This window comes from Burkholderia sp. AU4i (genome assembly GCF_000466765.1).
GTDB classification, from domain to species: domain Bacteria; phylum Pseudomonadota; class Gammaproteobacteria; order Burkholderiales; family Burkholderiaceae; genus Burkholderia; species Burkholderia cepacia.
In genome coordinates, this window is the sequence record NZ_ASSI01000060.1 from 53,682 (window position 1) to 161,959 (window position 108,278).

A 108,278-nucleotide genomic window follows, 5' to 3' on the forward strand; every position below is an offset into this window, starting at 1 on the left:
CCGTTCGCCGGCCCGCGTCGGGAAATGCCCCATCTGCTTCATGAAGAACGGAACGCCAGCCTCGCTCGCCTGCTCCGCCAGAGACTCGGCCCATTCCAGCTTGTATTCGCGGGGCTTACGGCCTTGGCGACTCTCCCCTTCGGTGATGATCCAGTCGAGCATGTCGATTGCCCGCTTGCCCGCGTGCTGCCCGCTTCCAATCTGGAAGGACAGGTCGAGAGCTCCGAGGCCCGGTCCGTGACTGATCCCCTTGACAACCGTTTCCAGATCGGCAAGTTTCGGGACGTCACGCTCGGCCTCCTCTTGGTTCACAACCGTCGAGATGATCCAGACGTTCGGATAGCCCGTGCCCCAATCCGGCGGCAGCATGCGCTTTGCATTCCCGATCCGCTTCGTTACCAGCAACCACGTCAGATTCGGCGTGCGTGCGAACAGGCTCCACGCATCGGCTCGCCACTCGTCCGGCACTTCGTTGTCGAACATGTCCGCCTGCGTGTTCCAGAACACCGGCCAGAAGCTACCCGCGGCGGCCGCCTGCCGGTTCCATGAGTCCGCCTTCTTCCAGTTCGACAACGCCGTGCGGTGCCGTGGTGCGCCTGGCCCCCAGTGTTTCCCGCCATGAAACCGGAGATCGCCGGCCATTGCGTAGCACGCATCGCAGCCCGGACTGATCTGCGTGCAGCCGATCCAGCCATTCAAGCTGGATTTCACATAGGAAATGCCCGTTTCGATTGCCATGCCCGCCTCGCCTATCTTTTCGCGCCCGCGCGCCTAATCGACGCGCTCCTTCGCTGACCCGAAGTTGAACAGAACCCCGGCGGGCCAGAAAGCTGAATAGAATCCGCATTCAGGGGGTGTTTCCGCCGGCACGTCTACTGTTGAGAACCGCTACATCAGGCACTCCTCCGGGGATTCAATGATCCGGGCATCCGCCAGCATCATCTTGAGGTTCCCAGCCAGCGGCGAGATGTCGAGCCATAGCCGGGCCCGTGTCATCGCTACGTACAGCAAGCGCGTCTCTTCTTCTGTCAGCTCGATCCGGTTGGTTTCCTTGTCAACGTAGAATTTGAAATCCCCTTCAACGCGGACGGAATCGAACTCCAGCCCCTTCGCCTTGTGCGCCGTGCTGATCGTGATGTCCGCATGCCGATCCGGCACGGACGCTCGAACCATCTCCTCGAGCAGATCCGGGCCGTGGTCGTCGATCAGTTTCACGTAGGGAGCGATCTCCCGGCCCGCGAAGCTCTCGGCGTAGTCCTGGACCTCCATCCAGTCGCGGAACAACGCCAGCGACTTCGGCGAATCCGGCGACACGCCGCACATGAGCTGACGCGCCGCCTCACAGAAACTCCGGATCTCGGAGATGTTGGCCCGTAGCGCGACCCGCCGCCCCGCGCGCAGTTCGTCGGCCATCTGTGCGACGGCTGTTGCATTCGTGCGGCATAGGACGGCTTTCACGGGGATATCGAGGTCGGGCGTCTCGTCGATCACGACCGAGTGGATCGAATCCTGCCCTCGGATCGGCGTCGTCTCGCCCAGCTTTCTAAGCACCAAGGACGACACGTCGGCAATGCTCTTTCCGAACCGGAAAGATTCGGTGAGCCACGTCTCCGGCGCTTCGACACGCTGCATCGCGTCGACGCTGCCTCGAAACTCCATGATCTGCTGGTGCGGATCTCCGGCATAGATGACCTGCGCGTGGTACTGGCCTCCGAGAATCGACAACATCACGTCATCGCTGTCCTGAGCCTCGTCGAGCAGGATGTATCGTGCTTCGATCTCCGGTTCGGACAATTGCCAGATCTTGAGATATACGTCGTGATTGATCCGATAGGGGCTCGTCGGGCTCTGGAACTCGGCCCACAGCGCCTGCACGTACGGCATCAATTCGTGCTGCACCTGCTCCATCGCCTCCGGCACGATCACCGGATTCCAGTCCAGATGTCGCTGGGATGGGGCGAGATCAGCAGACTTGCAAAATCGGGCTACCGCATCGTTCACCATCTGCGCGAGGTGATATCCGGTCAACTCGACCAAGCGCCCCATGATGTTCGGCACGACAATCGGCTTGAAACCCATCCGGACGCCGAGCAGCTCGATCGTTTCGGTCGTGTTGTTGATCTTGCCCGTGATGCTCGGCGGCAGGCTCCGGTATGCGAGTGCATGGAATGTGCTGCACGTTACGGACTTGGGCAGCTTTTGCCGGGCCTCCGCGGCGTTCTCCCGACCGAATACCAGGTAGACGCCACGGGCCTTGCCCTTGGTCGTCGCGATCATGTTCAGCAAGGACGTCTTGCCCGACCCCGCCCGGGCAATGACCTTGAATGATGCGCCAGTCATGGAGAGGTCAATGGCCGCACCCTGTTCCAAAGTAGGCTTGAGTTTCATCATGCCGGTTCGGGCACGTGATTGCGGAGAAACGACTTGAACGCTTTGGCATCCATCGGCTTGCCGAGCAGGTATCCCTGAACCTGGTCGCACCGGAGCTCGCGAAGCTTTTCCAACTGGCTTCGCGTCTCGACACCCTCGGCCACAACCTGCATTTTTAGCGTGTGGGCCAGCCCGATGATGGCAGAGACAATCGCGTATCCCTCGTCGCCGTGATCGTCCAACCCGCGTGTGAAAAAGCGGTCTATTTTCAGCTGCCGCGCACGGAATCGCTGCAAGTACGCGAGGCTCGAATAGCCGGTACCGAAATCGTCGATGGCAATATCGAACCCAGCCGCCTGAAACTCCCGAATGCTTGCCGAAGTTTCCTCTGCGACCTCCATCGCCACCGTTTCTGTGATCTCGAACATGAGCCTGTTCGCGTCAAGCCCATGGTTCTCCACGATGCTCTTGACCGCCTGGACCAGCCCCTGCTGCTTTAGTTGCTGGGGCGACAGGTTCACCGCAAGGCGAACCGGCGGTAAGCCTTCCCGGTCCCATTCCCGGATTTGAATGCAGGCCTGCTCGACGACCCAGTTCCCGATCTGGTTGATGAGGCCCACGCTCTCCGCAACCGGAATGAATTCAAGCGGAGGAACAACACCGAGGTCTTGATGCGTCCACCGGATCAGCGCTTCAGCGCCCTCGATGGACCGACCGTCGCCTCCGAACTTCGGCTGGAAATGCAGCCGGAATCCGTCACTCTCAAGAGCGTCCTGAAGCGCATGTTGGATCTGCAAGCGGCGAAGGGGGCTCGCCTGCATGTCCTGGCTATAGATCCGATAAGCGTTGCCGCCCGCCGATTTCGCAGCGGACATCGCCCGACCTGCATTCTTGAGCAGGACATCGGCCGTATCGCCGTCCATCGGCCCAACCGCGACCCCGATCGATAACGTGACCCGGAGGACGTCGCCCGTATCGAGGTGAATTCCCTGTCGAGCATGCGCCACGAGCTTCCGCGCGAATTCGAAAACGTGTTCCGAAGTTGAGTCCGGCACTGCAATCGCGAACTCGTCGCCCCCGATTCTGCCGACCGCACAGCCTGGGGGCGCTACGGTGATCAGCCTGGCGCCAAGTTCACGAAGTAGGCTGTCGCCCAGCGCGAACCCGTACGATTCGTTGAACACCTTGAACGAGTCGATGTTGATGTAGAGCACATGCAGATTGGAATCCTTGACACGCGCTTTGTCGATCTCGCTCTGCACCCTGCGGTATATGTTTCCCCGGTTCGGCAGAGACGTCAGATCGTCGAATAACGCGAGAATTCTCAGCCGCCGGCGGGCTTCGTCCAGTGAGGACGTCAGGTTCATGCGTTCGCGCTCATGCCGGAACTCGAGGATCGAAAGCGCCAACGTGAGGAAGACAACAAAGATGGAGATAATGATGACGGCATATCCGCTGCGATCCGGTTGGAAAGCGTGAATCGCACGAGAGGCAGCGTTCGGCGAGACCTTGACGGCGCATAGCGCGATGTAGTGACTGCCACCGATTGCGGTGCCGATCAGAATGCTGGCAATGGCGCGGCGGACTATCGACAGGTGGGGCCCCGCTCCTACCAGCCGAATACGGGCCGATAGTGCTGCTGTCGTGGCAGCGATGGCCACAATGACCGCACAGACAAACACCACCTTGGAAAATTCGACGTGCGGCTCGATCCTTAGCGACTGAACTCCAAGAAAGCTGACCACGGAAATCCCGAGGCCTGTCGCAAGCCCGGTCATAGTGATCAGGCGCCGGGTCTGATACGGCCGGGTTGATACCTCGAGCGTCAAACCTGCGATCCCCAACGCTACGAGGAACGACTGGGCGGTTATCCACTCGCTATAACCGACTGGAAACGGAAGCGAGTACGCTAGCATGCCGATGAACTGCGACGCCCAAAGTCCTGTCGCGAACGCAAATGTGCCGACAGCCAGCCATCGAATCCTGGTGGCGCGGTCTCGCGCCGCCCGGATTCGGCCGCTAATGTCCAGTGCCGTGTAGGACGAGAAGGCGGCAACGACCATCGACATCGCGACGAGGAGGGCATTTTGCGTACCGATCACCATCAGTCCTTATGCGGCATATCGAACCTCTTCCAAAGCGGGACTCATCTGGAAGCCTTCGAACTGCTCGAAGTGCGTTGCGGAACCACGGATGTACTGCAACATCTTTTCGGCCATTGCCCAACGCCGGCCCAAGCGTTCGGCCGCCAGCGCTGTCTTCCCAGTTCCGCCGAACGTATCGACCACGAGATCGCCGGGTTCCGTCAGGAAGCGGATAAAGAAGTCGGGCACGCGGGTCGGCATCATCGCCCCATGCAACGGGAGTCCGAGCTCGTTCGCTCGCCGGCGATATGCGCGCGTGTCCGCGCAGCCGGTACCGATCTCAATGACGTTGGTCGGCAGGCGCCCTTCGGTTAGCGTGCCGTACTGCCCGGGCCGATGAACCTGCGAGCCGTCTCCATACGACGCCGAGTGCTGGATGCCGCCGCTCGTCATCAGCTTGATGTGCCGGTCTGTGTGCGGCAGCAACACGCGCCGATTGTTCGATCGGACCTTCTCCGGGTCGTTGCAAAACCAGTAGCAGAACTCGTAACCGGTTCGAAGCTGGATCGGATGTTTGCACGCCCACTGTGTGGGACCCGGTGCCTTCCCAGACTTCCAGATCACGCGATCCATGAGAACAAGACCGAGACGATCTTCGAGCGCGCAAACGAGGCGTTCGAGATACGTCGAGCGTGCAGGCTTGCCTTGCACGAACGAGTCGTTCGACAGATTGATGACCAGTGAAGCACCCGCCGCCATATGCAGCATGAGGGGGCCGAGCGCGGAGCAGATGAAGTCGATGTATTCCTGCAGTGTCGCCGGATTCCCGTATGCTCGTGGCTTGGCCAGAAGAAACGGCGGCGACGTGAAAATCAGGTGGATCGGCTCGTCGAGCCCGGCAAACGCATCCCGGCAATCACCGAAGATCGCGACGCCCAGTTTGGTCGAAAACGCGATGAGACGAACCGCACGTCCAGCCTCGTCCATCTTGCGACCGGCCGACGCGGTCAGTTGCCAGATGCCGCGCTTGCCTGCGACCCGCTCGATGACTCCCATGCGCTTGAGGTCCTGCTGTCGCCAGCGCAGCACATGCGCGAGCGTCAGATACTCCTTGCCGTCCCGGCCGATTACCCCCTTCTTCTGGAGCTCGCCAGGGTCGATGTTCGCGCGCTCGGCCACCGCCTGGTAGAACTCGGCGTTCGTCAGCCGTCCGTTGGGGGCGTCGGCGTAAGCACTCGCGGCGTGAGAGAAGAGGTCCAGTTGCATCGCTTGAAATCACTCGAGGGAAAGACGCACGTCTTGGCGTCGACAACCTCAGCATGCCCGGGTCATGGCGTATTTCTAGGTCTTCTGATAACGGGGCGCTTTACCCCGCAACACGCCGATTGGGCCAGAAATTCCTATCTGGAACCACTTCGAAATAGTGCGTATTCGCCGGTCCTTTCCCTCGTAAAGAGAAGATCCAGCGAAACGGAAATTGGGGTTTGATTGTTTCCCGGCGCGAAGCAATGAGGGTGTCTGCCCCGCGTCAGTTTCGCGTGACGACGCCGGCGGCAGGGTTCTGATTGAGTGCGACGTTCGCCGCAATGAGGATGCGCCGCGCCATGTCAGGATTTACGCGACCCGCACCCAGTTCGGCAATCAACGCCTGCATCATGGCCACCATCTGTGCCTCGCTCGGGCGAATCGCATCCGCCGCGCGCAGCACATCACCGTTGACGTCCACGACAGGAAGCAGCGCGAGCCGTTGGTACTTGAGTACTTCCGCACTTCGGTCGCCCGTCGGATCGAGCTTGACGGTTACCTCTCCGTCTTCGGCAACGGTTAGCACGGTACCGAGTCGACCACGCGAAGCGTTCAACGCAGATCGCGGCCTGAAAGTCATGTCCATCCTGACGCGCACACGGCAGCCGGCATCGAGCGTAATGGCCTCCGACAACAAATCGGGAACCAGCACTCGCTCGATGGCCGCGACCGAGGCAGCGTGCTCCGGGGCGCCGCCGCGCCGCATCCGCTTCCGGTTGCTCGAGCTGACCTCTTCGTAGAGATTGAGCAACGCCGCAGTCAGCGCATCATATGGGCTGACGTGCGAGGGCTGTGCTGCTGCCTCCGAGCGGGACACGCGGGCCGGGGGCTTTTCGCGACCGGCCAGGACCGGCCCGCACGAGGCGCTGCCCGCCGCGGCGTCCTTGTCGCTCAGTTCAAACAGCACCGTCACCATCCTCCGAAGTCTCCTCGCCGCCCGCATCCGTGTGCTGCACGTCATCGACCTCACCTGGCCGGAGAATCGCAGGCTTGCCATGACGGTTTTTTGCGATCGCGCTTTTGAACAGCAAGGCCGCCTCGGCCAGCATCACCGCTGACTGGCTTTCATTGTGCTGTACGACGGCATCGATGATACGCGATGCGTCGCACAATCCGTCGATTCGCGCTCGCATTCGAAGATGAGCCTCCTCCTCCAGCAGGTCGAGGAAGGTACGGAACATCTCGACGTCCTGCTCCTGCACTTCGAGACCTTCGTCTGGCGCAACCTTGTCAAGCGTCTTGCGAATCACACGCGCCAGGAGAACGTCACTGTACGAAGCCGCGTCGGTTCCATGCGTCGCAAACTCGCGCGGTGTCCACTCGTAATCGCACACGCGGCAACGGTGCGTCTTGTGCGGGCCCGGCTCACAACCCGGCGAATCGACGTGCCACGCCATGCACGCTGGGCATCGCAGCGACATGACGACCGTGGTCTGCGAGCTTTCGCTCTCATCGACGGCACGCAGCACGTCGTGCTTCAGCTTGGGCGGTACGTTGACGCGGCGATCACCGACTTCGACCGAGATCCGGTATTCATCGACCCGCCGAATCACTCCACGCGTGCCGGCTTCGACGCCACTGAAATATGCCCTGAACTCGACGCGCATGCCCTTCCGGAACGCATCGTCGCCTTGGCCCGGCTCGCTCTCGGGACGGCGCCGCCCTTTCAGATGATTTCTATCGCTCACTGGCTTCTCCCGATTCTTTACGATTGTTGGCGGTGATCCTAGCCAGCAACCGTTTGTCGTATTCCTTTTGGTCGATGGGCCGCAATCCCATCAGCAAACCAGGGTCTATCGCATCCTTGCAGATGCATAGCATGCACACTTCGTCTCCAACCCCCTCGTAAGCTGCAGCACCATACGTGACCGTCCCGCACTTGCAGCACGGCACCAGCCGCACTGACGAGCAAATAGCATCGAAATCGTCAACTGTCGCATCACCAAGCCTCACGGACGAGCGGAACACCTTCATCTCGCCAAGGTCGAGTGTGACCGCAACATGAAGCGGCCAACCCAGGGCCGCCCATGTCGGCGTATGCACGCGAGCCGTCAATGTTCGATCCTCAATCTTGAAGACCTTTTTATGCGCCGAGGAGATCGGCTGACGCCGTGTAGCACCCTGCTCTCGGCTACTGTCTGCGGCTGGCCTGACAGGGTGCTGGCGTTCGGGGGCAAACTGAATGTCCATGCGTCGATTCTGAAGCGGCCGTGCGTGAAAACAAGGGCTTCCAGACAGTTTTGGATGCCGCCATCCTCAAAAAAAAGGCCCGCCGTCCCATACGAAGGGATGGCGGGCGTGACTCGCAAACTGACTTGACTGAACTCGTGAGCCACCACGCGAAAGCGTGGCGCTTCGTCGGCGGTTAGCCGAACAACCAGATTTCGGACTGGCGCCGGCCGATTTCCTTCAACTGCTGGATGAACTCGGACTCCATTTCCGTTTGTGTCTGGATGATGCCCTGCAACCGCGTGAGCAGCTCGGACACGACGCCACCTACGTGCGTACTGACAGGGAGATCAGCGACTTCGGGATCCAGATCCTTCCAGGTCGCCATATCTACACGATCGCGCACCAGCGGCTCGGATGACGCACCGCAAGGCCGTGACTGATCACCACTCGAATACAGTCCGCCGGTATCGGCAAACTCATTCGCAGGACGATCGGATTCCGCATTGGATTCGCCCGATCCTTCAACCTGGAAACCCTTGGCTTGGAGAGCTTGCTTGTGCCCAGCAACCTCGTCACCGGTCGGATAGTTCCATCGAAGCTGATGGCGAACACAACTCGCCAGTAGCGATCGCACCGAATCGGGAACCTCTGTCAACTCGGGATTGGATTGCTTGAGCACCGCCGCGGCGGCCTGCAGACTTGTTTCGACAACCGAATCGACGCGAGCAGCCTCGACACAAGAGGGAGCCTTGTCGATGCACTCGTTTTGAGGATAGTCACCAACGTTGCCGGTCAGCCAGAGATACATGGCGCCCTCGTCCTCCCCGGACAAAAGCGAATCGCCTGTGGTGACTTCGGGAAAGCCGAGCATGACTTGCTGCCAAAACGCACCAGCAGCCTGTTCTGCAACCGCGCGGAATGCGGCAGTAACGTCCGTTCCGAAGCCGTTCTTCACGTGGGTCATTTTCTTGCTCCTAAGGTGTCGTGGAGCAAGAGCCCATGCCGGGCTGCGAGCCCCACATGGGTTGAATTGAAAGTTACCGGCAAGCGGTAAAGTAGACAGTGCCCTCCGCAGAGGCCACATAGGCTGGATTCGGTCCAGCTACCGTTGGATCAGCAGTCACTATAGCACGAGTTAAATTCCTGACAGGAAGTATACTGACAGACTCGCTTTTGATCCTTGGGGCGGCGCTGAAGGGTCCGGTTGACAAGGCTTCAGCGCCTTTCTCATGCGTCCGGCCACCCGACTCGGGCCGTCCGCTCGACCTGCTGTCGGAGCACCACGCTCGTGCAGTTCAGCGCCACGGGTGCGCGTTTTCCCACATGTATTCAAAGTCGGATTCGTAATACGCAGCGACCTCTCGGTTGTGCCAGTCTGCGCGTGCGTTCTCGTGGCTGTACTTCTCGGCGCGGACCGTATAATTCAGCGAGCCCGTTTCCGCGGTGTCGCGGTCGGCGATCGTGTACTTGTCGTGCATGAGCGGCGCGTCGTCGACATAGCGCACTTTCGCGCCGGCCTGCGCCAACGGACCGGCTATCGACTTCGGATTGTTGAGGTTTTCCTTCGCGTCGACCACGATGCGCACGTTCACACCGCGCCGAATCGCCGCAAGCACCGCGTTCTCGTAGCGCTTGTTCGTGAACTCGTAGGCCGCGACATCCAGAGTGCTGGTGGAACTGTTGATCACGTCGATCACGACGTCCATTGCACCGCGGTTCGGCGAGAAGCCGAGCTCTACCGTACCGGCCGCCTGGTACATCACGGCGCGATGATGGGGCGCATTGCGCGCCGCCTGGTCCTCGTTCCCGTTATCGTCGCCACTACGGCCGTAGCCGGTCTTGCGGACGCCGCCGTGCTCATGCGAATACGGCCTCCTGTATTCGTGGCCATCGTTCGGGCCGAACTTACTGGCCGCCTGCGAAGACGTGTCGGAGTGGTGCCAGACGCCAATGTCCTCGAGCGCCGAGTCGAGCAGGCCAGCGTGGGCAAACATCGGCGCGGTAGCCACGGCGAGATAGACGAGCACTTTTTTCATGGATGGTCCTTTGGGTTTCCCCCGGTTGATGCGTGAATCGTACTGCCCGACCAATCTGATTCTAGGGGGCGTGTCGCGCCTTCTATGTACTTCCTATCCGGAAACGATTTTCGCACGGCAGCCACTACTCGTTGGCTCCTTCATCAATCCTCCCGGGAAAATTCGATGTTTGTGCACAACGTCCCGTTCGAAATAAGTGACTGTAGAGGTGGATTGCGATTTCTCCGGCGCTAGAATCAATTCGCGCGGGCATTTCGCCCGACCGCATCTCAACGACAGGAGAACCCTCCAGAATGGCAACCGCAAAAAAAGTCGCGAAGAAGACATCCGTGGCAACCAACGGGGCGAAGCCCGCCGCGAAACCGGCCGGCCCGGTGAAGGAAAAGTTCACGAAGGCATCGCTCGCAGCGTACGTCGCACAACAGGCCGGAGTCGAGCCGAAGGTCGCGAAAGTGACACTCGCGGCGCTTGAGGCGACCATCCTCGGCACCGTGCACAAGAAGGGCGCCGGCGAATTCACCTTGTCCGGTCTGTTGAAGATTACGGTCCAGCAGGTTCCGGCGAAAAAGAAACGTTTCGGCAAGGATCCGTTCACGGGTGAAGAACGCTGGTTCCCGGCCAAGCCAGCGACCGTGCGGATCAAGGCTCGCGCGCTCAAGAAGCTGAAGGACGCGGCCGCCTGACCGCTTCTCCGTCGCAAAAAAAAGCCCGCCGCATCCGAATCGGATGGGCGGGCTTCGATCGATCAGGCAGCTTCGCCGAACAGGTTCATCTGGAGATCCCAGATATCGTTCTTCTCGTCGTTCAGCAGCGCATCGTGCTCCTTGTCGCTGATCGCGTTCCGGATGAGGTGATCATCCAGTTCGCGAGGCGTCAGGTTCAGCCGCTCTGCCAAGCGGGCGAAGTACTGCCCACGCTTGGCCATCTCCTGATAGCGTTGAGCCATTCCAGCCGGCAGCTTGAGAATCCCTTCATTCAGCCAGAAGCGGGCTGAATACATTGCAGGGTACACCTGGCTCTCCAGCATGAAACGGGTATCAAACGTACAGGTCACAAACGCACAAGCCTCTTCCGCGTCGACCTCCATCTGATCGCATTCCTCGAAATACGCGACGCGCTCACCATTGGTGGTCACGGCGTACGAGGAAACACGGTCGGGATGGAGATAGCGATTCCACTGCTCGGCCAGGTAGTCCCGAAGACCGTCTACCGGCGCCTCAGCATCGTACTTCCCCACCCGGTACCATCCGTGAAGCGGGATTGGTACCTTGTGCTTCGTTTCGACGACCGGGACATAATAGCGACGCCCGAGCGTGTACACGTCGTGCCAGACAGAGAGGGCCGGAAATGCATGCGGCGCGTAGTGATGCATCGACAGGAAGAAGTCGACCGCCACGATCTGCTGCGGCGTCACGAACTGGAACTGCACCTCGCACAGCTCACGATTGCTTTCAGTATCTTCGATTACGCCTTCGGCAAGATTGGCCTGATGCTGCTCGGCACGTTCCTGTTCCAGCACATCGAGCGTCAATAGATACTTCAGCAAATCTACTCGGTGCTGGTACGAATACACGTCGGGTTGCACCCTCGTATAGCCGGCCGCACTGATCTTGCGACCAACCAGTTCGCGCTTCGACATGTCCCATTGCGTTGCAAGCAGATAGTTCCGGAACCGATTGAGCCCAGCCAGATGCGCGTGCTCGGTTTCCTGGATCATCGACTCCATCGACTTGTCCCGCTCGCCTGTCACGCAACAGAACGCACAGCCGAATCGACTGCCGCACGCCGACTTGTTTCCCCCATCGCCGATCGTCACGCCACAGGTACCTTCGTTACCGGCCCGGTAGAGATCGATCATGCGCTGAATCGTGCGAATCGACAGTGGCGAGGCAAACGGAATGAAACGCACATCCGAAAACATCGACACCATGTCCCACACGTCTGAGAGATCCCAGTCGGCGATGCACGAGAGAGTCAGGTAACCATCCTTATGCCGCGTTGCTTCCAGATGGGATTCCTGACGCTGAGACATCAGCGCCGATCGAACAGGGCTCTCGGAAAAGCGCGTACCCAACAGCACAATGGTTTCGCGGTATCCGAATCCAGCGGCTTCGCGCTCAAGCAATGCACGAAGACGACCGAGTGGGACCAATTTCCAATCGGAGGCGCACGCGCGTGCAGTCTTGCTTTCTCCGCTCGCCTTGTCCTTCTTTATGCCATTCTCCGGTGTGCGGATCAGCGTTCCCCGACCGATGTGAGAAACGACGAACTGCGCGCTGAGCGAAGGTTTTGCGACATGAACCTCTACGTCCAGCTCGTGGTCCTCGCAGAACGCACTCATTTCTTCGAGTGCGATGTGAAGGTGGTTGGACAGCGACGGGTTCTCGATCTGCGTATCCGACGTCGCGATGTAGTGCCGGGCTTGCGGAACGCCGGCCATCTTCGAACGGCGCACAGCCTCAATCATAAGCAGTGCGACGCAAGTCGAGTCCTTCCCACCGCTATAACCGCACTGCAATACGTGACCTGCTGCGATCTTCTGCATTAGGATCGCGATGACGATTTCCATCTTCGCGAGTATTTCGTCAAACATGGTGTTCTCCGGTAGATGCGAGAGAACACTCCCCTGCGGAAGTGTTTCCCGCAGGGATAGATGAATGATCGAGGCCGTGAAACCGGTGACCTTCGATGTCTGGTTGCAGCGATCAGAAACCTTCTGCCGCCCCCAGATTCCAGTAGCTACTTGCGAACGACATCGCCGTATCCTCCACCGCCGAACGCTCGCGACCGAGCGGCTCGCCGGCGGACCGGAAATAGAAGTCCAGCAACTCGCGCAAACGTGCCTTCGTGCGTGCGCCCGACAGCGCGAACGCCTCGAGAGCGCAACGGATGTACAGCGGGAACGTCGTTTGAGAAACAGTCATGCTAATGCTCCTGAGAGATGCGAGGAGCAATCCCCTCGCGGAGACTGCAACCCGCGTGGGTAAAAACGGTTACTTGTCGATGCCGAACGCTGATGCGTCCTTCTCCCGCATGGGATGCACGTAGAAGTAACCAACTGGGGAAAATCTGGCTGCCAGCGGCAACCGGTCAGAACGACCAACGATGACGGCCATGATCCGGGCGGATCGGCCATTGGCTAGGTGACGGTCTAGCTACCGGATCAAGGATCAGGTCATAGTGTACCGCAGATTTCCAGCTAGGAAGCAACCGGTATTGTCAAGCTCACGCGCGTCCCGGTTGGGCTTTGGACAGGATTTCGTTCATCCGTGCCCCCATCACCTCGGCTAGCACCTCGGCATCGCTGGCAGCATCCAGCGGGTCGCGTTCGAGCAGCGCCCGGAGCGCGCTCTTCAGCCAGTACGACGTGCTGGGTGAGTCGAGAAGCTGCTGGATTTTCTCGGCAGTATTCATGATGGGCGATGGATTGGATTGAGGGGTGATACCTGGGCGCTATACAGCGGCGCCCAGGCATCTGACCGACTCAAGCCGGTCGAAATTACTCTACGTTACTTCGTTGCGCGTATCGCGCGATCATGTGTCGGGCCCGGCCCGGCGTGAAGTCACCCGACCACTCCAGGCCGGATTCCCGGACTTTGTCTCTAACGCGTTTCTTGAACGACTCACCGCGCTCCTGGACATGCATCGCGCAATGCTCGTCTTCAACCGCAAGGGCGAAAGCAAGATCGCGGACAGCGCGGTCCAGCAGAAACTTCAGCTTGCGCTGATTGTCGAACCGCTTGCCGATCACAGCCGCGGCCACCGCAGCGATCACAGCCGATGTCAGGGTGAAAAACCCCCCGATGATCGCAGCCTGAACCGCCGCATCTTGCAACTGAACATGCATTTTGCTACTCCTCGTCGAAATGAGGAGAAGCGCACTCCCGAAGGGAATACGCCCCTCCGGGTAAAAGAACTGACGTCTCGTGCCAACGGCGTCACACTACGGATCGCGGAATCAGGTGCCCTACTGACGGTTGGTGTTGTAGTGTGCTTCACGCATCGCGCGCTGCTCACGCTCCTTCTTTGCCATGTGGCGACCGACCGCGCAACCTGCCATCGCACCGAGAATCGCGTGGTGACCGGCGACGTGGCCAACCACCGCGCCAGCGACCGCGCCCTTCATGCAGCCTTCGGCATGTACGACCGTCATGGGCACGCTCAGAGCGAACGCGATTGCCAGAGCCTTCCCGAACTTTGCTTGCTTCATCACTTTCCTCTCAAAGAAAAAGTTGCTCACATGGCTTGCGAACGCGTTCGACTCTACTCATGTCGAGCGCTCCCGCAAGCCCCTGCGTTTCGTGGTTACCAGTCGTACGCCGTCAGTCCATCCACATCTGAGCCCTCGGCGTCGAGCTGAATCCAGCTGAAACTGCGTTCCCGCGCCCATGCCCACAAGGCCCGAAGATCCGGGGGCACCGGGTAGCCCTGGCTCGCGAACTCCTCAGCTGCCCCATCGGATGGGACGGACAGGAAGAAACCGAACTGGTATTCCCCGCAGTAGCACCAAGGGTTGTTGTCACCCTGGGACTGCAGGAGATCGTTCGTTTCGCGCATGATGTGGTTCGTCGCGATTCTCGGGCAGACGTTGAGATCCGAGAATGCAATCTCCGACTGATCGTACAGGATTTCCGCTGCAGCGATCGCGCTCTTCCTTGCCGGAAGACCGAGATCTCCGGAAGCGCCGACGTGACCCTGCACCTGATCCTTCGACATGGTGATCAGTGACCGCAGCAGTTCGCGGGAAATCAAAACGGGGTTGGACATGTTCTGCTCCTGGGTAAGGCGGAGCAGACGGCCCGCAGGGCAGAATGCCCCGCGAGGGATAACGCCGGACCGGCGTGAAGAAAGCCATTCCTGGCCTGTTAGGCTGAGTGCGGCCAGCTACCGGATCAAGGATCGGCTTTGAGTATAGCCGAATTTCCTGACAGGAACTATCAGGCCGAGGCCCCCGTCGTCTCACGTACGCAATCTGCAAGCATCAGGATCAGATCTGCATCGCTCGGCGTCCCCCCCGGCCCTTCGCGCAATGTGGGAACCTCCCGCGCATAGACATTGCGCAATGCGTCAATGCTGACTGCCCAGCTCCGCTTCTGATCGCCTAGGCGAGCGCCCTCTAGCGCCCGCCTGCAGTTCCCTTCGATGCACTCGGCAATTTCGAATGCCGTGAGCACGAGGTGCTTACGCTCCCCTTGTGCATCGGATTGAACAGCGCAAGCGAGATGATCCAGCTTTTCGATTGTCAGCGCCTGCGCCCAGACCAACCTGAACAGCACCTCCATGTCCGGATTGGCTCCTGGCGACGGAAAGGTCGAAACCGAATCGATATCCGCCATCAGCTTTCGCACGAAATCACCGTCCGGCAATGACCACCGGCCATTGGCTCGTAGAGTCCCCCCAATCCATTCGAGATTCTCGCTTGTCATCTCGATGGACTGGCGGAGGCTGCGTCGCACCTCTGCGGCATGGTCTAACGCAAGCATGCCCCCGGCATCGTGCTCCAGCCAGTCAGCCACCTTGACCCCCGTACTGAGCATGGCCATCAGCCGCTCATGCCCATATATCGCGCTCGCATTGATAGCCTTGAGAATCTGCGCCTGGCTCTGGAACAGACGAAGCGCGATCGTGGTGACATCCATGAATGGTCCTTACCGGGCGTTACCCGAAACAGAATTTCGATTGATTCGCCGTGCTACCTGCATCAATTCCCGCTGCGACACGGCGATCGCGCCGTTTGAAATGGCTGTGGCCCGCTGCGGCTCGGTGATGTCGTAGTGCGGATGTCTTGCGCCCGCGTGATACCAGCACCGATTTATCCCGACAGCCTGCGCGAACCCATGCAGTTCATCGACCGAATCCGCAGACAGATGAAAGCGCGGCTTCCCCTTCCACACGATTGCCGCATCGTCGACGTACACGGCCATCAGATCTCTCCCTGTCAGGTCCCGCGCCGCCATCGACGACTGCGGCCGAAGCCTCAGAGTGTAGAGGGATCAACTCCCCTGAGCCTTCCCGAAACAGGCGCCAAGCGATAGTGCTTTCGCCCAGTACGGATCCTGGCGCACCAATAAAAACGCCCGCCTGACTCCCAAAAGGGAGCCGCGGCGGGCGTGGTACACACAAGCGTAGTTGTCAACTACCTCGTTAGACCGATGCGATCGATTCTTCGCGGACCGCACGGACACCGATCAGGTTGCCAGACGCGACCTCCAGGGCATACGCCTCGGTGATAGTTCCGTTCGCGTTGAAGCGAACATGGAACGTCACCTTGTGCAGGTCGGTGTCTTGGCCATCCTCCGGATACTCGAGATACGCGATCTTGGTGAAATCGGCGTCGTCGCCGGTTTCCCATAGATCGTGCCCATGCACAGAGACACCATCGCCGAAATCGTACTTCTCGAATTCGACTTGGGCGAGCTCGCGCTTTGCCTCACGATAACCCGCGAGGTACTCGACAACGCAGACCGGGTCTCCGGCCGGCGCGCTGGCTGGCAGTCCTGCCTTCGCATCGCGATAGCCATCGGTCGCGAACGTGCTGCGCTGGCTGACGCCGACAGGCACAGTCAGAATCGGCGCGGGCGTGGCTTCCACGGCCCGACCTGATTCTTCCGGCTGGTCAAACAACTGACCTTCCGGATCGCATTCGCGCCAGATACCGCCGAATGCATCCGGCAGACATTCATTGCCACGGATCGGGACGTACCAGACATCGTCCAGCGGCGCCGCCTCCGTCACTACCTCGCCACCACAGTAGTCGCAAACCACCTTGGCGATATCGGTCATGAAGCCGCTGAACGATTCGTGGCTATCCACCTCGCCCGAATCTCCGGTCAGCAGTTTCGTGACAATTTCCGCGAGTTGCTGCGGAGTAACTTGCTTGGACATATTCATGTGCTCCATAGATTTGTCGAAGCACGCCCCCGACGGGAGCGTGCCCCGTCAGGGTTAAGAAGATCAGTTTGCGCGAGCCGTGGCGCGCGATGCACGTTCGTCACACTCGGTTCGAATGCGATTGCGGGCCCACGCTTCCATTGCTCGCATGGCTTCGTCTCGCTTGCGGAAGGTTTCGCCAGTTTCGGCAAGCCATTTGCCTTTGCTGCGACGAAGAGCAATGAACTCGCGTCCGGTGCGATTGAAGAGGATCAATTTATCCTGCTCAGGGACGGGACGCCATACGAAATCAAGCGGATCGGGAAACACGTTGGGGTACGCGGCACTCACGCACACCTGCCCGGATGCAAGGCGAACCTCGACAAGGCCATTGCCCTGCATGTCCTTGACTGCACCACGGTGGCCGTTGCAGATAACACCCTGACCCGGCACGAAATGGAAAGGCCGGCCAATTGCGTATTCCGCTGCCGCCCACAGATCGAGATCCATGTCGGTGCCGGTATTCTCGCTTCTTCGCGGGAAAAGTTCTCCCAGCGAAAGCTCGAAGTGGTCGTAGTCGACACCCAGCTCGGCAAATTTCACGCCGCGCAAGTTGCCGTACGCGCCGCGAACCTGCACCTGGTACTCCCGCATGGTTTGCGACTGCGGTACCGCATGGCTGCTGAGAAACCACTTGCCGTTCACTTGATGCGCAAACGGCGATTTGACGATCGACATGACAAATGCTCCTGAAAAGTCGGAGCACGCCCCTCACGGGAACGTGCCCCGTGAGGGAAAGAAGCTGCTTACGCGGCCTCGAAGAACGACAGGCGGAACTGATCACCCGCCTGCGGACGCATGCGAGCTTCGGCCGCCTGCATCCAGTTGGTCATTTCTGACGACCGATGCTCCATCGAGTTAGAAATGCCATTCGCAAAAGCACGCCGACGGGCACCGTAGTCGTACGCCATGCTGTCGCAGGACGCCACGAAGGGATACATCTTCACGCGATCGAGCGCCGCGCCCTTCACGCCGAACAAGTGCAAAAATGTTCCCTTTGGCAGACGAGATTCCAGTCCGTCTAGAATTGCGAAGAGCCCGTGCTTCGGATGATGAAGATCACGCCGGCAGACCGAACCGAGCCCCATGAGAGCCGGAGGTGCGAGCCAGCCGTGGCGGTCCCACACTTCCATCGTCAGATCGAGGCTTCTTGCGTATTCCTCCGAAGACCAGCCCTGTATGACCGGGACCGGAGCGCGAAGATCATTCTCGACAGTACTCGCCGAACAGTCCCTCGCGTATTCCTGCTGCCATGCCTCGATGATCTGCAGTAGCGCCTCGAGCATGGTAGCCGTCGCCCGGATGCGCCAATCGGTATCGATGCCACCATTCGTTGCCTGGGGTTCGCAACAAAGGTCCATGGCACTGAACCAGCGCGGACGCAACAGATAGGCCAGCGTCAAGTACTGTGAGTACGACCAGGGATAGATACCCCCGACGCCGTTCTGCCGGCCCTTCGCTTTGAAGTTCATCATCGCGACGTAGCCCGCACTGTCTAGCGCGACATCCAGATCCTGCAACGGCGAGTACTGCGGGATGTCGAACTGCCCAGTCTGATGGTTGAAGAACGCGTTGGCGGAAACCATGACCGGATAACCGCTATTGAATGCGTGGATGGCGAGTTTGCCCCCGCGGTGCGGAATCCCTACTCGCATCTGCAGATCCTCTGGCGGCCATGCGTTGATCTGGTTGTCCGGAACAACACCCGTGGGACCGAGCAACCGGACTAGATCGAAGTCACTTTTCATGTGGTGCTCCTGATGAAGGGAGCACATCCCATAGGGATACGCGTCCCTGTGGGGTGAATGAAAAAAGACATGACGAATCCGCGCACCGACTGGTGCTGAACTCGCAAAACGTGCTGAATAGCCCCGCCGGCGTACCGGAGAGGAGCCCTGTGCAGGCGTGAAGATGGCACTGGGACGTGCCTGGCTGGGTAACGGACCAGCTACCGGCTGGAAAGCTGGTGAGAATTATAGCGGAAATTTGACCACGCAATTCCTGCTGGGAAGCAAACTCGATGAGGGCACTCAAGTCCGCATAACCTGGTCAGCCAGCGTCGTCGGTGTTTCCGCGGACAACGTGCGCGACCCCGAAAATTCCTTATCGGAAACCGCCGGTCAGTTGAAGAGTTCTTCCTGCTCTGTGGGCATCGACGACGGGGGCTGATTGTCCTCGGTGGCGACCGTAGCGGCTACCTTCGCCCTGCCCCCCACCTTCGCGAGGTAGCGCTCGACCAGGCGCATCACGTTGCTCATGTCGTCGTCGACGCGTTCGACGCCAAGATGCGGATCGACAATCTGGCGAGCCTCGCTCGCCTTTATCCCGAGCACGTCCATGATCGGAGGATCGCTGCCTTCTTCGGATACCAGGAAGAAAGCGGTAACCGGATCCTCCTGTCCTTCCCGATCAAGCCGCCAGATAACCTGCTGGTGGATACCCGGTGACCAGTCGAGTTCGCCGAAGACCACGACGGAGCAGCGATGCTGCAGATCGTCGACGCCGGCGCCGGAGCGCAGGGACATGATCATCACGTCGGTGTCGCCCGACATGAATCGATCCTTCTCGGCATTCTTCTTCCCGGCTGTCTCGCTGCCGGTGTACTATTGGCGAACATCAAAGTGTGCGGGAAATAACGGCTGCGATGTAACGTCCACCGCCACAATCAGCGCCGCGGAAAAAACAAAGTCCGCTGGAATTTCTCGCGAGCCACGCTAAGCGTCAGATTTCCCGTACACAAAGTCTGCGGCCTCCGGCGCAGGCGGGCATTCCAGCAGCACAGAATAAAAGCGTCGAATCATGAACTCGGCGCAGCGCACAATCTCGCCGTCGCGTTCTAGCATTACAACCGGCAGCACACTCATAGCGCGCTGAAGTACCGCTCGCAACGGGAGTTCAGGCGCAGGACCGATTCATCAACTCAAGTGTGAGGCGGTGTTCGGAGACGTAGGGCAAATTCGAATAGCGATACGACCCAGCGAGAAAACTGCCTCGCACAGGAAAGTCATGCCAGGCCCGATTGGGGGCGACGCGTTAATTAATTGCAGTTAATCAAACATTATCTGCATATTCTGCATCCAGACAACGCAGACATTCTTTCCCAGATGAGCAACAAGAAAGTCCAGCGGCTCCTGCGGGAAAGCCGGCGTGGCCACCCTATTGACTCCGATATGCTCGGGGACATGGGGGGTAAGCGCCGCGCTGGCGCATATGGTCAAGTCTGGCTGGCTGCAGCGGCTCTCGCAGGGGGTCTACCTTTTGACCGGCGACACGCCATCCAGAGACGGCACGATCACGGTGATCATCCGCGGCATCTGTAAGGTCCACCGCCTAGCGATCCTGGTGCCCAGTGTCTTTCGAACCGACATGCGGGCTTCCCTTATCGGGAGTCATCTGAAAGCCAGTTTGCGATGCGAGCCTTCTGTGCCGCAGTCAGTCTCTTGCGAGAAAACCCGCCCAGCTCGGAAAACTGCGCCACTGAGACAACTCGCTCTTCGGCCAATCGTTCAAGCCAGTAGTCAATCAGGCGGTCAATGAATACAATCCTCCCCTCAGCCAATGTCGACAGGTGTCGCTTTATCGCAACATCATGGCATCCTGGCAATCGACCGTTCAGTTCGGCACGCGCAACAGCAACTAGCGCTTTTCGCGTGACATGCTCTGGTGGAAGTCTGCCCGCAATAAGTTTGCGAGCGTCATCAAGTCTCGCGAAGATTTCCAAGAGGTGCCCATCGCCACGCCGCCTCGAATCCCTATGTCGAGAATTGAAAAGCAAGAACCATTGCCTGTCGTAAGTTTGCAACTTTAGCCACAGGTTGGGTTCAAGCTTGCGAGCAACGGTCAATCTGCGCTCTGTCGGCGCTGATTCGACACAAGCACGCCATTTCGCCCGAAGGGAGGCTCGGCAGGACTTGGAAAGCTGGGATGCTCCCGGTAAAACTTCCTGCTTCCAGAACCACGCAATGTCTTTCTTGATTCCGATTTCTCGTCCGGCCGCTGGCGCATTCATCCCTCCGCTAACGAGCTCTCTAAAAGCCGCTTTATACCGACGCCCATATCCAACCGTCTGCCGATCGATAACGTTCCCGTCGCCGTCAACTCTCAAGCTTACCGACACACCGCACGTGCAATCTGTAACGTATCGCCCGCTCGCCTTTACAAACCGCAACTCGCTGAATTTGTCTGCGTCACGGTGCAGCTTTCCCGAGCAAATCAGATGTTCATTCAATGTAGCCGAGTGCGCTTCGACCCGCGGACGGAAAGTTCCTTCACCAGACGCTAGATACGCCAGCATGGACTGGAAAGCTATGGATTTGAACGGGTGACGAATCGATGCGCATTGAAACGACGGAAGTAATATCCGGACCATGTCATCGTCGTCAAAACCAGTTATCCAACAAAACTAAGTGCCAAAGTAACTGGCACGTGCCTCGCTTAAAGCATTGTGCCGAACATCACCTCCTTTCGAAAGAAAACCAGCCTCTTTCAGCATCTCTCGATATGGGAATCTCCCGAGGTTTAAATCAGCCGCGACAAGCACGTGCGCACTGCGCCTAGCGACGTCGGCCATCGCTTGCAATTCAAGCGGCTTCAGTCCTTCAAGCGTTGTCCCATCATTCCGGGACGCCAATGTTGCCAGGCTACCTGAATGAGAAAAATCCATCGTTTCCGTACCGACTACCACACGCAGCAGCCGGGTATGCTTCGGGCAAACATATACACCCGGCAATTGTTGATCAACGCGATAGTACAGTTCGACTGCGGTCTCACGACACTCGGCCACACATTCATCGCAATATCGCAGCCCCTTTATTTCCTTTCTCGTCATCTCGGGCCCGCGAATCCCCGTCGGCGTGCCAACGTACCGCGACAGCATCTTTTTCATAGTCGCCTCACGCGCATCTTCGTTTGCCAACGCCATGAGATAGTTATAAGGAGTATGTTGGCGAGCAATCTTCTCCCCATCCAGACCTATGTATTCTGACGTCTCCTCTGAAAAATATTGAAGCCCTACGGGAAGAATTTTAATCGCTCTGCAAGGCGAACCGAACAGAATGGGCAAGATAGTATTTAACGCTCGCAATCCCACTTCGTCTGCGTACCGACTAATATTGCTAAAAATTGTCTCGCCCTCAAGAAAAGGCTTCAAAGCCACCGCCATGACATCCTCCTTCTCGGACACGAGCGACAATCTTCAAATTTTCAACATAGCTTGCCAGGTTTCCCTCGCCCCCGATCCGTGTAGTGTTTAGGTGCGAGTATTTGCACGATCTCCATAATGATGCCCGGTGCTCCATTGACCTAGACGACGCAAATAGTCTCCGCGACACTCCGTATGAGCCTTGAGGAAGCTGCTGCAGGTCGGCAGCTTGAAAAGCTGATTTCTCGTGCCTTGAGGAACACCGGATAGCATCAAGATACTGATTTTGCTTACCCATCTCGGAGGCTCTGTTGCTCTGAGCGTCTCCCATGCTTTCCTCATTGAAATCACATACGCAGCATCACGAGCTGACCAGTTGATACGTCTCGATCTGGTCGTGCACTGATTCAGGCAACTCTGCTGCACCCACTTTCGGTCATGTTGCAGAAGTCGTCGGTAAAGTGGTCGATGCCGCTTCCTGCACACCGCGGCAACAGAGCCTGGCGTGCCGGCGAGGGCAATCATCCATTCAGTCCGCCACGCTCGAATATCGTCATATGAAGCGCAGTCTTCCCCGGCCGGAGTGTGCGACGTCAAACGCCTTGCGGTCATGATGCTGACACCTAGTCGCTCTGCGACTGTCCGATGAGATTCGCCCAGTTCGAGTAGCGCTCTGGCTTCGCTGCGATATGACTCCCCATAGCTAGAAATGCGACGCACGGCCGCGTGCCGATCTCGTACGTCAAACGTAAATTTCGTTCCGCAGACACACACAGCCCGTCCCGTTCTGAGGTCTGCGTCGAATTGAACGCGCCCTTCGAAGCTAGAATCCGCATGCTTGCCGAACCTAGCCGGGCATCGCACGACTACACTGTTCAATGCACTGCGTTCTGTCCGCTCCGCGGACTGAAGGAATACCTCCAGGAGCACATGAGCAACTGTAGGCGGAACGGCTTGCCCCGCACACACCAGTGGAACTACCCAATCGCGCGTTTTTTGCCCCTCGCGAAACAGCCCGACCCACCCGAGGTAGCTGGCTCCATAAAACTCGACCAAATCTTGAGAGAGCCGGTTGATATGTACAGATGCACCTCTCCACGAATAGCCCAGCGCCCTGAGCCGCTCCCTGTACATATCCTGTCTTTGAAAAAAACCAGCCTCACCGACGCGTCCGCGCAATATCTCCTCCGAAAACTCGGCGACTCGAACGAGGCGCCTCATCGTCTCGACGTCAGGCACATCAATATCGATCGACCGCCCTCCCTCGAAATAGTCATTGAAATGTTTCGCTTCGTCGAAGGGCGAACTCGCCGCGACTCGAGATATCAACAGGGGGACCTGATGACGGGCGCAATATGCGACACCGGGCAGTTGTTGTGACCTTCGAAAAAATGGACGATAGCCCGCCGCCACATCATCCGATGCACACTTACGGCAGTACCGGAAAGCGTCCAGCCGGTTGAACCTCCCGAAGCCCAGACCTCTTCTGTTCCTCACCCCTGCGACCCGGCTTTTCATCGCTGAGCGCACCTCTTCCGCCACCTTCGCCGAGCAACTTGCCGTGTGATAGGGATAGTTTGTGTGGCAGCGCGTAATCTCGTCGGAGCTCAGTCGCCAATAGTCGGCGGTCTCCTCCGCAAGCCTGTCCAGTCCGCCAGCCATATCGAACAGGGAAGTGGCACAATAGCCCAGCACACGACGCAAAAAGGCGTCCCGGTGCGCAACGCGTTCGTCGCTGACATACTCCGCAAAGACACTGACGAGAAGCTCATCTTCTCGTGGCCTTCTCAATGCGATAGCCATAGCCGCCTCTCCGATCGACAAGGGGTACTGAGATCAGGTAGATAAACACTGCTCCCGACGTCCGTCCCCCCACCACCCTCAGCCAATAACCGATGATTCCTCATCCGACGTGCTGGACGACTTGCGTGACAACGTTGAAGACTTCGTGCCGTAGTACTTGACGCAAACTTCGTGGATTAATTGTTCGCGAGATGCATTCGGGTGGTGTTTTTGCACAAGCGCAGTCATCGACGATGCCGTCTCCCTGGGAATGCCGATAAGCATCAGGGACGAAACTGCATCGAGGCTAGTCTCCAACCTGTCATGTCGAATTGACTCATCGTAGAACAGGTTATGCTGCATTTCTGTCTTCATCTCGGCAACGACATCTTTCAACGTATCGCCCAACACATCGTCATATTTCATCATTGCCACTTTCTTGCCCGAGCGAATGGCGCGTATGATCGGTTTCAGGGAAGACATTTTCTCGTCAAACACCCGCACAAACATGCGTGCCGAGAGGCGTTCCTCGCCGGACGCAATGGCTGCATATTGCGCAAGCTGGAACAGCGGAACTGCCAATCCCGCGAGCCCCTGAGTCAGTCCCCACAGGCATTTTCGCTCGGCTGCGGATAGCGGCGCCGCTTTAGATAGCCATTGATATTTCGACAGCTCCTTACAGAACCGATCCCAATCCCGCTCATTGGTAATCCCCTTCCAATTGATTACCCCCCCGCTGCTTGCTCGCCGCGCCAATCGTAGTGTCCGACGGAAAAGACGCTCCGCGCGGGGTGTCCCTGCGACAAGGACCGGAACCTGAACAACGTTTGTGAAGTTGACGAAGAAATCGAAGAGCGGGTCGTGCGATGCCACTGCATAGAGTGCGTTCTGGATTTCGTCGAGTACGATCAGTCCCGTAAAATGTCTTCGCGCAACGCGATGGACCTTGTTGGCGAAATCGGCAACCGTTGCGCGACTGCCAACTTCTTTCTCATAGTGCGTTCCGAGAAGGTCATCGTAGGTTGCGAGCAGAAGCCGGAGCGTGTCCTTCAGGCTGGCGCTTCTTGGACAGTCAATCTTGATACGGACGACCTGCGTGATGCCGTATCTCGAGTGGTGAATAACCTTCGGCAGAAGCCTGAGCGCAGAATGCAGAACGGTAGTTTTTCCTGAGCCGGATATACCAAAGAGCCCTGCGCAGTACGCATGGCTTCTCTCGTGGGGATAGACTGCCGTCAGTTGGCCGTCCGCCGAGACTCCATAACGTTCCTTGATCCCGTCAATTCCATTATTATGAATAGACTGCTGAGAGTAGTGCTGCCTGATGAGTAAATGCACCGTTGAAACCACTTCAACCTGAGACGGCAACCCCACGATCAAATTTCCCAACCGCGCAACCGCATTTGTCCGGTACTCTTTTGACCTGCACCTCTCCTCCTCAGAGAATGGTATTGGAACGCTCAACTCGCGGACGATATCTTCGATGCGCCAGTATGGCCCTAGCGCAGAGATCAAGGGGTTGCTCGCATGCTCAGGAAGTAGATCACCCTCATAGTATTGAGCCTCGACTGCTTCGATACATTGCTTTACCGGCTGAGGCTTCACCTGAACCTCGTTCACGTTTGCTTCGGTACGCTTTACCATGGCAACCTCCGTTAAAGGCATGTTGATGCGACATCGCCATAAACCGTCCAATCAAAAATATTCAGAGACTACCGGCCGCCCCTCCTTTAATAAAATCGGACATCTTCTCAACGACATAGCGAATGCATACAGCGCGATTATTTCGAATCAAGCCAGGACGCGCCGCGCTCGCTCATGCATCGCTCCAAACAGCAACGTCCATTTCGGCTGCAACTTCAAGCACTTCGTCTACGAGTCAAACCTTATCGAACAGGTCGCGCATGCCAGCCTCAATCTGCTCTGAAATAGCCCCGAAATCCGAGCTATCTCTACCTTCCGACGAGTCAGTGGTGTCGGCGCCTGCACTCTGAGGATCAATGCCACGATGATCCTCCGCCTGAGGGCGCGCCGAACGGGTAAGGCCCCCAGTCACACGCCGGAATGGCTTGCTACGCTTTTCGACTATTGAGCTATTACGATCCTTGCCACTCATGACGGCATCTGCTTGTCGAATGCCCACCGCGCCTAATGCAGGGTCCTGTGCTCCGCTACGTTCGCCCATCTCACGTTCAGTTCGCTCATCCGCGCGTTCACGTAACGTTTCGTTATCCAGATTATTTATATCTGGATGCCTGAGGCCGGCGGCTTCCAATGCCGCTTTCGTCTGCTTCACCGACTGTTTGGCTGTAGCTGCGATGTTGTATTCGGTTATCGCGAGACTCTTCTGCACTTCGGCTTCGTGGCACCCAATGTTCGCTGCATTGACAGATCGATAGACTTCAAGTTCGTGGTAAGTTAATCCTGCCACCCAGTCTGGCTCAGATTCTTGCAGAGAGCATGCGATCGGCTCCCCAAGACCGAGCAGGTGGATATTGCTGACGTCGGAGGAATCGGGAGTGACGTCAACGACCGTTTCCTTCCCCTCCGCGCGAAACATGGCCTGCCTCTCTATCAAGGACAGGGGGCACGCGTACATGACGCGCTTGAACTTAATGCCGTTGGCTACGATGACCGCCTTCTCGGGGGCTATGACCTTCGAGCGGAACTCCGCGACATCGACCTTACGCCCACGCCCGTTGACTTTAATACCGTATTTCCAGAGGTTCAGTGGGGTCGCCGCTTCGCCCGCTTCGACCATCTCGGGCGGAGTCGGATAGCCTGTCACCGCTCGGCTGTTGTAACTAAGTATCGCCATCACCACAATCAGAAGCAGTTGCCTGATGTCCAGCGCCGCGTCGAGAGCCGGGTGTACCCGGCCTCTTTCAAACGAGTCTTTTTCGACTGCGCCCGGAACCAAAGACATCCACGTCGCCGGCAGAACGTGAAATCGCACTTCCATGACACCACGCAGGTCGGGTCGATACGCAGCCGGATTCAATATCTCCACCCGATAGTCTCGATGGAGTGGCTGCGCCTTGTGCACGCTACTGATCTCACCCTGGTCACCATACAGTTCCTCGCAGAGGATCTCCGAAGGCCACTGGCCTTCTGTGATGTCGAGTCCGAGCCTTTTACAGAACTCGACCTTGGAACTAATAGCGTTGACGAGAGCCATCATTGCCCCGTTCCAGCACGGAGGGTCAAACGTCAGATGCACGCCCACAATCATGCGGGAATAGTCGTCGACAACCAGATACAACGTCGGCCTGCGAAGCGCGATGCTGCGCATGATGCGAGAAACGGGATATACGTCGATGATCGTCGCATCAATATGGAATCGTTGACCGGGTCCCCGCGTGTCCGAGAGTCGACCAGTCAGCGGCCGCTCATGCAGCAGATAGCGTCGGATTCCCACCTTGCGCACCCGACGGTCCTTGTACGAATAATTTTGCGCAATGTAGTACTGCAGTTGCCTTGGCGTTATGCAGGCCCCTTCGACAAACTCCATGTCCACCAGCCTGCCGTCTGCATCAAAGACTTTTCGACGCGCAAACAAGGTCATGACCCAACGGACTGACGCCGCCATCGTCTTAGACGCTCGAGGCCCCCTCCTGTACTCAGCAGTAAAATGGTAGTCGGCTGCTATTGCCAGTATCTTTCGAGTCTCCACATTACGTGGGGGACCGCTCAAGCTTTTGTCGCGTGACTTCCGGCCGGGTTTCGATTCGAAGTTCTTTACTTGTCCCTTCCCTCCACATCGGTCATAGTCGTCCCCGGCGGCGGCAGGCGTCATACCGCGCTGCCAGAAGCGCCGCAACACGCGTCGTACCGTAGCCTCAGAATATTGATACATCGCGATAAAACGGTGAATCCGCTTCGCGCGAGTCGACCGCTCAAGCAACGCCTCATACTCATCACCATGGAGCGACGGCTCTGGTGGCAGCTCGCCGTCGGTATGTCTGTCGAACGTAAGCAACCGTCGGATGAGTACCCACCCCCGATACCTCTCAGGTTCCTCGACGCATTCGAGGCTTTCCTTCGACCGCCGGTTCGGGACGTATGTCGCGGCTCGACGCCGCTCCGCAACGCTCACTGGCAACTTCGAAATGATGTCAAGTGCATCGTCGTCTTCGACGTTGAACGACAGTCGTCTGAGCACCTCGTCGGTTTTCAGTTTGAATGGGCTAGCACGATGCCTACTTTCCGGCTTCCCATGCTCGATATCAATCAGGTGCGTCCATCTCTGTCCATCGCCCGTTTTCAAGACGATATAAATCGTGTCTCCATTGCGCTCCTTCAGTACATCTCCCATTGCAATGGACGACGGACAGGTCGCCTTTTTCAGCATAGCAACCTCCTTTTCAATCTATCTATTCCGCATTACTTTGGATTACTGCACATTTACAATCGAACGTTCACACGCAAATCTTTAACAATGACGAGCACGGGATTTTTCGATTCAAGGTCAAAACTGACAATTCTCTTTGCCGCCAGTTGACGAAACGCTTGCGCACAGGCACCGCTCTGCAGTGAAAACTGGCGTTCTACCGCCTCGCAGGCGTCGACAACACGAGCGTCTATACACTTTCGCAGACGTCGCAATAGCTCCCGTTGCGCGGTCTCTTCGGTTTCCGACAGTTCCCGCCCCAGCATGTCATTCTCGGCTTTCAGTAACCAGCCGAGATTCTTGTGTCGTGCTGCATGCATCCCATGGGCTTTGAAGATCTCAAACCGCGCCCCCTCACCTAGCCAATATTGCTCTTCTATTTTTTGCTTGGGCGTCTTGTCAGTCGTACCGAACCTCTCTGAGGATTTGACCGAAATAGCACGCTTGTAGAGCCGACCGTTCCGTTCACCTATCGCTACAAGGTCCGTGCTGAGTACAACTGGATCGCCCGTATCCGGATACCGCGGATGATCCACGCCGGCACGCGCAGCTGCCCGCAATGTCTTTTCTGGCTCAAGCATTACCTGATCGTATACGGTCAATATGCGTCGATCCCACCAGAGCTCAAGGAAACAAGCCTTCTCTCCATCCGATAGCAGATGAATTGCTCGCAGGCCGGTTTTCGAAGAAGTCAATCGCGTTTTCATACCGACGCCCGGCATATCCCGCGTCCCAATCCAGCGCTCGTGCCTCCCCTCCCTCTTCGCAGTCTCCTGCTCCTTCAATTTGCGCTCCATCGTGGTCCGACGCATGCGAACGGTTCTGCTAGTCATGACCAGCCTCCTTCATATCATTCGGCGACGGCCAGACTTCCATTAGCCGCGGCCCGACAGCAGCGGGCCGTGCCGTCGACCTTCACGCAATCGACTTGTTTCGTCCTCGCGCCGAATGAGCTCAACGTTGAAACCGTGGATCGTGGGACTGCAATTTGTCACGGCTGCGCAAGCAGCCCGTCACATTCCGTGCCGTAACGGGCAGACCCAACTACCACTTCCTCTCTGCAAGAAGGCGGCTGATCGCAAAGGGATTGCGGTAGGCCGCAGCGAAACGCGCCGCACATTCATCGAGCCGGCATCGCTTCGATTTCGGCCTCTTGTCAGGCACTGTGCCGTCGGCGACGTCGATCTGCGTAAATGATTCGATGTGCTTTCGATACGCGTATGTGGTCAGCGCCGGCGTGTGGACAGTGGGAAACCGCCGCGGAGTTGCACCAATTTCCTTTACGGAAGAGGAGCACTGCCCTTCCCGAACCACTGTGATACCAAGGATGCGGAGATGAAACGTCAGCAATTGAGCATCGCTATATATGTACATCGCCGGCCGGAGATCCTTCAGCTCCTCCAACCAGATGTCGTAGACGGCTCGATGCCAGCCCATCAACAGCACCGGCTCGCCGGCCGCTACCATGAGGCGCACAAACTGCGCGACGGATTTCGCCTTGGAAACGCCAGTAGCCTGCCTGACCATCATGTCCAGTTCGCGCGCAGCCTGACCGCGCTCGACGAATGCGCCTGTCGTTGCACGGATCGCGAGGCGCCGTGCCATTTCTTCGATCGACTCCACCGCTTTCGCGTCGTAGTCGACGTACTCGACGATCCTGGATACCTTGGGCAGTTCCAGACCGACGTCCGACTTGAGGCGGCGCAGCATGACATGCTGTTCACGCAGATACGTGCCAAGCGCCTTCGGATCGGTGATGTGACCGTTGTTGTCGACCCACTCCCGGCAGAAATCCGCGTACGAGCCGAGAACCGTGTCGTCGATGAACTGCATGACGTTCCACATCTCGACGCCGTAGTTGTAGATTGGCGTAGCCGTCAGGCCGAGATGGTAGAGCGTGTGCTCGTATAGAACCTTTGCCGCGCCGCCCTTCGCCGTGCCCGTACCCGTGCGCAGGCTCTGCGGTTCGTCGATGACCATCGCGCGGAAGAAGTCCGTCGCGAAAATATCGGTCCAGCCGAGGATCTGGCTGATCCGGAAGATGTAGACGTCCGCCGGCGGAAGGTCGTAGGGCTTGGCCTGCTTGATGATGTGAACCTTCAGGTTCGTGAAGGCCTGGATCTTATCCCTCCACTGTTTCTGCATATGTGGGTCACAAACGACGGCCGCGGGTAGCGCCCCCGGTTCCGCGCACAGGAAGCCAGCAGCGGTATACGTTTTCCCGAGCCCCCCCTCATCTCCGAGCAACAGCCCGCGCCGTCGACGCAGCAACTGGATAGCCTGCTGCTGGTAGTGACGAATGACCTCGCCTTCGCGCAGACCAGGAATCGCCGGCGGGACATAATCCGGCAGGAGAATCCGCTCGAGTTCGGCTTGCTGGACGTCGAATAGCGCCTTGCCGGCCAACAGCGCGGCCTGATCCTCAACCGTCATATGCAACGGGTATCTGGCCAGGAACCACTCCAGATCCGCCGCGACCATCAGATCACGAGGCAATTCGAACGGGCCGGCCGACTGCTTAGGCACCCGGGGAAACAGCTGCTTGAAGCGGATGGCCACATGCGGCTCGAGACGTGAGACTTCCCACGCCTTGCCGTCCTTGACGAGCCGAAGTTCCCCGAACGTCCGCCGCATCAGATCCACCCGCGGCTCAATGAAGCCGCATAGACAGGCTTGCCGTTGATCTCAGCGGGCAATCCCATTGCGATATTCGATGCGAGGACAATCGCGGTCACGTCCGGACTTTCAGCGTACCGTGAGATCTGCTTGAAGATGTCGATCTTCCGCGCCTTGTTGCGCATCTTGCATTCCACGGCGATGCCACCAGCAATCAGGAAATCGAGAATGTCCTTGGGCGAAATGCGCTTCTCCCGCTCGAACGTCACCCCCGCTGCCTTGAAGGCGCTTTCGACACCCTCCTGCAGGTGCTTTTCCGTCGAGAGGTCGAACCGATGCCCGTGCAGCAGACGCACGATCTGCTCTGGGGTATGAGTCGGGGCTGACGTTGATTGGGACATGGGATGACTGTTCGATGTGCTATGCGCCGAGTTTGCGCGATCGCGTCGTGGATTCAACCCCTGGCGCGTTTAGGCCGCCTCCACGATCAACTCGTCTGGCACGTCAAAGAAGCCTTGCATGCCGCGAAACGGCACCGGCTCGGGAAGCAGACGCGCATCGGCCGCCATCCAGGCAAACCGACCAGGCGAAAAGTCCCCGAAATTGCCGTGGTCTTCGGCCAGCTCTGACGGCACGCTTTCCTTAAACACGACGCTGCCGATGACGCAGCCGAGGGGCAAATCCCTGAGGGTACGAAAGCCCGCGGCCATGATCGCGCGAAGATACCGGTCGAAGGCATCTTCCACCGGCGCACCTTCATTGCGATCGCTCACGTACTGCGCGAGCTCTATCAGGTCCCCGGTCGCCTTCGCAGCATGGATGGCCACGCGCGTGCCAACGATCGAGCGTGGAAGGCGCCAGCCCCGCGTTTCGTAGCGCTTCGGGCCTACGAGAAGGAGCGAGGCATGCGGTTGCCAGATAGAGATGGCTTTCATGGCCGAGGATCAGATCTTGTCGGTGCGCGTCGACGCCGTGCGCACGGTTCGGGGCTTCGTCTCGACCTGGATCATCGTGACCTTCTCCAGATGCTTCTTTTCGCGGGTCGCCTTGCGCTTGACACGTTTGTTCCGGTCAGCGCTGATCACGATTGCGCCGACACCCACTGCCGTACCTTTTGCCATGATCACTCTCCCTTCACGAAACTACGTTTGCACCAGAAAAGCATCGTCTCCGCTTGTGCCGCGAACGAAGGCATCGATCGCGAAAAACTCCCTGTATCCGACCGAGAATTGCCCGGACCACGTATCGGCCGGCAGCGAGCGAAGCCCGTCCCTCTCGACCTGCCGCTGAAACAGCAGAAATTCCGTCATCGACGCGCGACCCAGGCGCGGGCCGTGACCAGTCAACACGCGGCCACCTTTCATCGCTTCAACCGCTGCCTCCCACGACGCAAACCCAGCGCTCTCGGCGAACGCCATACAGGGATGCGTACTGGAGAACTCCGTTGGCTTGCCGTGTACGCACGAGATCACGGTGAGCAGCCCTGCCTGTTCCCTGCCCTTGACGCGAGCGTCAGAGGACGAGTCTGGTGATGACAGATCACTCCGATTTGCCATTACCGCACCCGTCCTTCGGGTAGTTTCAAAATCCGATTTCATTGCTTGTTCTGCACTTCTTGCTTACTTTTATCCGGTCAGTCTATCCAGCGATCCTTCAGTTTCTAGCCCCGCGGTGGGATCTCGCCGCAATCAAAAACCCGCGTGCCTTTCGACAACGCGGGTTCAGGGGTTCTCAACGCCTGACGGACGTCGAGCCCAACAGTTCTGCGATTGCAGTTTCGGGACGAATCGCATTCACGGTCGGGTTCCCGATGGGAAAAACCCGATCCGCCCATATGGGAAACCCACCTGGTTGATTGCGCTCGACCGTCCATGCTTTCTCAGTGACGCGTGTGAGCCTGACGGTCCGCACGCAGGGTGCCGAGCTCGATCACGCTGAGCAGCACCTTCGCGAGGTTGCGATCGCGAATGTACGAGCGGATGACGTCCCGCCCGATCTGGCCGTCGTGCTGCACCGTGATCGTGTAGCAACGCTCCGCCGGATCGTCCTCGATGCGCATGAAGCCATCGATTTTTTCAGAACGGATGCGGAACTCCAGTGCCGCGTTGAACATGGCGAAGTCATCGTCAACATCACGATAGACGAGGCTATGCGCCTGCACGCCCGCATTCACCATCGCCGACCAGACCGTACAGGATCCCGGCGCGTCGTGCGCTTCCAGGTGGTCGATGATGCCGATCAGCCGCTTCGACGTGATGGTGTCACGTTTGATCGGCAGGCACAGATCCGCGAACTCCGCATCGGACAGAGCCGAAAGATCGTCCGCAACGGCCGCATTACCGAGACCAACTGCAAGGATGGATTGAATCGACATATCCTGCTCCTGAACATGTGTTCGCGAAGCAGGCCCCGCACGCGGGACATGCCCCGCGGGGTGGAAGAATTTGACTGCCGGGAAGCCGGCTGTACCGATTAGACGCCAAAATGACGCGCCAGAGGCTGGTAACGTCCAGCTACCGGATCGAGGATCGCTTAAAGTATAACGGCATTTCCTGACAGGAAGCAAATCACGCCGGTCACGCAGACTGACTTTGTCGTTACTGCACGGTTTCCTTCGTAACAGTCACAAGGTACGGACCCGAAAGGAAACTGATGTGCTTCCCGTCGAACGAGCCAAAGATGTCCAGGCCGGCGTTCAGGTCGACCGCGATGGAGGTGTCGAGCGCGTCGCTGACCTGATTTTTGACGAATACCGTTGCCGTAATCACACGCCTCACTTCCGGCCCCTTGATGCAGAACTGCTCGCGCGTCGGCACGACCTTCTGTGCCGTCTGCACATTGCGCACAGGTCCGTAGTAGCAGCCATCGCTTTCCACGACGGTATCGATCACCGGAACACTTTCGACGAACTTTTGCTGGTTGGTCAGATAACTGGCCGTAACGACCACATGCCACTTTGCTGCGTGAGCTGCGCAACATGCCGCGCTTGCGAGTAGTGCAACAAGAATTTTCTTCATCTAGTTCCCCGTAGCGGACGAATCTTGCCCGCGCTTCTTCGAATAATGGACGCCAACCTAACAGCGCCCCTCGGAATCTATGCCGCCTTGGATGGCACCAAATCGACAATTGCCTGGTATCGCTCTCCAAGATGCTCGGCTAAGGCCGACGTCGCGGCCCTTGCCCGTGTTCCGTCCTCCCGGTACAAGCGGGAGTCACTGGACACGGGACGATCGGAGATCCAACTCGGATCCGCCTCAAGTCCGGCAACGCGGGTATCGGAATCAACTCGGCCGAGCACCACGCGCTCCTTGTTGAGGCCGTGCCCGTAGAAATGCAGTGCATCGATAAGCTGCCTGACGAGAGGTGCGGGAAGCGTCACAGCAGCATCGTCGAGTGACATGGCCTGAAGTGCGTTCTGGTCGATGCCTCGAATATGAGGAAGCGTGTCCATCCTGGCCGGTCCTATGCTGAATGGCCTGACGGCGACTAACTTCTTCGCTCGATCCGGCCGGCCGGAAAGCAGACCCGAAAATTTCGGGAACGCCTCTACCCGGCCACAGCGGCAGGTTAGCTTTCGAAGATGACGGAAACAATCGCGGAACGCGCGCTAAAGCCCGGGGGTTTCGGGTCGCTTACAAGCACGCGGGCACTGAGGATACTTCGTTGCTCAATCAGCGTGCGCTCCCCACTCGCTCCCATTCAAGCAATGTCGAGTCCGTCTTGGAATCGACAACGCGGCAGTAGCTGCCGTTCGGACAGAGGAATGAGACGATCAGGGAAGCTAGCCAGTGCCAAGGCACCGCGTATTTTGGCGCCCGCGTGCCGCGCCGCACGAAAACTTGGTAGCGGTGCATGGTTCAGTCCTCGTGCAGGGGAGACGCCACGCCTCCCTTGGCGTCCCACAAAAATCGGGCAACGACGTTGCTCCAGAATTTCATTCCCTTTCTCCTATCGTGCGTAGCGGGCGCGGTCGGAATAAATGTCCGATTCAATTCCTGATAGGAACATTTCGGACGGCCGGAACCGAAAATACGCGATACCCAAACTGCCCGCAATGGGAAAAGGACGGGTAATCAGGGGGGAATGCGAACTGAAGTCGATGATTCTCAACAAAACTCAGTTTCCGATTAGGATGAATCTGCGCTCCGAGTCCGCTGCGCCTTGTCCTGAATCGTCGAATGAGCGCCGCTCTCCGCAGTCGAATCGCCCTGAACCAGCGCCGTCGCTATGTGCGCGAGATATGGATCGTCACCCATGCACGGGCATTCGTCGAGGGGATTCGTTTCGCCTGCAGCTGCTTTGCGGAACCTGGAAAGGAACTTGAACATGGTCGCCTCAATTTTTGAATATGTGTTTGCGTCGGCGCCACGCTCCAAGCGCCCTTACTGGTAGATCTTCAGTTCCCGATCCGGGGGCAGCACCGTCGGCGCCGCGATATCGGCAAATGCCGATGTCGAAAGTGCCGACGACAGAACGTAGAGAAAGGACCGGAGACCGAGCATGTGCATTACCGATTCCGTGGGTGGATTGCAGGGAGCATTCAGGATAGCCCCGCTCTTTGCCCGGAACAACGGCAAAACAGGCGCTTAATCGGCCGTCTTTTCCGGAACTGGAAGCGGTCGACCACACCAACCGCTTCCAGTCGTCTCACTGCAGCCGTACGCGCGAATGGCGAGGTAGATTCGCTGCAAGGTACTCGTGCTGGTCCGCCAGGATGTTCCGGCCGGACAGGATGAAGTGCTCTGCCCTGCTCGGCACGTATGGCAGGTACACGAGCTCCATGCCGCACTCGGACAGCAATTTGTCACCCTTGCGGCCATTGCACTCACGACATGCAGTTGCGCAGTTTTGCCAGCTCGACTTGCCACCGCGCGACTGCGGGTAGATGTGGTCCCGGGTGAGATGGTGCCGGGCAAACACCACGGCGCAATAGGCACAGGTATTCCGGTCGCGGCGAAACAGCAGGCTGTTATCCCGGTCGCCCAGCGGTAGTTCCGGGCGCAGCATCCGCGCCATCACCTCGCTGCCGGCGATCGCAATGATGGGCCGGATTGCGATTTCCGACTGGATTCCGAACCGGGAGTAGCCGCCGCGAAAGACCTTTTCGGTTTCGCCCAGTTCCCAGGCAACCTTGTTCCGGGCATAGAGCGTGACAGCTTCTTCCGGGGATAACCACTCGACAGGCGTACCTGCGATATCGAGCGCGAGCACTTGCTGGATCGTCATTTCATTCACCTTCGTCGCATTGCTTTTCCAGGTAATCCGGGCTTCAGGGCCGCGCCCGGGTACGGCGCAAATCGAAATCTGGAGAGGTACGATTGGTGCCGCCGGCGCGATTCGAACGCGCGACATCCCGCGTAGGAGGCGGGAGCTCTGATCCACTGAGCTACAGCGGCGGAGATGGTCCGTCCGGCGGGATTCAAACCCACGACCTCCCGCTTCGGAGGCGGGTGCTCCATTCGGGCTGAGCTACGGACGGGTGACTGGACGCGCGAGTCGGGATTCGAACCGACGCCGGGTTTCCCCAACGGCTTTGCAGGCCGCTCCATTGCCGCTCTGGCATCGCGCGATTGAAAATTGGTAGGCGGTGAGGGAATCGAACCCTCGCCTGACGGTTATGAGCCGACGGCTCGTGCCAATGAGCTAACCGCCCACGAAACTGGTCGAGATGGCGCGGATCGAACGCGCGACCTTCGGCTTATGAAGCCGCTGCTCTGACCGGCTGAGCTACATCTCGATATAGGACGGCCGACGCGAACCGGCTTTCACCGGAACGGGTCTGTTTGCGTCAGCCGAAACTGGAGAACCGTACGGGGATCGAACCCGCCTACGCAGGGCGAAAACCTGCTGACCTCCCAGAAGTCCAACGGTTCATAAGCATGGTGCGTGCGGCCGAAATCGAATCGGCACCTGAGGCTTAGAAGGCCCCTGCTCTATCCTTTGAGCTACGCACGCGTGGTCGGACAGGAGAGACTCGAACTCTCATTCCCTCACGGGACTCGTCGCTTTTAAGGCGCGGGCGTCTACCAGCTGCGCCACTGTCCGAAGGTGGTACCCACGGCCGGACTCGAACCGGCAGTGTCTCGCGACGCCGGAACCTAAATCCGGAGCGGCTTCCGATTTCGCCACGTGGGCATAGCTTGGTCGGCACGGCGAGATTCGAACTCGCATTCCCCTTGGGAGCCTGATCTTGAATCAGGTGCGTCTACCGTGGTTTCGCCACGTGCCGAGTGATTGGTCCGGCCTGCGAGACTCGAACTCGCACTGCTCTTTCGAGCTCCAGTTCCTGAGACTGGCGTGTCTACCTTGATTCCACCAAGGCCGGATTAGTTGGTGCCTGAGGAGGGAATCGAACCCTCATGGGTGTTGCCCGCCGCCCTCTCGAGGCGGTGCGTCTACCGTATTCCGCCACCCAGGCATGATCGTGATGCCAGCAGTCCGAACGGACGACCCGCTTCTTATAAGGAAGCCGCTCTGGTCCGATGAGCTATACCGGCGATAATGGGGGGCCGACAGCCTGATTCGAACAGGCGACCCGCCGCTTACGATGCGGCCGTTCTTCCAACTGAACTATGTCGGCGCGAGACTGGAGCTTCGAGCGGGGATCGAACCCGCGACCTCGCCCTTACCAAGGGCGTGCGCTACCCGCTGCGCCATCGAAGCATTGACTGGCGCCCCGTGCGGGGATCGAACCCGCGGCTTCTCCCTGGACAGGGGAGCACTCTGGCCTCTGAGTTAACGGGGCAGTGGTTGGTATCCGGTGACGGGATCGAACCGCCGACAATGTGCTTGTAGGGCAGCTGCTCTACCTGCTGAGCTAACCGGACGTTGAACTGGCGGAAGACGGGCGGACTCGAACCCCCACAGCGCTTGCGCACTCTCACCGCTTTCAAAGCGGGGCCATTGACCGTTCTGGCAGTCTTCCATGGATGGCAGAAGCGGCGGGATTCGAACCCGCGACTCCCCTCTCGGCGAGTTCTCGATTAGCAGTCGAGCCCAATCGGCCTCTCTGGCACGCTTCCATACTGGTCGGGGTGGCAGGATTTGAACCTGCGATCTCCGCGTCCCGAACGCGGCGCCGTGGACCGGACTAGGCCACACCCCGTAAAACCGTTGTTGATGCGAAACTGGTAGGGGCATCAGGCATCGAACCTGCGACCTCCGGTCCCCAAGACCGATGCGCTACCGGGCTGCGCTACACGCCGTATGATTTGGGCAGCGCGGTCGCACGCGAGCGATCGTGCCGTGGTGAGGCACGGCCGTGTCGATCGCGAGCGACGCGCTGCTTTCTGGCCTCTCCGGAAGGACTCGAACCTTCGACCTCCTGCTTCGTAGGCAGGCGCTCTGATCCAACTGAGCTACGGAGAGATGGCTGGCGGAAGACAGAGGACTCGAACCCCTACGGCGCTTGCGCACCCACACTGCTTTCGAAGCAGGGCCTTTGACCATTCGGGCAGTCTTCCAAGACGTGGCACCCCCTGACGGAATCGAACCGCCGCGGCCGGTTTTGGAGACCGGTGCTCTACCAACTGAGCTAAGGAGGCAATGAATGTGGTTCCGGTAGTTGGATTCGAACCAACGACCCCCGCCTTATCAAGACGGTGCTCTAACCGACTGAGCTATACCGGAGTCGAACTGGAGGAAGGCACGGGACTCGAACCCGCATCACGACGTGTTACGCCATGCACTCGCGCTTCCAACGCGGGGCCTTACCATTCGGCCAACCTTCCATATAGGGCGCCCGGGCCGACCGTTATGGTTGGCCGGGCGGTCTGCTCTACTCGCGCCGTCGATTTCACCCGCCGCTATAGTGGGCAGTGTTCCATCGAATGCCAGCCATCGAGCAGGATGGCTGTTCCCGCGGCTATCTTGCGGGTTGCGGTGTTGGGATCTCTCCCGAAAGTGGTCGGAACGGCGAGGTTCGAACTCGCGACCCCTTGATCCCAAATCAAGTGCGCTACCAGGCTGCGCTACGTTCCGGATAATGGTTGCGGGAGACGGAATCGAACCGTCGTCGCGTCGGCGTATGAAACCGAGCTGCCTACCAACAGACATCCCGCAATTGAATTGCACTACTAAAAATGGCGGGGGCGGAAGGATTCGAACCTTCGAATGCCGGGATCAAAACCCGGTGTCTTTGGCCTCTTGACGACGCCCCTCTTGAACCGTCATGCGCTTCGGGGTGGACGCTCGGAATCGAACCGAGGACCACCGGATCCACATTCCGGGGCTCTGCCAACTGAGCTACGGCCACCCCGAAACGCACGTAAAATTTGGCTCCGCACCTGAGGATCGAACTCAGCTAACCAGTGATTAACAGTCACGCCCATGCACCTTGCTCGGGTTCTGCGGAATCGATGAAACAACAAGCGGATGGCGAAGCGTAAGCGCCATTCGTTTGTCGCCTCGGCTGGTCGGGGCGGAGGGAATCGAACCCTCGCCGCGTGGGTAAAAGCCACATGCTCGAGCCTTCGAGCTACACCCCGACAGTGACATCTTGTCGGCACGACGCAGAGCCTTGTTGCTCTTGCGATGGGTGCCCGCCTTCTTGATCATGGCCGCCGCGACGAAGGGATTTCGCGGGGCCGAGGGTTTTCGCTTCACGGCGATCTCCTGCGGTTGACGATCTGGTGGAAGTGGTCGGCTTCGTTATAGCGACGGCCTTCTGCTTGCAAAGCAGTCGCTCTCCCAACTGAGCTACACCCCCATTGACTGGCGCCAAGAGAAGGAATCGAACCTTCGACGCGCGGCTCTTCAGGCCACCGCTCTACCAACTGAGCTATCTCGGCGAAAACTGGAGCGGAGGACGGGGCTCGAACCCGCGGCCTCGACCTTGGCAAGGTCACGCTCTACCAACTGAGCTACCTCCGCAATAACACATAGGATTACTATCTAATGCATGCACAACATGATCTGGAGCGAGCAACGGGAATCGAACCCGTGTTCTCAGCTTGGAAGGCTGCTGCCTGGCCACTAGGCTATGCCCGCATGGAGTCGGTAACGGGATTCGAACCCGTGTATTCACCGTGAAAGGGTGGTGTCCTGGTCCACTAGACGATACCGACAAAAAACTGGTGGACAGGGCTGGATTCGAACCAGCGACGCCTTTCGAGCTCCGGATTTACAGTCCGGCGGTTTGAGCCTCTCACCCACCCGTCCATGAACGCATTGCGAAAAGAGCCTAGAAGGCCCTTTCGTAATGGAGCGGACGGCCGGCTTCGAACCGGCGACCTCGAGTTTGGGAAACTCGCGCTCTGACCAACTGAGCTACGTCCGCATCTGGATCCGCCAACATGGGCAAGATGGGTGAGGCCACCTTGCCCTTGCAGGCGGATCCATAAATACCTCTCCAGATTGTTAAAGACACGTCAGTGACCCCGGCCTCGCCGGCACTGGCCTGACGTTCACGACCCGTCAGGTCTTGATCAACTCGGGACGTCGCGCATTTCGCCAGCCCCGTTGAAACTCGTTACTGCGACTGCCAGGAAAAACAAAAAGCCCGGAGTCCTGTTAGGGAGCATCCGGGCTTTTCGCCTGATCTTTCGATTGATCGCTGGACCTTACGTGGCTCCAGCGATCCGGGGTCTCCCCCCTCGGATGCTTCCTGTACTTCCCTTCCACTGATAGCTACGCGGGTAGCCGACCGTGGTAAGACCAAACGTCGGAATGCAGATGGACTCATGGCGCTCATTGAGCGTGGGTCGCAACGATGACGACGACGGTTGGCCGGCGGCCGCGGCTTGTGCCGCTGCGCGATCGGTTCTGTCGTTCAGTTTCGTTGCCATGACGTTTGTCCGGACGAGACCGTTGAGCGCATTTCCGACGAGCGCAGACGACCGCGACGCATCGCGTCCGGCTATGGTCGTCAGGTTCATCAGATTTGCAGCCACAACACTCTCCACAGGTGGTTGGTTAAACCCCGCTTTGGGGTTCGATGGACTGCAGTATGCCGAGCCGAGTTTTCCGTGTCAACAACTTTTGTGCATGGGATGGATATTTTTTCCTCTGCACGCACACTTTGGACTTGTCATGGACATTCTCTGCCCCCGCTCCGGTCAGGATGCGCTATCATTCGCCTGTCGTAGTGAGGGACGACATTATGGGACAACTGACTGAATTTAAAGACGAATCGCCAGCCGTCGAGTTGCGCGTGCGCGTTTGCATGGCCAAGCGCGGCATCAAAAGCATCGCCGAGTTAAACCGGCAACTGCAGGAAGAAGGTGTGGAAATTTCGCACCAGCAACTATCGCGTGTCGTCGATAACAAGGCGCAACACCTGAGCGTTGCCCTGCTTGCTGGGCTCATCAAAGTGCTGAGATGCAGGATAGACGAGCTGTTCTCAGTGAAATCGACACAAACCACATAGCGGCGTAATCACGCCAACAGGCAGTTCGTATCGCCCGGAAACCAGCTCGACCTTGAGCCATTCCGGATCGGTCGGCCTCGTGAATCGCTGGGTCTTCCAGTATTCGCGAGCGCAGGCACGTACATCCTCGCGGTGATACCGCCACCAGCCCTTGACCTTGCGGCGTTCGAGCTTGCCCAATTCGGCCCATTTGATGAGCGTGGTTCGGAATCTCGCGCTTCCATTCCCGCGTCGGTCAGGAACAACCATTCGTCCGACTGAGGGGGAATGTCGCCGAAGCCCCCACCCCGGAGTAGGCATCCGGGGCGGAAGGGATGAAGGATGGATCAGGAGAAGAGACCGAGACTGTCGTCGGTGGAGATCGCCGTGCATTCCGCGGCGGCGAACGCGGCAGCGTCCGTATTCGGCGGGGCAGGCGTGTCGCAGGAAGATTCCCATCCGGAACCGCTGCTGCCGGTGTCGATTGAAGCCGCCCGCTCCGCTACCTGCTCGCGAACGCGGTCCTCGGTGATCGATTCGATCATCAGCGTCCGGAAGCTCGTCGGGATATCGGTCATGAAATAGAACCAGAGGTCCGAATCATCGGAACTCGCCGAGGAGGTCGATGTCAGGCGTGAAGAGGTTGTTGCTCCTGATGCTCCCACCGGAGCAACAGGACGGGGAGCGCCCCCCGTCGGCGCCGCACTCGCGCGGCCGACCGAAGCGATGATGCGGATTTGCGCCGCCGCCGCGAGCGGAATCTTGATATTGGCCTTCTTCGCCTTCTGCATCACGTCCAGAAGATCGATCGCCTTCTCAGCCTGTTGGTTCAGCGCCCCCTTATCCGCGATCAGCGAGGCCATCTTGCCGGCGTTTTCCTCGTCCATCGCCTTCAGCTTGCCGAACTGTCTCTGATCCAGATAGCCGGCCAGACGAGTCTGCAGCATCTCGTAGTCCCTGTTGTAGGTTTCGCTGTGAAATCCAAGAACCGTCCAGTTGCGCTCAAATACCGCGAGCACATCACGCGTGAGGAAGGCAGGAATCACATCCTGGAGGGACCGCAGCGTCTTACCTGAGATCTTGGGCAGCAACGCCTCGACCGTGCTGTTCAGATACGCCTTGCGTTGCTGGTTCAGCCTCGCGATCTCGTCGTCAATACTCTCGATCCGGTGCTGGATCGATTCCAACGCACGCGATAGTGCCGCCTGGGCATTGTCGAAGTCGGGCTTGTTGTTTTGCGGCATGTGATCTTCTCCGTTACGCGGCGAGCGCACCGTCTTCCTGACGACTCGCGAAATAGTTGGCGAAATACTGGACGAGGCCGGGCTTGTTCAGCCCTGGCGCCCATTCGAGAGGTTTCCCCGGCTGAATGAGCAGATCGGTCCACGGATCGAACCCGAGATCCGTGATGTCGTGCATGCGCAGGAAGTAGCGGCGGTTCACCGCATCTCCATGCCACAAATGGCGGATCTGTCCGGGAACAACTCCTAGACTACCCTGCACCAGCCGATGGAATCGATCGCCCCACTGTTTCAGATGCGCGATCTGGCGACGATCGTGCTTCAGCGCGTTCTGGATGCAGAAGTTGTAGTCGCCGAAGATGGCGTGCGCCATGAAATGGTCGGCGCTGCCCGAGATCGCATGCTCGTACAGGCCCACCTCAGCGAAGATTTCCCGGCGCATCGCCCAGCCATAGCCGGTATGCCCGTGAAGATCGTAGCGGCCAGCATTGAGCAGGCTGGGCTTGCTGTTCATCATTGCCGCAAATGACCGGGCAATATCCGGCTTCGCACCTTCGATGTTGCCGCGCTCCAGGCGCAGACAGGTTTCGAATACCTGAGCAACTTTTTTTTCATGAAGGACCCGCAAGAGGTCTTCCGGCCACGTCTCGCTCTCGAACAAGATATCGCAATCGATCCAGATGACGCCTTTGCACGACGCCGGAAGCCACGGCTCAGCCATGTTCAACAGGCGCTCCTTTTGCCAGAGCAGCGTCCTAGAGCGTACCCGGATCACTTCCAATGATTCCGGCAGCTCGAAAGGATCGTCGCCAAATGCACACTCAACGGTCAGGCACGGGACACCAGCGCGACGCATGCCTTCAATGAACAGATCGTAGTTCCGACGACGTGTGGTATATCCGCAAGGGTTGAAGTAGGTTGTGACCGCGAATAGCTCGCTCATGGAATCCTTGTCCTATTCCTTTTCGACGGTAATGCGGCCCAGCCCGCTCATCTCGACGTGCACGCGGCAGCCGCACTTCGCACAGGAGGCATCGCCCTCGCAGCCCCTTCCGGCTCGGCGACCACAGCGTTGCAGCTGAGATGCCCCGATCCAGATTCGCGCGCCACACCCCTCACCCGGGCACGACACGACGAGCGCAGATGACTCCCCTTCCGGGAAACCAGTTGCGCCCTCATCCGGGGCAAGACGCTTGCTGTTCACGAGATTTCCTTCGGGTACCGAGTAAGGGTTGCTACTGCTAACAGAACCAGCGTACCGGACAGGCGACCCGATTCAAGGGGCGCCGCGCACTCGAGAGCGAGATCTGGCCCATCAAGATGGGATCCGATATGCCAGCGGACGGACGTCGACGCGATCGAGGTAGTTGGCGATCTGCTCGTGGCCGAGTTCGCCACGCGCGAGGATGTCATCGGCCAGCTCGACCAACAACTCACGGTTACCGGCGAAGAATTCACGCAGATCGTTCCGCTGACGTTCCTGCAGGGCGTCGATCGTGTCCCGGTTGATCTGCCGTTGCCAGAAGCTAACCGGGCAACGATAGAAGGCGCCAGCGCTTCCAGCGATGGCAAACCGCGTAGCCGATTCCATCCATTCGGCGTAGTCGTCTGTTCCCCCATTGCCGCGGGATCCCAACGCTGCAAATTCCGCCTCGAGGCCCGCCAGTTTGATCAGCATCGCGACATAGGCGTATGTTGCCGGTACCTGCATCGGAGTGAGCTTGACCTCACCGCCTCTCGGGTTCTGTTCGTCGATCACCGCGCGGACAGAGACACGCATGTCGCTGGGCCGTTCGGGGAGTAGCCTGAAAAGCAGCGTATGGCCGGCCTCATGGATTGCGACTCGCCGCATTTCCTGGGGGGATTGTGTGTAGGGCCGCACGATCACTTTCTTGGCGGCTGGGGCAGATCGACGCTTGGCCACCAAGGATTCCACAGCAGCAACAACGGCCACGGCCGCCAGAGCCGGAATTGCCGTTCGCGGCACGTCACTCAACGCGGACAGTAGCGCGGAGATATCCCGAGCGCCAAGGCTCAAGAAGAGAATGACGACCGTGAGCGCAAGTGCGCGGAGCAGTGTCCTGCGACCGTCCGGTAGGATCAACTGAGTCAGCCCGATCCACATGAGGCCCACCAACACGATATCGGCACACAGGTCGAGCGTGAGTGTTCCCTGAAGTGGGGGACGCGGAAGCAGGAGGAGAATTACCGCCGCGACGGCAAGCCATGTCGCCCTATCGCACGCTACCCTCAGGGCACGTTCATGCCATTTGGGTGCCCGCAGGGCCAACCGATTGACTAGCTTGCTCATAGAGGCGTTCCAGAGAAACCGAAAAGCTGGCAGAAGGTCACATTGCCCCCCTACCTAGCGCCGACGCATCAGCTTGCTGCGCCCGTCTTCGGATCGACGAGCTTGACCGTCACAACGACGTCTTGCTTGCCGCTCGCCTCGGACGCGGAGTTGACGACGGTTTCGACGCCGGCCTTGACCTTGACCGCGGATTTGAAGCCGTTCTTCGACACGTCGGGAAGTTCGATCGTGCCAATGTCCGATTTGAAGTCGCGCATGGAGTTCAGACGGGCGCTGTCGTACACGAGATCGAGAAGCACGTCGCCGTTCGGCAGCACACGCGGCAGCACGCCGAACGCGAAGCCCGTCTTGAGAGCCGAGTACTCGGCGCAGGTCTTGGCCGGATTGTCCTTGCACGGAGCGATCGAGCTGACGTAGGAGATGCTGGTGTGCTCGTCCACGTTGGTGCTCACGCCGTCGGCCGCGGTGAGCACGACCGAGGTCGCCTTCTCGCCCTCGTCGCTCTTGATGCTCAGTGTGATCTGCACGACCTTGGCGTTTGCCGACACTGAGGGAATGTCCGCAGACGCCGTAGCGCAGTAGCCGAACATCAGGGCTGCACTCAGTGCGAAAAGTGCTCGGGTGGGTTTGCGATTCATGTGTCACTCCAGGTTAAGTCACGGCCGGCAAGCGCGCACGTTTCAGTTCAAAGCAAAGATGGTTTTCGAACGGAAGATCACGGTACTAACGCGACCGCATCCGCCGGCCGGTTCGGGTTCACTGCGCAGTGGTCGCGCCTCTGTCGACCACCTTGGCCAGCACAGAAATGGTTTGCTCCTTCGAATCGTGCGAACAGGACTCGATGACCGTATCAACGTCGGGCTTCAGCCTCACAGTCGATTCGAAGCCGCACGTGTACGTATTCGGAAGCTGCACGGTACCCACCTCGTTGGTGAAGTTCTCCAGCGAGATCAGCTGGCTGTTGGAGGCCTTCAGATCGAGCATGACGTAGCCGTTCTCCAGTACATGCGGCTCGGCGGCGACTTCCAGTCCAGTCACCAGCGGCGAGGTGGTCAGGCACAATTCCTTACCGCTCGGGGGCGTACCAACTGAAAGTCCTCCGCCGGCCGTCGACGAAACTTCCTTTTTGCACGGCCCCACATCGCTGACGTAGGCCCCCTGGGTGACTGACCGGTAGTGAGCCGACTTCCCGTCACGCAGAACCAGCGGAACGCTCGCCAGTGTCTCGTTCTTCGATTGGACGGTCACCGTGAGCATCACGACCTTGGAGCTTGCCGGCGGCACGGCCCGAGCAGCCGGCGCCTCCCACTTCTTGTCCCGGCACTCGACGACGGCGCCGCTTGCATCCAGCGTGATAGTTCCGTTGACCGTACAGGCGCTGTCGAGCTTCACATCGGTGGTGGCAGGTTTGCTGCTCATCACACTTTGCGCATTCGCAGCAGCGCACATGCCAAGAGCGAGCACGGCACTGATAGCACCGAGACGACGCGTAGCGTTCCACTTCATCACTTCACTCCTCAAAAAAAGTTCAAAGCAGGCCGAGCAAATCTGCGCCGCTCACTCCAGCGAATCGCCGCGATTCGACACAAGGCCATCTAAATTCAAGTCCCCGCCTGCCCACGCGACTTCCACTTCGTTCTGGTCATCCCACAACACCAGATTCGCCTTGCAGCAGTGGCTGACCCAGACTTTGCAGGTCTTGCTTTTCAGCAGCAGGTCGTCCTGAGTTTCCTCTCGGGAATATTCAAAGTCGGCCTGCAGGGGACGACAATTCCCGCAACCGTTCTCACAGGTCCAATGCTGACCGTCGGCCAGATCGGGCAAGACCACATCCTCGATATGACGTTCATTCGGCAGGGCGACAGCGGTATCCATAGTTGATCCTCTTAGGGATTGATACGTGACCGCTCACCGACCGGCTGTCGCGGCCTGGTGCTCGGTCTGGACGAATTCGGTGATCTTCTGTCGCACCGGCGCCAACGCGGAGTTCACTTGCTGAACCTCGGTGGCCATGTCGACGCGATTTCCCGTGGTGTCGATCGGACGGTCGCCGATGCAGAGCGCCCATTGGCCGGTGCTCGACTTGCAGGGATGCGGCAGATCCGTCTGCTGCGTCTGTGCAGCGGCCGGAAGACCCGCGATCAGGAAGGAAGCGGCCAGCGTCGCGATCACGTATTTCATGGACAAGCCTTAGGCTGATTTGGAATCAGCCACCCATTATCGGGATCGGGAAAAATCCGACAATTCGGAAACAGGCTTCAAAATAGGGGGGATTTGCGCAATTGCGCGGGCTGGTTCCCCGCTTCTTCGGAAAGAATCGGGTGTGCTCGCGCGCCGCCACCGCCGACGGGCAAAAATGAAACCCGTTCGGGATGCGTTCGCCGCCATCGCAACCTGCCGCTGCGTGCTATGCACCAGCCGCGTGTGCTCGTCGATCCGAAACCAGAGCTCTCACCGCAGAGAGGTACCGGTGCAACGTCGGGTGCAGGGAGTGCTCGCGGGTTCCACGGCCGTCAATTCGGCCCGAGCAAACGCATCCTGAACGGGTTGAGGCGGCTCGCCCGCCACGGAGGACAATTTCGAAACCGGTGCGGGCGAATTCACGAGATAGACTACCGTGCCCGCCGGCTTCGACGACGAGCCAGCCGCGGCGATAGGCATGATCCACGCGTCTTTTGTGCCATGAACCTTGCCCTGCTCGTCCACCCATCCGCCCCAAGGGCCAAGCAGCGCAGCCTCGCGGTGTGCATCTTCCACCGGCACGATTCGGTCCGTCACGATCAGGGCGACTCCCGGCTTACCGCCCACCGGCGCCGCACGGAACGACACCTCGCTGCGCGCCCCTTGGTATTCGAGAGGCAGGTGCTTTTGTGCTTGCCTCTTGGCATCGTCCATGTCACAGACGAACGCCACGCTCTCGCCCATCGTCCAGCCAGGCATGTCGCAGGGATTCGACCTCGCGCCCGCCGGCGCCAGCCCGAGGAAAATCAGCAACGCACCAATCATGAATCGTCCTTTCTGTTTTTTCGGGCCGCCTGGCGGGCTTGCGCCAGCTTAGCCTCTCCCAACACCAACACCTGCCGAAGAACCAGCAGCTTGTACCGGCATCGCGGCAGAATCACATAGAGGTGTTCGTCTTCCGTGGCCTGACCGACCGTCCGCTCCTTGATCGCGATTCGCAGCGCGGTCTTACAAAGATCTTCGATCGCGAACAATACGATGATCGACAGCACGGCAAACGCATCCGCATCGTCGGGAAAGCAGACACCCAGGACCGTCATGAGGGCAGTGACGAAAACGGCTTCCTTCGCTTGCCATGGAATCCTGCAGATCACGGTCAGCACGTCGTCAAGCTCCGGTGGCCAGCACGGCGATCAGCGTCACATCGGCCGGATCTCCACCGCGAGCCTTCACCGCATCCACCCTTTCATTGAAGTCTTGATCTGCCCCGTCGAAGTCGTGGCCATGATCTTCTACCGTTCCTGCGGAATCATCGCGCACTTCATAGCGCTCGATATATACGGTTGCCGCTCTCAGCATAGATTCCCTCACTCTCTCTCGGTCAAACCGCGCGCCCATAGGCCGCTTCCTTTCAATTCTGGAGGATTCGGCAAGATTGGACCGCTCGAAAACGAAGCGCATCCTGGCGTACTTTCGCCTTTCAGATTACCGGCGATCGAGGCCGATTCAAGGGGGATCAGTTGGAGGGAGGGTCGAATCGGAAGCGGAGCTGCTCGCCGGCTTCGGCATCGAGCGGCTGCAGGATGACATCCTCGCGCCGAACCCATTGCGGGCTGACACGGCTCGACACGCCCTTCTGGAACTTGACGAAGTCGCCGTTCGGGTGAACCTCGACGATGTAGCCGTAGACGAAGCCACCCGTTGGCTCCGGCACCTTGCAGGCACGTCCTTCAGACTCAAGCGCTTCTTCACGGGTCAGGCTCAATCCGGCCTCCCCTTCGACTGCTCGTAGTTCGCCCAGGCCAGGATCGCGCCGTCGATATCCTCGTTCCGGTCCGGAAACCTACGGACAAGCTCAGCCCTCAGCGTCGTAACCTTGCGGATCTGCTGGAACCGCGCGATGTTCACCGCCTGTCGCGGGGCGGCGTAAAGGAGCCGGGGATGGGCGGCGTAATGGCGCCAGCAGAACCGGGGGTAAAACGCGGATTCGAACGGTTTCAAGGTTGCGGTTTTTTGCCGTTTTTGGCAACTGCATTTTGAGGGGGATCTGGCATCGGTTTCGGGGTGCGGTAACTGTCGCCCTCGAGGACGAGCCGGTAGGCGCCGTGGCGTAGTCGGTCGAGTGTGGCGGTGCCGAGGATGCGGTTGTCGGGGAACGCGGCGCCCCATTCACCGAAGTCGAGATTCGACGTCAGGATGGTCGCCGCGTGCTCGTAGCGGGCCGCGACGAGATCGTGGAAGTCCTCGTCCTGCGGGGTACGTAGCGGTTTGAGCGCGAAGTCATCGACGATCAGCAGCGGCACCCGGGCGTACTGCTGGAACTTGCGGTCATAGGCGCCGGTGGCGCGCGCGGCGTTCAATCGCTTGAGCAGCTCGGTCTGCGAGATGAACAGCACATCGCGGCCTTGGCGGGCGGCGCAGTGGCCCAGCGCCTGGGCCAAGTGGCTTTTGCCGGTGCCGGTTGGACCGGCGATCAGGATCGCGACCTTCTCGTCGAGATACCGGCCTGTCGCGAGATCATGAACGTGTGAGCGGTTCAACGTAGGCAGCCGGTCGAAGTCGAACGTCTCGAGCGTCTTGCCCATCGCGAAGCCGGCGCGCAGCAGACGGGTGCCGAGCTTCTTGTGTTCGCGACGGGCAACCTCGTCGTGCAGCAGCATGGCAAGGAACTCGGTATAGGCGAGCTGCCCGTCGATCGCCTGACGGTTGCGCTGCTCAAGCGAGTCGAGGATGCCGGACAGGCGCAGCTGTTTGAGGATGGAATTCAATTCGGGACTCGGGTTCATGGTGTCAGTGGATCAGCAGGGATTGGAGATCACGGCCGAAGCGGCCGCCGTTCTGGTAAGCGCCAGTCGGGGCCGACGCGGGACGCGGCACCGGTTCGCTGTCCAGGCCTTTGTCGAGGATGCCCTTGATGGTGCTGTACTTCGCGCTGCTGAACGCGAGCGCACGCTCGCAGGCTGCTTCCAGCCTCTGATCGCCGACTTTCTGTCGCAGCCGGATGATCCCCTGCGCGCCGCGCAGGTTGACGAGCACCTTGTCGTTGAACAGCGCGAGGATCACGCCGTGGCACGACGGCCCGATCTCCTTCGCGCGCGCCAGACACCACTGCGGATCGTGCTCGAGCCAGGCCTGCGCTTCGGGCGGCTGGTGATCTCGCACCGTGTGGCGACCGCCGGCCCGCTGCCGCGGATGGGTTGCGACGAGTTCATGCCGATGGAACAGCTGGATGACCGTATCGGTCGCCTTCAGCCAGAGCGACTTGCCGACGAGCGTGAACGGTGCAGAGTACAGCGCGTGCTTGTAGACGACGTGGCCGTCGCGATGGACCGCCACCTCCTTCCAGACCGACAGTACCGGCGGCACGTCCGGCAATGCAGCGAGCAACGGGCGCTCGACGCCGAAGCGCGTCAGCGGCCGTTCGTGGACGGTGCCGTGGATACGAGTGCCGGCCTGCTGCATCACCCATTCGCGCAGTTGCCGGTTGGCGTCGGCCAGATCCCGGAACTCGCGCAGCGGCACGAAGGACTTCTTGACGTATTTGACGCCCGATTCGACGACGCCCTTCTTCTGGGGATCGTGCGGCGGACAGGCGTCGATCCGGAATCCATATCCCTCGGCAAGCGCGGCGTACGAGCGTTGCACCGCCGGCTCGTATCGACACGCCCGGATGATCGCGCACTTCGCGTTATCGATGATGACCCGGTCGGGACAGCCGCCGAACCATTCGAAGGCGCGCCGGTGGCTGGCGAGCCACGTCTCGACGGTCTGGTCCAGCACGATCTCGGCATACTGGTGGCGCGACCAGCACAACGTCATCACGAAGATCCACGTCCGGACCGCAATGCCCTCGACCGTCAGCACGGGTCCCGCGCCGAAGTCGACCTGCGCGGCGTCGGCCGGTGCGAAGTCGAGGATCGTTGTGGTGGCCACGCTGCGCTCGGCAGCCAGATGGCGCAGCATGCGCTTCACGGCACAATAGCTGCCGGCGTAGCCATGATTGCGTTGAAGGGCGGCATGGATCGTGGTGCCCTGAACGCCGGCGGCAAGCCATTCGCGGACCTGTTCGCGATATGGCTCAACCGTCGACACACAGGTGTGCGGCAGGTGCGGCGTGCGCCCGAAGACACCCGCGATCGTAGCGTCGTCCGGCAGCGGCTGCACCGGATCCAGCCAACTACGCGCTTCAGCCTCGCGGCGCACGGTCGTCAGCTTCTTGCGCCCCATCAAACCGCCGCGCGCGATGTCGCGGTCAGAATCGCCTTGCCGCATGCGGACAAGGACTTGGCGGTATTCAAACAATTCGAACCTCCTGTTGGCCATGGACGCTCCGTTCAAAAAGAACGGAGCGTACCGACTCGGAAAGTTCGAACCGCGTTCTCGCCCTGATGCTGCTGGCGCCTATGCGCCGCCCCTAACGTGGCGCCATTACGCCGCCCTTGGACTGGCGCCTATGTGCCGCCCCTCAAGTGGCGCCCTTATGCCGACCCCGCATTGGCTCCATAGCGCCGCCCCGTGACACCGCCGCGAGCAGCATTTCGAACACGCCCTCAGTCATCGAGGCACCGGACCGCCAGTCGCGCTTCGGCGGTGATCTGCGCCTCGAGATCGGCCACGGCTTCCGCGACGATTTCATCATCGCCGGCCCGGTAGCGTTCGCTGGCCTGGTCCATCGGAAGCACGACAGCATTCGGCCAGCCGAACTGGTCCGCGGTGATGTCCGCGACGAAGCCCACGCCGCCCGGTGTTTTCCCTTCTACCCAGTAATGGCCATTCCACATGCCAGCCTGGTCGATGGCGCCTTCACGGAGAGCTCCATCGCCCCCGCGCACGGCCGCCGCGCACTTGCCGAACTGCTCGAGCGAGTTTCGCAGCAGGATCGCGCCGTAAGCGCACGTCCCCCTCGTCCTTGCGATGTTGCTGGCAGAGAGCACGCGATCGAACACATCCCGCATCATTGTGGTAAGCCGAGCCACCTCTTGTAGGTCCGGGTCACAGTCAAGCGCGATTTGAGGGCCCGGCCAGTGACCCGTGGCCGACTTCCATTTTGGATTGTCTGGCTCGACCTTGCGCATGGTTTCCAGCGCGTCCGGATCACGGTAGTCCGCCATACACCGAACGCAATCACCGCCACAGTCACCGGTGTCCGGTTTCCCTGGCTGGTCGAGCTGCTGGCCGCAAATCCGGCAGGCGTGCGATTCGGGTTGCTGTGGCATGACAAGTTTCCATGGCAATAGTCGGGCCAATGATAGCAGCGAGCACCGGCAGAACAAGCCGTTCCACAAAGGCAAACAGCCCATCCACCGAAAGGGTGAATGGGCTGTTTGGGTACGATTCAGACCTAGGTTATGCGGCCATGAGTCGATTGATGATGCCGTCGGCATCGCCACAGAACGGCGCCAGCATGTCGAGCGTCAGGTCGATAGCCCGTTTCCGGGCTTCGAGCGTCAGCCACGGCTTGCCGATCGCCGCCAGATTCGGGAGCTCCGCCATCGCCGTCAGCAGCAGATTTTCGGCCTGGATGCGGGTGTTTTCGGCTTCGAGCAGCGGACAGTTGTCCGGCGCTCTGACCTTGAGCCCTGCCGCATCACGTGCCTCGAAGCACTGCTTGAGGTAGATCGCGAAGTCCGACTGTTCCAGCATGTACGATCGCTTCCGGTCGAGAATGACCACGTCGTCACACCCGTGCTCGACATACTTCCGCGCGATGCGAAACTGATGACGAGTCAGGATCTCCGTTTCATACGCGACGACGACCGGGCGGACTACATCCTCATGAGACATCGAGAGCAGCAGGTTCTCTGCCGCCCGGATCATGTTGGCATTCGGGACAAACTCGCCCGACATGGCCTTCGTGATCTGCTCGTGGACCTCGGAATCGACCTTCTGCGCGATCGATTCCGGGATGTCCCCGATCTGGCTGTCGCCGCCCATCCAGTCACTATCGGCATGCCATGCCTGACTGCCGACAGGACGGAACTCGTGATGCTTTTCCGGCCAGCCCAACTCGCTTTGGCGAACGATGCATCGCCATTCGAAACCGTCGATCTCGACCGGCGTCGAAACGAAGAAATGCGTGCCGGCTTTGAGGCCGGACGATGCACCTTGAACTGCTTGAGTCATGTTCCTGCTCCTGAGTGAGGCGAAGCAGGCCCCGTGGCGGGTGACTGCCCCGCTGGGTAAAAAGTGACTTTCCAGATATGGACGGTTAAACCTCGGTCCCGCCAATCCAACAATCGCCGAGATAGGCATCCGCTACGTCGCCATCTACGGCATGCACAACGTCCTCATGGTTGAGCGACTTGACGATCGCGTCACCCGTCCATGGAACGGATGGCGAGACGCTGAAAACGACATTTCCGGTTGGCCCTCGAACAGAAAGGACCGCGTTTTCACGTCCGATCAGCAGGTCCGGTTCGCCAACGTGGATCGGGCGCCCTACCAGCTTAATGCCGCATGCTGTCGCATCGTATGCGCCCTGCTCGATTCCACGCAACTGTACCGGCTTGGGATATCCGAACCTCTCGAATTCCGGAACGCCGCCGCATTCCCTAAGAAAGGCGTCAGCGTCCACGCCATTTTTTGCTGCGTGGCAGCGAAACTCATCAAGCCTTTCCATGGCCCGCTTGATCTTCCCTTCGCGATCTTGCAGTTCCAACGCCAAAATATGGCCATTCCCTCGCGCCAGTTGTACCCCGTGAAGAGCCGCCTCCTGCTCGCGCAAAACGCTCAAAGCATGCTTGACGTAGAACTGAACAGACTGCGGGATCTTTGTTTCGTGCATTCTCCTTCTCCTTGAGTGACACGAAGCAGAAACCCGGGCGGGTAACTGCCCCGCCTAGGTTGACCTTCAGGCTACGACACGTACGGCGGTGAGGATGACGCTCGAGTCAAAGTTGCGCTCGCGTCCGCCGACGAAGTAGACACAGACGGTTCGGCTGTCGATCAGCTCCACCCTTTTGACTTCTTCGTTCTGCTGATACGGCAGCACATCCCCGGATTGGAGATCCGCCGGCTTTGCTTCGATATGGCGCCGCGATTGCTTCTGCTCATGCGCGACCGATGCAGCCCAGGACTTGTACTCCGCCGTGCCATTCTTCTCCAGCCATCCCTGATGCTCTTGCATCGCGGCGACGCTTTCGAAGCCGAGGGCTTTCGCCTGTTCGAGGTTTTGGCAAACCGCAGTCCGCTCCCAGCCATCTTGTGGGAATTCCTCGCCCATCACCTCTGCAACTTCGTCGACGAGGTCGACGCGTTTTACCGCGATGAAGGTCGCCAGATCGAGCCGCGTTACGCCATCGATGTTGTCTACACGTACCGAGCTGAGTACGCGATACACATCCACCTTGCGCAACTGGTCGATCGAGTCGGCCGCGATCTTGATGAACTGCTCGAGATCACTACCTTGTCCGCGGTCGCCGCGCGCTTGCACATTGACATCGACATGAGGCAGTTCCCGCTGAAGCGCTTCCCATGCGGCATACTCAGCCGGCAGAGTTGCCTTCACGTATGCTCTATCGCCAAAATGGGACGCTTTACATCCAATCCCTGCAGCGTTTCTCGTTGGAATCGCGGCACAATGGCCTCGGGAGTTTGTGTAAATGTCCCAATTACCGTGGTTACAGATGAACGTCGGAAAGTTCTCGGTGTTATACACACCATCCCTTTCGTGCTTGACCGTCGGTTCCGTCATTTTCCTGCTCCTGATGTCACGCGAAGCAGGTTTACCCGTGCGGGTAACTGCCCCGCTTGGGTCGAGATACTGCCCGAAGGCAGATTGATGAGATTGCGGCGATGCCGCCAGGCTGGGTGATGGTCCAGCTACCAGTGAAAGCGGGTCAAGTATATCGAAATTTCCAGTCAAGAAGTAAAGCGGACGTCGGGATCTGCTGGAAAGCAGACGTGGCCACACGGCTAAGCCTGGATGGTTCGACCGGATGCATTGGACAAAAAAAAGGCCCGTCGGCACCCCAAAAGGGGATGCACGGCGGACGGGTGATGCGGGGTAATGGTCACATGCCAAAAACTGAGATGGGGGTCTACTACTCGATCTTCTCCAGGCCCCCCGACAACGACGCTTCCCTTCCATGTATTTTACGGTCCGCCACGGGTTCTCCGGTCGACCGCCAATACCGAATGTTTCCATTCTTGGCAAAGCGCACGTTGGCAGGCAGCACGTTCAGGTCATCGATGTCCGCGGAGCCATTCATCGCACTTACTGCCTCGTCACGTGTCAGATGAAAGCTGCGGAGATGCGAACCGCTCCACCGGACCGCCGCGAGCACAAAGCCATCCACCGTACGTTCAGCACCGTCATCGATTTCTTGACCAGTCATGCTACCCGCAGGTTTCAACTGATCCCCTTCAGTTTCCGGGGTTGCATGCTCCTGACTCAGCAGCCGAAAGTACTCCTCCCGCTGCGCTTCCGAATACTGAAAGCTCTCGTCAAGACCAAAGTGCTCGCAGACGTAGGACCATGACGCCTGTTCCGGCGCCTTCCGTATTTCCTCGAGCCACACCGCCAAATCAGTGTCATCGTACGGCGTGGGTCGATCGGGCGGCAAACCACGTGCGTCTCGGAAATCGAACGCCATGTGAACCAACCTGCAATAGTGCAAATCGTCGAACAGCTGTTCATACTGCTCCGAGCCGACGCCATACCGTGCGTAGGCTTCGCACGTCTGCTTCTGCAAACGATCGATGAACGAGTCGAGGTCACTTCCGCGCTTTACGGTCAACAACACCTGCAACGTCGAAATCGACGGCTTTCGTCTTTGTCTCGGCGCAGGCTGGGTACCGGCCGGCGTTTCCAGCAGTGAAACTTGATTCATATGCTTCTCCCAAATGGATATGCGAGACGCATCCCCAAGCGGGAATGCTCCCCGCGAGGGTTTAAAAAGTCACTTTCGGCCCGACAAGCTGGCAGGGACCTCGACAACCTCACCACACTTGCTGGCGACGTAACAGCGCATTGCGGCAACGAGTGGCGTGGGACCATACATTGGCGCAATCGGTGCAAGAGCGAGCGATTTCGCCATCCATGCCCGGTCTGCATCAGGCGTTACTGAAGGAGCCATGTAGCGAGCGCTTGACAGCCACATATCCTCCCGGTCGATGATCGGACCAGCAGATTGCCAGAATGTCGAAAACGCCGGAATCGGTACAGCGTTGTGGGTCATCGGGTCAATGATCAACTGCTCGTTGGACATCTTCCCCAAATGCTCGACGATTTTCTCTTCGCTCCACGCTCCCGCAGCAATGCGGCGGAAGTGATCGTGAGCGCTGACAAGGCCACATCCGAGAGCTTTAGCCACGGCCCAATCGAGCCGGCTTCCGGACAGTTCCTGAACCTTGACCGAGACAGTTACAGTCTCGATCCCCGGCAGTTTGAGCGTTGCCTTGCGTGCAGCTAGCAGCATGGATTCGGTGATGTCGGACAGGTCCTTCACCTCGAAAAAATCGCAAATGCTGTCCTTGGCACGAACCGTGAACGGACCGTTATGACCGAGTGCAACAGTGTCTATCAGAGCATCTGTTGAATCAGAGTAGTCGCGCAGAGCGTGGATCTTCTGCAGATCCATCTCCAGCACGACTTGCGTCACATCCACGGCTTGCTGGCCGTCGATGTACGTCGCGTAGTCGTTCACCCAGGCTTGCGGAAGAAAGACCGCGAGAATCCGCTTTTCCGGCAATTCCCCATCCGGACGACCTTGACGGACCGTCTCGGCCGGATCCTCCCCAGCTTGACCATCTGCCAGCTCACCGAACGGGACGACTTCGGTGACCTTCCAGTTGCCTTCAAGGCTTACCAAGCTTTCACCGGTTTCGGTGGACGCCATCGCGTCCACGATTCGCGTCAACAGTACCGCCGGCGGAACCGTTCGAGACGCGTTGTCGACGCTCGCGGCGTAAACCCGCAACGTGACGCAGACGAACACCTTGCGATCGGTCGGCTTCTGCGCATCGTCTTCGGAAATCCATCCCCGCACGACGGAAAGGATTCCGGCCGGGAACTGTCCCTCGGTCATCGCAACTTCGCTGAACCCTCGCGCTTCTTCTTCAGCGAACTCGCAATTGCACAAATCAGCGTCGGTAAAGCCCGTCGCCTCGAACGTGACATTGAACGGGACCACGCCCCGTCGGGAAACCACGATGGATTGAGACATATCCTGCTCCTGAAAGTGCGAAGCAGGCCCCCGGCGGGAAACTGCCCCGCTAGGGTTGTGCACCGAATGGTGCGATGTTGGCTGGTTTCGGTCCAGCTACCGTCGAAAATCAGTCATCAGTATATCGCGGAATTCCTGACGAGAAGTTCCTCGATGCTGCGCGGGTCAGTTCGAGTCTTGCGTTGGCTGCGACAGATACCTGGTCACGCTATCCGGCAGATGTACGACGCCGTTTTTCGACTCAGCAGCCGCCTTTTGCACCGCGTCGACGTTCGCCTTGAGCTTGGCGCTCTCGCCTTGTACGTAGCTTGGCCACGGCACGAACGGTTGGGCATAGTCGCGACCCAGTCTGATCGATTTCGGGCACCGATAGACAGCGGTATTGGCCTTCAGGCGCACAAGGATCTGGTCGCCACTGCAGGTCATCTGCTCACCCGTGAAGCCGACGTCCATCGAGCCGGATCTGTTCACGTCACGAAAGAAAATCCAGTGATCGATGGCCGTCCCGCAGACATAGAGAGCTGCGAAGACCGCCCAAAGCGATAGGCCGAACCGCAGATTCCCGCCCGACTGGCCGGCCCGCGCGGCCGAAACGAACTTGATCCCGAACAGGATCAGGCTCAGCAAGCCGACAACGAAATACGCCAGCGGCGTCCAGTTGTACGCAGCTCCGCCGATGCCGCCAAACAGGTTGAACTGAATCAGCTCCGTTCCACCGAGGAAGGCGATCGATGCCGCCAGGCACGTCAGCATGTGCGCGCCGCCGATCAGAGGTCCCTTCCCCGGCTTTCCGAGTTGCCGGATGGCGGCAAAGATATTCGCGTACATCAGGAAGGCGGTGATAGCGAGAAACGGCATAGTGGCCTCAGAAATTGGAGATCCCGCTCAATCGAGCGGACTGCGCGCCGCCCTGAGCGATCCATACAGCGCCATCCAGCGGCTCAGCATTTTACTTCGCCGGGGCTGTCATCCAGGTGGTACCACCGTATCAGACGGAAATCCCGATTCAAGGGGGAAGATCCGCGCGTGTTTTCCGCGCGGTACATCGTGCACGATTCCTTCGGTCAAAGCCGGCCTGCCCGCGCAAGCACAACCGCATCCGCGTGTTGGATCGGCTCGCCCAGATATTCAGATATCCGCGCATGGAGCAGCGACGACTCCTCCCATGGCTTGTCACTGATGTGTTTCAGCGCCTCGCGCAGAAGGCCGACCGCTTTTTCGTGTTGAACCGCATCGATCCAGTACTGCCCTACCATGTCCACTCCGTGGCCAGTCGTTAAGCCGGAAGGCTCTCGACCGGAATCGTTTTAGGCATCTGCTGCGCCGGGACACCGAGGAAGACGTCTCGGCAAACCGCCACATGCATGATGATTTTTCGCCACACCAAACGAGCGCTCTCCCGTACCCAATCGAGGGCATTGCGCAGGGGAACAGATCGGGGATCGACGCCTTGCATAATGCGAAATTTTCAGTCAGCCGATTCACGTGAACAATCGATAAACGTTCACAAATAGCGGGGGGTTTCCTAAACGGAAACGCCCGCAGCGTCCCTTGTCGGGAGGATGCGGGCGTGGATTGCAGTTTCATACATCCGGGTTGGTGAATCCCCCAAAAGGGGGACTTACGTCACCCAAAACAAAGTTCCGCTTGTCGGGAAGCAACTTGTTCCACCACTCCCCCCTTGCCCTTGGCCTCTTTCAAAGCAAGCAAACTCGCATATCGGTCTTGGACGCTAACAGCGTCAATGCATTGCGCGTTAAAACCGAGCAGCGTTGACACCTGCCGGCGAACACGAGCCAGAAGTTCGGCTTCGTCGCGAGTGGGCAAACAGGTCGGCCACCCAGACTCGTAAAGCAGATGCTTCGGGATCTCGGCTTCGATGGCCTGGCGCTGCGCAGCGATGGCTTTCGCCTGCTTCGCCTCGCTTCGCAGTGACGACGGCAGGATATGCGGCGCCACGTCCGACAACCAGCGGTTACCCTGAAAGGCGAAGGACGACTTCACCTCAAGTTGGACCATGCGGATATACGGCTCATGGTTGTCCTCGCACATCGCAGACGCGATGAGATCGGCTTCCGACGACATGATGCAGAAACAGCAGCTGACGCGTGACAATCCGTACCGGGTGTAGGCCTCGTGCAGACTGAGACCAACATCGTGGATCGCATACGCCACGTCCTGAACAGGCCATTCGATGATGGCGTTCCAGGTAATCCCAACCCCACCCTTGCGGGTGAGCTCGGAGTTCGGAGCCCAGACCGGCATCTTGCTGCGGTTCGGGCTTTCCTGACGGCGAATGCCCGTCACGTTGATAATGTCCCCTTGCGGGAAACGCTTTTTCAACGCGCTGGAAATGAGGTGAGTCTTCATTTCGCTCGTACAGAACCGCATCGACGGTGTGCTCCAGGGAAGAATAAGCTTCACGCAGGACAGCTCCTCGTACCGCAGAACACTGTTGCGCCATCTCACCTCCCAGCGGTCCAGCATGTCGCCGGCCTGACGCCGAATCACGAGCAATTCCCACCCCAATCGATGAGCCAGACGCTCGCAACTCGGCAGGCTGTCTTTCCACTCGATACGGCCGAGGTCGGAATGCACCAGTAGACGCGGTCCCTTGTGGCCGATCGCATCCAGGTGCTTTGCCACCGCGATGGCACAGGCATCCGAGTCCTTGCCGCCCGATACCCCGACCGCTACTACGGCATCGCGGTCGAGCAACGCTTCGACTTCCGGGGACAAACAGACCTGATTGGGCTTTCCTTGTGGGGCACCCTCCAGAAACCGGGGTGTGATGAAGTGAACCGGTTCTTCGATAATTCCCATTTCGTTTCTCAAATGATGGAGAGAAACGCTCCCGTGGGGGAGCGCGTCCCCGCACGGGTAAAAGTGAAGCGAGCATCCCTCCTTGCGGAAGCGATGTCCCGCCAAGAATGGATGCAACTTATGCCGCGACAGCCTCGGCTCGCACAAACGACGCAAACGAAATCGACGTCGCTTGTTTGAACGCCAAAAGCGCATGGCCGAGGGCCTTGAACACCGAGACGAAAGGCGGAACGCTGACAGCCTGGCCACATACTTCATGACCGAACGTCTGCGTGACTCCTGTCACCATATCCTCCCAAATCCCCTTGCAGCGAGCATGCTCGCGTACCGTGGGAATTCGGAGAAGATCCGGATCGGCCGGATGCTGCAGGAAGGTCCCGGTGCTCTGACGCTTCGCGAGCGTCTTGTTGAGCGTCGGCACCTTAGTAGATTCTTCGTTGACGATCGTCATCTTGAATCCCTTCCCTGCCGCTTCGTCGCGTTCCTGCTTGTCCTTCAGGTACGTGAGAGGCGACCAGCACTTATCGTCCAGCGCGACGACTTCCATGATCTCGCCCAGCTTGCGAGCCTGAGGCTCGGGCCGTTCGACCAGATCGAAGGAGAACTCAACGCCCTGCGTGACCGCGATCATGCACATGCGCTCGCGATGCTCGAGCATGTTCCATTCGGCCGCATTCAGCACGGTCTCGTGGACGACATATCCGAGGTCTCGGAACATCGAGCGTGCGATCGCCGCCGACGCCGTGTTCAGCCAGCCGGGCACGCACTCGATGGCGACGAAGGCCGGCGAGGCCTGTGCCACAGCCGCAAGTGCCGGTACGATCAGATGCCCAACGTCAGGGTGCGACTCCGGGAACTCCAGCTTGCGCTTCGTCCGCCCGGCATTCGACGCCCCGCTGCACGGGATACCGAGTACCATGCCGTCGAGCTTGGGCAGTTGAGACATCACCCAGTTGTCGAACACCACTTCTTGCATCGGAGCCGTCAGTAGGATGGTCTGCGCGTCGAAAACCGGGTTGTGCTCGACCGCATGCTCCATGCAATCGTCCCGGATCTCGTTCGCGACTGCCAGCCGTGAGCGGATGCCTGCCTCTTCCAGCCCCGTATGAGCGGCTCGGTCGAGGATGCCGATTCCCGACGAGAACGAACCCATGAGCAGCGGTTCGTCATTCGCGAGCTTCGACTTCAGCCGGTCGAGCCGTTCCTTCGCACGGACTTCCGAGGCGATCGGAAGCACGAAGATTCGGCGCAGCTGCACCACGATGCGGACGGCCGTCAGGCCCATGCGAACGAAGATGCCGAGGAGACTTTCGTTCTGGATGTCGATCACCGGAACCGCGCGCTCGCGCACGACCTTCTTGGATACGACACGCTCGCCATCGTCCGCCGCCTCGAGGACCAACATACAGCGGTCCTCATCGAGCTTGGCTCTGAGCTTCATGCCCGGCAGGAAGCCAGCACGGCTCGCCTGAGAGCCTTCGATCCACAGACGCGGCGTGCCTTTGTTGCTGCCGAGCTTGCGGATCTCCATGCCTTGAAGGGATTTCATATGCTTCTCCAGGGGAACGTGCGAGAAGCGCTCCCTGCGGGAACGGTTCCCGCAAGGGTTGAAAGACAAAGTGGATTACTTCGTGAACCAAGCCGCCGTCTCGAAGAGGTGCCGCGCGGCGTGGTCGTGTTCGTCGAACGCGACCATCTTGCCGCCGTAGCCTTCAGCGACGGCGCGCTCGATCGCGACCTCGTAGTGCTCGCCCTCGTCCATATCGACGTCGGCAACGGGCAATTCGAACGTGCGGATCTCGGGAATGCCTTGCGAGCTTTCACAAAGGACCGCCACCTTGATGCTGGTGCGCTCCTCGTCGATGTTCGGCTTCAGACCGAGCAGACGGTACAGGTTGTCTTCGGCCTGACTGAGCTCGGCAGACAGCCGTGCACCTTCCGCGTGCCCATCGTCGGAGAGACGATGGTCGCCGCGCAGGAACGACGCTTCGCCGTGAGCCGCGATCGCCGCCTTAACGCGATCGGCCCAGCTCGACGGATACGAGATCTCTTCCCAGGCTTCGCCGCGGGCCAGTTCGGTTCCGTCGGGCAACACGGCCGTGGTGATATCGATCTGGTAATGATTCGCCGGATCGCTACCTTCGACCGTGGCCTGCTCGATACTCTGACCCGGACGACGGAACGGGTATTCGATCAGCACGTGACCGTTTTCGTACATCAGGCCATTGGCCTCGTACTCGCCCGGGCCATCGGCATCGGTTGCCTTGACCAAGACTGCGTACGGAAAGACCTTCCCCACGAGAATCGGGGCGATGAACGACTTGATGTTTTGCTGTTTCATGTGTGCTCCAATGAACCGCGAAGCACACGCCCACCAGGGCCGAGATGCCCCGCATGGGTTTAGAATCACCGGATGGTGAGGATTGACTGCGATCAGACCGCAACCGCAATATGGCTAGATTTCGGACTAGCTGCCGTTGGGAAAACGGACCTATTCTGCCACAAACTTCCTGCTGGGAAAATTCCCCAGCTCGGCACACAAAAAAAATCCCGCCGGCACTCCCAAAGGGAGCACACGGCGGGCGGGTTTCAGGCTGATCGATTACACATCGAACGATGGGGTCGACGGCTTGTGCCCAGGCTCCGGCTCAAGTTCCGATCGCGAAATCACTGCACAGCTACGCACGTGCGCGTGCTCGTCATGCAAGAGCGCGTTTCGGGCGACGTCATCACATTTCGCAAACAGCATGCTTGCGACGACAGCCCTTCCGCCTCGATCAAGTTCGCGGAGGTCCGACTCCAAGATCACCGCTCGTTGACTCAGGGTGAAAATCTCGGCTTCGCGCAGCTGATACAGCTGATGGACGACCGCATGAGGCATCGAGCCTTTCACCGGATATTGCTCAGCGAGCATTCGTGATGTAACCGGCTTTTCCAGCAGTTTCCGGTCGCCGATTGCGCTGTTGTGACTCGCTCGAGACGCCGCCAGATAGCTTCGGGTCGCCTCGCTGGCTTCCTCCAGTGCCTCCTGTATCATGCCGTCCTCGTCCGGAAACAACCCTTTCATCTGGTTAACCTGAGTCTCCAGTGAATCGACTGCACCGTAAAGCGATCCGGCCACTTCCTTCCAGTTCGCCTCGGCAGACGCGATTGCAGGCTTGCTCCCTTCCCGCGCCGCCGGCAGTTCCCCCTCGTTTGCTCCGGCTTCGCAAGCCAAGGCATTTTCGAGGGCAACAGCCTCCTCTCGCAGCCAGGAGGGAGTATCCCCGCCGAAAGCTTTGAGCAGTGCCTGTGCCGCGTCGCGGACGGTCACTTCCGGCCGTTTCCGATCATGTGACTGATACGCCAGCAACGCCCCGGAATCCATCATCGGATGGGCACCGGCGAGAATCGCCGATCGAGCCTTTTCACCGTCCTGTCGCGTGCCGAACGGGCCAGCGATGTTTTCTTGCCGGTCGACATCAAAGACAACGAATGGGGCATTTACGCCGTCACCAGCGAAATTGCCATGCTCATCCGTTCCATCGACAACAAGACTTGTCTGAGCAGTGACCGAATTGATCGCGTCTCGCACGGTGTCTGGCAATTCGATGAACTCATCAAGGTAACCGTCCACGATGAACGCTATCGCTTCGTCAAACGTCACCGTCTCGGCAAGGCTGACGTAGGCGCTGGCCTCCGAAATCAGGCCATCTGCACGCTCTCCCACAACCATGAAGATTCCGTCTTGCCTAACGTGCGGGACCGCGTGGACGTCGATCTTGACAGACGGCGCTGCCTCATTGACCTCGACCACGACGTTCAACGCCCGCATGCGCTGCACCGCTGCCATGATGCTCGTAGTAATGCGATTCGGAGGTGCTTTCAACGCGGCGGAATCCGCTTCAGCCGGGACTTCCCGCGTATACACACGGGTCTCGCGAAATGCATCGCCGCGAAATTCAGCCTCAGCAGCCAGTTTCCACGCCAAATTCCAGAGAGGATGCAGTTCGTCGCCGATACAGGATTCCGGATTCTCCGCAAGGCCGCATTCTACAAAGGCATCGAGCATCAGCATGTTCGCGTCACAGAAGTCGTGGGTATGGCATACCCCAGCGATTTCTTCGACGCGGTTCCGTTCACGGACTTGTGTGAGCTCCGCTCCCGTCAACGACAACGCCAATTGACGGCAGAAGGCGATTGCTACACGCACTGCAGCTTCGTGAAACTGGGCCAAAAACGACTTGCCACTTTGCTCGGTCATATGTGCTCCGTTGATTGCATAGCGAAGCACACAGCCCACCGGGACTGAGATGCCCCGCATGGGTTTGAAATAGTGGCCGGGGAACCCAGCCTAAGGATCAAATCCCGATCCCGGGCGACAGCGGAATTCCGCCATCGGCCCGGCACCGGTTTCTCGTCATCTCCTGACGTAGAGCCAGTAGAGAACGCACGCTACGAGCCACAGCAGCCACGCGACACAGAAAACGCCGTCGAACGCCGGCTTCAGTGTCTTGTGCCTGGCTGTTGCCCTGCCCAGTTGGGCGCCCACGAAACCACCTCCGAGGGTGATCAGATGCAGCCATGCTTCCTTGATGCGCTTCTCCCGCTCCACTGCCCGGCGTTTGTCTTCGACGAACATCACGAAGGCAACGACGTTGATGCAGAGGAACAGGATGCGGAACGCACCGGGAAACAATGGCGACAACACGATCAATCCTGACGCGAAGGCAAGTCCGGTCAGTTCCCGAAACGGTTTCGGCTTTGCTTGTGTCTGCATACCCCTCCTTTCGGGATTGAACATGACGAAGATCATCCCCGGTCCAGGCCGGGAAGCTCGTCGAACTTGGTGAAACTGATGCCTGCGCCGGTGTAGGTTGCGATTTCGCCGTACACGACGACGCGATCGACCTGCAGCTGCGCAGCACGCGCTTCCTCGAGCAGCTTCTTGTAGGTTGCGCGATTCAGTACGCCGTTGACGACGAAGATACCGGTCCCCTTGGAGACGGCGGTAGCCCTTACGAAGCCTGCGAGGTACTGGTACCCATCCACCGAAGAGACCGCGGCGTAGCTATACATCCCCAGCACCTGCAACTTCAATGATGCCGATGGCACATTGTCTGCCGCTGCGGATTCAGCTTGCTTCGCAGCCTCGCGGCGAGCTTCATTCTTCACCACCGTGTAGTCGCCATAGGCCATTCGGTCGATTCGAGCGAAATCGAGCCCATGTTCGTCACATAGAAAGCGAAGGTCCGACAGCATGCCGAGAACCGTCTGCTCGATACCTTCCGGTGTCGTCGGATCGGATTCGAACGTCTGGTCCGCAACACGCCACGACTTGAGGGATTGCCCGACGCGCACAACCCGCATGCGCGGACTGTAGATCAGGTCCTCGGAGAACTCCGGCATCTCTGCCGGAACTTTGATATCGACAGAAACCGTGTCTGCCGTGTTGGTCTGCATATCCCGCTCCTGACACAAAGGGCGAAGCAGGATCCCAAGCGGGAACGTGCCCCGCATGGGTTGAGTAAAGGCGGCAACGCCGCTTCTGGCTGGAAATGGCCCAGCTACCGTCGAAACTGCCGAGAATATTACCAGAACAGCGGCATCTCGAGCTTAATCGGACTTGGAGTCACTGGTGGTGTCGGAATCCGGTTGCGGGGGGCTGTTCGGGCGCGTCTGGGTTATCGATCCGGATTTGCCGTTCAAAGCCCGTGTGACGTCGGTGTCCACCTTCGGATCCATAACAATCACCCTGCCGCCTTCGGCGATGATCCGGCTCATTTCATCCATTCGCTCCTTGGTCAGTACGTCATTCAGCGGGCCATGCAGCGCATGATGACTGTGTCCGAAAAAGCTTGCCGGCGAGGGCGCCCAACTGCCGTCCTCAGCCTGCGTCCAGTGCTTCGGCGCGAACGAAAGACCATCCTGGTAAGGTTGCCCATCCCGCATGCGCAGATCGTCGTGGATGAACGGCATATCCGGACTGAGGGGAACCTGATCGCCGGCCGAAAATCGCTCGGACACAAGTCGCCTCAAATCCTGCAGGACGTAGCGCCCGACGTCCTCGGGAGGCGGCATCCGAAGATCTTCCGGCTCGCGCCATTCCTGCGAGAATTCCGGCGGCTCGGAGCCATTCTGAAGTTCGGTCCAGTTGACGATCTCCGCGATCCGCGGCTTGTCGCTGCGCTCCATGCGGACGACTATATCAATGGCTTCATGAATCGACCCGACGCCTCGACCGCCCAGCAATTCCGTCAGCGTTGGGATCACGTCCTCTACGCTGCGCGCGTACAGGGTCCCTAAACCCCCGCCGTAAGCGGTCCAGGAGCGCAGAACGTTGGAGGCGATTCCATCCCGGATCTCGTCGAAAGCCACTCGACGATGGCCAAAGTGCGGGTGTTCGTCCGGCCCGCGTTCAATCTTCACGAATCGGTCGACATTTGGCGGATACTCCGCGTCGCCTCGTGTCACCTCGCAGACCACGAATGCGTCCCCGGGAGCACGAATCGCCATTTCGTTGAGCAGCACATGCATCAGAAGCGATTTGCCCGACGAGGTAGCTCCGATGATCAGAATCGACTTTCGTTGGTCGATCAACTGATCGAAACGACGACGGTGTTCGAGCGAAATGATTCCTTCGGCAAGCAAGGCATCGAGGGTCGACGGAAATGGTCGCTTCACCCTGAAGACATCCGTGACGCTGGAGAAATCGACATCCCACGTCAGGGCGTCCGAATACCCGAGTTCGGCGAGCCGTATGCGCAGGTCGTGGTAGGAAAACAGAAAGAATCGTACTGCGGTATCTTCACCAACCGCCAACGCGGCGTTCAGCGCAGCCAGGTTATTGTGGCCAAGAGCACGGGCGAGCGCTTCAAGCACATGGGAGTGCTGAACGCCCGGCAACTGTTGCCTGGCCGCCCGCTTGAGTTGATTGAAGGAATTCCGGCTGAGAAATGCTGACGGCATGACGAGTCCTTTTGATCGAGGTCTACATACCGGCGATTCCATGCAGACCTGACAAAAGGTCGTCTTGCGAGAAAAAAGTAAGCCGCCTGTTTAACCCGCCGGCAGGTTGGGATGGCATCCATCGGATAGCCTAGCACACGGCCCCAGGCGCAGCAATTCCCCCGCGGAAATGAAAAACCCGCCGCACGGCCCGAAGATCGGGACGTGCGGCGGGTTCATTCAGAGCTGGACCAGCTTGTAGTCATCGAGCACGACGCTGCGAGCCTTGCGAAGTTTTGCCCGGATCTGGGCGTCCGTCGGGTTCTGCATGTAGTACGAGACAGCCACGTCGTCACCGTCGTTACGGTGAATCCACGCGTCGACGCGATGTGTGTAGCCTTGCTTCTTGTACTTCGCGTCATTCTCGGCCATTCGACGGGCTTCCTTCTTCCGCCCTTCCTCGAACTCCGCATTGAGCTTGGCCATGAAACAGCGCTCGCACTGCTTCTCCCGGTTCGTTCGCACGGTATCGGGATCGAAGGCGGGCTTACCGCACTTCACACAAGCGATAACGCCGATCGTCTCGAGTAGTCGGCTCATATCACCGACCGTCGCATCAGCGAAAGCAAGTTCCTTCTCGTGCACGTACGCCTTGCCACCGCCCTCCGACATGGTCACCGAGATTTGGAACCCGTACGTCGGATTCATCCAGGAACACGGGGAGACCTCGGCCGTCAGGGTTGCGCCAGCGATTTCGCGCGAAACACTCGCCTTCTTGAGGTCCGTTTCCGGACTGGATTGCTGATTCATATTTCTGCTCCTGTATGAGATACGCGAAGCAGACACCCCAGCGGGATGAATGCCCCGCATGGGTAGATAGCCGGGTGTCCGGCCAACATGAGAAAGCGGGGAACCCGCGTTCGGCTGGAAAATGGCCCAGCTACCAATCAAAACTAAGTCATTGTGCCATAGTTTCCTGACAGGAAGTTATCGATCAAAAAGGAAACCCGCCAGCACCCTCAAAGGGATGCGGCGGGTCATTATCTGCACCAGATCAATACCGGCGATGCTTCGCAGCGGACTGAGCGGCCGCATACTTCTCGGCCATCGTATCGAGTCGGTCGGTTTCGACGCTCGGCGTGTCGTACGAGTTCATGCCTCCCGGATTCGACCCACGCCAGGCGGCGCAGGCGGCTTCCATCGTCAGATGCCCCGTCGAACACCACATGAAGGTGTCATAGTCGTACTCGACATCCCATTCCGGATCGTCACCCGTCTGGTAGTAGTCGAAGAATCCCCGACTCCAGGTACCGTTCCGGCTGGGCCACACTACGTTTTCGCGATTTTGGCTCATTGCGATTTCAAAGATGACGAGGACGTCTCCCCTGCGGGGAGACTTCCCCGCGGGGGTTGGACATCAAGCCCGGTTACGCCTACGCGGCCAGGCCATCTTGAACGGACGAAATCTCCGCACGTTTCAGAACAGCGCTGCCTGCTGCAACTGACGTTGCGGAACCGGCAACGGTACGGCCATCGCAACGACCGGCACAACATCCGCCAGTCGCTCTTCCACCTCGAACGGGTTTGTGTCCCACGTCGAGCGATTCAGCTTGGCATTGAAGCCAGCCTCTCCGTCTCCGACCAGCGGGGTCAACCGCCGGGCACGCCCCCACTCACGGACACGAAAACGTTGGATCGTCACCGTCTCGCTTCCGATCTGGAAATCGATCGGATCGCGGAACACGATGACATCTCCGGCGTTCGGCGCCGCGGCACTCTCGAGCGACTTCTGCTCGTATGCCCTGCGCTGAGCGTCACGCCAAGCTGCGGCGTTTTCCAGGTTTCGGCCCGAGCCGGGGGGTATCTTCTCGATCGCCGTGAGCTGATTGAAAAGCGACCTCGGCATGGATGTTTCGCCCGGGTCGGAGAACTCCCAGATCGGTTTCCAGCAGAACTCCTTCTGGTCACGGGAGATCTTCACGAATTCCGCGTAGTTGAAGCCCTCCCCGGTCGCCTTGATCGTCATGCGCACGACGAACCAGAGACCGCCTCGTCCGGGTTTTCCGTCGAGAACCTCGTAGGTCGCCACGTCGTTTTCCACCCTTTTCCCGGCGTAGTGGGTATCGACATGACGCAGCATCTCCATTGCAGATTTGCCCGGAATATTCCGGGTACCGCTGTAGCCCATGACCTGCTCCTAAGTAGATCGAAGAGGCAGACACCCCATCTGGGATGCCTGCTCCCCGATGAGTTAATGAACAACAGACGACGCGACGGCCCCGATGAGATTCGACCGGCTCGCAACTCGCTGATCCGGGATACACCACGGCGCCGACTCGTACCCGGGCAACATCCTGATCGCCCTGGCACGGATGGCCGAGACGATCTTGCCGGCGAGCAACGACGGGTAGTCTTCGAGCCCTTCGACCTGGCACTCGTATCCCTCGCAAAGCTTCAGGATTGCCACCGGCTCCGGCAGCGTCGCCATCGGCAGGTAGGCGTGCGGGACGTGGATCTCGCACTTGCCATACTGCTTGGTGACCGCCTTGACGTTCGCCTTGAACAGCTCGCCCGCGATCCATGTACCGGCCGCTGCACCGCGGTAGTCAAGCTTCAGATGCGGCAGGCAGATCTGGTGCTGCACGGCGTAGGCCGCGAGCGTGCTGATGTGGGCGTTCGAGCAGAGAAAAATTGCCATCTTGTACTCCTCATTGGAAATCGCAAGGAGCACACACCCTGAGGGATGTGCGTCCCCACAGGGTTAAAACATGAGCGCAGCCTCGATGGCGGCTCTAAAAAAGCGAATCAGGCTGCAGCTTGAAACGTAACGCTGCCGCGCTCGATCAGCCGTTCTGCGAAGTCCTCGACCTGGTAGTTCGGATACCACCAGACGTTCCCGAGAACAACGATGCTGCCATCGTCCTGCAAATCGATCGCATCGGAGAGCATCGGCGCGTCCGTCAGGGCACCGACGTCGACAGGGGCGATCCCGAAGAGCTTCGCGTTACCCAGAAAGCCCAACTGATCGAGCATGTCGTCCAGGAACCGGACGTCATTACCACCCACGCGGTCCTTGATGTCCTCGAGTATCTCGCGGTCACGATCGTTTTCGATCAGGAACGTGAGATTTCCCGTGGCTTCGATTATGTGTTTCATGACGCTTCCTATAACTTTGGCAAGGAAGCGTCCCCGGCGGGAATGCTTCCCCACCAGGGTTGTGTTGTGATTCAGCGGCCGTCGCCTTGCGAACGAGCGGCGCTGACTTCTAAATTGAAACTGAGTTTCTTCACTGCGCCGACAAACGGACGATCTTTCCCGGCTTGTATGCAATAAACTCGGTCGATGTGTTCCACTGTCCGCCCGGATGCCCGAGGGAATCGGTGAACTTCAGAGCCTTCGCAACACGCTCGACTTCGGTTCCGTGTTGCGACCTGTCGAGATCGCAAATCCGGAACTTCATGCCCAGATCGGCAACCCGAGCTCTCATTCCAGCCGCTCGGAACGCCTGTCGTACGTCCACGCTGGTGACAGCGGTCTGAAGGCCGGTTGCAGCATTGGAGCAGAGAATAGCGGTCATCTTGTACTCCTCAATGGAAATCGTGAGGAGCACACACCCAGCGGGGATGTGCGTCCCCACAGGGTTAAAAAATCGACGGTCAGCTATTGAGCCATTCGTCGCGTGTCTTGATTTTCCAGCCGAGTGCCTTGGCCGACTCGACGTAGATCTGGTACTCGTCATCGTTCGTGCCGCGCCACCCAGCGATCCCGCGTTCCGCCAGCGTGACCTCCGCGCTGCCTTCCCGCGACATGAGCGCCGCCTCGAAGGCGGCTCTGCAACGCCAGGCGATCAGGTACTCCTTGCCGGGCTCTGCGCAGTGGAGCTTCACAACATTGCCTTCCGCGGCGACCGGCTCGGCACAAAAGGCCATCGCGTGTCCGTTGTAACCGTCCGGAAGAAACACGACACGCGCGGGCCGTGATGCGACGCCCGACAGCTGGGCTTCCTGATCGATAGCAGACTGGATATTCATACGCTACTCCTGGGACGAGCGAGAAGCGCCCACGCGGGAGCAACATCCCGCAGGGTTAAAATGGGGCGCACCGTTGTCGGTGCAGAGAGATCGCGGCCGAGAACACGGCCGGGAATGGCTGGTTTCGGTCCAGCTACCGGGTAAATCAAGCGAAATTATACCCGAGAATTTCTTGACAGGAAGCCAGGACGGTTCCCGACCGCCGCAGTCAGTCGGAAGGCATTCGCCCGGAGGCAGGACTTCAGCATGGGAAGAATGTGGAACGGCCCGGAAACCTGCCGCAACGGGATTTCCGGGCCTGTCTGGAACAGCGTGGCGCGATCTTGCCGGCTTAGAAGCCCGACGTCTTACGGTTGTCGGTTTCCTGCGTGAGGGTCACGAATTTGCCGCGCTTGTCGAAATTCACGACGGTGATGATGTCCTGCCCCGTGGCGGCGCCGACTCCGACCAGCGCTAGGGCTCCCAGGTGCGCTTCGCCATAGTGGAACGTGGCCGTGGTGGTTCCGTCCGCGTTCGTGACTGTCTTCATCGGCTGGCCGAGCTTGGCTTCGACGTCGCTCAGCGTGCTCACGCCTTTGACGAAGCTGGTGTTGACGCTGGCGTCCGGCTTGACGCCTTGCGTGAAAGAGCAGGCAGCGACGTTCAGCAGAGCGGCGGTGGCAATCGAAGCGACAAGCAGTTTGCGAATCATGTTTTTGTCCTCGTAAGCGGTTTGTATCGACGCGGGTACGTCGGATGTAAAGTCATCTTATCGGTGGCGAGCCCGGATTCAAGTGCCCTTCTTCGCCGGAAGCAGATGCATCATGCGGCGAGCAGCATATTAACGGTCCCGATACCCTTCTGCGTCGACTTCCTGGGTCCAAAACGCGAGCTCTGGCCATACCGGAAGCCGGTGACCGGGCCGTAGTGCGCAGAAGCCGGCGTGCGCGAGTCCGTTGATGCCGGCGTAGGAGCGTAAGAACAAGGCCAGTCGAATCGTTTCGCCATCCCCGTCGTACTGGTCGTCTTCGATGATCTCCTCTCTGGAGAAACCGAGGTGCAGTCCCGCCGCGAAGGCCCACGCGGTCGCTTCCGGATCGGAACTCTGAATGACCGCCCGATAGAGCGCCGTGTCCGGAGGAAGGCCCAGCTCCCCCACTTGGCGGAACATTTCACGGCGACCGGCGTACAGGTTGCCGCACATGAGATGTCGATAGCGCTTGGGGGTGATCGCTAGATGCGCCGCCTCGTGCAACAGTACGGAAATCCGGCACGCCGGATCCACCATCAGCTCGCCGCGCTCGATGCGCACGCCCTCGGCGAAGCCGGTCGCACCCGGTTCATACCGAGCCGGAATGCCAATTTTGTTGAAGAAGTCGAGTACGCGATCAAGCGTCCCCGGCCTGTATTTAGGTCGTTTGTTCATTGGATCGAATATCGGCGCTCACTGCTTGAGTCAGCCACACCCTTGTTATAAGCACGGGACACTCAGACGATACCGACATTCTCACCGGTTTCCAGCCCTTTTTCGGTCCTCAAGTACGATCGCCCGCGTTCAGGGGCACGGGCGACAGGGTATTGCGACAATCAGCGTCCGCGGGTCGGTGTCATCCCGCCGGCGCGGCGGTCACCTCGTACCTTGGAATGATCTGCTGACCTTTACTCAGCAACCTGTTCGAGACGTGGATCATAGTGCCGACTTCGAGCTTCTTCATCGGCCGGACGAACGGTGCGAGCCCCTGACTGAGCTCGCCTGCGACCAGCTCTCCCCTCAGGCCAATGAGAAAGTCTCGCCACCAGTGATCGACGTGCGGGCCAAGATCGCGGAGACCGGCCATCTCCTTCTTCAGCGCATCTAGACTCCTGATCAGTTGCTCAGCCTTGGCATGCAGTTCTTCCCGGCTCTCGCGCAACTCAATGAGCCGGTAAAGTTGCCCTGGTCGCACAACGAGTTCGAACTTCTCCACGTACTCCTCGCCGTCCGTAAAGGCATCGAACAGTTCTCGATAAGCAGCCAAGTCAGCGGGCAGTCCCTCGAGGAGGTAGTCCTGTGTTTGCGGGCTCCAATCGGCGTAAGGCTTGGATACCGCGAGAAGACGGTCGAGGTCGAATCTGAACGTTTCGAAATTTCGGGGCATCGCGCGTGGAATCGCGTCGCTTCCGCCGAACTGCGTCACCTCGGAGAGTCTGAACAGAATTGCCCAAACAACTCCTGCGGCGGTCTCAATCTTGCCACAGGTGCTCTCTACGGCTTGTTCGTGATCATGCACCCGACCACTTTGCTCGCGTAGATCCTTGATTCGCTCCTGCACCTTCTCGTCCATCAGGCCTCGAGCGATGCGTGATAGACAATCGGACTGCTCCAGCATGGCGAGATCCGAGCTTCCGCCGGATATTTCCCGAGCTTCCGCCAGCAGTGCACCCGCAACAGCGCTCGGCTCCACTCTCTGCAACAGATCCATCAGCACATACGCTGCGTCGAAATCATACCCACGATCGCTTGCCATGATCCCCTCTCGCCGAATCGGTTCCTGCCACGAAGTTTCCGTCAGCATACCCGAAATGCAAACGCCCGCATCCGGTTGGGACCAGAGTGCGGGCGTCTATTTCGTGCTTTGGGGAATCAGTGCGCCAGGCTCGTGGCGAACAACTGGCGCGACACCGACTCGCGCATGGAGTTCAGCTTCTGAACGCAAGCCTCGACGAGGTCCTTGTCCTTGGCTTCCTCTGCGTTTTCCTTCACCGTCGAAACGAGGAAGTACTGCCGGGGCGACTTGCTGTCCGTACTGAAACCATAGTCGGCCAGAATCCGGTCGAGACGGTCCATTGCCGATTCGCCGGATACCGCTGCTTTCACTGCGTTTTCTGCCATGACGTTCTCCTTCTGGTGCTTTGCGAAGCACTCACCCCGGACAGAGATGGGTGCCCCGCCCGGGGAAAGGAGTCCGCCACCCTTACGGGATGGCCGGCTCCAGGAAGTCGGCCTTGCGGCCACGTCAAATGCGGCCAACCAGCATCGCTGGCTGGCTGCGAACGGACACATCACGCGGCATCGAGCGCCTGGGCAGGGTCGCCGCTATGGTCTGCCGCCGCGAACGTGATTTCGTAGGGATCGACTGGTTTCGAAGCCGCACGGCCCGCGCGAACGGATGCCTCCCGCTGAGCGCGCTGTCTGGCCAGCAGCTCATCGAGATATGCGATCGCACGCTTCTTCGATTTGCTCATGATGGATTCCTAAAAGAAAGTGACTTATTGGAGTCCACGTTCCCTCCGGGGAAACACGGACCCCAGGGGGCTGAAGAAGGAATGGCTTACTCAGCCGTTTCGGCGATTTGCCAGCCGGCCGTGCCGAACTGGGCGTCGAGCTGGTCGCCGGTCAGGCGATCAGCGTTGTCCCGGCAGTCACCATCGGACTTCTGAGGGTGAAAATAGCCGCAGCAACCGCAGTCAATCACTTCGATGAAGGGCATCGTCTACTCCTTGAAAAACGCGAAGCAGACGTCCCACGCGGGATGAATGCCCCGCGAGGGTGAGCACCGAATGGTGCGAGGAAGGTTACGGCCCAAGATCGGCCGATTTGGCTGGCTTCGGTCCAGCTACCGTGAGAATCGCCCCCATCATACCAAAAAATTTCCTGACAGGAAGCTGTGATTCCGTCGCTGCGACCGGGTTAGTGCTGGAAAATCGCCGCGCCGATCACGACAACGACGCCCGCTGCCAAGATCGCCACGCAGACGTACCACTGCCGCTTCAACTTCTTGATCCCGGAAACCTCGTCCAAGACCTTAAAGACCTCCGCTACCTCTTTTGCGTTTGCCCGGGACACCCTGTAGTGCGTTTCGCTGACTGGCACGAAAAGGTACGTATCCTCGCCAACAATCGTGCTGCCGGCCGACGTCAGCGCATTGTTCCATGCGCGCGATCGCGGCTTGACCTGCGCCGTCTCGGTCAGCCACTTTTCAATCTCTCTCTTCGAGTACACCCGGTCATCATGCAGTTCGACCGACATTCCCTTCCCCCTAATAGCCAGTAGCCGTGACCAGGCCGATCATGCCCGCGCAGACCAGCGGTGCAAGGCAGTTCATGCACCCTATCACTGGTCCGCGCCGCACATTCTATCGCCAGAACACGTGGAGACAAGCGAGCCTCATAAATGCTTTCCAGTTCCATTGATGCACTCGGACTGCCGCAAAAACAAAAACCGCCAAACGCCCCATGAATTGGGACGTTTGGCGGGAAGGATCACCACTTCGGTTATGGGCGCGATGACTCGCCTTGCGTAACCTGGTTCCGGAGAACCAGGTTTGCGTGGCGGGCCATGTCCTCGATATGACTGGCCCGCAATGTTTCTGCGAGTCGCAGGCCTTCGAGAAACGACGCCACCTCGAACTGCTCAGTGGAAAAATTGTGCTCGACAATCCATTGACTGCTGGACTGTCGAACGATACAGATCCATTGGCGAACCTCGTCGTTGCTCGCCACGGTCAGGCGAAATGCACCGTCCGGCAGCAGTTCGAGGCTGGGGAAAAGCTCCCGAATCGCCGCGAACATCTCCGGTGCCGCCACGAACAAGGGACGGATGGCTGCGTATTCGGCCTGGCGCTCGACCAGTTCCGGATCCGCGCCGCCGTCTCGGCGATCGTCTCGATCGGTCTCCTTCCAGTCCTCGAGGAACTGGTCGGCCAGACCGAGGAGACGGTCAGCATCGGCCGTCGAGAAGCCCGAGGCGGTGGGCTTTGTGGAGGCGACCGGGACGGTGCTCTTGCCAACCGGCAGATAGTTGATCTCCGCTTGTTGAGCGAGCTCCGCGAGGAAAGCGACATCCTTTTGAGCTGTCGTCGCGCCGGCCGGCGCCTGAAACCCGACATCGATACGAATACCGTCGTAGGCCAGGTAACCCTCGAAGGCTTCGACGACTTGGGATTGAGTGTTGTTCATGCGCTACTCCAAGAAAAGTGCGAGAAGCGCCCCCTTTCGGGAACAGCTTCCCGCAAGGGTGAAGAAATTCAGGCACCGGAAGTGGTGCCGACATGCCTGCTTAGCAGGCAAAAAGATCCGCAGCTCGCCGGAAATCGTCGATGCCTTGCCGTGTCAGTACTGCATCCGGAAAGCGGTTTGCTCCCCCCAACACGTAGTCAAGCATCAATTCGCTTCCGATCCAGTTCCGGCCAAGCCGCTCAGCCTCAGCGCCAGTCTTGAACGAACCCGAGAACGGGTCGTAGACGGTGTCGCCTTCCATCGTGCACAGCTTGATGAAATGTTCCGGGACTGCGCCCGGAAACCGCGCCGGATGGACCGGCAGATTCTGCTCACGGCAAGCCTTCATGTAATGACTGTTCGACTCTGTATTCGCCGCGACGATCAAGGTGTGCGGTATCGCCCCGCCGTTGTCGACGTCGAATGCCCCAGCCGAAAGCTCGTGGCCACTGGGTCGTACTGCCCCCTTCTCGCCACCAGCGGCAATGCGCGATCGCATGGACTCGCTGTACGGCACGAGTACCTGCGAATTGTCGGCGTACGGCTCGCCGTTTGGTGCGAGCCAGTAAATCTGCTCGAGCGACGGCTTGACGCGGACGCGGCGCACGGTGACCCACTCCGCCGGCGCTGGCATCTTCGACGGGTTGTGCCATGCATACCGGGAACACAGCTTCCATCCCAGATCGTCCTCGAGTCGGATGATCAGCCGTTCCTGATACGTCGACAACATCGGCACGCCGCTCTGGAATACGTCTCCAAGGTTGAGCACCACCGAGCCGTCGCCCGCCAGCTTCTGCGGCCACAGTTCAGCAATCCGCATCAGCCAGTCGAGATACTCTTCGACTGGCTTATTGCCATACTGCTTTTCGCGCAGAAGCGGATACGGGGGCGACGTCAGGATCAGTCTGAGAGATCCGTCGTCGATGTGTGCGACGGCCTCCTTCGCTTCGCCGAACAGCGCCACGCCTTTGCTCGTCGTGAAGATGGTGATGACGATGCCAGGTGCGGCCTGACGCAGTGCGTCTCGCCCCTTGCCTGTCAACTCCCATTCGCCGCGACCAGACGCGTTGATCAGTCCCATCAAACGGGCGCGCTGCTGCGCCCACCTGACAGATCGCTGGTACACGTTGACATTTCGTCCGGCGAGTAGCGTCGTTTCCTGTTGTTCGACTTCCGGCACGCCGCACTTGAGTGCGATCGCGTCGTAAAGGTCGTGGGTATGCGCCTTGCCGCCGCCGTTTTCGATGCAGTCGAGTAACGGCAGCACAATCTGGTCTTGCGAGACCTTGCGGCGTGGCCGCGAACGAGGTTGATTCATGGTCTGCTGCTCCGGGAAACGCGAAGCAGACAACCCTGCAGGGCTGTGTGCCCCGCTAGGGTTCAAGATTCGGCACCAGCTAGGGATGCCAGGATTGCAGCCGCAGAAGGGCCGAGGCTGGATACGGACCAGCTACCGTGGGAAATCAGGTTGATTGTACACGATTACTTCTTGATGGGAATCAGCCAAGCGGAGCACCGACAGCGCTTAGTCGGGCGGTCGAGCTACTTGGCCGACGAAAATTCCGGCGCCCGCTCGAGGTCCCGGACGTCCATGAACTCCTTGAGACGCTGACGTCTTTGCCGCGGGCGCAAGTCGAAGTCCACATAAACGTGATCTTCGAAGGGGCGGCAGCACTGGGAATTGACGGTACCAGTCCACCCGGCCCGGCGGGCCTGCTCCGACTGAGGGAAGTATCTGGTTTTCACGTCGTCGGAGACGCGCACCCGATCTCCGGGAGCAAACGGATTTACTTTGGCTTGGATGTTCGTAGCACGTGAATCTCGGCCTACGTCACTGGCACTATGCTCTCTACCACCCAAAACGGCGACCGCGTTTTTTTCGCTCATCATTTTCCTCAGCAATGCTTGTTCCCGTCAGGCTAGCAAGGCGCTTCACGAAAGCAAGTCCCTTGGCCTGCAGCAATGGCGAATCGCCCCTATTCGAATCTGCCCATGCGGTTCGTGCTTCCCCCCGGGGAATTTATCTGGGGAGCCAACCTCACGAGCGGGAGACTACTTTCTCGCGGAGACGGGTAACGGCCCGCATCGCATCGGTTTCCTGCAGCGCTATAAAGCGACCGAAGACGCCGTTGATCACCTGCACGCCGTCGTAGACCTTCATACTGTCGCGGTACACGAAAGCGTCGTTCTCGCGGACGTGCCCGTTGCGCAAAAGATGATCCACCACGGCGAGTATGTCGTTCGTGACGCTGCACCCACCCTCGTCCCGATCGATCACGACCGCGACCTGGTCGACGCGCTCGATGTCGATGTTGGATCGTAGCGGTATGGGCTTCCGGGTGCGTTGAACGAATTTCCCATCGCTGGCCATGGTGATGATTGTTGCCGCCGTAGCCACGATGCTCGACATCACTCCGGGCGAGAACACAGTCATCCGCCCGTAGACGTCGTGAACTTCCAGTTTCATGCCGGAATCAATATCGACGACATCGGCGCAGCCATGCTTGCGGAGCAGATCCTCCAGCTCGTCCAGGCCAAACACCACGTCGAACAGCCCTTGCCGTCGCCGTCTTATCTCGATCACATATCCTCCCCTGCCATTCGAAACCCGCGATTGAGTCATTATCCTGACCGCGCCCTCGTTTTCAATGGGCGGCAGCGTGGAATTCACTCTCCATTAACGGAGAATCCCCTTGTACAGCTTTGGGCAACCTGGGGGCATCAGGCACGTCTTGGTAAGTATCTGCTGACACGAGCCGCCGAGATTCAGGACCGGTATACCGACAAAAGGAAAAGGCCCGTGGAACCCCCAAAACGGGCGCGCCACGGGCCGTATGAACGACACTTAAAGACAGATGTGTCGAGACAGGTGGCAGGAGATTCCCGAAGGATGCTCCTGCCCTACGCTGGTCGTGAACTTAAAAGACCGCGGGCGCCTAGCTGTTGAGCCATTCGTCGTAGGTCTTGACATTCCACCCCAACTCGATTGCGTTGGCAACGTAGATTTGATACTCGTCGTCATTAGCACCGCGAACCGGCGTTTGACAGTCCGCCGCCGGCGTGAGCTTCGGATCAGACATACGTCACCTCCAACTGGTCGAGGCCGGCTTTCACCACCCCAGTGAAATCGCGGGGGCCGCTATTCACGGGGATGGCCTTCAGAACGGCGTCAAGTTGCTCGCCGTCGTCTCTCTCGATCATTTCGATGATTGCCGTGGCCACATCGCCGCGCACCCACCCAGCCGCATAGCGGGGCGCCGTGAAATACACGACCTTCGGACATACCGCGAAGCAGAAACTACCCACGCGACGTGTCGTGAGCGGGTTCGCATCCGCGAAGATCATCGCGTCAAGCTTAGCCTTGCGACGCTTGTCTTCGTCTCCGGTTGGGTACGGAAACTGAATCATCGCGCAGGCCTGCACAAGCACGTAGCGTGAGAGAGCGTCGAGCGTCCCCTCGTAAAGCCATGGATCGTGCTGGCACAGACTCCAGCCGCGATGCTTCGAAATCGCCAGCAGTTCCATTCCCCTCCGCTCGTGCGGGTTGAGATCGAAGATCTGCGGATATTCCTGCTCGCGGATTTTGGAAGGATCTGGGGTCCACTCGAGCGCGACGTTCACGATTTCATCTTTCGTGACCTCGCGCAACTTGTAATCCCCAATCTCGTTCCTGGCCGCATAGCTGATAGCAGCCGATGCGGACAGAAAGTGCTTGATCGCACTACCGTTTCGATACTGGATACCGTCCATGGTGACTGCTCCTTGAGTTCAGCGGAATTAGCCCTGGCGGGCGTGCTCCGCAGGGGATCATGTGAACAGTCACTTGGACGACTTGCGGATCCGCCTGCAGGCCGGTCCGAAATGAGCGTCGAAATGGTCGCCGGGCAGGCGTTCGCTGTTGTGACGGCAATCCCCGTTGGATACCTCACGGTGGGAACGGCCGCCGCTATCGCATTGCACAACGTACGTGAAAGGCATGGTCTGCTCCTAGAGGGTAGCGAAGCAGACGCCCCTCCGGGACGAAAGCCCCGCGAGGGTAAGACACCAGAGTGGTGTGAATGGATGACGGCGAAACAGCTGCCGTACTGGCTGGGTTTGGGTCCAGCTACCGTTGAAAACGCCTTAAATATAGGCGAAAAACTTCCTGTCAGGAAATAAATTGCAGTGCCGATCCGCAATCTTCTTGCGACGTGGAAGTTAGCTATCACCAGGCCGGCTGGTGAATCGGCATTTATGAGATCCGGCGGGCACCAGCCAATCCGTAGAATCCACCGCCACCGACGATCTCAGCAACCATGTAGGCGAAGACGCCCAAATGAGGTCCGCTGGGGCAGTCGCAATACCATTCGCCCAGCAGACAAAAGGAAACGGGCTCGCGAGGGCGCTGAAAATCGGCCATCAGATAATCGCCGGGCGGGGGACCGGAAAACACGCCGCCTGCGACCTCGATCCTGTCGAACTTGTAGGGGAACGCCCCCTTGACGTAGTCGGTTGCAGTTTTTGCGTCGTACATGGTAGCTGCTCCTGGAAATTACGAAGCAGACGTCCATCGGGACAGAATGCCCCGTATGGGTTGAGGTGAGTTGAGGCGCGTGATGGCGTCGGAAGTTCACGGCCAGAGGCCAATTGGCTGGTTGCGGCCCAGCTGCCGATAGGTCGAATCAACGCCGATTATACAAACTTTTCCCAGTAGGGCCCATCTCTTGCGTTCTCGTCAGGAAGTATCGGACACTAAGAATGAGCACAGCCCCCTTCTAGGACCGCCTTGAAATAGGACTACATGCAAGGGCCCTAAATAATCGGCATCTGCTGCCGTAATTTACGGGCACATCCCGCGCGATCGCGCTCGCCGGCTGCATTGGAGAATGAATGCTGAATCAACTACTTTCCGGAAACATCCCGCTGTCTGGGCCAAACCAGGCAACGCTTTCCCCGCTGGCTGCTCTGGCTCGCATATTGGTTCTGCATGGATTCCCGGCGAGTTCTCCTGCAGGTGATACGCCTGAAGTCGAACCGGCGCCAGTGCAGAACGAGCCGGCAATACCGGACTTCGCGTACTTATTCCACGAGGAAATGTCGATGATGCCGGCAACCTCGGAGCTCGTGCTGTACCTGCCGCAGAATGAGACCCGCCCGCATCCAGTCCGGGTGGTTGAGCGAAGCGCATGCAAGGTGAAGTGGTATGCGATCGAGACCTGGCACGAGAACGTACAGCGGTGGATCGATCGAGACACTGCGACGAAGAAGGGTGCCGCCGAAGACAAGGCTCGTGAGATGCCTTGGCTCGCCACCGTAGAAAGCGAGTAACGCAGTCAGACAGATCCAGCCATGAAAAAACGATTCGAATGCGGCCATTCCGGCTTGGGAAAATTCTGCCATCGATGCGCAAACGAGGCACGTCCTGCACTGATGGCGGCAAAGGCCGCTGAGTCACGCCGTGCCCGTCGCGCCGAAGCAGCGGCGATGGCAGAGGCCGAAGTCGCTGCACGACGTGCTGCGATCGCGGATGACTCTCGCCGCGCCGCAGAGAAAGCTGCAGCGCACCGCTCAAAACTCGTCGCTGCCGCGGCGAACGCGCCGATCGACCTGAGCCCAGCAATGCATCTGCCGGCCGTTCTCGAGCGTGCGTTGGAGGTTCTAGGCAGACTCAAGCAGGGAGCACACCCCCTTACTCTCGGCGGGAAGATGCTGACGTCGCGACGCGGCGATTTTTCGATCCCACTTGGTTTGCGATACCGCCTCCTGGTCGACGCGGCTTCTCTCAAGCCTCTGAAGTTCCTCTCACACGAAAACTACAACCTGCTGGTCTAGGCGGGCAGGCAGCTTACTTCTTCCTCGCGCGAAGCGTATATCCCCGCGCCGCTCGGATGCACAGGACGAACGCGACTGCGCCGGCGATCGGCAATTGAGGTGAGCACTTCGGCTCGAGCCTCATAACGATGGGGATGCTGACGGCGATGATGACCGCTAGACCGAGAGAAAGCCAACGCTGTCGGTTATACAGGGCGAGAGAGTTGATCATGGCGCTAGTCACCGGATTTTATCAATCTCGATCACGTCCACTGGCGATCATTGAGCAGCGAGGCGAACGTCCGCAATTCCGCGTCGATCCGTCGCCTGGCGATCGGTAGGTAATGCCAGATCGGAATCGTCGGCGCTTCGATGAGCCACTGTAGATGCCCATTATCCCGGAAGTTTGCCGTCATGTTCCACCAGTAATTCAGCGCGCCGCCGGCATGCCCATCCCCGATCATTCGGTGGATCTGCAGCGCGATCGTCTCCGGCGCCTCGAACACGACATAGGGGCGGGATGGCCGTGTGGCATGGCCCTCGCATGACCAGAGCGTGTGGACGTCCGCGATAGCGTTCAGCGCATCACACACCGGGCGAATCTTCGGTTCGATCAGATCCATGCTAACGCCGTTTCGCAATACACTCGATCCAGGAAAGCACCATAGCTAACCTCGCTCGCCCGTCGGTTGATACTTGCGATCCAGCCAACGCTCCAGAAGTGCGCCAATGACGATCGCGGCGATCGCGGCCGGAATCCCTACTTTCCACGAGAGGGCTTGATCTTGGCACGCCACCAAAATCATCGGCGCAACGACCCAGCCCAGCAACCCGACCAACAGCGTCCAACCAGGAGCGTGGCCATCGCTTCCCTTTCCTTTCAACCCACGGACTCTTTTCATGCCTTGCATCCCCGCAATAGTCATCCGTTTATCGGCCTACATCAGCCAAGCTTGACCCTCGATGCGAAATACTGGAGACGTCCGTTCAAGAAATCAACTCCGATTACGGCCTGCCGAGCTATGCCCAGTACGGTTCAGCCGTTGATCTTTCAACTTGTTTCCGGACAGCCTTCAAGATAGCTCCGAATCGATCTACCCCACTATTCCAGTCCTCTGACCTTGTCGATCGCCTCCTCAATCCGGTCGACGGCGACCACGGTAAGCCCGTCGATGGGTTGTTTCGGGCTGTTCGCCTTCGGGATCAGCGCCACCGAGAAACCGAGTTTCGCAGCCTCTTTCAGGCGTTCCTGACCGCGTGGTGACGGCCGAATTTCGCCCGCCAGGCCGACCTCTCCAAAGGCGATCAGCCCCTTCGGCATCGCCTTGTTTCGCATGGACGAGTGGATCGAGAGCAGGACAGCAAGATCCGCGGCCGGCTCGGTGATCTTCACTCCACCAACGGCGTTGAGAAACACGTCCTGATCGAAGCATGCGACGCCCGCGTGCCGGTGTAGCACCGCCAGCAGCATCGCGAGCCGGTTCTGCTCGAGGCCAACCGCGAGGCGCCGCGGATTCGGTGAGTGGGTGCCATCGACTAGCGCCTGAATTTCCACCAGAAGCGGCCTCGTTCCCTCCTGCGTGACCATCACGCAGGAGCCCGGCACCGTCTGATCGTGACGAGACAGGAACAGCGCCGACGGGTTCGCAACGCCTCGCAGTCCCTTTTCCGTCATGGCGAACACTCCGAGCTCGTTCACGGCGCCGAAGCGGTTCTTGAACGCCCGGACGAGCCTGAATGACGAATGGGTATCGCCCTCGAAGTACAGCACTGTATCAACAATGTGTTCGAGCACACGCGGGCCCGCCAAGTTGCCCTCTTTCGTCACGTGGCCAACCATGATGATCGCGGTACCGGACTGTTTGGCAATCCGCGTGAGCTGCGCCGCACACTCACGAACCTGGGCCACCGATCCCGGTGCGGAGGTCAGAGCCTCCGAATAGATGGTCTGGATCGAATCGATCACTGCCACGTCGGGCTTTTCAGCCTCGATCGTCCCCTGGATACGCTCCAGTTGAATTTCGGCGAGTAGCTGAAGGTCACAGGCATTCGAATCGTCCTCGAGCAGCGACAGGCGCTGAGCACGAAGGGCAATTTGCGCTGCCGACTCTTCACCGCTCACGTAGAGCGTCTTGCGCTCGCCAGCGATCGCGCCGAGGGACTGCAGCAGAAGGGTCGATTTGCCGATGCCCGGGTCACCGCCGATCAGCACCACGCCGCCAGCAACCAGGCCGCCACCGAGGACCCGGTCGAATTCGCCGACGCCAGTCGAGAATCGCGGCACGTCAGCCGCTTCGATGTCGGCCAGCTTTTGGACCGGGGCGCTCTTTGCGAGGGACTGGAAGCGGTGCGATCCGGATCCGGTGTCGGCAGCAGTTTCGACCAGTGTGTTCCACGCGCTACACCCGGGACACTGGCCTTGCCACTTGGGAGCGGTTGCCCCGCACTCGGTACAGCTATGGACGGTCTTTGCTTTTGCCACGGATGGTTCCTGTCAGGATGGAATCGGGAACAGCCTGAAAGGCCGTGCCTCGATTGGTTGGAACCATGCTGGCAGACAGATGCGGGATTTCAAGAGGACTCAGGTACCGTTCTATGGGATCGACAGCCATCGCAGCATTCGATAACGGTCGCTGAAATGCCCGAGGGCACCCATCTCGTCACGTGACAGTGCCGAACGCGGCGCGCTTTCCCATTCGCCCCACCGCCGCGCGATACGCATCCTCGTATTCTTCGATCTGGAGCCACAGATCGTCGTCGCCCCGTTTGCGGCTCACACCGTTCGCTCGCGTCATCCATGAGTCGGCCTCCGGGTCATACATCGCGTGGAAGGCGTTGAATGCGCCGCCGGTTCCCTCCAGGATTCGGCCGACGACGTAGAGGGTTTCGACTTTTGGCTGTCCTTTCTGGAAAGCAGGAACGAGATCCTCGGCCTGAACCTCCAGTCCGCCGTCGTACATGAGCGAGACAGAAATCCCGGTCGTGACGCTCGCGAGTTGAGCATCCCGCGCACGCTGCGTGAAACAGAAGCTGAGGTCGAGCGCTCGGAAGATACGCCGAATCATGGGGCATTCCTCAATCGATTGCGGCCGCGCACGCGTTGGTCGGGGCCGCCAGGACGTGCCCAACCAGCGGGATCATATCGAGGCCGGCTGCCGTGATCCGACACGGTGCCGCGGCAACACCGCAACCGGAGAGTGCGGCAACGATCGGGGCCAACAGCAATACTCGTTTCATCTGCGATTTCCTGCTCACAAGGTTCCCAGCCGCATTGGCGGTCGACTGATTGACTACCGGCTTCATGACTGGCTACCCGATGCATTAAATTGAACTTGAAGGTTGGACCGGATTCTCTTCGAGACCTAGGGCTAGAGGCGTTTTCGGATGAACCTCAGTCGAGCGGCCGTGTCCTGGCTGAGCGTTTCGGTCTGGCCTGATCGCCTGCGGATCTCCTGGCGTTCCCGTTCGACCCATTGGAGAATATCGTCAGAGTTAAGGGAGCCAGTCTCGGCTTCACTTTGAATCAAGCGGAATCCATCGGTGTCGACCGGCTCGTACTCCGAGAGCAACCCATACACCTTTCCGGAATATGTCTTGTATGGGGACCGTCGATACGCGACCACGCCCGCTAGTATGGCGGCCGCCGCGCTGATGAGGATGCCCACATCGCCACCAACGTGCCACCGGGTGTGATCCAGGCTCGCCTCGAGAGCGTTCACCAGCACGGCGTACAGACCAGCTGCAAAAAGAGCCGTATAGCCGGCCGGTCCAAGCTTGATTGGATGAGATGCCAACTGTCGAGAAAGCCGAATCGTCGATTCGATCTTTGCGAGTTGCCGACAACGGTCCTGATCCGTCATCCGGCCGTGGGGTATGTCCTTCTGGAGCGAATGAGTCATCACGAGCCCGTGCGAATCAGCCTTCGACGCGGCGCAGCTTGACCAGATAGTCCTGGCCGTTGAGCCCATGCACGAGAGCGGTATCCTCGCCGGCGTTCAGCCACACTCGCCGGTTCACCACGAGTTCGCTACCGGAATCCTTTTCCTTCAGTTGGAGGTGGAACGACGTGAGGCCAAACGACGTCTGCTGGATGTCGCTGACCTCCATCTTCCGATACCCGTCCAGCCCGTCACGCGGGCCATTCGTTGCGACGAGATAGCTGAACTGCTCTTCGAAGTTCACAGACTCGCCATGCGTCTGACGTTCGCCGAAGTTGCTGATCGCGCCGCGAGCATCTCGCCGCATCACCTCGACATCGTATCCCTTGATCGGCGTGGTCACCGCCGGCACGATCTGGCTGGGCGCGTCGATCACACCAAGCGGATCGGCGTTTACGGTCGCGGCAGAGAACAAAAGCAGGACTGCGGCAGCAGAAGCCAGGATCTGATTTTTCATGAAATTTCCTTACGGACGGTCGTGCTCAGGAGCCGAGCATTAGGGATGGAGGGAAACTGTGGGCCCCAGCTGGACGATCGCCCAAATCGGCGATCACCATCTGGTCAACGTTGCTTACCGAATTCCTCTCCGGAAGGACGATGTCTGCCGTGTTCGATTCGCGCCGCCGATAAGCCAACGCACCATCGAGGAAGGCAAGCGCTCGGCGTCGCGCCGCGCGGCGGGTGACCAGCCGGCGAATCCGACGCGATACTTCGCATGCACCCTGCAAACTTCCAATCAGAAATTTCGGCACGGGGCTACGTTCTGACTCGGCTTTGAAATTGACCATCGCAAGATGCCTCCCGGTTGTTTTACTTCTGTCCGTTTGCGCGTTGGACCGCGAGCAGCTCCGTGAGCCTCGCAAGAATTTGCGTATCTGTGGAGTTCAGCTGATCGAGTTTACGGGTGACGCGATCGACATCACTTTCAGCCACGTACTGCCAAGATCCCGAACCGTTTTTGTCGGTATGGGCGCACTGCATCGGATGGCCGTCGGGATCGTAAGCCATCAGGGGCACCGGCCCAAACCCGGAGTTGCAATGGGCACCTTTGGCTGTCGCAACGAGCGGCGTTTTGGCTACATATTGCGCATGAGCAGCCGAGAACATACCAATGGCAGCAACGAAAATGAGGAGCTTCTTCATTCTTGCCTTCCCAAAAAGTTATTTCCCGAAGGTGCCACCTTACGCACCTTCCAAGCCCCAAACAATCGTCAAACAGGCGCTATTCAAGGGGGGAAATGTTCGAAATTTAGGCTATCGGTAAAAACTTCCTAATGGGAAGTCCTCAGCGGGTGTGAGTTCCAGGAGTCCTGCTACCGTCCCCTCTTGTTTCAGAAGGCGCACTTGTTATCGTGATTTCAAGGCCATCGAGCCTAAGAACAAAGGACCACGTACACATGAAGCGCGATGCCTTTACCTACCCGCTAGATCTCGGTCACGAGTTGATCATCGATAACTTCGCCGGAGGTGGCGGTACCAGCACCGGTCTGGAAGCGGCCTTCGGACGGCCGGTGGACATCGCCATCAACCATGATCCCGAGGCGCTGGCGATGCACGCACTGAATCACCCCAAGACGAAACACCTGTGCGAGAGCGTGTGGGATGTCGATCCCATCGTGGTTACTCAAAATCGGCCGGTCGGGCTGGTCTGGCTCTCGCCAGACTGCAAGCATTTCTCCAAAGCCAAGGGCGGTACGCCGGTTGCGAAACACATTCGCGGCCTTGCCTGGGTTGGCATGCGCTGGGTTGCTCTGACCAAACCGCGAGTTCTCATGTTGGAGAATGTTGAGGAGTTCAAAACATGGGGTCCGCTAATTGTTGGAAAGGATGGCAAAGCTTTCCCCGATCCGAAGCGAAAAGGCAAGACGTTCAACAGCTTCGTCCGCCAGTTGCGTGAACATGGATACACCGTGGACTGGCGCGAGTTGCGCGCCTGCGACAATGGTGCCCCAACGATCCGCAAGCGCCTGTTCCTCGTGGCTCGCCGCGACGGGTTGCCCATCGTGTTCCCCGAGCAGTCTCACGGCGACCCCGCCTCGCGCGAGGTTCTGGCCGGCATGCTCTCTCCGTATCGCACCGCAGCGGAATGCATCGACTTTGATCTCCCGGCGGAAAGCATCTTCGACCGAAAAAAGGAGCTCGCTGTCAACACGCAGCGCCGAGTGGCCAAGGGTCTCTGGCGCCACGTGCTTGCGAGCGCAAAGCCGTTTATCGTCACAAATACGAGCGGGCACCCTGGCGCTGGATCGGATCAACCGTTGCCGACGATCACCACCGGCAACCATCACATGCTGGGCCAGCCCGTGTTGAAGCCGCTCATGACGAGCGTCTCGAGTGCCGGTGGCTGGAAGTACGAACCCATTTTCCCGACGCCACCGGCTACGGCAGAACGGCCTCATGAATTCCACTGCACCACTTGTGGCAACACCTTTCCGTCATGGAAACCCGAGGATGCTGGCATCCCGGGAGCATGCCCGACCTGCGGCAACGAGACCGGTATCTACCCCCTCGACGGCGCATTGACGGCTCCGTTCCTGACGGAACACGCAAATGCCAGCAACCAGCGCACCATGCCTGCCGACGAGCCGCTGCGTACGATCTGCGCTCAAGTCAAAGGAGGGCACTTCTCCGTCGTCTCACCGGCGTTCGCACCGCTCGTCGCGGAGCGCGGCAGCATCCCGCCCGACACGCCGGCGCACGATGAGGGCTTCACGGAGCAGGACGTGCGCTTTTTCCAGCGGGTCAATGAGTTCGACGCGGCCGTCGATGCAGAGCAGATGGCTGCATCCACGATCGTCACGATGCGCGGCACGAGCGAGGCCCATCTCGGCGCCGATAGCGTCGAGCAGCCGCTGACGACCGTGTCCGCCGGCGGCAATCATCACGCGCTCGCCGGCGCGCACCTGATCACGATCGGCTACGGGGAGCGCGCGGGTCAGGAGCCTCGTACCCAGACCATCGAAGGACCGCTCGGCACGGCTGTCGCAGGGGGCGTCAAGCAGGCGCTTGTCGCTACGCATATCACGAAGTTTCGTACGGGCAGCGCGGGCAGCGACATGAACAAGCCGATGCCAACCGTCACCGCGAACAGCTTTATCAAGCGCCCTGGCGGCAGTGCGCCGCTCGGCGTGGTCGCTGCGCATCTCACGCACCTGACGCACCATGGCGAGCGCACGGGCACCTCGCCTGCTCAGCCTCTGCCAACGGTGACTGGCGCGCACCGCGGCGAGCAGGCACTCATCGCGGCCAACCTGATCGATATCGGGCACGGTGAGTCCTGTGGTACCGACGCGAAGCGTTGGAGCAGCGGTGTCCGCACCGTGGAAACGCCCCTCAATTCGGTGACAGCGAGTAGCGTGCCTAACGCCCTAGAATCGGCATTCCTCGAGCAAGCCAACGGCGGATTTTGGGCCGAAAACGATGGTCGCCCGATGGCGGCCCCAGTGTCTACGATCGCCTCGAAGGGCGCAAACCAGCGTCTGGTGACCGCCTGCCTGGTCAAGTACTACAGCTCTGGTGGTCAGTGGCAAGCGGTCGACGAGCCGATGCATACCCTGCCGACGAAGGCGCGCATGGGGCTCGTGGAAACCGTACAGGTTCCGGCCGACTGCCTTGCAGAAGAGCACCGAGAGAAGGCCCGCCGCTGCGCGGAGCTACTGCATGAGCACCTGCCCGAGCAGTTCCCGGCTGGCGCCGAAATGATCCTGATGTCCTACGACGGCATCCTGTGGGTGCTGGCCGACATCACCCTGCGGATGCTCAAAGCACGTGAGTTGTTCCGTGCGCAGTCCTTTCCGGAGAACTACATCATCCACGAGATCCCGGATCCGAAGTTGCTGTTCAAGGATGGAGTGCAGGTCGCGGACCCTCTGTCAGTGCCACGTATTCCGCTGTCCACCACGGCGCAGATCCGGATGTGTGGCAACAGCGTCTCGCCTGTCCAGGCGGAGGCTCTGGTTCGCGCCAACTTCGGCCACGAGCGGCTGTTCGCCCGCACGGCTGCTTGATCGAGGCGAAAATGTCGATGAAGATCACCACGAACGCATGCCCGGTCCAACGCTGGCGCCTCGGCCGAGACTACTGGCGCGTTGATCGGGACGAAGGTTTCCGGAAGCAGGACTACGCCGTCGACGTGATCAGAGATTCCGTCGCGAAACAGTTTGTCGTCCAAAATCACTACTCCGCCAGCTATCCCGCCGCGGTCGAGCGCGTGGGCCTGTTTCGCGGCACGGACCTCGTGGGAGTTTGCGTGTTCAGCGTGAGCGTGAGCACGTAAATCGATGGGGCAATGAGCAACATAAATGATGTTCGAGGGACGAGGTAAAACGGGAGCGATGAAGCTCCCGTTGTCGTTTCAGAATGGCTCGTCGATGCTCTGGTGTGGCGGCTGTGTCGGACCGCGGTACCAGGGCTCGCGATAGCGGCGGATCTGGGTGGCGTAGGCGCGGCTGAACCACAGATAGAGGTCTTCGATGAAGAACTGCATCATGTAGGCTGCCTCGTCGGAGAGCTCGGGCAATGGCAGGCGCCGGGAGGCGTTGGGTTTGTGAGGTGATGCTTTACGGGACATGTCATCGGGCTCCGTTGGGTTGACGCGCTGGCGTGCGGCGCGAGGACTGTGTTGATGGTGCAAAGACCTCGAAGTACAGCTTCTCGTCGAGTTCGGACAGTTCGCGCTGCGCGGCGGTGGTGAGCAGTTCGTTGGCGAGCGTGGTGAGCACGCGGTAGTTGCCCAGCGCGTGTTCGCACAGCGTGTGGCGCAGCGGCGGTGTCATCAGCTGCGGGGCGCCGGCGCTGGCGAGCAGATGATTGAGGCAGGCCAGCAGATCGTCGGCCGAAGCCTTCTCGGTCCCCAGGCGGGAACGGATACGGCTGCCCAGGGGCAGCAGTTCGTCGCGCCGCAGCTTGTCGGTCAGGCGCGTGTCGCCGGCGAGCACCACACACAGCAGGGGCTGCGAGTCGAAGCGGGCGCTGGCCATGAGCCGCAGTTCGTTGAGCACGCCGGGACTCATTTCCTGCGCTTCGTCGATCAATAGGATTGGGCGCCGGCGCGTGCTTTGCAGGTGCGACATCCACCGGTCGCGCAGCGACCTGAAGCCGCCCCAGCGGTTGTGAGGCCGGAGTTCCAGACCGAAGATGTCGCCCATCTCGCGATAGAAGTCGGCGAGGTTGCTTTGCGGATGATTGATCGAGACGACTGTCAGATCGGTCAGTCGCTCGAGCTTCTCGGCCAGCACGCGCATGACCACGCTCTTGCCGGTACCCGGCTCACCGTGGATCATCGCGAAGCCGCCTTCGCGCACGAGCGAGTTCTCGATGCGCCAGCAGAAGTTCTCGACGCGCGGCGGCACGTACAGCGCCTCGAGGGGAAGCTCCGGCGAGAATGGGTTCCACTTCAGGCCGTAGAGGGCTTGCAGACGCTGGCTCATGCCTCCTCCTGCCAGTTGGCGGGAATCCAGGCTGGCGGCAACCCGGTTGCGGCGTGGTCGGCCAGCATCTGGCGTAACAGCGGCGCGATACCGGGCGCACTGGCCGGCGGCGGCTCGACATTGACGGCATCGAGTCGCCGACGCTGGCCATCAGCATTGGCGGCCTTGTCCAGCGGCCGCAGCGGGCACAGCACGGCGCCGCTATCGGCGTCGACGAGATCGACGCCGCTCAGGTCCCAGCGCGCGTAACGCAGGTGCACGCGCTGCAGGTGCCGGTAGGCCGAGGGAATCTCGAAGCGTGTGCCGGCCAGACTCACGGTGCCATCCGAGCGCCGCTGGGCGCGCGTCACGTCGATACGGAATGCGGCGCGCAGCGCGTCACTCGACGGGCATTCGCGGCCCACATCGGGGCCAGCCAGATAGCGTTTGAGCGGCGTGCCACCGATCTCGGAATGATGCGCGTGGTGGTACTCGCGCTCGATCCATGCGTGGGTGGCCTGATTGAGCAGTTCGAGCGTGAGGTTGGGCTCGCCTTCGAGCATGGCCATCACGCGCCCTTCGATGCGGGCCCAGAACGTCTCCTGCTTCGCGTTCTGATACGGCGAATATGGCAAGGTCGTCTGGTGCAGCACGCCGAGCGCGAGCAAGCCAGCGGTCGTCTCTTCGGCAAGCATCGCCGCGCCGTTGTCGGTCATCAGTGCGCGGGGCCGGCCACGACGCTGGAGCGCCTGGGTGAGCCCATGGATCAGACTACGTGCGGTCTCATCGAGAAACCATTGCGCGTGACAGACGACGCGCGAACGGTCATCGAGCACGCACAGCAGCATCGGCGTGATCCACTGGCCATCATGCGTGAGCAGCTTGCGCGAGCCGTGATGGAAATCGAGATGCCAGAGCGCGTTGACGTGCTCGACCTCGAAGCTGCGGACCTCGAGCTTCTCGAGGCGATCGCGTGCGAGCATCGCGCCGGTGCTGGTATGACGCGGCTTGCGTTCACGGTACAGGCCCTGCGCACGCAGATAACGACGCACCGTCGTGTACGACGGCAGGAACGCATGGCCGAGCGTGACCTTGAGATTGTCGAAGTGCAACTGGCAAGTCCAGCCGGGATGTTCCCGGTACTGCGCGCGAATCGCCTGTACCGCCTGAGGCGACAGGCTTGCGCCGGCGCCACTGGGGCGCTTGCGGTCGCGCAGGCTCGCAACCGGATCGTGGGCCGCCTTGCGGGCCCGGTAGAACCACCGCTCAACCGTGGAGCGGCCGAACTGGACATCGTCGCCAGTGACGGGATGACGCCAGCGTTTGGCGGCCAGCGCGGTGATGAGTTCGCGCACCTGCCCGGGTTCAGGCGGTGCTGCCAGCAAGGGGCCCACAACCGCAAAGCGCAGGCGCGCCCAACGATCCCGCAGGGGTAAATCGTGAAGTTCAGTCATGCTCTCTCCAGGGATGCGGCGCACCGCGCCGCGATTCGGGGGAGAGGCGAGACTACCGGCGCAGTCCGAGGGGGGCGAGCGACAAGTTCTGCGGGCGGTTACCGTCCCTCACGCAGGGTGCTCACGGCGCTTGCACTGGTAAGCGGTGATAGCCAGCGCAGCAGCCATGGCAATGGTTCGGCAGGCTGCGTGGTAGCGAAGCGCTCGAGCAGGCTTGCCGGCACCTGTGCGGTCTCGACGGGCGGCACGAACGCCGCCCGTCCGAGCGCCCAGAACGGTGTGCCGACAAACCCGGTCGTCCACCAGTGCCGCCATCGCGCGATCGTCGCGGGTGGCACGCCCAGCGCATCGAGTTGGCGCATTGCCGCGGCCGTACCGGCGCTCGCACGCGTGGCGCTGACAACAATCATGATTGCGGCGGTGTAGACGCGCCGGCCGAGAAAGCGCACCGAGAATGGCGTGGTACGACGGCGACAGTCGGCGCAGCAGAAGCTGTAGCGGAACTCGCAGTGGCAGCGGGCTTCGTATGAAATTCCGCGCGGCTTGCGCGGGTAGCGGGCGCTATGGAGTACGCCGCCGCAGCGACAACGCTGCGCGCGGGTCTGTTCGGCGTAGTCCTGATCGATACGTAGCAGCAGGTGATAGAAGTTGGGATCGCGGGCACTCACGTGGCACACTCTGGAAGTCTCGGTTCTTGGCAGACACGAGACTCTCCCTTGGGCGTCGTTTGTGCAAGATGCCTGAGGGAGACCCCCTCCGCTACATCACGCAAGCTGCTCAAAACGCCCCGAATTCCCATCGATTTACGTGCTCACGCTCATTCAGCGTGCCTATGAATAACGCGGCAATCCCGAAGTACACCGGCCTGCCCGCGTCAGCCGGCGTCGAGCTCGGTCGCTTCATATTGCTGGACAACGTCCCGTACAACGGCGAGACGTACTTCCTCAAACGGGCGTTGGCTGCGCTCAAGCAGTCCAAGCCCCAGGTCAAGGGCGTGATTGCCTACTCCGATCCGGTGCCGAGGCACACAGCTTCCGGGCGGATTGTCCTTCCCGGCCACGTCGGCATCATCTACCAGGCCGGTAGCGCCCGCTACGTCGGGCGGTCGGCCTCCCGCATCCTGCACCTTTCGGCGAGCGGGCATGTGCTCAGCCCCCGCGCGATCTCGAAGATCCGCCGACAGGAGCAAGGCGCCCAAGGAGCGGAAAGGAATCTGGTGCGGCTTGGTGCGCCGGAGCGACGATTCGGGCAGGAGCCGGCGGAATGGATCGATCAGGTGCTATCCAATGGGGCGTTCGCCCGCGTCAAGCACCCTGGCAACCACTGCTACGTCTTCAGCATCGGTCGACCAGGAGAGAAGCGGTTGCTCGAGCGGACATTCGCGGCGGCAAAGCCCTACCCGAAGATGCTCGACCCTCAGCAGCAGGCTCTGTCGCTTGAAGCCGCCTGAAGGCGTCGATCTGACGCCCGGGGACTACGTGGACGCGGTTCTGAAATTGAGTGGATTCGGCATTCACGGACAGCAACTCTGCTCGGCAGTCCAGCTATCGCTTCCGGTCGAACCCACTCTCCATCAGCCGGAGAAGTCCGATCCGGATTGGGCCCAAGATGATCAGCACGATCGCGAACCACAGGAATATCCCGTCGAAGCCTAGAGGCTCATTCCAGAATCGGTGTTTGAACCATAGACAGAACAGCAGCGCGCCGCCCGCAATCACGCAGAAGATGAAGTACCCGACAAAGCGTCGCGAGGTGTGGTGCCAGCCGAACGGCCCGGGAGACTTGTCCCGCTGACGCCGACCGCCGTTCTCGTTCTTCATGCTTCCTGTCCGGATGTGTTGACATCCGGATGATACATCTCGTCTGCTCGCTCCGCGCACGGCCTTGAAACGCGAACTTCCCCAGGTATCGTGGATTTCATGACAAACGGAACCATCATGCACGACACCAACCAACCCCGCCTCGCCCTGCTGATCGACGCAGACAATGCATCCGCATCGGTCATTTCCGAAGTGATCAAGGCCGCCTCGAAGTTCGGCAAGGTGATCATCCGCCGCGCGTTCGGCGACTGGACCACCTCGAACCTCGGTAGCTGGAAATCGCAGCTCCACCGCAACGCGATCCAGCCGGTGCAGCAATTCGCGTACTGCTCGGGCAAGAACGCTACCGACTCGGCGCTGATCATCGACGCCATGGACACCCTCTACACGGAGAACGTCGACGGCTTCTGCATCGTCTCAAGCGATAGCGACTTCACTCGCCTGGCGACGCGCCTGCGTGAGTCAGGCAAAGCCGTCCACGGTTTCGGCGAGCGCAAGGCTTGCGAAGCGTTCGTGGCTGCGTGCGACACGTTCACGTGGGTGGAGGACCTGAGAACGCCGGCGGAGCTGCCCAAGGTCACGCCGCAGGTCAAGGCCGACATTCAGGGGCTCTTCGCGAGCGCCGTGCGCGCCGCGTCTAAGGATGGCAACTGGGTGAACCTGTCTCACGTCGGCGCCGAACTCCGCAAGGCTCAACCGGGCTTCGATGCACGCATCTATGGTGCCTCCTCGTTAAGCGTCCTCGCGAGCAGCCAGAAGCACATCGAGTGCCGCCGCGTTCCGGATGCGCCCGGAAGCCAGAATACCCATCATGAAGTCCGGCTTCTTCCCGGAAAGAATCACACCATCGTGGAAATCGACGAACTGGCCGTCGCCTAGCCTTAGCGCAGTCGCGTTCAAGGAATCCGGATTGGATCGGAGACAAGCACGATATCTTTCGTGAACTTCAGAGCAAACACGTGCGGTTGCATTCTTGTCCTTCTTTTAGACGTCGGCGACGATCCAACGCCCTTCTTCGTAGCGGAACCTTTGGTCTTTAATCGCCTGCGCCCAAGGAAGAAGGTCAATGCTCAAGTCCGGGCCCATGACCATCTGGCTACCTTGATTTTCGATCAACGCAAACGGGAGTTCGGGCAATCCGAAGCCCTTGGGACTCGGATCAGGCCAGCGACCGCCGTATCGCTCCTTGATGACTCGCGTCGCAACTGCCTTGGCCAGCGTGAAAAACCGTGGTCTATACAACAACCAGTAGCACTCCCAGCCGCCCTCATGGTAGCGACGTTGCCTGCGCAGATATTCGGCCAATGTCTGCTGCGAATGTTGAATCTCGATTGCAATCTGCCTATTGCCGACGCGAACATGCACGTCCGCTATCCATCGACCGACGGCGCCGCGCCCCGGCGACTCAACTGACGCCAATGAGGCCACAGACGCGAAGGCGTCGAAGACGCTGGCCTTCGTTTCTTCGTGCCACACCGACTCCGGTGCGTTCCCACATTCCCCGGACGCATGCGCGAAGAAACGGAGCCCACCCAGGCTCGTCTTGGGGACCATTGCTGCGTTACAACATGCAGCCTTAAATTGGCCCACGACGTGACGTTGCTTCATGGCTGACCAGTCACTTTCGCTTATTTCACTTGCATACACGACCTGCGTCGTTGCTGCGATGATTGCTTCGTCTGACACTGCACCCTCCAAATCGACCGGTAGTTCCCCGACTTCTTCCCGATCGCTATCTGATCCGGATTCTGAATTATGAGGCACTCGCCACTTGGGCGGTCCACCAGACAGCGAATCCCCCCAATTTCAGGTCACGAATCACCATTGCTGATCCGAGTCAGGTTGGTATCGTCTGTAGCTTCTGCGAACAAACACGCAATCAGCTATGAGCATTGTCACCGCGCCGACCGGCGCCCAGCGCCGCGCGTTCAAGATCCACTCTTCCATCATCAAGACGCTTATCCATGAGCAGTCTGGCAGTCTGCCGAAAGCTGTCGCCGAGCTCGTGATGAACAGTATCGACGCCGGCGCGACCCGCATTGACCTGACGGTCGATGCCACGGGAGCGTTCGAATTCGTCGATGACGGCAAGGGGTTCCAGTCTCGGGACGAAATCGAGCAGTTCTTCGAGACTTTCGGTACTCCGCACGTCAACGGCGACGCCCTTTATGGTCGTTTTAGGTGCGGCCGCGGCCAGATCATGTCCTATGCCTCGACCGTATGGCGCAGCGGTCAATTCGAAATGCGAGTCGATCTGGAAGACGAATCCATTGAATCTGGCTACGACCTGGTTGAGCACGCCGAGCCGTTCGCCGGCTGCCGCATCACGGGCCAGTTCTACAATTTCAAGGTTGGATTCCAGACGAGCGACTACTCCCTTCGGACGTATTTCGTCGGTAGCGCTCGGGACGATGAGGGCTTTCCCGTTGGGCCGGGAGGCGAGTTCGGCCAGATTGTCCGGTACGCTCCGATTCCGATCTTCGTCAACGGACAGCAGATCAATACGCTTCCGGCCGACGCGAAGTGGGATATCGAAGACGAGCATGCGCGATATCGCTTCGATCGGGAGTCGCACGAGTTGCGTGTCTACAACCGCGGGATCCTCGTCAACAGCTATCCGAGCAATCGATACGGAATCGGCGGGGCAATCACGTCGAACGTGCCCCTAGCGGTCAACCTTGCTCGCAACAGCGTTCTTGAGGACCGGTGCGAAGTGTGGCAGGCAATCGACAAGGTCGTGCGTGAGAGATTTGCTTTTCAGCTCACGCGCGTGAAAAAACTCAATGACAACGAGGCCGCCGCCCTCCTCCGCGACATCTACTTCTCCCCTGTCAATCTGGATGGGAAAACTGTCAAAGCCATCTTCAAACTGCGATTCATTCCCGATATTTTCGGGAAACTCGTTTCGCCGGAAGAAGGTTTGGCCGGCCGGTGCTTCACTCTCTTTGATGGCCACCACACCGGGATTGCCGAGCGAGTTGAGCGCGAGGGGCTGGCGAAAGTCGTCATGCCGAAGCTGCTGACGATCGCCAATGCTGCCGCGACCGACGACAATCTCCCGCGTGTCCTCACAAAGCTACGAACGAAGCTTCACCTTAGCTGGGATGGCGATGCGCCGATCAAGGTCATACCGTTTTTCCACTTCGTCGAGCAGCTGAACGATACCGCGTCATTCGTCGACGACGAGGATCTCGGCAAAGAGGAGCGACTTGTACTCGAGTGCCTGCGTTCGATTAACCATCGAGTCCAGCGTGTCGTCTACCCGGGCAGCGACTGGCGTACCGAGCCCCGGAAGATCGTTGCCGGCCTCTCGGACACCAAGGAAGCTTGGACGGACGGATCAACGTTCATCGCCCTATCACGCGAATCCCTCCTCGGAATCCGCCAGCGTGGCGCAGCCTGGCTGGTATCCCTGTTGGTGCATGAATACGCGCACCCCGAGACGTCGGCGGGCGAGCATCATCACGACTTCGACTTCCTCTCGCGCTTTCACGAGGCTATGTTCCGGGTCGATACCGGCATGTGCATCGATGACCTGCTTCGCTACTATGTTCAGGGCCTCGCGAAGCTCGGACTCTGGCCATCCTCGCACCACGGCAAGCATGTACGCGCGATCGCCGACTACGTGCCCCAATTGCCAAAGCGCAAGAAGTAGCAAAGGAAGCAAGTTGATTCGGTCGCTTGGCTGACAACCGTCGCCAGCTTCCTCATCCGATTTGTTCCCCGCCGCTGCCAGCGTGTCCTGCGCACTTCCCGTCCTGGGCGACGTGATCACATTCGCCCACGACCAGGAACCCCTTTCCCGCCGCCTTCATGCAAATCAGGTGGACCCGGATTTCGACCGGAGTTCCGCCTTTGAGCATCTTGGTGAGCATGGCGTCGGATTGGGCAAGCAGGTAGTCGATCTCGAAGTGACAGTGCCACCTCGTGAAGCGCGGCACGGCGTCGCCAGGATGCTCCATGGTCTCGATCACATCGCCTGAAATTGCGATAAATCCTGCTTTGCCACGATCACCGAGCTCGCCTTCCGCCCCGTCCGGAACATGTCTCCGATGGTCCAGATTTGGCTTCCTCTCTGATCAACCGCCTTCGCATCCTTGGCCAGGAACATCATGACATCACGGATCCAATTCGCGATCTCGTATGCTGTGTTGCTGCAGTAGCGAACCGTCGTGGCGAACTGCATGGCGCCGTCAAGCGAATGGCCATGAAGCCACGCCCATGCCATCCATTTGCCAAGTGAGATCGAGTAGTAGTCGCTCCCGTCCGGGTCGACCAGGCGACCAAACAGATAGAAGATGAACTCCTCATCGCGGCTCGGCTCCCATGAGCGATCGTTCCAGCACTCCGTAAGGTAACTGTCGAACTGCATATGGAGCACGTTGCCGGCCAGATCCCCGAGTTCCGGGTACACCGATCGCAACTTGGCGATCACATCCTTGTCGTCGTACCACAGCTCGATGTCCGCGGTGTTCAGGCGCTTCAGATTGAACACCGGGACGTCACGCCAGATTTTCTGGACGCAACGCTCTGCACCCCACTCGATCTCAATGCAGGCGCGTTTCCACGCACGCTCTGCCTCCCGGGCCCGGAGGAAACGATACTCGTCGATCGGCTCGAATCCTGGCATCCACTCGACGTTGGCGAGCCCCACCCACGGCTCCCGCCCCGACTCATTCGTCTGGCCGAACGTCGGCAGCATGGACAGACACAGACCGTCGACCTGTTTGGGTAGCTTCATCGGCTGGCCACGATAGACGAAGGTGCTCTGCTCGCCATCCACGACTTCTCCAAGCAGCAGCTTGACCAACGTGGCGTGAGTTGCTTCGCGCGATCCGAATGCTCCGGGCACGAACGCGTTGAAGGGCTTGTGCCGGATCTCGAACTGCTGGGTCGCTTCGTCACCCTCGGCGACAGACTCGACCACGTAGGGCTCCGGGACGATCGACCACTTGCTGACAGCTTCCTCGGCCGATACCGTGGCTTCTTCGATCAGGCTGCGCGCCAGATCGGCAAGATGCGCGGCCTTGGGCTGGGCGCCTTTCTCGCTGACCAGTTGCACGAGCTTTTCGAAGACGAACACCTGGCCATTCCGCACCAGATACTTCGCGTTCGGAATGCCCTCGATTTCCCGTAGCGCTTCGCGCAGCGGATTGTTCTGCTGGTTGAGCAGGAAGCTGGCTTCGTCGAGAAAGACCAAGGGCTTTGCCGCGTTTTGTTCCATGATTCCGTCCAGAAAAATCGCGGGTTAGATGCCCGCCGTGTCTTTTGTGAGGCTGTCCAGTTTCGCCTGCGCATCCGGTGACAGTTGCAGGCTGTTCGGCAAATTGTCGATGACCACCGCAACGTCGCGCGCGAAGCTCTCACCCCCCTCGACCCTCGCCAAGGCGACAACGTCCATCTCGCATTGGTTCGGCCCGTTTTTCGGCTCCAGCGTCATCGTCGCAAACCGGCCGTAGCCCTGCGTCACGGCCGCCTTCTCGTCGACGCACGGTTTGTAGTGAGCGGCCACCATCTGCCCTGCTTTGCCGCTGCTGGAGATCTTTGCCCAGGCTGCATCGTTGCTCTGATTGATCGATTTCATCAGATCGCCAGCCGCGTGCTCCAAGGTCATATTGAAGCCGAGGGTCAACGCAAGGCAGGCCGTGCCGGCCGCAAAGGGCAGGCCTTTCGGGGACCTTTTGCGGCGAAATAGATTCTCGATACTGACGGCCAGCAGGTGCGCCATGGTTCCTGCAGACAACGCTGCCCACCACGGCCCAACAAAGAGTGCAGAGAGGGCGACTCCGATCGGGAAACGCTTCGCGCGCTCGCCGAACACGACTGAACCGGCAGCGTGTACGGAAAGCGCTGTAATCGCGCTGATGATGATCGTGTGGAGAAGATGATGCAGCATGCCGGCCCTTATCGGTCGAAGTACTTTCTGTTTTGAAGCGGTTCGTGTTTGGGACGCGGCGGCACGTAGATCCGGGCTGCGTTGTCCAGGAAGGGAACGCGGCTACGAATGGCACGATCCCATTTATGCCGTGGATCCGGGAACTTCTCCCGCAGTAGGCCTTGGTAGTAGCCACTATCGAGTGCCTGCCCGAGCAGGAATCCAAGGTCGAACAGCGCCATGCGCTTCAGGAATGTCCGTTCGCTTTCTTGCACGAACTTTGCGCTGAAAAGCGGAAGCCTGTATTTGACGTTGATGTTGTACTGAGCTTCAGTCGCATCCACGCTGCTCTTGAAGTTGAATCGGTCTTCCGGCGCGACGTCCTTAAACAAAATCCGCAGCGACTCCAACCGCCCAAAGTGCTCCCCGGCATCGTCCAGGTATTCGGGATCCTTGGTGAATTGAATGTTCACCACGCCGAGTTCACCGTTTTCGAGGGGACGGGAAAAGGTCTTGACCTCGGATTCCAGCATGGCCTCGACAGCAAGCACCAGATCAAATCGCTTGATCTTTTCCCACACATATTCAGATTGATACCTTCCCATGTTGCTCCGATTCCCCCGTACGCAAGCGACTGGTCGTGCCAGCCCGTTCCACTCGATGTCCCGATCAATTCCTGTCCTGAAATTAACGGCAGTCAGGCACCACGCCTTGAGTCTCCGCGGCAACATTCTTCCTGCTGGGAACCAACCGGCTGAATAGAAGCCTATCACGCCATACAGCCGAAACCAGCCCCCTGTAGTCGGTGCAAAATCGGCGCGCGCCCCCTAGAAACTGAGTTTGTGGTGTTTAGCATGGGATCTGTCTGGCTCGCAGCGACGTGTGCGTTACGAGTTGGCCTAACCTACAGGAGCTGAACATGAACAAGCGGAAGGGCAATTCTCCGGTGATGGGCGAACAGCTCGTCATCCCTCTGGACGTCGATCTCGCATTCCAGGCCGGCGTGAAGAAGAAGGCGTTCGAGGGTACGAAGTCCGCCGACCTTTATCGCCCGCTCATCGAGAAGATCCGGGTGATCGACGGCTTCAACCCTCGCATCAAGACCAGGAAGTACCGACTCGGCATCGAAAAGCTGGCTCGCGACATGGCGCGCGACGGCTTCGACGAAACCCAGACGCTGACGGTTTTTCTCATCTACGAGAACGGCCAGCACATCATCTGCCTGCACGACGGCCACCGCCGCCTCGAGGCAGTGTTCCTGGCCAACCAGTACCGCGTGGCGGAAGGAAAACCACCCATCGAGCGCGTACCGGTCACCATTACGGACAAAGCCGACAGCAAGTCGCTTAACCTCGGCGTGATCCGGCGAAATGACAAGGAGCCCCTGACCGTTCTCGAGAAGGCCATCCTCGCTCACCGCCTGAACACCGTCGACGGTATGTCCCCGGAGGAGATCGCCGTGGAGATGCAAGACAGCCAAGGCGAGCTCACCCCCTACTACATCGAGGGCTTGCTTTTGCTGGCAAGCGCCGATCGCCGTATCCACGAGATCGTCGCCGAAGACAAGATCTCCGGCACGGAGGCGATCAAACAAATCCGGAAGCACAAGGCCAACGCGCTGTCGTTCCTGCAGCGCGCGACGGATGGCAAGGAGCACGTGCGGCCGCGCGACCTCCCGGGCGCACTGGTCAAGCGCGTGACGAAGAAAATCGCGCCCCGTCTCGTGACGGCGGTTCGCGAGCTCGAGACTGACCCGGCCTACGGCCAGCTCAAAGAGGAAACGCGCCTGAAGATCAAGGAGCTGATGGACAGGCTTAGCGAGGCGGAGAAGAAGGATCCGCCGCTTGCAGCCGACGACGCCGATTCAGCACCTGCGGCAGATGACGATGAGTGAGATTCTCGCCGGGCGGTTGAGGAAATCGCCCGGCGATCTCGCCGCGTTGGTCAGTGGTCATCCCACAGGCCGAGCAGCTTCTCTGCAGTCTCGACGAACCCCTCGACCGGGGAGAGTCCCGTCCGGATGCCACCATGCTTTTCAGCCACGGCTTTCGCTTCATGGACCAGGCGTTGGTGATGCGCGCTCAGACTCGCACCTTCGTATGGCGGAACGCCATACTTGATCGCACTGCCCAGCACGTCAAGATCGCGGCCTACCGCCGTTCCTTTGAACGCCGAGTGGTGGCTTCCCATGTCAGATATGAGGTCGGCAAGGCGGTGCCAAAGCTTCGTCTGAATCGTGATGGTGGAAATTGTCCCTCTCTCCTGTCAGGAACGGTCGATCTCGACGTGCTTCTCGTCGACCCGCAGCACCACGCGATCGATAAGTTTCGGCAGCACAAAACGAGACGTTTTCTCGTCCCACCTGGCGTCCACCACCGCGTACTTCCCGTCGTCGAGTTGCTCGAACACGGCCGGGAGATCGCCGTGATACGGGGCGCGGAGTTGGATGTACGTGAACTTGCCGTCGTCCCATACCTTCGTCGGCGTGAACTGCGGCGCCGGCGGGACGACGATCTGGTATTTCGTGCTGAACGGCTCGTCAGCGTGCGCCATTGCGCTGAACGCGGCGCACATCAGCATTGCGAGAACACTCTTTTTCATTTTGCCTCCTTCATCAAATCACGACCCACGGGTCGTGACGTTACCTTGTGTACGCGTGATGGGTATCAGATACTTGGCTCTTTGCGGCTACGCACCAGCAAGCGTCGCATGCGTTCGAGCATGCATACCGCAAAGACACCGAGCCCGCTGAAGCTGGCAAAGTCAATCCAATTCAGCCGCTCGTTGAACGCCGCCATCAAAGCCGCATCCTGCGGAAGTCGGAAGACCACCGGCGCACGCGGGGCCAAGACCGCAGCGACGATCACCATGAACAGCCCCAGAAACATCCCCGCGTTCAACACCATGCCCGTGTAGCGGCTTGATGTCTTCATCCGGCCGATGACAATCGTCATCAGCAAGGCAACCAGCAGTCCGGACAGACTGGCAAGCAACTGCATGGTGATGATTTCGGCAGTTTGCGTGTTGCGATTGTGCTGGCCAAGCCCCCACGACAGCCCGAAGGTGTTCCAGACGAGCAGCGAGATGAACAACGCAGTAGCCAACGGACGACGGCGCATCGCGTCGATCACACGAGCCGGCGCAAACATGAATGCAATGAGAGTCAGGTCGGCCAACGCGGCAGAAAGCATCCATAGCGGCGACCAATTCACCCAATCATGCAGAACAACAGGGATAGCAGCGCAACCCAACAACCAAGCAAAGAACTGGCCCTTCGGAAGCGACCGATTCTGGTAATGCTGCCTGACGCGCACCTCGAGCATCACGATTCCCTGAACGAGCAAAAGGCCCAGCCAGAAGTACAGCATTCCGGAGGCAATGTGCTCGAACTGCGTTGGCATATTCGGCCCCAGACCCAGTTCCACTTGCCGCAGGCGGGTGATTGGCTCGAAGGATTGAGCGAAGCCTCGATGCGCCTGAGTTACTGCTGCGGCCACCAGCCAGATTCCCGTGCGGAAAGCGAATTTTTCTTTCGTCATATTGCGTGTCATGTTCCAGATGCGATTAAAGGGGATGATGGTCAAACGCCGATACGGAGTAATGGTCCCGTGCGTCGGCCGCCGCAGATCAAAATCGCCAGGCGACACACCGTATAGCCCCGCTTTTTATTCCGCCCTTCGCTTCTGTTTTTTCTCCGGCGCGGAGCCGTTCGGCTGCTTTGCCTGAAGCGGCTGGACGACGTGGTAGCCAATGCCGAACCAGCCTTGCTTTTCCTGGACGATGCAAGTCGGCGACGGCCCGGTGCAAGGCTTTGCCGCCCCCACGCCACTCTGGAATCCGAATGCGTACGCGGCGTACGCCACTGCGCCCCAACCGAAGATGGTTGCAAACGCGCCCAGTCCGCTCAGCCCATCCCAGCTATCGAAATCGTCGAAGATCATGTCGTCGAGTGCTTCAGAATTTGTCGACGCGGAATTGGATCGCGCCGAGCAGCTTGGTTGGGAAGATGCCGCCGTTGTGTACTTCCAGTCCCGTCGACGGGATGTCCTCCGTGACAATCTCCGGCTTGTAGCCGTTGCACTGGTTGGCCTTGGTCTGGTTGTAGTTGTCCGGCCCTGATGCCGTACCGGAAATCTGCAGTTTCACCGAACCATTCGCGGAGATGGCTGAAGGAATGATCGCCAGGCGGTACTTCCATGCCCCCGACTTCAGCTCGACCGATTCATCGGAGGTCGGGGCGTGCGGAGGCCGCGTCTCAGCCTCCTCATGAGCCTGTTTCGACGCAGCGTCCCCGTCGCCGCCGGAGAAGATCACGTTGCGGATTGGCGCAAAGTCGTTTTTGGACAGGCATGCGCCGGCATAGGCATAGTAGACCTGGTCTGACAGGTCAATCGGCTTGCCGACGTGGACAGCCACACGCCGGCGCACCCCGAGCACGTCGACAGTGAGGAAGTAGTCCGGGCGGGGGGACGCTGCGTTTTCCGGCTGGTCGGCGACCTTGATCCGATTTCCCTGGGCATCGCACTGGAATTCGCTATGCTCGACAACCGGAAGGGCAATCTTGTCGGGGTCGTCCGTCGTGTGCTTGTATTCCGTCAGCGTGCATAGTTGCCCTTGCCGTGTCAGCAATTCCCCCGCTGCCGGTGCCCCGAAAAGGCTCGTACCCGACCGGGTATCCTTGATCACGACCGCTTGATCCGCCATCGCGGCTGTCACGATGCTCGCCAGTGCGAGTGACAAAACCAGCTTCTTCATTTGATTCAACTCCACTCAGTTATCGGCCGGGAAAAAAGCGCTGATACGCTATCAGCGGGCCGGAATCACCAGCTTCTGCCCGACCAAGATCAAATTCGGATTCGGAATGTTGTTCCGGCTCTGAATTTCACGATACCGCTGACCGTCGCCCAGCTGGTTGGTCGCGATCAGGTTGAGCGTGTCACGCTGGCGCACTGTGTAGGCGTGCTCGCCGGCGCCCGCGGCCCGGGTCTGCGTCTGGTTGCTGATGAAGTACTTGCGCAGCAGATCGAGATAGGCGGGCGACTGCTTGACCTTCGCGATTGCAGCGTTCAGGTAGATCAGCAGCTCCTGGTCTTGTGCACGCACACCGATCTTGTAAGCGATGTTTGAGCCGTCGAGCTTCGTGATCGCAAACCGCAGGTCCGAGCCCTTGATCGAATCGACCGCAAACGGATAGTCGTAAATGAAAGCGTCCACTGCACCGCTGTCGACGCTTTTCTGGATGAAGGCCGGATCGGAATCGTCTTCCTCGACAAACGTGCTGTTCGGAAACTGGCTCGTCGCGAAGGCGCGCACATCCGGATCGCCTTTGAGGATACCCACGCGCTTGCCTGCGAGATCTGCGGTCGAGCGAATCGGCGAACCCGAGCGCACGATCAGCGAGTAGCCGAAGTCGTCGATGTAGGGAACCGTGTACACCACTCCCTGAACCGGTCGATTGTCCTGGAATGTCAGGCCGTCCATCGCAATATCGACACCGTGATTGCCATCCGCATCGTTCGAAAGCAATTGCTTCGGCACACCGGCGTACGTATCGACCTCGTGGTGCATGTCAACCTGCACCTGCTTGCCGCCCGTGTTGAAGGATGGATCGGCGAACAGCAAGTTGGCGAAATCAACGTTGAAGCCGTGAGCCGGGCCTCCGTTCTCATCGTCGTAGAATGGTGCGCTCGGGTTCTGGACGGAGACCCTCACGAGGCCGTTCTTGATGATCGCCTTGAGCGTGTCCGAGTCCGGTTTGTAACCGGCGGGCAGGGTCGCCGTATTGGCAGCCGGCGCCCGTGCGACAGCCGCTGCCGCGGTGCTCGCATCGAATCCGCCGGACGGACCTTGAGCCTGAATGCTTGCCGATTGCTGACCGCCCGTCAGCTTCGACAGGCCGCCCTGCTGGAAAAGCCAGACCACGCCGATGACCACGATGAACGCGGCGGCGCCGAGAATTTTCCCGATATTCTTCATGTTTCCTCGCTATGTCGTAGTGGTACGTAAGTCTTACTGCAGCGGGCGTTGCGAAGGCAGGGACACGCGCGGATCAGTCGCGATCGCCGGTTGCTTGTCTTGTGCGAGCGCGGCCTGCTGCGCCTGCTTCACTTCCGGGTTGTCGAGCAGAGCCGTTTCCATCTGGCTGAATGCCATGTTGACGGACTTCATGACGGAATCGATCGACGCGTCAGTCTTGATTTGCTCGAACGTGTCCCCCGATTGCTGACCGGCGACCTTGTTCATGCGCTGCGCGGCTTGCGACATGTCCCACATTGCCTTGGCTCGGTCGATCGCATGCGCGAAATTGTCGAGCTCCGCGTTCACCTGCTTGTAGCGATCCTCGCGGAAATGCAAGAGCTGCTGCATCGTGGCGAGTTGCGCACGGAAACGCGGCGCATCGTCCGGATACTGCTTTTCGAACAGGCCAACCTTGTCCTGGAAGTTCTTGACCTCCGTACGAAACTCAGTGATGCGGCCGGCGAAATCAGCCGCCGCACGCCGTTTATCGGCGAGTTGGTTGATCAGCGTTTCGATCGGGTTGGCCTTCGCTTCGGCGACGACCATCTTGACCTGCGTGTTGCGCAGCTTCATCTCGACTACCGGGCCGAGATAGATCGCCGCCAATCCGACAGCACCGGCGGCAACCAGGGCCAACAGCCCCTTGAGCAGTAGCAGTGCTGCCGGAGCGGCGATCGCCACCCCGGCAGCGATCACAATCCACTTGACGATCTTGGCTTTGCGAGCCGTTTCGGGGCTTACGTTCGGGATGAAAGAGTTCATTGAGGCTCCTCGGTTTATCTGATTCGGATTGATTCTAAAAACTGACTTCGCCTTTTCAAGGGGCGACGTGTGCGTGCTTTAGTTGGGGAAACCTGAATCCCGTGGTCCCTCCCTTTGACGCTGCCGAAGCTCTTCGGAACAAGAAAGCCGCGTAGTTCCGGGTATGAAGCGGGCGCTGTTCCGCCTCAACGCGCCATTGCCATCGAGATCAACGCAGGTGTTAACGGCATAGTTGCGGAGAAATTGAAGCCCTTGCATCCCGCAAGTTCTCACCCTTCCCGCCCGTTCCACCATCAGGCCCATCGGACACGCCGTACCGCATGCAGCGCCACCCGTTCTTCTCGTTCGACCTGGTCTGGTGGAAGCCAGTGCTCACCACGTTCCAGTTGGGAAATGATGTCCCACTGCTGGATCTCAAATGCGACGCTCGGATCGGTTCGGACTCCATCGACGACCGGATAGAGGTACCAGAACTCCGGGAACTGGTTCTCGCGCTCGAGTCGGAAACGGAGCTCGCCATCGATCAGAATGTCGTAGTTCCCCTTCGCGTCGTGCTCGCAGCACACGCGATCAGCGTACTTGCCGGAACTCGCGCGACTGCGGATGGCGGGTTTTCGGGTAGATACAGGCATACGAGCCTTGCGATCAGAAAGAGTCGACTCATTGTGCAGGGCGACGCTTCCAGTTCAAGCCCCGACAAAAAATCGGCCCCAGGCTGGGTACGGGGATACCAGCGTGGGGCCCAAGGGCAATCGACGAATTGACGTCGAATCGAGGGACGGCAATGAAGATCCGTCGAGTTGATCCTACCACAAATACCGTCTTTTCACTTCTCAGCAGGAAGTACAAAGACGGATTGTTTCAGTTCTGACCAGCCAAAAAAATGCCCGGCTGGGGTTTCCAGACCGGGCATCCGTTCGCGCTTCCTTTAACTTACTACCACTTACGGGAGAAGCGGTTCCAATATACACAGGAAGGCCCGTGCCCTCCAAATAGTTTTTCGAGATCGAAACATATTATTCATTACATTCCCATCAGGAAGCGTATGGGAGCTCTATCGCGCCGCCGGGTGGCACCTTGCGGCCCCGCGGTCCGATGCTATCCTTGTGGCCATGCCAAGTACGCCCCCATCCCCGCTTACCGTAGTCGGCCGTCTCAACATTCCGCCCGAGGTGCTTGAACACCGCTTCACTGTCGAAGCGCTGGCGGTCGCGCATTCCCGCGAATCCCAAGAACTTGAGCGCGTGATTGGAACCGACAACTCTGGACGCTGCGAACTGTATGGATGGGCGCCGCATGTAGCTCCACATGCAGACGGGTTCGGCTTTGTCTACCTCGTCTGCCTGAATGAAGGGAAAACGTCGATCTGTGCCCGGGATGCTTCCGACGAGGTGTACGAGGTGTTTG

122 protein-coding genes, 35 tRNA genes and 1 pseudogene (2 of these 158 cut by a window edge) are annotated in these 108,278 nt (G+C 59.5%); 13 read left to right on the top strand and 145 right to left on the bottom strand.

Annotation, left to right across the window (positions count from 1 at the left end; translation table 11 throughout):
• From L810_RS13265 to L810_RS13305, 9 genes are all read right to left on the bottom strand, one after another.
• Nucleotides 1–738 carry the 5' portion of a DUF5131 family protein gene (locus tag L810_RS13265; protein ID WP_021158862.1) on the bottom strand. The gene continues 144 nt to the left of window position 1, outside the view, so the window shows 738 of its 882 coding nt (coding positions 1–738); it begins with the start codon at nt 736–738; the stop codon falls past the left edge of the window.
• Nucleotides 739–888: 150 nt separating this feature from the next.
• The gene (locus tag L810_RS13270; RefSeq protein ID WP_021158863.1) at nt 889–2,391 is read right to left on the bottom strand and encodes a 3'-5' exonuclease; all 1,503 of its coding nucleotides are present in this window, start codon (nt 2,389–2,391) and stop codon (nt 889–891) included.
• Nucleotides 2,388–4,475: a putative bifunctional diguanylate cyclase/phosphodiesterase gene (locus L810_RS13275; protein WP_042974399.1), complete on the bottom strand. Its 2,088-nt coding sequence runs from the start codon at nt 4,473–4,475 to the stop codon at nt 2,388–2,390. Before L810_RS13275 ends, L810_RS13270 begins: the two co-directional genes overlap by 4 nt.
• A 6-nt stretch (nt 4,476–4,481) precedes the next feature.
• Entirely contained in the window at nt 4,482–5,720 is a 1,239-nt protein-coding gene (locus tag L810_RS13280) for a site-specific DNA-methyltransferase (RefSeq protein ID WP_021158865.1), read from the bottom strand.
• A gap of 262 nt (nt 5,721–5,982) precedes the next feature.
• Nucleotides 5,983–6,675 carry a hypothetical protein gene (locus L810_RS13285; protein WP_051392234.1) on the bottom strand — a complete coding sequence of 231 codons (693 nt, stop codon included), beginning with the start codon at nt 6,673–6,675 and terminating at the stop codon, nt 5,983–5,985.
• A complete protein-coding gene (locus L810_RS13290; RefSeq protein ID WP_021158867.1) occupies nt 6,656–7,447 on the bottom strand; it encodes a hypothetical protein in 792 nt (263 codons plus the stop codon). Before L810_RS13290 ends, L810_RS13285 begins: the two co-directional genes overlap by 20 nt.
• Complete coding sequence (locus tag L810_RS13295; protein WP_042974401.1) at nt 7,437–7,949, bottom strand: hypothetical protein; 513 nt, start codon at nt 7,947–7,949, stop codon at nt 7,437–7,439. Before L810_RS13295 ends, L810_RS13290 begins: the two co-directional genes overlap by 11 nt.
• 175 nt (nt 7,950–8,124) lie before the next feature.
• Nucleotides 8,125–8,895 (bottom strand): hypothetical protein, encoded by a 771-nt coding sequence (locus tag L810_RS13300; RefSeq protein ID WP_042974403.1) that lies wholly within the window; start codon nt 8,893–8,895, stop codon nt 8,125–8,127.
• A gap of 331 nt (nt 8,896–9,226) precedes the next feature.
• Nucleotides 9,227–9,967 carry a phospholipase D-like domain-containing protein gene (locus L810_RS13305; RefSeq protein ID WP_021158870.1) on the bottom strand — a complete coding sequence of 247 codons (741 nt, stop codon included), beginning with the start codon at nt 9,965–9,967 and terminating at the stop codon, nt 9,227–9,229.
• A 293-nt stretch (nt 9,968–10,260) separates the two neighbouring features.
• Here L810_RS13305 and L810_RS13310 point away from each other — a divergent pair, with 293 nt between their 5' ends.
• Nucleotides 10,261–10,650: an HU family DNA-binding protein gene (locus tag L810_RS13310; protein ID WP_021158871.1), complete on the top strand. Its 390-nt coding sequence runs from the start codon at nt 10,261–10,263 to the stop codon at nt 10,648–10,650.
• A 62-nt stretch (nt 10,651–10,712) separates the two neighbouring features.
• On the opposite strand, the gene L810_RS13315 is transcribed toward L810_RS13310, so the two are convergent.
• The 12 genes from L810_RS13315 to L810_RS13375 all read right to left on the bottom strand — a co-directional run bounded on the left by L810_RS13315 (nt 10,713) and on the right by L810_RS13375 (nt 19,449).
• The gene (locus L810_RS13315) at nt 10,713–12,560 is read right to left on the bottom strand and encodes a hypothetical protein (protein WP_021158872.1); all 1,848 of its coding nucleotides are present in this window, start codon (nt 12,558–12,560) and stop codon (nt 10,713–10,715) included.
• A gap of 112 nt (nt 12,561–12,672) precedes the next feature.
• The gene (locus tag L810_RS13320; RefSeq protein WP_021158873.1) at nt 12,673–12,891 is read right to left on the bottom strand and encodes a hypothetical protein; all 219 of its coding nucleotides are present in this window, start codon (nt 12,889–12,891) and stop codon (nt 12,673–12,675) included.
• 301 nt (nt 12,892–13,192) lie between these two features.
• Nucleotides 13,193–13,381 carry a hypothetical protein gene (locus tag L810_RS13325; RefSeq protein WP_021158875.1) on the bottom strand — a complete coding sequence of 63 codons (189 nt, stop codon included), beginning with the start codon at nt 13,379–13,381 and terminating at the stop codon, nt 13,193–13,195.
• 85 nt (nt 13,382–13,466) lie between these two features.
• Nucleotides 13,467–13,814 carry a hypothetical protein gene (locus L810_RS13330; protein WP_042974409.1) on the bottom strand — a complete coding sequence of 116 codons (348 nt, stop codon included), beginning with the start codon at nt 13,812–13,814 and terminating at the stop codon, nt 13,467–13,469.
• Nucleotides 13,815–13,934: 120 nt separating this feature from the next.
• Entirely contained in the window at nt 13,935–14,177 is a 243-nt protein-coding gene (locus tag L810_RS13335) for a hypothetical protein (RefSeq protein WP_042974672.1), read from the bottom strand.
• A 95-nt stretch (nt 14,178–14,272) separates the two neighbouring features.
• A complete protein-coding gene (locus tag L810_RS13340; protein WP_021158877.1) occupies nt 14,273–14,734 on the bottom strand; it encodes a DUF5983 family protein in 462 nt (153 codons plus the stop codon).
• A gap of 170 nt (nt 14,735–14,904) precedes the next feature.
• On the bottom strand, nt 14,905–15,606 hold the full coding sequence (locus L810_RS13345) for a hypothetical protein (protein WP_042974412.1): 702 nt from the start codon (nt 15,604–15,606) through the stop codon (nt 14,905–14,907).
• 9 nt (nt 15,607–15,615) lie between these two features.
• Nucleotides 15,616–15,891, bottom strand: coding sequence for a DUF4031 domain-containing protein (locus L810_RS13350; RefSeq protein WP_021158878.1), 276 nt, complete (start codon nt 15,889–15,891; stop codon nt 15,616–15,618).
• A 220-nt stretch (nt 15,892–16,111) separates the two neighbouring features.
• Nucleotides 16,112–16,852: a hypothetical protein gene (locus L810_RS49040; protein WP_021158879.1), complete on the bottom strand. Its 741-nt coding sequence runs from the start codon at nt 16,850–16,852 to the stop codon at nt 16,112–16,114.
• Between the two features lie 69 nt (nt 16,853–16,921).
• Nucleotides 16,922–17,575, bottom strand: coding sequence for a hypothetical protein (locus tag L810_RS13365; protein WP_021158880.1), 654 nt, complete (start codon nt 17,573–17,575; stop codon nt 16,922–16,924).
• Nucleotides 17,576–17,643: 68 nt separating this feature from the next.
• Entirely contained in the window at nt 17,644–18,645 is a 1,002-nt protein-coding gene (locus tag L810_RS13370) for a deazapurine DNA modification protein DpdA family protein (protein WP_051392262.1), read from the bottom strand.
• Nucleotides 18,646–19,017: 372 nt separating this feature from the next.
• Nucleotides 19,018–19,449 (bottom strand): hypothetical protein, encoded by a 432-nt coding sequence (locus L810_RS13375; protein ID WP_021158882.1) that lies wholly within the window; start codon nt 19,447–19,449, stop codon nt 19,018–19,020.
• Nucleotides 19,450–20,001: 552 nt separating this feature from the next.
• Between L810_RS13375 and L810_RS45105 the strand changes: the two are divergent.
• A pseudogene (locus L810_RS45105) lies at nt 20,002–20,224 on the top strand (AbiEi antitoxin N-terminal domain-containing protein); the annotation flags it as partial.
• A gap of 1,075 nt (nt 20,225–21,299) precedes the next feature.
• Here L810_RS45105 and L810_RS45110 read toward each other — a convergent pair.
• From L810_RS45110 to L810_RS13435, 13 genes are all read right to left on the bottom strand, one after another.
• Nucleotides 21,300–22,079 (bottom strand): TniQ family protein, encoded by a 780-nt coding sequence (locus tag L810_RS45110; protein WP_155836182.1) that lies wholly within the window; start codon nt 22,077–22,079, stop codon nt 21,300–21,302.
• Between the two features lie 66 nt (nt 22,080–22,145).
• Nucleotides 22,146–23,840 carry a TnsD family Tn7-like transposition protein gene (locus L810_RS49755; RefSeq protein ID WP_021158883.1) on the bottom strand — a complete coding sequence of 565 codons (1,695 nt, stop codon included), beginning with the start codon at nt 23,838–23,840 and terminating at the stop codon, nt 22,146–22,148.
• 78 nt (nt 23,841–23,918) lie between these two features.
• Nucleotides 23,919–25,463 carry an ATP-binding protein gene (locus L810_RS13390; protein ID WP_021158884.1) on the bottom strand — a complete coding sequence of 515 codons (1,545 nt, stop codon included), beginning with the start codon at nt 25,461–25,463 and terminating at the stop codon, nt 23,919–23,921.
• Between the two features lie 235 nt (nt 25,464–25,698).
• Nucleotides 25,699–28,170, bottom strand: a complete 2,472-nt coding sequence (locus L810_RS13395) for a DDE-type integrase/transposase/recombinase (protein WP_021158885.1) — start codon at nt 28,168–28,170, stop codon at nt 25,699–25,701.
• Between the two features lie 53 nt (nt 28,171–28,223).
• A complete protein-coding gene (locus L810_RS13400) occupies nt 28,224–29,042 on the bottom strand; it encodes a heteromeric transposase endonuclease subunit TnsA (protein ID WP_042974418.1) in 819 nt (272 codons plus the stop codon).
• Nucleotides 29,043–29,253: 211 nt separating this feature from the next.
• Entirely contained in the window at nt 29,254–30,843 is a 1,590-nt protein-coding gene (locus tag L810_RS13405; protein ID WP_042974420.1) for an SNF2-related protein, read from the bottom strand.
• Complete coding sequence (locus tag L810_RS13410) at nt 30,843–31,181, bottom strand: hypothetical protein (protein WP_021158888.1); 339 nt, start codon at nt 31,179–31,181, stop codon at nt 30,843–30,845. Before L810_RS13410 ends, L810_RS13405 begins: the two co-directional genes overlap by 1 nt.
• A gap of 114 nt (nt 31,182–31,295) precedes the next feature.
• Entirely contained in the window at nt 31,296–31,760 is a 465-nt protein-coding gene (locus L810_RS13415; protein ID WP_042974422.1) for a hypothetical protein, read from the bottom strand.
• 9 nt (nt 31,761–31,769) lie between these two features.
• Complete coding sequence (locus L810_RS47095) at nt 31,770–31,946, bottom strand: hypothetical protein (RefSeq protein ID WP_021158890.1); 177 nt, start codon at nt 31,944–31,946, stop codon at nt 31,770–31,772.
• A gap of 21 nt (nt 31,947–31,967) precedes the next feature.
• Complete coding sequence (locus L810_RS48095; RefSeq protein ID WP_051392236.1) at nt 31,968–32,243, bottom strand: hypothetical protein; 276 nt, start codon at nt 32,241–32,243, stop codon at nt 31,968–31,970.
• Between the two features lie 461 nt (nt 32,244–32,704).
• The gene (locus L810_RS13425; protein WP_021158892.1) at nt 32,705–33,199 is read right to left on the bottom strand and encodes a hypothetical protein; all 495 of its coding nucleotides are present in this window, start codon (nt 33,197–33,199) and stop codon (nt 32,705–32,707) included.
• Nucleotides 33,200–33,422: 223 nt separating this feature from the next.
• Nucleotides 33,423–33,842, bottom strand: a complete 420-nt coding sequence (locus L810_RS13430) for a hypothetical protein (protein WP_131754408.1) — start codon at nt 33,840–33,842, stop codon at nt 33,423–33,425.
• Nucleotides 33,843–33,919: 77 nt separating this feature from the next.
• Nucleotides 33,920–34,276 carry a hypothetical protein gene (locus L810_RS13435; RefSeq protein WP_042974424.1) on the bottom strand — a complete coding sequence of 119 codons (357 nt, stop codon included), beginning with the start codon at nt 34,274–34,276 and terminating at the stop codon, nt 33,920–33,922.
• A 727-nt stretch (nt 34,277–35,003) separates the two neighbouring features.
• On the opposite strand from L810_RS13435, the gene L810_RS47105 reads away from it, so the two are divergent.
• Nucleotides 35,004–35,171: a hypothetical protein gene (locus tag L810_RS47105; RefSeq protein ID WP_155836187.1), complete on the top strand. Its 168-nt coding sequence runs from the start codon at nt 35,004–35,006 to the stop codon at nt 35,169–35,171.
• A 301-nt stretch (nt 35,172–35,472) separates the two neighbouring features.
• On the opposite strand, the gene L810_RS13445 is transcribed toward L810_RS47105, so the two are convergent.
• The 36 genes from L810_RS13445 to L810_RS13625 all read right to left on the bottom strand — a co-directional run bounded on the left by L810_RS13445 (nt 35,473) and on the right by L810_RS13625 (nt 40,102).
• Nucleotides 35,473–36,051 carry an HNH endonuclease gene (locus L810_RS13445; protein ID WP_042974427.1) on the bottom strand — a complete coding sequence of 193 codons (579 nt, stop codon included), beginning with the start codon at nt 36,049–36,051 and terminating at the stop codon, nt 35,473–35,475.
• 93 nt (nt 36,052–36,144) lie between these two features.
• Nucleotides 36,145–36,221 (bottom strand) — tRNA-Arg (locus L810_RS13450).
• A 5-nt stretch (nt 36,222–36,226) separates the two neighbouring features.
• Nucleotides 36,227–36,304 (bottom strand) — tRNA-Arg (locus L810_RS13455).
• A 5-nt stretch (nt 36,305–36,309) separates the two neighbouring features.
• Nucleotides 36,310–36,394: transfer RNA gene (locus tag L810_RS13460), tRNA-Cys, on the bottom strand.
• Nucleotides 36,395–36,403: 9 nt separating this feature from the next.
• A tRNA-Ile gene (locus tag L810_RS13465) sits at nt 36,404–36,478 on the bottom strand.
• Nucleotides 36,479–36,485: 7 nt separating this feature from the next.
• Nucleotides 36,486–36,562, bottom strand: a tRNA-Met gene (locus L810_RS13470).
• Between the two features lie 62 nt (nt 36,563–36,624).
• Nucleotides 36,625–36,698, bottom strand: a tRNA-Glu gene (locus L810_RS13475).
• A gap of 7 nt (nt 36,699–36,705) precedes the next feature.
• Nucleotides 36,706–36,780: transfer RNA gene (locus tag L810_RS13480), tRNA-Arg, on the bottom strand.
• 1 nt (nt 36,781) lies between these two features.
• Nucleotides 36,782–36,870, bottom strand: a tRNA-Leu gene (locus L810_RS13485).
• Between the two features lie 4 nt (nt 36,871–36,874).
• Nucleotides 36,875–36,960 (bottom strand) — tRNA-Leu (locus tag L810_RS13490).
• Nucleotides 36,961–36,966: 6 nt separating this feature from the next.
• Nucleotides 36,967–37,054 (bottom strand) — tRNA-Leu (locus L810_RS13495).
• A gap of 6 nt (nt 37,055–37,060) precedes the next feature.
• Nucleotides 37,061–37,150: transfer RNA gene (locus tag L810_RS13500), tRNA-Leu, on the bottom strand.
• 6 nt (nt 37,151–37,156) lie between these two features.
• Nucleotides 37,157–37,243: transfer RNA gene (locus L810_RS13505), tRNA-Leu, on the bottom strand.
• An 89-nt stretch (nt 37,244–37,332) separates the two neighbouring features.
• Nucleotides 37,333–37,405 (bottom strand) — tRNA-Thr (locus L810_RS13510).
• A gap of 7 nt (nt 37,406–37,412) precedes the next feature.
• Nucleotides 37,413–37,488: transfer RNA gene (locus L810_RS13515), tRNA-Thr, on the bottom strand.
• 6 nt (nt 37,489–37,494) lie between these two features.
• Nucleotides 37,495–37,570: transfer RNA gene (locus tag L810_RS13520), tRNA-Asp, on the bottom strand.
• Between the two features lie 6 nt (nt 37,571–37,576).
• Nucleotides 37,577–37,652, bottom strand: a tRNA-Val gene (locus L810_RS13525).
• A 7-nt stretch (nt 37,653–37,659) separates the two neighbouring features.
• Nucleotides 37,660–37,750, bottom strand: a tRNA-Ser gene (locus L810_RS13530).
• 5 nt (nt 37,751–37,755) lie between these two features.
• Nucleotides 37,756–37,847 (bottom strand) — tRNA-Ser (locus L810_RS13535).
• Nucleotides 37,848–37,851: 4 nt separating this feature from the next.
• Nucleotides 37,852–37,930: transfer RNA gene (locus L810_RS13540), tRNA-Pro, on the bottom strand.
• Nucleotides 37,931–38,115: 185 nt separating this feature from the next.
• Nucleotides 38,116–38,193 (bottom strand) — tRNA-Arg (locus L810_RS13545).
• 5 nt (nt 38,194–38,198) lie between these two features.
• Nucleotides 38,199–38,288: transfer RNA gene (locus L810_RS13550), tRNA-Ser, on the bottom strand.
• Between the two features lie 6 nt (nt 38,289–38,294).
• Nucleotides 38,295–38,369 (bottom strand) — tRNA-Trp (locus L810_RS13555).
• Nucleotides 38,370–38,377: 8 nt separating this feature from the next.
• Nucleotides 38,378–38,454: transfer RNA gene (locus tag L810_RS13560), tRNA-Ile, on the bottom strand.
• Between the two features lie 7 nt (nt 38,455–38,461).
• A tRNA-Ser gene (locus tag L810_RS13565) sits at nt 38,462–38,555 on the bottom strand.
• A gap of 173 nt (nt 38,556–38,728) precedes the next feature.
• Nucleotides 38,729–38,805: transfer RNA gene (locus tag L810_RS13570), tRNA-Pro, on the bottom strand.
• 5 nt (nt 38,806–38,810) lie between these two features.
• Nucleotides 38,811–38,886 (bottom strand) — tRNA-Met (locus tag L810_RS13575).
• 120 nt (nt 38,887–39,006) lie between these two features.
• Nucleotides 39,007–39,079, bottom strand: a tRNA-His gene (locus tag L810_RS13585).
• A 157-nt stretch (nt 39,080–39,236) separates the two neighbouring features.
• Nucleotides 39,237–39,311: transfer RNA gene (locus L810_RS13590), tRNA-Lys, on the bottom strand.
• 142 nt (nt 39,312–39,453) lie between these two features.
• Nucleotides 39,454–39,532, bottom strand: a tRNA-Ala gene (locus L810_RS13595).
• 6 nt (nt 39,533–39,538) lie between these two features.
• Nucleotides 39,539–39,614 (bottom strand) — tRNA-Phe (locus tag L810_RS13600).
• A gap of 6 nt (nt 39,615–39,620) precedes the next feature.
• Nucleotides 39,621–39,696 (bottom strand) — tRNA-Gly (locus L810_RS13605).
• Between the two features lie 43 nt (nt 39,697–39,739).
• Nucleotides 39,740–39,813 (bottom strand) — tRNA-Gly (locus L810_RS13610).
• A gap of 1 nt (nt 39,814) precedes the next feature.
• A tRNA-Glu gene (locus tag L810_RS13615) sits at nt 39,815–39,890 on the bottom strand.
• A gap of 7 nt (nt 39,891–39,897) precedes the next feature.
• Nucleotides 39,898–39,984 (bottom strand) — tRNA-Tyr (locus L810_RS13620).
• A 41-nt stretch (nt 39,985–40,025) separates the two neighbouring features.
• A tRNA-Gly gene (locus L810_RS13625) sits at nt 40,026–40,102 on the bottom strand.
• A gap of 822 nt (nt 40,103–40,924) precedes the next feature.
• Between L810_RS13625 and L810_RS48100 the strand changes: the two genes are divergently transcribed.
• Entirely contained in the window at nt 40,925–41,191 is a 267-nt protein-coding gene (locus tag L810_RS48100) for a helix-turn-helix domain-containing protein (protein ID WP_021158896.1), read from the top strand.
• A gap of 326 nt (nt 41,192–41,517) precedes the next feature.
• Here L810_RS48100 and L810_RS13635 read toward each other — a convergent pair whose 3' ends face one another.
• The 49 genes from L810_RS13635 to L810_RS13865 all read right to left on the bottom strand — a co-directional run bounded on the left by L810_RS13635 (nt 41,518) and on the right by L810_RS13865 (nt 80,319).
• A complete protein-coding gene (locus L810_RS13635) occupies nt 41,518–42,414 on the bottom strand; it encodes a hypothetical protein (RefSeq protein WP_021158898.1) in 897 nt (298 codons plus the stop codon).
• Between the two features lie 13 nt (nt 42,415–42,427).
• Nucleotides 42,428–43,354 carry a hypothetical protein gene (locus L810_RS13640; RefSeq protein ID WP_021158899.1) on the bottom strand — a complete coding sequence of 309 codons (927 nt, stop codon included), beginning with the start codon at nt 43,352–43,354 and terminating at the stop codon, nt 42,428–42,430.
• 372 nt (nt 43,355–43,726) lie between these two features.
• Nucleotides 43,727–44,722 (bottom strand): hypothetical protein, encoded by a 996-nt coding sequence (locus L810_RS13645; RefSeq protein ID WP_042974430.1) that lies wholly within the window; start codon nt 44,720–44,722, stop codon nt 43,727–43,729.
• A gap of 68 nt (nt 44,723–44,790) precedes the next feature.
• On the bottom strand, nt 44,791–45,360 hold the full coding sequence (locus tag L810_RS13650; RefSeq protein WP_155836189.1) for a hypothetical protein: 570 nt from the start codon (nt 45,358–45,360) through the stop codon (nt 44,791–44,793).
• Between the two features lie 118 nt (nt 45,361–45,478).
• Nucleotides 45,479–46,228 (bottom strand): hypothetical protein, encoded by a 750-nt coding sequence (locus tag L810_RS13655; RefSeq protein WP_042974433.1) that lies wholly within the window; start codon nt 46,226–46,228, stop codon nt 45,479–45,481.
• A gap of 51 nt (nt 46,229–46,279) precedes the next feature.
• Entirely contained in the window at nt 46,280–46,597 is a 318-nt protein-coding gene (locus L810_RS13660; RefSeq protein ID WP_021158903.1) for a hypothetical protein, read from the bottom strand.
• A 33-nt stretch (nt 46,598–46,630) separates the two neighbouring features.
• Nucleotides 46,631–46,903, bottom strand: coding sequence for a hypothetical protein (locus L810_RS13665; RefSeq protein WP_021158904.1), 273 nt, complete (start codon nt 46,901–46,903; stop codon nt 46,631–46,633).
• Nucleotides 46,904–47,173: 270 nt separating this feature from the next.
• Nucleotides 47,174–47,728: a hypothetical protein gene (locus L810_RS13670; protein ID WP_155836191.1), complete on the bottom strand. Its 555-nt coding sequence runs from the start codon at nt 47,726–47,728 to the stop codon at nt 47,174–47,176.
• Entirely contained in the window at nt 47,725–48,066 is a 342-nt protein-coding gene (locus tag L810_RS13675; RefSeq protein WP_021158905.1) for a hypothetical protein, read from the bottom strand. The genes L810_RS13670 and L810_RS13675 overlap by 4 nt, the downstream gene beginning before the upstream one ends.
• Before the next feature lie 4 nt (nt 48,067–48,070).
• Nucleotides 48,071–48,364, bottom strand: coding sequence for a hypothetical protein (locus tag L810_RS13680; protein ID WP_162175286.1), 294 nt, complete (start codon nt 48,362–48,364; stop codon nt 48,071–48,073).
• 55 nt (nt 48,365–48,419) lie between these two features.
• Complete coding sequence (locus L810_RS13685; RefSeq protein ID WP_081712843.1) at nt 48,420–48,668, bottom strand: hypothetical protein; 249 nt, start codon at nt 48,666–48,668, stop codon at nt 48,420–48,422.
• A complete protein-coding gene (locus tag L810_RS47115) occupies nt 48,665–48,904 on the bottom strand; it encodes a hypothetical protein (RefSeq protein ID WP_155836193.1) in 240 nt (79 codons plus the stop codon). Before L810_RS47115 ends, L810_RS13685 begins: the two co-directional genes overlap by 4 nt.
• A complete protein-coding gene (istB, locus tag L810_RS13690) occupies nt 48,901–49,689 on the bottom strand; it encodes an IS21-like element ISBmu1 family helper ATPase IstB (RefSeq protein WP_012213993.1) in 789 nt (262 codons plus the stop codon). The genes L810_RS47115 and istB overlap by 4 nt, the downstream gene beginning before the upstream one ends.
• Nucleotides 49,690–49,693: 4 nt before the next feature.
• Nucleotides 49,694–51,205 (bottom strand): IS21 family transposase, encoded by a 1,512-nt coding sequence (gene istA / locus L810_RS13695; protein ID WP_027809980.1) that lies wholly within the window; start codon nt 51,203–51,205, stop codon nt 49,694–49,696.
• Between the two features lie 248 nt (nt 51,206–51,453).
• Nucleotides 51,454–52,119 carry a hypothetical protein gene (locus L810_RS43980; RefSeq protein ID WP_155836198.1) on the bottom strand — a complete coding sequence of 222 codons (666 nt, stop codon included), beginning with the start codon at nt 52,117–52,119 and terminating at the stop codon, nt 51,454–51,456.
• Between the two features lie 130 nt (nt 52,120–52,249).
• Nucleotides 52,250–53,026, bottom strand: a complete 777-nt coding sequence (locus tag L810_RS13705; protein WP_021158912.1) for a hypothetical protein — start codon at nt 53,024–53,026, stop codon at nt 52,250–52,252.
• An 85-nt stretch (nt 53,027–53,111) separates the two neighbouring features.
• Complete coding sequence (locus L810_RS13710) at nt 53,112–53,687, bottom strand: hypothetical protein (RefSeq protein WP_042974438.1); 576 nt, start codon at nt 53,685–53,687, stop codon at nt 53,112–53,114.
• A 66-nt stretch (nt 53,688–53,753) separates the two neighbouring features.
• The gene (locus tag L810_RS13715) at nt 53,754–54,410 is read right to left on the bottom strand and encodes a hypothetical protein (RefSeq protein WP_042974439.1); all 657 of its coding nucleotides are present in this window, start codon (nt 54,408–54,410) and stop codon (nt 53,754–53,756) included.
• A 535-nt stretch (nt 54,411–54,945) separates the two neighbouring features.
• Nucleotides 54,946–55,734 (bottom strand): hypothetical protein, encoded by a 789-nt coding sequence (locus tag L810_RS43985; RefSeq protein ID WP_155836200.1) that lies wholly within the window; start codon nt 55,732–55,734, stop codon nt 54,946–54,948.
• Nucleotides 55,735–55,803: 69 nt separating this feature from the next.
• Entirely contained in the window at nt 55,804–57,069 is a 1,266-nt protein-coding gene (locus tag L810_RS13725) for a phage protein NinX family protein (protein WP_021158915.1), read from the bottom strand.
• A 165-nt stretch (nt 57,070–57,234) separates the two neighbouring features.
• On the bottom strand, nt 57,235–57,927 hold the full coding sequence (locus L810_RS13730) for a hypothetical protein (RefSeq protein WP_021158916.1): 693 nt from the start codon (nt 57,925–57,927) through the stop codon (nt 57,235–57,237).
• A 206-nt stretch (nt 57,928–58,133) separates the two neighbouring features.
• Nucleotides 58,134–58,325 carry a hypothetical protein gene (locus L810_RS13735; RefSeq protein WP_021158917.1) on the bottom strand — a complete coding sequence of 64 codons (192 nt, stop codon included), beginning with the start codon at nt 58,323–58,325 and terminating at the stop codon, nt 58,134–58,136.
• Nucleotides 58,326–58,695: 370 nt separating this feature from the next.
• A complete protein-coding gene (locus L810_RS13740; protein WP_081712845.1) occupies nt 58,696–59,892 on the bottom strand; it encodes a phosphoadenosine phosphosulfate reductase domain-containing protein in 1,197 nt (398 codons plus the stop codon).
• Nucleotides 59,893–60,010: 118 nt separating this feature from the next.
• The gene (locus tag L810_RS13745; protein ID WP_021158919.1) at nt 60,011–61,441 is read right to left on the bottom strand and encodes a DNA cytosine methyltransferase; all 1,431 of its coding nucleotides are present in this window, start codon (nt 61,439–61,441) and stop codon (nt 60,011–60,013) included.
• A 75-nt stretch (nt 61,442–61,516) separates the two neighbouring features.
• Nucleotides 61,517–62,233 (bottom strand): hypothetical protein, encoded by a 717-nt coding sequence (locus L810_RS13750; RefSeq protein WP_021158920.1) that lies wholly within the window; start codon nt 62,231–62,233, stop codon nt 61,517–61,519.
• Nucleotides 62,234–62,494: 261 nt separating this feature from the next.
• Complete coding sequence (locus tag L810_RS13755) at nt 62,495–64,135, bottom strand: hypothetical protein (protein ID WP_021158921.1); 1,641 nt, start codon at nt 64,133–64,135, stop codon at nt 62,495–62,497.
• A 156-nt stretch (nt 64,136–64,291) separates the two neighbouring features.
• Nucleotides 64,292–64,687, bottom strand: coding sequence for a DUF1294 domain-containing protein (locus tag L810_RS43990; protein ID WP_051392239.1), 396 nt, complete (start codon nt 64,685–64,687; stop codon nt 64,292–64,294).
• Complete coding sequence (locus L810_RS48410; protein WP_021158923.1) at nt 64,684–65,334, bottom strand: hypothetical protein; 651 nt, start codon at nt 65,332–65,334, stop codon at nt 64,684–64,686. Before L810_RS48410 ends, L810_RS43990 begins: the two co-directional genes overlap by 4 nt.
• 153 nt (nt 65,335–65,487) lie before the next feature.
• The gene (locus L810_RS13770) at nt 65,488–66,840 is read right to left on the bottom strand and encodes a conjugal transfer protein TrbB (protein ID WP_021158924.1); all 1,353 of its coding nucleotides are present in this window, start codon (nt 66,838–66,840) and stop codon (nt 65,488–65,490) included.
• Nucleotides 66,841–67,059: 219 nt separating this feature from the next.
• Complete coding sequence (locus tag L810_RS13775; protein ID WP_051392240.1) at nt 67,060–67,629, bottom strand: hypothetical protein; 570 nt, start codon at nt 67,627–67,629, stop codon at nt 67,060–67,062.
• Nucleotides 67,630–67,873: 244 nt separating this feature from the next.
• Nucleotides 67,874–68,173, bottom strand: coding sequence for a hypothetical protein (locus tag L810_RS13780; protein WP_042974442.1), 300 nt, complete (start codon nt 68,171–68,173; stop codon nt 67,874–67,876).
• Nucleotides 68,174–68,296: 123 nt separating this feature from the next.
• Nucleotides 68,297–69,007: a DUF6927 domain-containing protein gene (locus L810_RS13785; RefSeq protein ID WP_021158927.1), complete on the bottom strand. Its 711-nt coding sequence runs from the start codon at nt 69,005–69,007 to the stop codon at nt 68,297–68,299.
• 63 nt (nt 69,008–69,070) lie between these two features.
• Nucleotides 69,071–69,517, bottom strand: coding sequence for a hypothetical protein (locus L810_RS13790; RefSeq protein WP_021158928.1), 447 nt, complete (start codon nt 69,515–69,517; stop codon nt 69,071–69,073).
• A 107-nt stretch (nt 69,518–69,624) separates the two neighbouring features.
• Nucleotides 69,625–69,975, bottom strand: coding sequence for a hypothetical protein (locus L810_RS13795; RefSeq protein ID WP_021158929.1), 351 nt, complete (start codon nt 69,973–69,975; stop codon nt 69,625–69,627).
• A gap of 130 nt (nt 69,976–70,105) precedes the next feature.
• Nucleotides 70,106–70,396, bottom strand: a complete 291-nt coding sequence (locus L810_RS13800) for a hypothetical protein (protein WP_155836202.1) — start codon at nt 70,394–70,396, stop codon at nt 70,106–70,108.
• A gap of 79 nt (nt 70,397–70,475) precedes the next feature.
• Nucleotides 70,476–70,850, bottom strand: a complete 375-nt coding sequence (locus L810_RS13805; protein ID WP_021158931.1) for a hypothetical protein — start codon at nt 70,848–70,850, stop codon at nt 70,476–70,478.
• A gap of 331 nt (nt 70,851–71,181) precedes the next feature.
• A complete protein-coding gene (locus tag L810_RS13810) occupies nt 71,182–71,541 on the bottom strand; it encodes a hypothetical protein (protein WP_021158932.1) in 360 nt (119 codons plus the stop codon).
• 129 nt (nt 71,542–71,670) lie between these two features.
• On the bottom strand, nt 71,671–72,255 hold the full coding sequence (locus L810_RS13815; RefSeq protein WP_021158933.1) for a hypothetical protein: 585 nt from the start codon (nt 72,253–72,255) through the stop codon (nt 71,671–71,673).
• Nucleotides 72,256–72,436: 181 nt separating this feature from the next.
• Nucleotides 72,437–73,336, bottom strand: a complete 900-nt coding sequence (locus L810_RS13820; RefSeq protein WP_155836203.1) for a hypothetical protein — start codon at nt 73,334–73,336, stop codon at nt 72,437–72,439.
• 116 nt (nt 73,337–73,452) lie between these two features.
• Complete coding sequence (locus tag L810_RS13825) at nt 73,453–73,701, bottom strand: hypothetical protein (RefSeq protein WP_021158934.1); 249 nt, start codon at nt 73,699–73,701, stop codon at nt 73,453–73,455.
• Between the two features lie 170 nt (nt 73,702–73,871).
• A complete protein-coding gene (locus tag L810_RS13830; protein WP_021158935.1) occupies nt 73,872–74,054 on the bottom strand; it encodes a hypothetical protein in 183 nt (60 codons plus the stop codon).
• Nucleotides 74,055–74,140: 86 nt separating this feature from the next.
• Nucleotides 74,141–74,299, bottom strand: coding sequence for a hypothetical protein (locus L810_RS47125; protein ID WP_021158936.1), 159 nt, complete (start codon nt 74,297–74,299; stop codon nt 74,141–74,143).
• 200 nt (nt 74,300–74,499) lie between these two features.
• A complete protein-coding gene (locus L810_RS13835; RefSeq protein WP_021158937.1) occupies nt 74,500–74,838 on the bottom strand; it encodes a hypothetical protein in 339 nt (112 codons plus the stop codon).
• Between the two features lie 245 nt (nt 74,839–75,083).
• The gene (locus L810_RS13840; RefSeq protein ID WP_021158938.1) at nt 75,084–75,767 is read right to left on the bottom strand and encodes a hypothetical protein; all 684 of its coding nucleotides are present in this window, start codon (nt 75,765–75,767) and stop codon (nt 75,084–75,086) included.
• Nucleotides 75,768–75,867: 100 nt separating this feature from the next.
• A complete protein-coding gene (locus L810_RS13845) occupies nt 75,868–77,124 on the bottom strand; it encodes a site-specific DNA-methyltransferase (RefSeq protein ID WP_051392241.1) in 1,257 nt (418 codons plus the stop codon).
• Between the two features lie 720 nt (nt 77,125–77,844).
• The gene (locus tag L810_RS43995; protein WP_155836205.1) at nt 77,845–78,477 is read right to left on the bottom strand and encodes a hypothetical protein; all 633 of its coding nucleotides are present in this window, start codon (nt 78,475–78,477) and stop codon (nt 77,845–77,847) included.
• 265 nt (nt 78,478–78,742) lie between these two features.
• On the bottom strand, nt 78,743–78,886 hold the full coding sequence (locus L810_RS47130) for a hypothetical protein (protein ID WP_155836207.1): 144 nt from the start codon (nt 78,884–78,886) through the stop codon (nt 78,743–78,745).
• Entirely contained in the window at nt 78,879–79,556 is a 678-nt protein-coding gene (locus tag L810_RS13860) for a hypothetical protein (protein WP_021158942.1), read from the bottom strand. The genes L810_RS47130 and L810_RS13860 overlap by 8 nt, the downstream gene beginning before the upstream one ends.
• 481 nt (nt 79,557–80,037) lie before the next feature.
• A complete protein-coding gene (locus L810_RS13865) occupies nt 80,038–80,319 on the bottom strand; it encodes a hypothetical protein (RefSeq protein ID WP_042974450.1) in 282 nt (93 codons plus the stop codon).
• 356 nt (nt 80,320–80,675) lie between these two features.
• Between L810_RS13865 and L810_RS13870 the strand changes: the two genes are divergently transcribed.
• Together L810_RS13870 and L810_RS47135 are read left to right on the top strand one after the other, a co-directional pair.
• Nucleotides 80,676–81,113 carry a hypothetical protein gene (locus L810_RS13870; RefSeq protein WP_155836209.1) on the top strand — a complete coding sequence of 146 codons (438 nt, stop codon included), beginning with the start codon at nt 80,676–80,678 and terminating at the stop codon, nt 81,111–81,113.
• 21 nt (nt 81,114–81,134) lie between these two features.
• On the top strand, nt 81,135–81,617 hold the full coding sequence (locus tag L810_RS47135; RefSeq protein WP_155836211.1) for a DUF7682 family zinc-binding protein: 483 nt from the start codon (nt 81,135–81,137) through the stop codon (nt 81,615–81,617).
• Nucleotides 81,618–81,859: 242 nt separating this feature from the next.
• On the opposite strand, the gene L810_RS13885 is transcribed toward L810_RS47135, so the two are convergent.
• The 8 genes from L810_RS13885 to L810_RS13920 all read right to left on the bottom strand — a co-directional run bounded on the left by L810_RS13885 (nt 81,860) and on the right by L810_RS13920 (nt 86,677).
• A complete protein-coding gene (locus tag L810_RS13885; RefSeq protein ID WP_021158945.1) occupies nt 81,860–82,219 on the bottom strand; it encodes a hypothetical protein in 360 nt (119 codons plus the stop codon).
• 45 nt (nt 82,220–82,264) lie between these two features.
• Complete coding sequence (locus tag L810_RS13890; protein ID WP_081712851.1) at nt 82,265–82,498, bottom strand: hypothetical protein; 234 nt, start codon at nt 82,496–82,498, stop codon at nt 82,265–82,267.
• Between the two features lie 200 nt (nt 82,499–82,698).
• Nucleotides 82,699–84,078: a DNA repair protein RadA gene (gene radA, locus L810_RS13895; protein WP_042974459.1), complete on the bottom strand. Its 1,380-nt coding sequence runs from the start codon at nt 84,076–84,078 to the stop codon at nt 82,699–82,701.
• 178 nt (nt 84,079–84,256) lie between these two features.
• Nucleotides 84,257–84,661 carry a hypothetical protein gene (locus L810_RS13900; protein ID WP_021158948.1) on the bottom strand — a complete coding sequence of 135 codons (405 nt, stop codon included), beginning with the start codon at nt 84,659–84,661 and terminating at the stop codon, nt 84,257–84,259.
• A 10-nt stretch (nt 84,662–84,671) separates the two neighbouring features.
• Nucleotides 84,672–84,833 carry a DUF6726 family protein gene (locus L810_RS48105; protein ID WP_162175287.1) on the bottom strand — a complete coding sequence of 54 codons (162 nt, stop codon included), beginning with the start codon at nt 84,831–84,833 and terminating at the stop codon, nt 84,672–84,674.
• A 131-nt stretch (nt 84,834–84,964) separates the two neighbouring features.
• Nucleotides 84,965–85,495: a hypothetical protein gene (locus L810_RS13910; RefSeq protein ID WP_042974462.1), complete on the bottom strand. Its 531-nt coding sequence runs from the start codon at nt 85,493–85,495 to the stop codon at nt 84,965–84,967.
• Nucleotides 85,496–85,511: 16 nt separating this feature from the next.
• Entirely contained in the window at nt 85,512–85,991 is a 480-nt protein-coding gene (locus L810_RS13915; protein ID WP_021158949.1) for a hypothetical protein, read from the bottom strand.
• A 353-nt stretch (nt 85,992–86,344) separates the two neighbouring features.
• Nucleotides 86,345–86,677, bottom strand: coding sequence for a hypothetical protein (locus L810_RS13920; protein WP_042974465.1), 333 nt, complete (start codon nt 86,675–86,677; stop codon nt 86,345–86,347).
• A gap of 254 nt (nt 86,678–86,931) precedes the next feature.
• Between L810_RS13920 and L810_RS49045 the strand changes: the two genes are divergently transcribed.
• Both L810_RS49045 and L810_RS13930 read left to right on the top strand, forming a co-directional pair.
• A complete protein-coding gene (locus tag L810_RS49045) occupies nt 86,932–89,541 on the top strand; it encodes a DNA cytosine methyltransferase (RefSeq protein ID WP_042974466.1) in 2,610 nt (869 codons plus the stop codon).
• Nucleotides 89,542–89,552: 11 nt separating this feature from the next.
• Nucleotides 89,553–89,810: a Mom family adenine methylcarbamoylation protein gene (locus tag L810_RS13930; protein WP_021158951.1), complete on the top strand. Its 258-nt coding sequence runs from the start codon at nt 89,553–89,555 to the stop codon at nt 89,808–89,810.
• A 78-nt stretch (nt 89,811–89,888) separates the two neighbouring features.
• Here the strand turns inward: L810_RS13930 and L810_RS13935 are convergent, their stop codons facing one another.
• The 4 genes from L810_RS13935 to L810_RS13950 form a co-directional block, all read right to left on the bottom strand.
• Nucleotides 89,889–90,104: a hypothetical protein gene (locus L810_RS13935; protein ID WP_042974467.1), complete on the bottom strand. Its 216-nt coding sequence runs from the start codon at nt 90,102–90,104 to the stop codon at nt 89,889–89,891.
• A gap of 1 nt (nt 90,105) precedes the next feature.
• Nucleotides 90,106–90,963, bottom strand: coding sequence for an ExeA family protein (locus L810_RS13940; RefSeq protein WP_021158953.1), 858 nt, complete (start codon nt 90,961–90,963; stop codon nt 90,106–90,108).
• Nucleotides 90,960–92,396: a helix-turn-helix domain-containing protein gene (locus L810_RS13945; RefSeq protein WP_042974470.1), complete on the bottom strand. Its 1,437-nt coding sequence runs from the start codon at nt 92,394–92,396 to the stop codon at nt 90,960–90,962. The genes L810_RS13940 and L810_RS13945 overlap by 4 nt, the downstream gene beginning before the upstream one ends.
• Before the next feature lie 98 nt (nt 92,397–92,494).
• Nucleotides 92,495–93,064, bottom strand: coding sequence for a hypothetical protein (locus L810_RS13950; protein ID WP_257008853.1), 570 nt, complete (start codon nt 93,062–93,064; stop codon nt 92,495–92,497).
• A 68-nt stretch (nt 93,065–93,132) separates the two neighbouring features.
• Here L810_RS13950 and L810_RS13955 point away from each other — a divergent pair, with 68 nt between their 5' ends.
• The gene (locus tag L810_RS13955; protein ID WP_081712847.1) at nt 93,133–93,846 is read left to right on the top strand and encodes a hypothetical protein; all 714 of its coding nucleotides are present in this window, start codon (nt 93,133–93,135) and stop codon (nt 93,844–93,846) included.
• Nucleotides 93,847–93,940: 94 nt separating this feature from the next.
• Here L810_RS13955 and L810_RS13960 read toward each other — a convergent pair whose 3' ends face one another.
• Entirely contained in the window at nt 93,941–94,216 is a 276-nt protein-coding gene (locus L810_RS13960) for a hypothetical protein (RefSeq protein WP_042974472.1), read from the bottom strand.
• Between the two features lie 117 nt (nt 94,217–94,333).
• Between L810_RS13960 and L810_RS13965 the strand changes: the two genes are divergently transcribed.
• Nucleotides 94,334–95,095 (top strand): NYN domain-containing protein, encoded by a 762-nt coding sequence (locus tag L810_RS13965; RefSeq protein WP_021158956.1) that lies wholly within the window; start codon nt 94,334–94,336, stop codon nt 95,093–95,095.
• A 105-nt stretch (nt 95,096–95,200) separates the two neighbouring features.
• Here the strand turns inward: L810_RS13965 and L810_RS13970 are convergent, their stop codons facing one another.
• Entirely contained in the window at nt 95,201–95,902 is a 702-nt protein-coding gene (locus L810_RS13970) for a competence protein CoiA family protein (RefSeq protein WP_155836212.1), read from the bottom strand.
• Between the two features lie 199 nt (nt 95,903–96,101).
• Between L810_RS13970 and L810_RS13975 the strand changes: the two genes are divergently transcribed.
• Nucleotides 96,102–97,871 (top strand): ATP-binding protein, encoded by a 1,770-nt coding sequence (locus L810_RS13975; RefSeq protein ID WP_021158957.1) that lies wholly within the window; start codon nt 96,102–96,104, stop codon nt 97,869–97,871.
• A 52-nt stretch (nt 97,872–97,923) separates the two neighbouring features.
• On the opposite strand, the gene L810_RS13980 is transcribed toward L810_RS13975, so the two are convergent.
• Genes L810_RS13980 through L810_RS13995 form a run of 4 tightly spaced genes read right to left on the bottom strand, consistent with a single transcriptional unit; the run spans nt 97,924 to nt 100,696 of the window.
• Nucleotides 97,924–98,190, bottom strand: coding sequence for a hypothetical protein (locus tag L810_RS13980; protein WP_257008854.1), 267 nt, complete (start codon nt 98,188–98,190; stop codon nt 97,924–97,926).
• Nucleotides 98,187–99,440 carry a hypothetical protein gene (locus L810_RS13985; RefSeq protein WP_021158958.1) on the bottom strand — a complete coding sequence of 418 codons (1,254 nt, stop codon included), beginning with the start codon at nt 99,438–99,440 and terminating at the stop codon, nt 98,187–98,189. Before L810_RS13985 ends, L810_RS13980 begins: the two co-directional genes overlap by 4 nt.
• A gap of 24 nt (nt 99,441–99,464) precedes the next feature.
• The gene (locus L810_RS13990) at nt 99,465–100,112 is read right to left on the bottom strand and encodes a hypothetical protein (protein WP_042974473.1); all 648 of its coding nucleotides are present in this window, start codon (nt 100,110–100,112) and stop codon (nt 99,465–99,467) included.
• A gap of 8 nt (nt 100,113–100,120) precedes the next feature.
• Nucleotides 100,121–100,696 (bottom strand): hypothetical protein, encoded by a 576-nt coding sequence (locus L810_RS13995; RefSeq protein ID WP_155836214.1) that lies wholly within the window; start codon nt 100,694–100,696, stop codon nt 100,121–100,123.
• Nucleotides 100,697–101,010: 314 nt separating this feature from the next.
• Between L810_RS13995 and L810_RS14000 the strand changes: the two genes are divergently transcribed.
• Nucleotides 101,011–101,985 (top strand): hypothetical protein, encoded by a 975-nt coding sequence (locus L810_RS14000; protein WP_021158961.1) that lies wholly within the window; start codon nt 101,011–101,013, stop codon nt 101,983–101,985.
• A 50-nt stretch (nt 101,986–102,035) separates the two neighbouring features.
• Here L810_RS14000 and L810_RS14005 read toward each other — a convergent pair whose 3' ends face one another.
• The 8 genes from L810_RS14005 to L810_RS47145 all read right to left on the bottom strand — a co-directional run bounded on the left by L810_RS14005 (nt 102,036) and on the right by L810_RS47145 (nt 107,503).
• The gene (locus L810_RS14005; RefSeq protein WP_051392247.1) at nt 102,036–102,281 is read right to left on the bottom strand and encodes a hypothetical protein; all 246 of its coding nucleotides are present in this window, start codon (nt 102,279–102,281) and stop codon (nt 102,036–102,038) included.
• Between the two features lie 75 nt (nt 102,282–102,356).
• A complete protein-coding gene (locus tag L810_RS14010) occupies nt 102,357–102,692 on the bottom strand; it encodes a TrbG/VirB9 family P-type conjugative transfer protein (RefSeq protein ID WP_021158962.1) in 336 nt (111 codons plus the stop codon).
• 65 nt (nt 102,693–102,757) lie between these two features.
• Entirely contained in the window at nt 102,758–103,675 is a 918-nt protein-coding gene (locus L810_RS14015; protein ID WP_155836216.1) for a hypothetical protein, read from the bottom strand.
• Nucleotides 103,676–103,756: 81 nt separating this feature from the next.
• Nucleotides 103,757–104,032: a hypothetical protein gene (locus tag L810_RS14020; protein WP_042974477.1), complete on the bottom strand. Its 276-nt coding sequence runs from the start codon at nt 104,030–104,032 to the stop codon at nt 103,757–103,759.
• A 13-nt stretch (nt 104,033–104,045) separates the two neighbouring features.
• Entirely contained in the window at nt 104,046–104,846 is an 801-nt protein-coding gene (locus L810_RS14025; protein WP_021158964.1) for a hypothetical protein, read from the bottom strand.
• Between the two features lie 51 nt (nt 104,847–104,897).
• Nucleotides 104,898–106,067, bottom strand: a complete 1,170-nt coding sequence (locus L810_RS14030; RefSeq protein ID WP_021158965.1) for a transporter substrate-binding and LysM peptidoglycan-binding domain-containing protein — start codon at nt 106,065–106,067, stop codon at nt 104,898–104,900.
• 33 nt (nt 106,068–106,100) lie between these two features.
• Complete coding sequence (locus L810_RS14035) at nt 106,101–106,871, bottom strand: hypothetical protein (RefSeq protein ID WP_021158966.1); 771 nt, start codon at nt 106,869–106,871, stop codon at nt 106,101–106,103.
• Between the two features lie 293 nt (nt 106,872–107,164).
• A complete protein-coding gene (locus tag L810_RS47145; RefSeq protein ID WP_155836218.1) occupies nt 107,165–107,503 on the bottom strand; it encodes a hypothetical protein in 339 nt (112 codons plus the stop codon).
• Nucleotides 107,504–107,983: 480 nt separating this feature from the next.
• On the opposite strand from L810_RS47145, the gene L810_RS47150 reads away from it, so the two are divergent.
• Nucleotides 107,984–108,278 carry the start of a hypothetical protein gene (locus L810_RS47150; protein ID WP_155836220.1) on the top strand. The gene runs 395 nt beyond the window's last position, so only the first 295 of its 690 coding nucleotides appear in the window; its start codon is at nt 107,984–107,986; the stop codon falls past the right edge of the window.

Excerpts from the sequence above, each read along its gene's own strand:
- L810_RS13270 (WP_021158863.1), bottom strand. The coding sequence starts at position 2,391 with ATGATGAAACTCAAGCCTACTTTGGAACAGGGTGCGGCCATTGACCTC.
- L810_RS13275 (WP_042974399.1), bottom strand. The coding sequence starts at position 4,475 with ATGGTGATCGGTACGCAAAATGCCCTCCTCGTCGCGATGTCGATGGTC.
- L810_RS13280 (WP_021158865.1), bottom strand. The coding sequence starts at position 5,720 with ATGCAACTGGACCTCTTCTCTCACGCCGCGAGTGCTTACGCCGACGCC.
- L810_RS13285 (WP_051392234.1), bottom strand. The coding sequence starts at position 6,675 with ATGGTGACGGTGCTGTTTGAACTGAGCGACAAGGACGCCGCGGCGGGC.
- L810_RS13295 (WP_042974401.1), bottom strand. The coding sequence starts at position 7,949 with ATGGACATTCAGTTTGCCCCCGAACGCCAGCACCCTGTCAGGCCAGCC.
- L810_RS13300 (WP_042974403.1), bottom strand. The coding sequence starts at position 8,895 with ATGACCCACGTGAAGAACGGCTTCGGAACGGACGTTACTGCCGCATTC.
- L810_RS13305 (WP_021158870.1), bottom strand. The coding sequence starts at position 9,967 with ATGAAAAAAGTGCTCGTCTATCTCGCCGTGGCTACCGCGCCGATGTTT.
- L810_RS13310 (WP_021158871.1), top strand. The coding sequence starts at position 10,261 with ATGGCAACCGCAAAAAAAGTCGCGAAGAAGACATCCGTGGCAACCAAC.
- L810_RS13315 (WP_021158872.1), bottom strand. The coding sequence starts at position 12,560 with ATGTTTGACGAAATACTCGCGAAGATGGAAATCGTCATCGCGATCCTA.
- L810_RS13320 (WP_021158873.1), bottom strand. The coding sequence starts at position 12,891 with ATGACTGTTTCTCAAACGACGTTCCCGCTGTACATCCGTTGCGCTCTC.
- L810_RS13325 (WP_021158875.1), bottom strand. The coding sequence starts at position 13,381 with ATGAATACTGCCGAGAAAATCCAGCAGCTTCTCGACTCACCCAGCACG.
- L810_RS13330 (WP_042974409.1), bottom strand. The coding sequence starts at position 13,814 with ATGCATGTTCAGTTGCAAGATGCGGCGGTTCAGGCTGCGATCATCGGG.
- L810_RS13335 (WP_042974672.1), bottom strand. The coding sequence starts at position 14,177 with ATGAAGCAAGCAAAGTTCGGGAAGGCTCTGGCAATCGCGTTCGCTCTG.
- L810_RS13340 (WP_021158877.1), bottom strand. The coding sequence starts at position 14,734 with ATGTCCAACCCCGTTTTGATTTCCCGCGAACTGCTGCGGTCACTGATC.
- L810_RS13345 (WP_042974412.1), bottom strand. The coding sequence starts at position 15,606 with ATGGATGTCACCACGATCGCGCTTCGTCTGTTCCAGAGCCAGGCGCAG.
- L810_RS13350 (WP_021158878.1), bottom strand. The coding sequence starts at position 15,891 with ATGGCCGTGTACGTCGACGATGCGGCAATCGTGTGGAAGGGGAAGCCG.
- L810_RS49040 (WP_021158879.1), bottom strand. The coding sequence starts at position 16,852 with ATGTCCAAGCAAGTTACTCCGCAGCAACTCGCGGAAATTGTCACGAAA.
- L810_RS13365 (WP_021158880.1), bottom strand. The coding sequence starts at position 17,575 with ATGTCGATCGTCAAATCGCCGTTTGCGCATCAAGTGAACGGCAAGTGG.
- L810_RS13370 (WP_051392262.1), bottom strand. The coding sequence starts at position 18,645 with ATGAAAAGTGACTTCGATCTAGTCCGGTTGCTCGGTCCCACGGGTGTT.
- L810_RS13375 (WP_021158882.1), bottom strand. The coding sequence starts at position 19,449 with ATGTCGGGCGACACCGACGTGATGATCATGTCCCTGCGCTCCGGCGCC.
- L810_RS49755 (WP_021158883.1), bottom strand. The coding sequence starts at position 23,840 with ATGGCTATCGCATTGAGAAGGCCACGAGAAGATGAGCTTCTCGTCAGT.
- L810_RS13390 (WP_021158884.1), bottom strand. The coding sequence starts at position 25,463 with ATGGTAAAGCGTACCGAAGCAAACGTGAACGAGGTTCAGGTGAAGCCT.
- L810_RS13395 (WP_021158885.1), bottom strand. The coding sequence starts at position 28,170 with ATGCTGAAAAAGGCGACCTGTCCGTCGTCCATTGCAATGGGAGATGTA.
- L810_RS13400 (WP_042974418.1), bottom strand. The coding sequence starts at position 29,042 with ATGACTAGCAGAACCGTTCGCATGCGTCGGACCACGATGGAGCGCAAA.
- L810_RS13405 (WP_042974420.1), bottom strand. The coding sequence starts at position 30,843 with ATGCGGCGGACGTTCGGGGAACTTCGGCTCGTCAAGGACGGCAAGGCG.
- L810_RS13415 (WP_042974422.1), bottom strand. The coding sequence starts at position 31,760 with ATGAAAGCCATCTCTATCTGGCAACCGCATGCCTCGCTCCTTCTCGTA.
- L810_RS47095 (WP_021158890.1), bottom strand. The coding sequence starts at position 31,946 with ATGGCAAAAGGTACGGCAGTGGGTGTCGGCGCAATCGTGATCAGCGCT.
- L810_RS48095 (WP_051392236.1), bottom strand. The coding sequence starts at position 32,243 with ATGGCGTTCGCCGAGAGCGCTGGGTTTGCGTCGTGGGAGGCAGCGGTT.
- L810_RS13425 (WP_021158892.1), bottom strand. The coding sequence starts at position 33,199 with ATGTCGATTCAATCCATCCTTGCAGTTGGTCTCGGTAATGCGGCCGTT.
- L810_RS13430 (WP_131754408.1), bottom strand. The coding sequence starts at position 33,842 with ATGAAGAAAATTCTTGTTGCACTACTCGCAAGCGCGGCATGTTGCGCA.
- L810_RS13435 (WP_042974424.1), bottom strand. The coding sequence starts at position 34,276 with ATGGACACGCTTCCTCATATTCGAGGCATCGACCAGAACGCACTTCAG.
- L810_RS47105 (WP_155836187.1), top strand. The coding sequence starts at position 35,004 with ATGAGCGCCGCTCTCCGCAGTCGAATCGCCCTGAACCAGCGCCGTCGC.
- L810_RS13445 (WP_042974427.1), bottom strand. The coding sequence starts at position 36,051 with ATGACGATCCAGCAAGTGCTCGCGCTCGATATCGCAGGTACGCCTGTC.
- L810_RS48100 (WP_021158896.1), top strand. The coding sequence starts at position 40,925 with ATGGGACAACTGACTGAATTTAAAGACGAATCGCCAGCCGTCGAGTTG.
- L810_RS13635 (WP_021158898.1), bottom strand. The coding sequence starts at position 42,414 with ATGCCGCAAAACAACAAGCCCGACTTCGACAATGCCCAGGCGGCACTA.
- L810_RS13640 (WP_021158899.1), bottom strand. The coding sequence starts at position 43,354 with ATGAGCGAGCTATTCGCGGTCACAACCTACTTCAACCCTTGCGGATAT.
- L810_RS13645 (WP_042974430.1), bottom strand. The coding sequence starts at position 44,722 with ATGAGCAAGCTAGTCAATCGGTTGGCCCTGCGGGCACCCAAATGGCAT.
- L810_RS13650 (WP_155836189.1), bottom strand. The coding sequence starts at position 45,360 with ATGAATCGCAAACCCACCCGAGCACTTTTCGCACTGAGTGCAGCCCTG.
- L810_RS13655 (WP_042974433.1), bottom strand. The coding sequence starts at position 46,228 with ATGAAGTGGAACGCTACGCGTCGTCTCGGTGCTATCAGTGCCGTGCTC.
- L810_RS13660 (WP_021158903.1), bottom strand. The coding sequence starts at position 46,597 with ATGGATACCGCTGTCGCCCTGCCGAATGAACGTCATATCGAGGATGTG.
- L810_RS13665 (WP_021158904.1), bottom strand. The coding sequence starts at position 46,903 with ATGAAATACGTGATCGCGACGCTGGCCGCTTCCTTCCTGATCGCGGGT.
- L810_RS13670 (WP_155836191.1), bottom strand. The coding sequence starts at position 47,728 with ATGATTGGTGCGTTGCTGATTTTCCTCGGGCTGGCGCCGGCGGGCGCG.
- L810_RS13680 (WP_162175286.1), bottom strand. The coding sequence starts at position 48,364 with ATGCGCTTCGTTTTCGAGCGGTCCAATCTTGCCGAATCCTCCAGAATT.
- istB (WP_012213993.1), bottom strand. The coding sequence starts at position 49,689 with ATGAACCCGAGTCCCGAATTGAATTCCATCCTCAAACAGCTGCGCCTG.
- L810_RS43980 (WP_155836198.1), bottom strand. The coding sequence starts at position 52,119 with ATGCCACAGCAACCCGAATCGCACGCCTGCCGGATTTGCGGCCAGCAG.
- L810_RS13705 (WP_021158912.1), bottom strand. The coding sequence starts at position 53,026 with ATGACTCAAGCAGTTCAAGGTGCATCGTCCGGCCTCAAAGCCGGCACG.
- L810_RS13710 (WP_042974438.1), bottom strand. The coding sequence starts at position 53,687 with ATGCACGAAACAAAGATCCCGCAGTCTGTTCAGTTCTACGTCAAGCAT.
- L810_RS43985 (WP_155836200.1), bottom strand. The coding sequence starts at position 55,734 with ATGAATCAAGTTTCACTGCTGGAAACGCCGGCCGGTACCCAGCCTGCG.
- L810_RS13725 (WP_021158915.1), bottom strand. The coding sequence starts at position 57,069 with ATGTCTCAATCCATCGTGGTTTCCCGACGGGGCGTGGTCCCGTTCAAT.
- L810_RS13730 (WP_021158916.1), bottom strand. The coding sequence starts at position 57,927 with ATGCCGTTTCTCGCTATCACCGCCTTCCTGATGTACGCGAATATCTTT.
- L810_RS13735 (WP_021158917.1), bottom strand. The coding sequence starts at position 58,325 with ATGGTAGGGCAGTACTGGATCGATGCGGTTCAACACGAAAAAGCGGTC.
- L810_RS13740 (WP_081712845.1), bottom strand. The coding sequence starts at position 59,892 with ATGGGAATTATCGAAGAACCGGTTCACTTCATCACACCCCGGTTTCTG.
- L810_RS13745 (WP_021158919.1), bottom strand. The coding sequence starts at position 61,441 with ATGAAATCCCTTCAAGGCATGGAGATCCGCAAGCTCGGCAGCAACAAA.
- L810_RS13750 (WP_021158920.1), bottom strand. The coding sequence starts at position 62,233 with ATGAAACAGCAAAACATCAAGTCGTTCATCGCCCCGATTCTCGTGGGG.
- L810_RS13755 (WP_021158921.1), bottom strand. The coding sequence starts at position 64,135 with ATGACCGAGCAAAGTGGCAAGTCGTTTTTGGCCCAGTTTCACGAAGCT.
- L810_RS43990 (WP_051392239.1), bottom strand. The coding sequence starts at position 64,687 with ATGATCTTCGTCATGTTCAATCCCGAAAGGAGGGGTATGCAGACACAA.
- L810_RS48410 (WP_021158923.1), bottom strand. The coding sequence starts at position 65,334 with ATGCAGACCAACACGGCAGACACGGTTTCTGTCGATATCAAAGTTCCG.
- L810_RS13770 (WP_021158924.1), bottom strand. The coding sequence starts at position 66,840 with ATGCCGTCAGCATTTCTCAGCCGGAATTCCTTCAATCAACTCAAGCGG.
- L810_RS13775 (WP_051392240.1), bottom strand. The coding sequence starts at position 67,629 with ATGAATCAGCAATCCAGTCCGGAAACGGACCTCAAGAAGGCGAGTGTT.
- L810_RS13780 (WP_042974442.1), bottom strand. The coding sequence starts at position 68,173 with ATGAGCCAAAATCGCGAAAACGTAGTGTGGCCCAGCCGGAACGGTACC.
- L810_RS13785 (WP_021158927.1), bottom strand. The coding sequence starts at position 69,007 with ATGGGCTACAGCGGTACCCGGAATATTCCGGGCAAATCTGCAATGGAG.
- L810_RS13790 (WP_021158928.1), bottom strand. The coding sequence starts at position 69,517 with ATGGCAATTTTTCTCTGCTCGAACGCCCACATCAGCACGCTCGCGGCC.
- L810_RS13795 (WP_021158929.1), bottom strand. The coding sequence starts at position 69,975 with ATGAAACACATAATCGAAGCCACGGGAAATCTCACGTTCCTGATCGAA.
- L810_RS13800 (WP_155836202.1), bottom strand. The coding sequence starts at position 70,396 with ATGACCGCTATTCTCTGCTCCAATGCTGCAACCGGCCTTCAGACCGCT.
- L810_RS13805 (WP_021158931.1), bottom strand. The coding sequence starts at position 70,850 with ATGAATATCCAGTCTGCTATCGATCAGGAAGCCCAGCTGTCGGGCGTC.
- L810_RS13810 (WP_021158932.1), bottom strand. The coding sequence starts at position 71,541 with ATGATTCGCAAACTGCTTGTCGCTTCGATTGCCACCGCCGCTCTGCTG.
- L810_RS13815 (WP_021158933.1), bottom strand. The coding sequence starts at position 72,255 with ATGAACAAACGACCTAAATACAGGCCGGGGACGCTTGATCGCGTACTC.
- L810_RS13820 (WP_155836203.1), bottom strand. The coding sequence starts at position 73,336 with ATGGCAAGCGATCGTGGGTATGATTTCGACGCAGCGTATGTGCTGATG.
- L810_RS13825 (WP_021158934.1), bottom strand. The coding sequence starts at position 73,701 with ATGGCAGAAAACGCAGTGAAAGCAGCGGTATCCGGCGAATCGGCAATG.
- L810_RS13830 (WP_021158935.1), bottom strand. The coding sequence starts at position 74,054 with ATGAGCAAATCGAAGAAGCGTGCGATCGCATATCTCGATGAGCTGCTG.
- L810_RS47125 (WP_021158936.1), bottom strand. The coding sequence starts at position 74,299 with ATGCCCTTCATCGAAGTGATTGACTGCGGTTGCTGCGGCTATTTTCAC.
- L810_RS13835 (WP_021158937.1), bottom strand. The coding sequence starts at position 74,838 with ATGTCGGTCGAACTGCATGATGACCGGGTGTACTCGAAGAGAGAGATT.
- L810_RS13840 (WP_021158938.1), bottom strand. The coding sequence starts at position 75,767 with ATGAACAACACTCAATCCCAAGTCGTCGAAGCCTTCGAGGGTTACCTG.
- L810_RS13845 (WP_051392241.1), bottom strand. The coding sequence starts at position 77,124 with ATGAATCAACCTCGTTCGCGGCCACGCCGCAAGGTCTCGCAAGACCAG.
- L810_RS47130 (WP_155836207.1), bottom strand. The coding sequence starts at position 78,886 with ATGTCTGATCCGAAGCTCACGCCGGCGGCGGACTGTCAAACGCCGGTT.
- L810_RS13860 (WP_021158942.1), bottom strand. The coding sequence starts at position 79,556 with ATGGACGGTATCCAGTATCGAAACGGTAGTGCGATCAAGCACTTTCTG.
- L810_RS13865 (WP_042974450.1), bottom strand. The coding sequence starts at position 80,319 with ATGTACGACGCAAAAACTGCAACCGACTACGTCAAGGGGGCGTTCCCC.
- L810_RS13870 (WP_155836209.1), top strand. The coding sequence starts at position 80,676 with ATGCTGAATCAACTACTTTCCGGAAACATCCCGCTGTCTGGGCCAAAC.
- L810_RS47135 (WP_155836211.1), top strand. The coding sequence starts at position 81,135 with ATGAAAAAACGATTCGAATGCGGCCATTCCGGCTTGGGAAAATTCTGC.
- L810_RS13885 (WP_021158945.1), bottom strand. The coding sequence starts at position 82,219 with ATGGATCTGATCGAACCGAAGATTCGCCCGGTGTGTGATGCGCTGAAC.
- L810_RS13890 (WP_081712851.1), bottom strand. The coding sequence starts at position 82,498 with ATGAAAAGAGTCCGTGGGTTGAAAGGAAAGGGAAGCGATGGCCACGCT.
- L810_RS13900 (WP_021158948.1), bottom strand. The coding sequence starts at position 84,661 with ATGATTCGGCGTATCTTCCGAGCGCTCGACCTCAGCTTCTGTTTCACG.
- L810_RS48105 (WP_162175287.1), bottom strand. The coding sequence starts at position 84,833 with ATGAAACGAGTATTGCTGTTGGCCCCGATCGTTGCCGCACTCTCCGGT.
- L810_RS13910 (WP_042974462.1), bottom strand. The coding sequence starts at position 85,495 with ATGACTCATTCGCTCCAGAAGGACATACCCCACGGCCGGATGACGGAT.
- L810_RS13915 (WP_021158949.1), bottom strand. The coding sequence starts at position 85,991 with ATGAAAAATCAGATCCTGGCTTCTGCTGCCGCAGTCCTGCTTTTGTTC.
- L810_RS13920 (WP_042974465.1), bottom strand. The coding sequence starts at position 86,677 with ATGAAGAAGCTCCTCATTTTCGTTGCTGCCATTGGTATGTTCTCGGCT.
- L810_RS49045 (WP_042974466.1), top strand. The coding sequence starts at position 86,932 with ATGAAGCGCGATGCCTTTACCTACCCGCTAGATCTCGGTCACGAGTTG.
- L810_RS13930 (WP_021158951.1), top strand. The coding sequence starts at position 89,553 with ATGTCGATGAAGATCACCACGAACGCATGCCCGGTCCAACGCTGGCGC.
- L810_RS13935 (WP_042974467.1), bottom strand. The coding sequence starts at position 90,104 with ATGTCCCGTAAAGCATCACCTCACAAACCCAACGCCTCCCGGCGCCTG.
- L810_RS13940 (WP_021158953.1), bottom strand. The coding sequence starts at position 90,963 with ATGAGCCAGCGTCTGCAAGCCCTCTACGGCCTGAAGTGGAACCCATTC.
- L810_RS13945 (WP_042974470.1), bottom strand. The coding sequence starts at position 92,396 with ATGACTGAACTTCACGATTTACCCCTGCGGGATCGTTGGGCGCGCCTG.
- L810_RS13955 (WP_081712847.1), top strand. The coding sequence starts at position 93,133 with ATGCCTGAGGGAGACCCCCTCCGCTACATCACGCAAGCTGCTCAAAAC.
- L810_RS13960 (WP_042974472.1), bottom strand. The coding sequence starts at position 94,216 with ATGAAGAACGAGAACGGCGGTCGGCGTCAGCGGGACAAGTCTCCCGGG.
- L810_RS13965 (WP_021158956.1), top strand. The coding sequence starts at position 94,334 with ATGCACGACACCAACCAACCCCGCCTCGCCCTGCTGATCGACGCAGAC.
- L810_RS13975 (WP_021158957.1), top strand. The coding sequence starts at position 96,102 with ATGAGCATTGTCACCGCGCCGACCGGCGCCCAGCGCCGCGCGTTCAAG.
- L810_RS13985 (WP_021158958.1), bottom strand. The coding sequence starts at position 99,440 with ATGGAACAAAACGCGGCAAAGCCCTTGGTCTTTCTCGACGAAGCCAGC.
- L810_RS13990 (WP_042974473.1), bottom strand. The coding sequence starts at position 100,112 with ATGCTGCATCATCTTCTCCACACGATCATCATCAGCGCGATTACAGCG.
- L810_RS13995 (WP_155836214.1), bottom strand. The coding sequence starts at position 100,696 with ATGGGAAGGTATCAATCTGAATATGTGTGGGAAAAGATCAAGCGATTT.
- L810_RS14000 (WP_021158961.1), top strand. The coding sequence starts at position 101,011 with ATGAACAAGCGGAAGGGCAATTCTCCGGTGATGGGCGAACAGCTCGTC.
- L810_RS14005 (WP_051392247.1), bottom strand. The coding sequence starts at position 102,281 with ATGGGAAGCCACCACTCGGCGTTCAAAGGAACGGCGGTAGGCCGCGAT.
- L810_RS14010 (WP_021158962.1), bottom strand. The coding sequence starts at position 102,692 with ATGAAAAAGAGTGTTCTCGCAATGCTGATGTGCGCCGCGTTCAGCGCA.
- L810_RS14020 (WP_042974477.1), bottom strand. The coding sequence starts at position 104,032 with ATGATCTTCGACGATTTCGATAGCTGGGATGGGCTGAGCGGACTGGGC.
- L810_RS14025 (WP_021158964.1), bottom strand. The coding sequence starts at position 104,846 with ATGAAGAAGCTGGTTTTGTCACTCGCACTGGCGAGCATCGTGACAGCC.
- L810_RS14030 (WP_021158965.1), bottom strand. The coding sequence starts at position 106,067 with ATGAAGAATATCGGGAAAATTCTCGGCGCCGCCGCGTTCATCGTGGTC.
- L810_RS14035 (WP_021158966.1), bottom strand. The coding sequence starts at position 106,871 with ATGAACTCTTTCATCCCGAACGTAAGCCCCGAAACGGCTCGCAAAGCC.
- L810_RS47145 (WP_155836218.1), bottom strand. The coding sequence starts at position 107,503 with ATGCCTGTATCTACCCGAAAACCCGCCATCCGCAGTCGCGCGAGTTCC.